This window comes from Achromobacter sp. AONIH1 (genome assembly GCF_002902905.1).
In the GTDB taxonomy this organism is placed as follows: Bacteria; Pseudomonadota; Gammaproteobacteria; order Burkholderiales; family Burkholderiaceae_B; genus Achromobacter.
Genome location: NZ_CP026124.1, coordinates 956707 through 1070935, shown reverse-complemented (window position 1 = coordinate 1070935; position 114229 = coordinate 956707). Strand labels below are relative to the sequence as shown.

103 protein-coding genes and 4 tRNA genes (2 of these 107 running past the window's edge) are annotated in these 114229 nt (G+C 65.6%); 70 read left to right on the top strand and 37 right to left on the bottom strand.

What is annotated here, in order from left to right:
- The 3 genes from gyrB to dnaA form a co-directional block, all read right to left on the bottom strand.
- Positions 1-1653: the 5' portion of a DNA topoisomerase (ATP-hydrolyzing) subunit B gene (gyrB, locus tag C2U31_RS04935; protein WP_103271817.1), read on the bottom strand. Its footprint begins 795 nt before the window's first position; 1653 of the gene's 2448 nt are visible here — the first part of the coding sequence; the start codon lies at positions 1651-1653; the stop codon falls past the left edge of the window.
- A gap of 94 nt (positions 1654-1747) precedes the next feature.
- Entirely contained in the window at positions 1748-2857 is a 1110-nt protein-coding gene (dnaN, locus tag C2U31_RS04930; RefSeq protein ID WP_199770955.1) for a DNA polymerase III subunit beta, read from the bottom strand.
- Positions 2858-2859: 2 nt separating this feature from the next.
- Positions 2860-4308, bottom strand: a complete 1449-nt coding sequence (gene dnaA / locus C2U31_RS04925) for a chromosomal replication initiator protein DnaA (RefSeq protein ID WP_103271815.1) — start codon at positions 4306-4308, stop codon at positions 2860-2862.
- A gap of 360 nt (positions 4309-4668) precedes the next feature.
- On the opposite strand from dnaA, the gene rpmH reads away from it, so the two are divergent.
- The 4 genes from rpmH to yidC all read left to right on the top strand — a co-directional run bounded on the left by rpmH (position 4669) and on the right by yidC (position 7390).
- Positions 4669-4803 carry a 50S ribosomal protein L34 gene (gene rpmH, locus C2U31_RS04920; protein ID WP_006228069.1) on the top strand — a complete coding sequence of 45 codons (135 nt, stop codon included), beginning with the start codon at positions 4669-4671 and terminating at the stop codon, positions 4801-4803.
- Positions 4804-4912: 109 nt separating this feature from the next.
- The gene (locus C2U31_RS04915; RefSeq protein WP_103276256.1) at positions 4913-5284 is read left to right on the top strand and encodes a ribonuclease P protein component; all 372 of its coding nucleotides are present in this window, start codon (positions 4913-4915) and stop codon (positions 5282-5284) included.
- Positions 5285-5358: 74 nt separating this feature from the next.
- Positions 5359-5646 carry a membrane protein insertion efficiency factor YidD gene (gene yidD, locus C2U31_RS04910; RefSeq protein WP_103276255.1) on the top strand — a complete coding sequence of 96 codons (288 nt, stop codon included), beginning with the start codon at positions 5359-5361 and terminating at the stop codon, positions 5644-5646.
- A gap of 49 nt (positions 5647-5695) precedes the next feature.
- Positions 5696-7390, top strand: coding sequence for a membrane protein insertase YidC (gene yidC / locus C2U31_RS04905; RefSeq protein WP_103271814.1), 1695 nt, complete (start codon positions 5696-5698; stop codon positions 7388-7390).
- A 132-nt stretch (positions 7391-7522) separates the two neighbouring features.
- Here the strand turns inward: yidC and C2U31_RS04900 are convergent, their stop codons facing one another.
- Entirely contained in the window at positions 7523-7897 is a 375-nt protein-coding gene (locus tag C2U31_RS04900) for a hypothetical protein (protein WP_103271813.1), read from the bottom strand.
- Between the two features lie 76 nt (positions 7898-7973).
- On the opposite strand from C2U31_RS04900, the gene C2U31_RS04895 reads away from it, so the two are divergent.
- The 4 genes from C2U31_RS04895 to C2U31_RS04880 all read left to right on the top strand — a co-directional run bounded on the left by C2U31_RS04895 (position 7974) and on the right by C2U31_RS04880 (position 11187).
- Positions 7974-8288 (top strand): helix-turn-helix transcriptional regulator, encoded by a 315-nt coding sequence (locus C2U31_RS04895; RefSeq protein WP_103271812.1) that lies wholly within the window; start codon positions 7974-7976, stop codon positions 8286-8288.
- Positions 8285-8656 carry an SRPBCC domain-containing protein gene (locus C2U31_RS04890; protein ID WP_103271811.1) on the top strand — a complete coding sequence of 124 codons (372 nt, stop codon included), beginning with the start codon at positions 8285-8287 and terminating at the stop codon, positions 8654-8656. Before C2U31_RS04895 ends, C2U31_RS04890 begins: the two co-directional genes overlap by 4 nt.
- 78 nt (positions 8657-8734) lie before the next feature.
- Entirely contained in the window at positions 8735-9349 is a 615-nt protein-coding gene (locus C2U31_RS04885) for an ATP-dependent Clp protease proteolytic subunit (RefSeq protein WP_103271810.1), read from the top strand.
- A 68-nt stretch (positions 9350-9417) separates the two neighbouring features.
- Positions 9418-11187 (top strand): hybrid sensor histidine kinase/response regulator, encoded by a 1770-nt coding sequence (locus tag C2U31_RS04880; protein ID WP_103271809.1) that lies wholly within the window; start codon positions 9418-9420, stop codon positions 11185-11187.
- A 66-nt stretch (positions 11188-11253) separates the two neighbouring features.
- Here the strand turns inward: C2U31_RS04880 and katG are convergent, their stop codons facing one another.
- From katG to C2U31_RS04825, 11 genes are all read right to left on the bottom strand, one after another.
- A complete protein-coding gene (gene katG, locus C2U31_RS04875) occupies positions 11254-13452 on the bottom strand; it encodes a catalase/peroxidase HPI (RefSeq protein WP_103271808.1) in 2199 nt (732 codons plus the stop codon).
- A gap of 182 nt (positions 13453-13634) precedes the next feature.
- Positions 13635-14522: an ABC transporter permease gene (locus C2U31_RS04870; protein ID WP_103271807.1), complete on the bottom strand. Its 888-nt coding sequence runs from the start codon at positions 14520-14522 to the stop codon at positions 13635-13637.
- A gap of 103 nt (positions 14523-14625) precedes the next feature.
- Positions 14626-15465: an ABC transporter ATP-binding protein gene (locus C2U31_RS04865; protein ID WP_103271806.1), complete on the bottom strand. Its 840-nt coding sequence runs from the start codon at positions 15463-15465 to the stop codon at positions 14626-14628.
- Between the two features lie 62 nt (positions 15466-15527).
- Complete coding sequence (locus C2U31_RS04860) at positions 15528-16571, bottom strand: ABC transporter substrate-binding protein (protein WP_103271805.1); 1044 nt, start codon at positions 16569-16571, stop codon at positions 15528-15530.
- Positions 16572-16636: 65 nt separating this feature from the next.
- Positions 16637-17554: a TauD/TfdA family dioxygenase gene (locus tag C2U31_RS04855; RefSeq protein WP_103271804.1), complete on the bottom strand. Its 918-nt coding sequence runs from the start codon at positions 17552-17554 to the stop codon at positions 16637-16639.
- A gap of 230 nt (positions 17555-17784) precedes the next feature.
- On the bottom strand, positions 17785-18987 hold the full coding sequence (locus C2U31_RS04850) for a M20 aminoacylase family protein (protein ID WP_103271803.1): 1203 nt from the start codon (positions 18985-18987) through the stop codon (positions 17785-17787).
- 208 nt (positions 18988-19195) lie between these two features.
- Complete coding sequence (locus C2U31_RS04845; RefSeq protein WP_103271802.1) at positions 19196-20230, bottom strand: ABC transporter ATP-binding protein; 1035 nt, start codon at positions 20228-20230, stop codon at positions 19196-19198.
- Positions 20220-21230, bottom strand: coding sequence for an ABC transporter ATP-binding protein (locus C2U31_RS04840; protein WP_103271801.1), 1011 nt, complete (start codon positions 21228-21230; stop codon positions 20220-20222). Before C2U31_RS04840 ends, C2U31_RS04845 begins: the two co-directional genes overlap by 11 nt.
- Positions 21231-21239: 9 nt before the next feature.
- Entirely contained in the window at positions 21240-22157 is a 918-nt protein-coding gene (locus C2U31_RS04835) for an ABC transporter permease (RefSeq protein ID WP_103271800.1), read from the bottom strand.
- Entirely contained in the window at positions 22154-23128 is a 975-nt protein-coding gene (locus C2U31_RS04830; protein ID WP_103271799.1) for an ABC transporter permease, read from the bottom strand. Before C2U31_RS04830 ends, C2U31_RS04835 begins: the two co-directional genes overlap by 4 nt.
- A 22-nt stretch (positions 23129-23150) precedes the next feature.
- The gene (locus C2U31_RS04825; RefSeq protein ID WP_103271798.1) at positions 23151-24737 is read right to left on the bottom strand and encodes an ABC transporter substrate-binding protein; all 1587 of its coding nucleotides are present in this window, start codon (positions 24735-24737) and stop codon (positions 23151-23153) included.
- Positions 24738-24858: 121 nt separating this feature from the next.
- On the opposite strand from C2U31_RS04825, the gene mnmE reads away from it, so the two are divergent.
- The 3 genes from mnmE (at position 24859) to C2U31_RS04810 (ending at position 29268) form a co-directional block, all read left to right on the top strand.
- Entirely contained in the window at positions 24859-26211 is a 1353-nt protein-coding gene (gene mnmE / locus C2U31_RS04820; RefSeq protein ID WP_103271797.1) for a tRNA uridine-5-carboxymethylaminomethyl(34) synthesis GTPase MnmE, read from the top strand.
- Between the two features lie 74 nt (positions 26212-26285).
- A complete protein-coding gene (locus C2U31_RS04815; RefSeq protein ID WP_103271796.1) occupies positions 26286-27962 on the top strand; it encodes an RNA-binding domain-containing protein in 1677 nt (558 codons plus the stop codon).
- Between the two features lie 169 nt (positions 27963-28131).
- Positions 28132-29268 (top strand): NAD(P)/FAD-dependent oxidoreductase, encoded by a 1137-nt coding sequence (locus tag C2U31_RS04810; protein ID WP_158658314.1) that lies wholly within the window; start codon positions 28132-28134, stop codon positions 29266-29268.
- A gap of 51 nt (positions 29269-29319) precedes the next feature.
- Here the strand turns inward: C2U31_RS04810 and C2U31_RS04805 are convergent, their stop codons facing one another.
- Positions 29320-30012, bottom strand: a complete 693-nt coding sequence (locus C2U31_RS04805) for an NBR1-Ig-like domain-containing protein (protein ID WP_103271794.1) — start codon at positions 30010-30012, stop codon at positions 29320-29322.
- A gap of 250 nt (positions 30013-30262) precedes the next feature.
- On the opposite strand from C2U31_RS04805, the gene C2U31_RS04800 reads away from it, so the two are divergent.
- Complete coding sequence (locus tag C2U31_RS04800; RefSeq protein ID WP_103271793.1) at positions 30263-30895, top strand: LysE/ArgO family amino acid transporter; 633 nt, start codon at positions 30263-30265, stop codon at positions 30893-30895.
- 130 nt (positions 30896-31025) lie between these two features.
- On the opposite strand, the gene C2U31_RS04795 is transcribed toward C2U31_RS04800, so the two are convergent.
- From C2U31_RS04795 to C2U31_RS04780, 4 genes are read right to left on the bottom strand one after another with little or no spacing between them, the layout of a single operon-like run.
- Complete coding sequence (locus C2U31_RS04795; RefSeq protein WP_158658313.1) at positions 31026-31718, bottom strand: GntR family transcriptional regulator; 693 nt, start codon at positions 31716-31718, stop codon at positions 31026-31028.
- A gap of 49 nt (positions 31719-31767) precedes the next feature.
- Positions 31768-32307 carry a flavin reductase family protein gene (locus tag C2U31_RS04790; RefSeq protein ID WP_103271791.1) on the bottom strand — a complete coding sequence of 180 codons (540 nt, stop codon included), beginning with the start codon at positions 32305-32307 and terminating at the stop codon, positions 31768-31770.
- An 8-nt stretch (positions 32308-32315) separates the two neighbouring features.
- Positions 32316-33461 (bottom strand): LLM class flavin-dependent oxidoreductase, encoded by a 1146-nt coding sequence (locus C2U31_RS04785; RefSeq protein WP_103271790.1) that lies wholly within the window; start codon positions 33459-33461, stop codon positions 32316-32318.
- A complete protein-coding gene (locus tag C2U31_RS04780; protein ID WP_103271789.1) occupies positions 33458-34162 on the bottom strand; it encodes an ethyl tert-butyl ether degradation protein EthD in 705 nt (234 codons plus the stop codon). Before C2U31_RS04780 ends, C2U31_RS04785 begins: the two co-directional genes overlap by 4 nt.
- Positions 34163-34487: 325 nt before the next feature.
- Here C2U31_RS04780 and C2U31_RS04775 point away from each other — a divergent pair, with 325 nt between their 5' ends.
- The 11 genes from C2U31_RS04775 (at position 34488) to C2U31_RS04725 (ending at position 49172) form a co-directional block, all read left to right on the top strand.
- Positions 34488-35228 carry an HpcH/HpaI aldolase/citrate lyase family protein gene (locus C2U31_RS04775; protein ID WP_158658312.1) on the top strand — a complete coding sequence of 247 codons (741 nt, stop codon included), beginning with the start codon at positions 34488-34490 and terminating at the stop codon, positions 35226-35228.
- A gap of 57 nt (positions 35229-35285) precedes the next feature.
- A complete protein-coding gene (locus C2U31_RS04770; RefSeq protein WP_103271787.1) occupies positions 35286-36590 on the top strand; it encodes an MFS transporter in 1305 nt (434 codons plus the stop codon).
- 27 nt (positions 36591-36617) lie between these two features.
- On the top strand, positions 36618-38045 hold the full coding sequence (locus tag C2U31_RS04765; RefSeq protein WP_103271786.1) for an FAD-binding oxidoreductase: 1428 nt from the start codon (positions 36618-36620) through the stop codon (positions 38043-38045).
- A gap of 10 nt (positions 38046-38055) precedes the next feature.
- Entirely contained in the window at positions 38056-38826 is a 771-nt protein-coding gene (locus tag C2U31_RS04760; protein WP_103271785.1) for a cyclase family protein, read from the top strand.
- Positions 38827-38966: 140 nt separating this feature from the next.
- Entirely contained in the window at positions 38967-40127 is a 1161-nt protein-coding gene (locus tag C2U31_RS04755) for a pyridoxal phosphate-dependent aminotransferase (RefSeq protein ID WP_158658311.1), read from the top strand.
- A 93-nt stretch (positions 40128-40220) separates the two neighbouring features.
- The gene (locus C2U31_RS04750) at positions 40221-41300 is read left to right on the top strand and encodes a porin (RefSeq protein ID WP_103271783.1); all 1080 of its coding nucleotides are present in this window, start codon (positions 40221-40223) and stop codon (positions 41298-41300) included.
- Positions 41301-41334: 34 nt separating this feature from the next.
- Positions 41335-42477, top strand: a complete 1143-nt coding sequence (locus C2U31_RS04745; RefSeq protein ID WP_103271782.1) for an aminotransferase class V-fold PLP-dependent enzyme — start codon at positions 41335-41337, stop codon at positions 42475-42477.
- Between the two features lie 69 nt (positions 42478-42546).
- Positions 42547-43950, top strand: a complete 1404-nt coding sequence (locus tag C2U31_RS04740) for an amino acid permease (protein ID WP_103271781.1) — start codon at positions 42547-42549, stop codon at positions 43948-43950.
- A gap of 367 nt (positions 43951-44317) precedes the next feature.
- The gene (locus C2U31_RS04735; protein WP_103276254.1) at positions 44318-46084 is read left to right on the top strand and encodes a hydantoinase B/oxoprolinase family protein; all 1767 of its coding nucleotides are present in this window, start codon (positions 44318-44320) and stop codon (positions 46082-46084) included.
- A 10-nt stretch (positions 46085-46094) separates the two neighbouring features.
- Entirely contained in the window at positions 46095-48179 is a 2085-nt protein-coding gene (locus C2U31_RS04730) for a hydantoinase/oxoprolinase family protein (protein ID WP_103271780.1), read from the top strand.
- 39 nt (positions 48180-48218) lie between these two features.
- Entirely contained in the window at positions 48219-49172 is a 954-nt protein-coding gene (locus C2U31_RS04725) for a helix-turn-helix domain-containing protein (RefSeq protein WP_233772647.1), read from the top strand.
- Positions 49173-49217: 45 nt separating this feature from the next.
- Here the strand turns inward: C2U31_RS04725 and C2U31_RS04720 are convergent, their stop codons facing one another.
- The 6 genes from C2U31_RS04720 to C2U31_RS04695 all read right to left on the bottom strand — a co-directional run bounded on the left by C2U31_RS04720 (position 49218) and on the right by C2U31_RS04695 (position 55063).
- Entirely contained in the window at positions 49218-50543 is a 1326-nt protein-coding gene (locus tag C2U31_RS04720) for a cytosine permease (RefSeq protein WP_103271778.1), read from the bottom strand.
- 195 nt (positions 50544-50738) lie between these two features.
- The gene (locus C2U31_RS04715; RefSeq protein ID WP_103271777.1) at positions 50739-51728 is read right to left on the bottom strand and encodes a biotin-dependent carboxyltransferase family protein; all 990 of its coding nucleotides are present in this window, start codon (positions 51726-51728) and stop codon (positions 50739-50741) included.
- The gene (locus C2U31_RS04710) at positions 51721-52593 is read right to left on the bottom strand and encodes an allophanate hydrolase subunit 1 (RefSeq protein ID WP_103271776.1); all 873 of its coding nucleotides are present in this window, start codon (positions 52591-52593) and stop codon (positions 51721-51723) included. The genes C2U31_RS04715 and C2U31_RS04710 overlap by 8 nt, the downstream gene beginning before the upstream one ends.
- The gene (locus C2U31_RS04705) at positions 52590-53990 is read right to left on the bottom strand and encodes an acetyl-CoA carboxylase biotin carboxylase subunit (protein ID WP_103271775.1); all 1401 of its coding nucleotides are present in this window, start codon (positions 53988-53990) and stop codon (positions 52590-52592) included. The genes C2U31_RS04710 and C2U31_RS04705 overlap by 4 nt, the downstream gene beginning before the upstream one ends.
- A 7-nt stretch (positions 53991-53997) precedes the next feature.
- Complete coding sequence (locus C2U31_RS04700; RefSeq protein WP_103271774.1) at positions 53998-54240, bottom strand: acetyl-CoA carboxylase; 243 nt, start codon at positions 54238-54240, stop codon at positions 53998-54000.
- 46 nt (positions 54241-54286) lie between these two features.
- Entirely contained in the window at positions 54287-55063 is a 777-nt protein-coding gene (locus C2U31_RS04695) for a 5-oxoprolinase subunit PxpA (RefSeq protein ID WP_103271773.1), read from the bottom strand.
- Positions 55064-55326: 263 nt separating this feature from the next.
- Here C2U31_RS04695 and C2U31_RS04690 point away from each other — a divergent pair, with 263 nt between their 5' ends.
- Positions 55327-56238 (top strand): LysR family transcriptional regulator, encoded by a 912-nt coding sequence (locus C2U31_RS04690; protein WP_103271772.1) that lies wholly within the window; start codon positions 55327-55329, stop codon positions 56236-56238.
- 36 nt (positions 56239-56274) lie between these two features.
- On the opposite strand, the gene C2U31_RS04685 is transcribed toward C2U31_RS04690, so the two are convergent.
- Positions 56275-57657 carry a ClcB-like voltage-gated chloride channel protein gene (locus C2U31_RS04685; RefSeq protein WP_103271771.1) on the bottom strand — a complete coding sequence of 461 codons (1383 nt, stop codon included), beginning with the start codon at positions 57655-57657 and terminating at the stop codon, positions 56275-56277.
- Positions 57658-58148: 491 nt separating this feature from the next.
- On the opposite strand from C2U31_RS04685, the gene C2U31_RS04675 reads away from it, so the two are divergent.
- The 5 genes from C2U31_RS04675 (at position 58149) to C2U31_RS04655 (ending at position 63507) form a co-directional block, all read left to right on the top strand.
- A complete protein-coding gene (locus tag C2U31_RS04675) occupies positions 58149-58829 on the top strand; it encodes a response regulator (RefSeq protein ID WP_103271769.1) in 681 nt (226 codons plus the stop codon).
- The gene (locus C2U31_RS04670; protein ID WP_369869739.1) at positions 58816-60312 is read left to right on the top strand and encodes a sensor histidine kinase; all 1497 of its coding nucleotides are present in this window, start codon (positions 58816-58818) and stop codon (positions 60310-60312) included. The genes C2U31_RS04675 and C2U31_RS04670 overlap by 14 nt, the downstream gene beginning before the upstream one ends.
- A 118-nt stretch (positions 60313-60430) precedes the next feature.
- Positions 60431-61429 carry a tripartite tricarboxylate transporter substrate binding protein gene (locus C2U31_RS04665; protein WP_103271768.1) on the top strand — a complete coding sequence of 333 codons (999 nt, stop codon included), beginning with the start codon at positions 60431-60433 and terminating at the stop codon, positions 61427-61429.
- Positions 61430-61546: 117 nt separating this feature from the next.
- Positions 61547-61984, top strand: coding sequence for a tripartite tricarboxylate transporter TctB family protein (locus C2U31_RS04660; RefSeq protein ID WP_103271767.1), 438 nt, complete (start codon positions 61547-61549; stop codon positions 61982-61984).
- Positions 61981-63507: a tripartite tricarboxylate transporter permease gene (locus tag C2U31_RS04655; protein WP_103271766.1), complete on the top strand. Its 1527-nt coding sequence runs from the start codon at positions 61981-61983 to the stop codon at positions 63505-63507. The genes C2U31_RS04660 and C2U31_RS04655 overlap by 4 nt, the downstream gene beginning before the upstream one ends.
- Before the next feature lie 214 nt (positions 63508-63721).
- On the opposite strand, the gene C2U31_RS04650 is transcribed toward C2U31_RS04655, so the two are convergent.
- Positions 63722-64888: a pyridoxal phosphate-dependent aminotransferase gene (locus C2U31_RS04650; RefSeq protein WP_103271765.1), complete on the bottom strand. Its 1167-nt coding sequence runs from the start codon at positions 64886-64888 to the stop codon at positions 63722-63724.
- A gap of 98 nt (positions 64889-64986) precedes the next feature.
- On the opposite strand from C2U31_RS04650, the gene C2U31_RS04645 reads away from it, so the two are divergent.
- From C2U31_RS04645 to C2U31_RS04610, 8 genes are all read left to right on the top strand, one after another.
- The gene (locus C2U31_RS04645) at positions 64987-66036 is read left to right on the top strand and encodes an AbrB family transcriptional regulator (protein WP_103271764.1); all 1050 of its coding nucleotides are present in this window, start codon (positions 64987-64989) and stop codon (positions 66034-66036) included.
- A 242-nt stretch (positions 66037-66278) separates the two neighbouring features.
- On the top strand, positions 66279-66485 hold the full coding sequence (locus C2U31_RS04640) for a cold-shock protein (RefSeq protein WP_006389561.1): 207 nt from the start codon (positions 66279-66281) through the stop codon (positions 66483-66485).
- Positions 66486-68794: 2309 nt separating this feature from the next.
- On the top strand, positions 68795-70753 hold the full coding sequence (gene mnmG / locus C2U31_RS04635; RefSeq protein WP_103271763.1) for a tRNA uridine-5-carboxymethylaminomethyl(34) synthesis enzyme MnmG: 1959 nt from the start codon (positions 68795-68797) through the stop codon (positions 70751-70753).
- Positions 70750-71433: a 16S rRNA (guanine(527)-N(7))-methyltransferase RsmG gene (gene rsmG, locus C2U31_RS04630; protein ID WP_103271762.1), complete on the top strand. Its 684-nt coding sequence runs from the start codon at positions 70750-70752 to the stop codon at positions 71431-71433. Before mnmG ends, rsmG begins: the two co-directional genes overlap by 4 nt.
- Positions 71430-72227, top strand: coding sequence for a ParA family protein (locus C2U31_RS04625; protein WP_103271761.1), 798 nt, complete (start codon positions 71430-71432; stop codon positions 72225-72227). Before rsmG ends, C2U31_RS04625 begins: the two co-directional genes overlap by 4 nt.
- A gap of 13 nt (positions 72228-72240) precedes the next feature.
- A complete protein-coding gene (locus tag C2U31_RS04620; RefSeq protein ID WP_103271760.1) occupies positions 72241-73068 on the top strand; it encodes a GNAT family N-acetyltransferase in 828 nt (275 codons plus the stop codon).
- 43 nt (positions 73069-73111) lie between these two features.
- Positions 73112-74029, top strand: coding sequence for a ParB/RepB/Spo0J family partition protein (locus tag C2U31_RS04615; RefSeq protein WP_103271759.1), 918 nt, complete (start codon positions 73112-73114; stop codon positions 74027-74029).
- Positions 74022-75023, top strand: coding sequence for an asparaginase (locus tag C2U31_RS04610; RefSeq protein WP_103271758.1), 1002 nt, complete (start codon positions 74022-74024; stop codon positions 75021-75023). The genes C2U31_RS04615 and C2U31_RS04610 overlap by 8 nt, the downstream gene beginning before the upstream one ends.
- A 42-nt stretch (positions 75024-75065) precedes the next feature.
- Here C2U31_RS04610 and C2U31_RS04605 read toward each other — a convergent pair whose 3' ends face one another.
- Positions 75066-75827, bottom strand: coding sequence for a DeoR/GlpR family DNA-binding transcription regulator (locus tag C2U31_RS04605; protein ID WP_103271757.1), 762 nt, complete (start codon positions 75825-75827; stop codon positions 75066-75068).
- Positions 75828-76421: 594 nt separating this feature from the next.
- On the opposite strand from C2U31_RS04605, the gene hisN reads away from it, so the two are divergent.
- The 14 genes from hisN (at position 76422) to rpoC (ending at position 91851) form a co-directional block, all read left to right on the top strand.
- Positions 76422-77225 (top strand): histidinol-phosphatase, encoded by an 804-nt coding sequence (hisN, locus tag C2U31_RS04600; RefSeq protein ID WP_103271756.1) that lies wholly within the window; start codon positions 76422-76424, stop codon positions 77223-77225.
- A gap of 734 nt (positions 77226-77959) precedes the next feature.
- Positions 77960-78046: transfer RNA gene (locus C2U31_RS04595), tRNA-Tyr, on the top strand.
- 159 nt (positions 78047-78205) lie between these two features.
- Positions 78206-78279, top strand: a tRNA-Gly gene (locus C2U31_RS04590).
- Between the two features lie 10 nt (positions 78280-78289).
- Positions 78290-78364 (top strand) — tRNA-Thr (locus C2U31_RS04585).
- A 48-nt stretch (positions 78365-78412) separates the two neighbouring features.
- Positions 78413-79603, top strand: coding sequence for an elongation factor Tu (tuf, locus tag C2U31_RS04580; RefSeq protein ID WP_103271742.1), 1191 nt, complete (start codon positions 78413-78415; stop codon positions 79601-79603).
- 217 nt (positions 79604-79820) lie between these two features.
- Positions 79821-79896: transfer RNA gene (locus C2U31_RS04575), tRNA-Trp, on the top strand.
- 63 nt (positions 79897-79959) lie between these two features.
- Positions 79960-80340, top strand: a complete 381-nt coding sequence (gene secE / locus C2U31_RS04570) for a preprotein translocase subunit SecE (protein WP_103271755.1) — start codon at positions 79960-79962, stop codon at positions 80338-80340.
- Between the two features lie 9 nt (positions 80341-80349).
- Positions 80350-80883 carry a transcription termination/antitermination protein NusG gene (nusG, locus tag C2U31_RS04565; protein WP_006389586.1) on the top strand — a complete coding sequence of 178 codons (534 nt, stop codon included), beginning with the start codon at positions 80350-80352 and terminating at the stop codon, positions 80881-80883.
- Positions 80884-80948: 65 nt separating this feature from the next.
- Positions 80949-81380, top strand: coding sequence for a 50S ribosomal protein L11 (gene rplK / locus C2U31_RS04560; protein ID WP_006389587.1), 432 nt, complete (start codon positions 80949-80951; stop codon positions 81378-81380).
- A 2-nt stretch (positions 81381-81382) separates the two neighbouring features.
- Positions 81383-82078 carry a 50S ribosomal protein L1 gene (gene rplA, locus C2U31_RS04555; RefSeq protein ID WP_103271754.1) on the top strand — a complete coding sequence of 232 codons (696 nt, stop codon included), beginning with the start codon at positions 81383-81385 and terminating at the stop codon, positions 82076-82078.
- Between the two features lie 266 nt (positions 82079-82344).
- Positions 82345-82869: a 50S ribosomal protein L10 gene (gene rplJ, locus C2U31_RS04550; RefSeq protein WP_103271753.1), complete on the top strand. Its 525-nt coding sequence runs from the start codon at positions 82345-82347 to the stop codon at positions 82867-82869.
- A gap of 81 nt (positions 82870-82950) precedes the next feature.
- A complete protein-coding gene (rplL, locus tag C2U31_RS04545; RefSeq protein WP_006389590.1) occupies positions 82951-83331 on the top strand; it encodes a 50S ribosomal protein L7/L12 in 381 nt (126 codons plus the stop codon).
- Between the two features lie 163 nt (positions 83332-83494).
- Positions 83495-87607: a DNA-directed RNA polymerase subunit beta gene (gene rpoB / locus C2U31_RS04540; RefSeq protein ID WP_103271752.1), complete on the top strand. Its 4113-nt coding sequence runs from the start codon at positions 83495-83497 to the stop codon at positions 87605-87607.
- Positions 87607-91851, top strand: a complete 4245-nt coding sequence (rpoC, locus tag C2U31_RS04535) for a DNA-directed RNA polymerase subunit beta' (protein ID WP_103271751.1) — start codon at positions 87607-87609, stop codon at positions 91849-91851. The genes rpoB and rpoC overlap by 1 nt, the downstream gene beginning before the upstream one ends.
- Positions 91852-91989: 138 nt before the next feature.
- Here rpoC and C2U31_RS04530 read toward each other — a convergent pair whose 3' ends face one another.
- Positions 91990-92385: a TssQ family T6SS-associated lipoprotein gene (locus C2U31_RS04530; protein ID WP_103271750.1), complete on the bottom strand. Its 396-nt coding sequence runs from the start codon at positions 92383-92385 to the stop codon at positions 91990-91992.
- A gap of 159 nt (positions 92386-92544) precedes the next feature.
- On the opposite strand from C2U31_RS04530, the gene C2U31_RS04525 reads away from it, so the two are divergent.
- Entirely contained in the window at positions 92545-93843 is a 1299-nt protein-coding gene (locus C2U31_RS04525; RefSeq protein ID WP_103271749.1) for a serine/threonine protein kinase, read from the top strand.
- Between the two features lie 15 nt (positions 93844-93858).
- Here the strand turns inward: C2U31_RS04525 and C2U31_RS04520 are convergent, their stop codons facing one another.
- The 3 genes from C2U31_RS04520 to C2U31_RS04510 are packed head-to-tail and all read right to left on the bottom strand — an operon-like array spanning position 93859 to position 98046.
- Entirely contained in the window at positions 93859-96174 is a 2316-nt protein-coding gene (locus tag C2U31_RS04520) for a CHASE2 domain-containing protein (RefSeq protein ID WP_103271748.1), read from the bottom strand.
- A 13-nt stretch (positions 96175-96187) separates the two neighbouring features.
- The gene (locus C2U31_RS04515; RefSeq protein WP_103271747.1) at positions 96188-97294 is read right to left on the bottom strand and encodes a FecR domain-containing protein; all 1107 of its coding nucleotides are present in this window, start codon (positions 97292-97294) and stop codon (positions 96188-96190) included.
- 38 nt (positions 97295-97332) lie between these two features.
- Positions 97333-98046, bottom strand: a complete 714-nt coding sequence (locus C2U31_RS04510; RefSeq protein WP_103271746.1) for a response regulator transcription factor — start codon at positions 98044-98046, stop codon at positions 97333-97335.
- Positions 98047-98314: 268 nt separating this feature from the next.
- Between C2U31_RS04510 and C2U31_RS04505 the strand changes: the two genes are divergently transcribed.
- The 18 genes from C2U31_RS04505 to C2U31_RS04420 all read left to right on the top strand — a co-directional run bounded on the left by C2U31_RS04505 (position 98315) and on the right by C2U31_RS04420 (position 111210).
- On the top strand, positions 98315-99016 hold the full coding sequence (locus tag C2U31_RS04505) for a response regulator transcription factor (RefSeq protein WP_103271745.1): 702 nt from the start codon (positions 98315-98317) through the stop codon (positions 99014-99016).
- Positions 99017-99683: 667 nt separating this feature from the next.
- Positions 99684-100061: a 30S ribosomal protein S12 gene (gene rpsL, locus C2U31_RS04500; protein ID WP_005017264.1), complete on the top strand. Its 378-nt coding sequence runs from the start codon at positions 99684-99686 to the stop codon at positions 100059-100061.
- Positions 100062-100230: 169 nt separating this feature from the next.
- Positions 100231-100701, top strand: a complete 471-nt coding sequence (gene rpsG, locus C2U31_RS04495; RefSeq protein ID WP_103271744.1) for a 30S ribosomal protein S7 — start codon at positions 100231-100233, stop codon at positions 100699-100701.
- 17 nt (positions 100702-100718) lie between these two features.
- The gene (gene fusA / locus C2U31_RS04490) at positions 100719-102821 is read left to right on the top strand and encodes an elongation factor G (protein ID WP_103271743.1); all 2103 of its coding nucleotides are present in this window, start codon (positions 100719-100721) and stop codon (positions 102819-102821) included.
- A gap of 76 nt (positions 102822-102897) precedes the next feature.
- Entirely contained in the window at positions 102898-104088 is a 1191-nt protein-coding gene (tuf, locus tag C2U31_RS04485) for an elongation factor Tu (protein WP_103271742.1), read from the top strand.
- 70 nt (positions 104089-104158) lie between these two features.
- The gene (gene rpsJ / locus C2U31_RS04480; protein WP_003806903.1) at positions 104159-104470 is read left to right on the top strand and encodes a 30S ribosomal protein S10; all 312 of its coding nucleotides are present in this window, start codon (positions 104159-104161) and stop codon (positions 104468-104470) included.
- Between the two features lie 506 nt (positions 104471-104976).
- Complete coding sequence (gene rplC / locus C2U31_RS04475) at positions 104977-105666, top strand: 50S ribosomal protein L3 (RefSeq protein ID WP_199770953.1); 690 nt, start codon at positions 104977-104979, stop codon at positions 105664-105666.
- A gap of 4 nt (positions 105667-105670) precedes the next feature.
- A complete protein-coding gene (rplD, locus tag C2U31_RS04470; RefSeq protein WP_103271740.1) occupies positions 105671-106291 on the top strand; it encodes a 50S ribosomal protein L4 in 621 nt (206 codons plus the stop codon).
- Complete coding sequence (gene rplW, locus C2U31_RS04465) at positions 106288-106584, top strand: 50S ribosomal protein L23 (protein WP_006216557.1); 297 nt, start codon at positions 106288-106290, stop codon at positions 106582-106584. Before rplD ends, rplW begins: the two co-directional genes overlap by 4 nt.
- Complete coding sequence (gene rplB, locus C2U31_RS04460; protein WP_103271739.1) at positions 106585-107412, top strand: 50S ribosomal protein L2; 828 nt, start codon at positions 106585-106587, stop codon at positions 107410-107412. It abuts the gene before it with no gap.
- Positions 107413-107424: 12 nt separating this feature from the next.
- Positions 107425-107700 (top strand): 30S ribosomal protein S19, encoded by a 276-nt coding sequence (gene rpsS / locus C2U31_RS04455; RefSeq protein WP_006216555.1) that lies wholly within the window; start codon positions 107425-107427, stop codon positions 107698-107700.
- Between the two features lie 3 nt (positions 107701-107703).
- A complete protein-coding gene (gene rplV, locus C2U31_RS04450) occupies positions 107704-108033 on the top strand; it encodes a 50S ribosomal protein L22 (protein WP_006389608.1) in 330 nt (109 codons plus the stop codon).
- Between the two features lie 9 nt (positions 108034-108042).
- Entirely contained in the window at positions 108043-108834 is a 792-nt protein-coding gene (rpsC, locus tag C2U31_RS04445; protein ID WP_103271738.1) for a 30S ribosomal protein S3, read from the top strand.
- A 2-nt stretch (positions 108835-108836) separates the two neighbouring features.
- Complete coding sequence (gene rplP, locus C2U31_RS04440) at positions 108837-109253, top strand: 50S ribosomal protein L16 (RefSeq protein ID WP_006389610.1); 417 nt, start codon at positions 108837-108839, stop codon at positions 109251-109253.
- A gap of 13 nt (positions 109254-109266) precedes the next feature.
- Positions 109267-109458, top strand: coding sequence for a 50S ribosomal protein L29 (rpmC, locus tag C2U31_RS04435; RefSeq protein WP_003806912.1), 192 nt, complete (start codon positions 109267-109269; stop codon positions 109456-109458).
- Between the two features lie 2 nt (positions 109459-109460).
- Positions 109461-109742, top strand: coding sequence for a 30S ribosomal protein S17 (gene rpsQ / locus C2U31_RS04430; RefSeq protein ID WP_006216549.1), 282 nt, complete (start codon positions 109461-109463; stop codon positions 109740-109742).
- Between the two features lie 87 nt (positions 109743-109829).
- A complete protein-coding gene (locus C2U31_RS04425) occupies positions 109830-110531 on the top strand; it encodes a hypothetical protein (protein WP_233772645.1) in 702 nt (233 codons plus the stop codon).
- Between the two features lie 148 nt (positions 110532-110679).
- Positions 110680-111210 (top strand): hypothetical protein, encoded by a 531-nt coding sequence (locus tag C2U31_RS04420; protein WP_158658310.1) that lies wholly within the window; start codon positions 110680-110682, stop codon positions 111208-111210.
- A gap of 107 nt (positions 111211-111317) precedes the next feature.
- Here C2U31_RS04420 and C2U31_RS04415 read toward each other — a convergent pair whose 3' ends face one another.
- The 4 genes in view from C2U31_RS04415 to C2U31_RS04400 are tightly spaced (at most 10 nt apart) and all read right to left on the bottom strand, a layout consistent with a single transcriptional unit that may run on beyond the window.
- Entirely contained in the window at positions 111318-112385 is a 1068-nt protein-coding gene (locus C2U31_RS04415) for a branched-chain amino acid ABC transporter permease (RefSeq protein WP_103271736.1), read from the bottom strand.
- Between the two features lie 10 nt (positions 112386-112395).
- The gene (locus C2U31_RS04410) at positions 112396-113406 is read right to left on the bottom strand and encodes a branched-chain amino acid ABC transporter permease (RefSeq protein WP_103271735.1); all 1011 of its coding nucleotides are present in this window, start codon (positions 113404-113406) and stop codon (positions 112396-112398) included.
- Positions 113403-114209: an ABC transporter ATP-binding protein gene (locus C2U31_RS04405; protein WP_103271734.1), complete on the bottom strand. Its 807-nt coding sequence runs from the start codon at positions 114207-114209 to the stop codon at positions 113403-113405. The genes C2U31_RS04410 and C2U31_RS04405 overlap by 4 nt, the downstream gene beginning before the upstream one ends.
- On the bottom strand, positions 114206-114229 hold the final stretch of the coding sequence (locus C2U31_RS04400) for an ABC transporter ATP-binding protein (RefSeq protein WP_103271733.1). Its footprint extends 747 nt past the window's final position; only the last 24 of its 771 coding nucleotides appear in the window; the start codon falls outside the window, past its right edge — the gene reads right to left on this strand; its stop codon occupies positions 114206-114208. The genes C2U31_RS04405 and C2U31_RS04400 overlap by 4 nt, the downstream gene beginning before the upstream one ends.

Sequence of the window (114229 nt, the reverse complement as noted above, 5' to 3'; positions counted from 1 at the left end):
CTTGACCTTGTACAGCGGCGGCTGGGCGATGTAGACGTAGCCGCGCTGCACCAGCTCGGGCATCTGGCGGTACAGCAGCGTCAGCAGCAGGGTGCGGATGTGCGCGCCGTCGACGTCCGCGTCGGTCATGATGATGAGGCGGTGGTAGCGCAGCTTGTCGACGTTGAAGTCGGGGCCGATGCTGGTGCCCAGCGCGGTGATCAGCGTGGCGATCTGCTCGCTGGCGATCAGGCGGTCGAAGCGCGCCTTCTCGACGTTCAGCACCTTGCCGCGCAGCGGCAGGATGGCCTGGAACTTGCGGTCGCGGCCCTGCTTGGCCGAGCCGCCTGCGGAGTCGCCCTCGACGATGTACAGCTCGCACAGCGCCGGGTCTTTTTCCTGGCAGTCGGCCAGCTTGCCGGGCAGGCCGGCGCCTTCCAGCACGCTCTTGCGGCGCGTCATCTCGCGCGCCTTGCGCGCGGCTTCGCGGGCGCGGGCGGCCTCGACGATCTTGGCGCACAGCGCCTTGGCGTCGTTGGGGTGTTCCAGCAGCCAGGTTTCCAGCGTGCGGGCCACGGCTTCTTCGACGGCCGGGCGCACTTCGCTGGAGACCAGCTTGTCCTTGGTCTGGCTGCTGAACTTGGGTTCGGGCACCTTCACCGACAGCACGCAGGCCAGGCCTTCGCGCATGTCGTCGCCGGACGTCTCGACCTTGGCCTTCTTGGCCAGCTCGTTGTCGGTGATGTACTTGTTGATGATGCGGGTCATGGCCGCGCGCAGGCCGGTCAGGTGCGAGCCGCCGTCGCGCTGCGGGATGTTGTTGGTGAAGCACAGCACGCTTTCGCTGTAGCTGTCGTTCCACTGCATCGCCACTTCCACGCCCACCGTCACGCCGCCGGCCGAGGACTCGGTGGTGACCGAGAACACGTTCGGGTGCAGCACGGTCTTGCTGCGGTTGATGTATTCGACGAAGCCCTTCACGCCGCCGGAGAAGGCGAAGTTCTCTTCCTTGCCCTGGCGCTGGTCGATCAGGCGGATCTTGACGCCGTTGTTCAGGAACGAAAGCTCGCGCAGGCGCTTGGAGAGGATCTCGTAGTGGTACTCGATGTTGTTGAAGATGATCGGGTCGGCCAGGAAGCGCACTTCGGTGCCGCGCTTGTCGGTCGTGCCGGTCACGGCCAGGGGCGCGACGCGCTCGCCCTGGCGGAATTCCATCTGGTGCACTTCGCCGTTGCGGCGGATGGTCAGGCGCAGCCATTCGGACAGCGCGTTGACGCAGGACACGCCCACGCCGTGCAGGCCACCGGAGACCTTGTACGAGTTCTGGTCGAACTTGCCGCCGGCGTGCAGCTCGGTCATGACGATTTCGGCCGCGCTGCGGTGGAATTCGTCGTCCTTGTGGATGTCGGTGGGGATGCCGCGACCGTTGTCCGTCACCGAGATCGAGTTGTCGGTGTGGATCGTGACGACGATGTCGTCGCAATAGCCCGCCAGGGCTTCGTCGATGGCGTTGTCCACGACCTCGAACACCATGTGGTGCAAGCCGGTGCCGTCGGACGTGTCGCCGATGTACATGCCGGGGCGCTTGCGCACGGCCTCCAGCCCTTTGAGCATCTTGATCGAGTCAGCGCCGTAGCCGCTGTTCTCGGGAGTAGTGTTCTGCTGATCTGACATGTCTGTTTCGATAAAGCTTTAAAGAACGGCCTGGCGGCCGGACCGCCGGCGGGCGCGCTGGCCCGCGGGCGGCACAAACCCACGTAATGGCGGATTAGATCCGCATGGGCATGACGACGTACTTGAACTGGTCGTCTTCGGGCAGGGTGATGAGCGCGGACGCGTTGGCGTCGGGCATGACCGACCACTGGATGTTGTCGACCTTGACGTTCGACAGCACGTCGAGCAGGTAGCCGACGTTGAAGCCCACGTCCAGCGGCTCATGGCCGTAGTCGATGTCGATTTCTTCCTGCGCCTCTTCCTGCTCGGCGTTGGAGGACGAGATCTTCATCTGGTTCTGCGCCAGCTGCAAGCGCACGCCCTTGAACTTGTCCGTGGTCAGAATGGCGGCGCGTTGCAGGCTGCCTTGCAGCGCTTCGCGGCCGACCAGGAAATGACGCGAGTAGTTCGTGGGAATCACGCGCGTGAAATCGGGGAACTTGCCTTCGACCAGCTTGGACACCAGCTCGACGTCGCCGAAACGGAAACGGATCTGGCCCGGCGCCACGTCGATGGAGACGGGCTCGTCGGAGTCTTCCAGCAGGCGCTGCATTTCCAGCACGGTCTTGCGCGGCACGATGACTTCGTGGCGTTCCTTGATGCCGTCGGCCTCGGTGGAGCAGTGCGCCAGGCGGTGGCCATCGGTGGCCACGGCGCGCACGCGGCCCGGTTCGAACACCAGCAGCATGCCGTTCAGGTAGTAGCGGATGTCCTGCTGCGCCATGGCGAAGTGCACCATGTTGAACAGGTGGCGCAGCGTGCGCTGCGGCAGCGTCAGCGACACGTCCCACTGCTCGGGCTGGGCCACGGTGGGGAACTCGCTGGCGGCCAGCGTCTGCAGCGCGAAGCGGCTCTTGGCCGACTGCACGGAAAGCTTGTTGCTGGCCAGCGCCAGCTTGACCTCGCCCGTGTCGGGCAGGGCCTTGAGGATGTCCAGCAACTTGCGCGCCGCCACCGTGGTGGACTCGTTGTCCTGGCCCACGCCGAAGTCGGCATGCGTGGTGATCTGCACTTCCAGGTCGGTGGCGATGAAGGCAACCTTGTTGCCTTCCTTGCGCATCAGGATGTTCGCCAGGATGGGCAGGGTATGGCGTCTTTCGACGATGCCCGCCACAGTCGACAGCGGTTTCAGCAATGCATCGCGTGTGGTTTGTACGAGTTGCATGTTCATCCTTTTAGAGTTTGTTCCAACACGTGCAGGGTATGGTTGAGTTCCGCTTGCTTGGCGCGGGCGTCGGATATCTTGCGCACGGCGTGCAGTACCGTGGTGTGGTCGCGGCCACCGAACAGATCACCGATTTCCGGCAGGCTTTTCTGGGTCAGCTCCTTGGCCAGGTACATGGCGACCTGGCGCGGCAAGGCGATATTGGCGGGCCGGCGTTTCGAATACATGTCGGCCACCTTGATCTTGTAGAAGTCCGCCACGGTCTTCTGGATGTTCTCGACCGTGATCTGGCCGTTGGACACCGACAGCAGGTCCTTCAGCGCTTCCTTGCAGACATCCACCGTGAGCACGTCGCGGCCGTGGAAGCGGGCATACGCCAGCACCTTGCGCAGCGCGCCTTCCAGTTCGCGGACGTTGCTGCGCAGATGCTTGGCGATGAAGAACGCCACTTCCTCGGGCATGGGCACGCCCTCGGACTCGGCCTTGCGCAGCAGGATCGCCACCCGCATTTCCAGCTCGGGCGGCTCGATCGCCACCGTCAGGCCGGAATCGAAGCGCGAGATCAGGCGGCTGTCGATGCCCGACAGTTCCTTCGGATACGTGTCGCTGGTGATGATGATCTGCTTGCGCTGCGCCACCATCGCCTCGAAGGCGTAGAAGAACTCTTCCTGCGTGCGGTTCTTGCCGGAGAAGAACTGGATGTCGTCGATCAGCAGCAGGTCCAGCGAATGGTAGTAGCGCTTGAAATCGTCGAACGCCTTGCGCTGGTAGGCCTTGACCACGTCGGACACGTATTGGTCGGCATGCACGTAGCGCACGCGCACCCCGGTGCCGGCCGCGACCATGGCGTTGCCGATGGCGTGGATCAGGTGGGTCTTGCCCAGGCCCACGCCGCCGTACAGGAACAGCGGGTTGTAGGACGTGCCGGGGTTCTCGGCCACCTGCAGCGCGGCGGCGCGGGCCAGTTGGTTGGCCTTGCCGGTCACGAAGTTTTCGAAGGTCAGATCGGTGTTCAGGCGCGAGCGCTCGTACACGATGTTGGCGGCGTCGGCGTTGACAGCGGCGGCCGCGTTGGAAGCGGCGGCGGTCTGCGCAACCATCGCAGGCGGCGGCGCCGCGGCGGGCGGCGGCGCGCCCCCCGTGGGCGCGGCGCCCTGCGTCGCGGCAGGGCGCACCGGAGCCACCGGCATGCGCGGCGTGGCGCCATGGCTGGGCAGCTCGAACTGCACCTGCACCGGCCGCTCGAACCACTCCGCGGCCAACGCTTCGATCTGGTGGGAGAAATTCTTCCGCACCCAATCCAGCTTGAAGCGGTTGGGCGCGGCAACGCGCAGCACCGCCTGCGTTTCGTCGTACGCAAGCGGGACCAGCGGTCGTATCCACGCGCTGATTTGTTGGGGGGGGAGTTCCTGCTCAAGACGACTGACGCAGGTCTGCCAGAATTCTTTCATGTCGCTCTTATTCAAACCTCGATTCTACCTTGCCTGGGCATGGGTTATCCACAGGGCGGGACGGGACTGGCACTTGGCCCGGCCCTTAACTGTTTGACAAGACAGGGAAAACTTGCTGAAATGGTGGGCTTTTCCGAATTCTGTCTGTCAGAAGGTTTCGCAGAAGGCCTCGAACACGAGCCTTGCTGAATATCGCCCGGGGTAAATCCCGGCCCGAAGCCCCGTCTCAAGATCGCGCCCTCGCCGGCATGCTTATCGGCCCGCCGGCCGCGCTTCTTGCAGATACCCGCTTTGTGGATAAGCGATCAGGAACCCTCCGGGCAGGTCCCTTCTGACTTTTGTTCTTTTTGTGGATCGTCCATGAAACGCACCTACCAACCTTCCGTCACCCGTCGCAAGCGCACCCATGGTTTCCGCGTGCGCATGAAGACCCGCGCCGGCCGCGCCATCCTGAGCGCCCGCCGCGCCAAGGGCCGCAAGCGCCTGGCCGTCTAAGTCCGGGTTCCGGTTTTCCGGAAACCCCGGCTTCTTGCCCGGACCGGCCACATTGCAGGAATTCTCGCAATCCCAGCCGGGTCCGACGCAAGCGTCCGACCTGCAGTCCATGCCGCGCGCCACGCTTCCCCCGGAGGCGCGGCTGCATCGCCCCTCCGAGTTCGCCGCCGCGCTGAAAGGCCGGCGTCTGGCCCGAGGGGCGTTCTTCGTTGTGAGCGCCGCTCCCAACGATCTCCCCCCCGGCCAGGAGGCCTGCGCCCGCCTGGGCCTGATCATCGCCAAGCGGTTCGCCGCCCGCGCCTCCACGCGCAACGCCATCAAGCGGGTCATCCGCGAAGCGTTCCGCCACCGGCGCCTGGCGCTGCCGGCCAAAGACTACGTCGTGCGCCTGCAATGCAAGATGCCTCCCGCCACGCTCACCGTGCTTAAACAGACGGTTCGCGCCGAAGTAGACGCTCACTTTGAGCGGATCGCGCGATGAGCGGGGCAGGGCCTGACACCCCAGAATCCGACCCGTCGCCACGTTCGGCGGCCCGCCCCCGGAGCGGCCGTGGCCTGGCGGCGGCGCTGCTCATCGCCCCGATCCGGTTCTATCGCTTTTTTTTGAGCCCCTGGATCGGCCGGCAATGCCGTTTCACCCCCACCTGCTCGGCGTATGCGATCGAAGCGATCGAACGCCATGGCGCCTGGCGCGGCTTCTGGCTGGCGGCCCGGCGCATCGGGCGCTGCCATCCGTGGTCGCCGGGCGGTCTGGACCCGGTTCCGCCTTCCCGACAAGCGCCGGGCAAGGGAACCAAGTGCGGCGAGGGCTGCTCCCACAGCCACCGCAGCAGGCATGATTGACGCTAAACTGGCGGGCTTTGCTGGCCCGTATTCACTTCAGTAGGCACCAATGGATATCCGACGAACCGTCCTCTGGATGATTTTTTCCTTCTCGCTGTTGCTTCTTTGGAACAACTGGCAGATCCATAACGGCAAGCCGTCGCTGTTCGGCGGGCCCGCGCCCGCGGCTGCCACCGCCGACGGCCAGCAACAGGCCGCCGCCGGCAACAACGCCACCCCCTCGGTGCCGAACGCGCCCGCCAATGCCACGCCGTCCGCCTCGACCTCGGCGGTGCCCGGTTCGGCCGCTGCCGCCCCGGCCCGTTCCGAGGAAGTCGTGGTCACCACCGACGTGCTGCGCCTGACCTTCGACACGATGGGCGCCCAGCTGGTGCGCGCCGAGCTGCTGAAGTATCCGGCAACCGGCCAGGCCGACAAGCCTACGGTGCTGCTGGACCGCAGCGCCGGCCTGAACTACGTGGCGCAGACCGGTGTGGTCGGCGCGCCCGACGGCCAGAGCTTCCCCACGCACCAGACCCCGTTCCGCGTGGTCTCGACCGAGCGCCAGCTCAGCGGCGACAGCCTGGTCGTGGCCTTCGAAGGCGAGTCCGGCGGCCTGAAAGTCACCAAGACCTTCACGCTGCACCGTGGCCGCTACGACATCGACGTGCGCCATGACCTGGCCAACGTCGGCGCCGCCGCCGTGAAGCCCTCGCTGTACCTGCAGCTCGAGCGCGACGGCAACGATCCGGCCGACACGTCCAGCTTCTATCACACGTTCACCGGCATCGCGGTCTACTCGGAACAGGACAAGTTCCAGAAGATGACCTTCAGCGATATCGAGAAGAAGAAGGCCAACTACATCAAACAGGCCGACAACGGCTGGATCGCCATCGTCCAGCACTACTTCGCCACCGCCTGGGTGCCGCCGCAAGGCAAGCCGCGCAACAACGAAGTGGTCGAGGTGCAGAAGAACCTGTACGCGGCCCGCAGCATCGAGGCCGTGGGCGAGATCGCCCCGGGCGCCGCGTCGCGCGTCGACTCGCACCTGTGGGTCGGCCCGCAGGACCAGAAGGCCATGGCCGCGCTGGCCCCCGGCCTGGAGCTGGTGGTCGACTACGGCTGGCTGACCATCATCGCCAAGCCGCTGTTCACGCTGATGACCTGGCTGCACTCGCTGCTGGGCAACTGGGGCTGGACCATCGTCGCGCTGACCGTGCTGATCAAGGCGCTGTTCTACCCGCTGGCCTCGGCGAGCTACCGCTCGATGGCCCGCATGAAGCAGGTCGCTCCGCGCCTGCAGGCGCTGAAGGAAAAGTACGGCGACGACAAGCAGAAGCTCAACGCGGCCATGATGGAGATGTACCGCACCGAGAAGATCAACCCGCTGGGCGGCTGCCTGCCGATGGTGGTGCAGATCCCGGTGTTCATCTCGCTGTACTGGGTGCTGCTGGCCAGCGTGGAAATGCGCGGCGCGCCGTGGATCCTGTGGGTGCACGACCTGTCGATCCGCGACCCGTTCTTCATTCTGCCCGCCATCATGATGGCCACCATGTTCCTGCAGATCAAGCTGAACCCCACGCCCCCGGACCCCGTCCAGGCCAAGGTCATGATGATCATGCCGCTGGTGTTCGGCGGGATGATGTTCTTCTTCCCGGCCGGCCTGGTGCTGTACTGGTGCGTGAACAACACGCTGTCGATCCTGCAGCAGTGGTCCATCACCCGGGCCATCCAGCGCAAGACCGAAGCCGCCGCAAGCCGCTGATCGCGGAACACGGCAATGAAAAACCGGCCTCCAGGGGCCGGTTTTTTCTTGGCTGCGTCACCCTGGAACCACCGCTGCCGCCTCGACGCGCGGCGGACTTCGGATGATGCCGCTGGCAATACCGCCAGCCGCCTATGGCGCGTGCGCCAGCACCCACAGCGCGTACTGCCGGACATACGCGCGCCGATGCGCGCAGCCGGCGGCGGCGGCCAGGATGGCCTGGCGGTCCAGGAGCAGGGCCAGGCGCAGCTGATCCTTGAACTGCTCCGAGAAATTGCCCTCGGTCAGGCGCCGGGCGATGCAGGCCACCAGCTGATCGCGGTGGGTCCGTCCCAGCTGGCAGTGCTTGAAGCGGCGCGCCAGCAGCGCCCGGATCCGGCCGTCGGACACCCCGCGCGATTCGGCCAGGAAAAAGCGCACGCACAGGTCCACCACGTCGGGCGCCTGATGGCGCAACAGCTCATCGGCCATGGCCAGCCATTCGTACTTGGAAAGGTACGGATACATGCGCGAAAAAGGGAGGAAGAAGGCAGGGCATGATAGCCCGCTTGCCAATCACATTAGCCAATGCTAATGTGTTGTCATGATCGAAAACGACATCTTCAAGGCCCTGGCCGATCCGACCCGCCGCGCCATCTTCGAGAAGCTGGCGCCCGGCGGCATGAACGCCAGCGCCCTGCGGGTGGGCATGGACATCAGCCAGTCCGCCATGTCCCAGCACCTGGCGGTGCTGCGCAAGGCCGGGCTGGTGCGCGAAGAGCGGCAAGGCCGCTTTGTGAACTACGAAGTCGATCCCGACGGCCTGGCGCTGATCGCCGGCTGGCTGTCGAAGTACCGCGCCTACTGGCCGGCGCGCGTGGACGCCCTGAAGGCCTTGCTCAAGGACATGGATCAATGAACGACACCCCCGCCCAGGACACGCAGGACGAGCAGGCCGACGCGCTGGTGCTCGAATACACGCTGGATGCGCCGCCGTCACAGGTCTGGCGCGCCGTCAGCATCCCCGCGCTGCGCGAGCAGTGGCTACCCGATGCGGTCGTTTCCGACCCCGATCCCGTCTCGGTCACGCACGAGGAAGAAATCCGCTACCGCATGCGCGACGACGCGCCGCCGTTCCTGGAAAGCCTGGTCACCTTCCAGATCGAGCCGGACGGCGAGGGCGGCACGCGCCTCAGGATCATCCATGAGCTGGCCGACGCGCGCCTGGAACGCCGCCAGCGGCCGGCCGCCAACGACGGCACGACCTGGCTGATGATGGCCGCCTAGCGGCCGCCCGAACGGTCTCCGGGCCGGCCGCCGAGCCGCCCCGGCCTCCCTTTCCCAAGCAACACAAGGAGTTCGCTCATGAGCGGAGCGATGCAGCTCGTCCCCATGGTGGTGGAACAGTCCGGCCGCGGAGAACGGTCGTTCGATATCTATTCGCGCCTGCTGCGCGAACGCATCGTGTTCCTGAACGGCGAGGTCAACGACACAGTTTCGGCGCTGGTGTGCGCGCAGCTGCTGTTCCTGGAGGCCGAGCATCCCGGCAAGCCCATCCACCTGTACATCAATTCGCCCGGCGGCGTGATCACCAGCGGCCTGGCCATGTACGACACCATGCAGTTCATCAAGTCGCCCGTGCACACGCTGTGCATGGGCACGGCGCGCTCCATGGGCTCGCTGCTGCTGATGGCCGGCGAGCCGGGCGAACGGGCCGCGCTGCCCAACGCCAGCATGCACGTGCACCAGCCGCTGGGCGGCTTCCAGGGCCAGGCCTCGGACATCATGATCCACGCCGAGGAAATGCAGCGCACCAAGGACCGCGTCATCCGGCTGTACGCCGAGCATTGCGGCCGCAGCTATGAGGACGTCGAGCGCAGCCTGGACCGCGACCGCTACCTGACAGCCGACGAAGCCATCGAGTGGGGCCTGATCGACCGCGTGTACCGCGACCGCGCGAGCGAGGACGCGCGGGGCTGAACAACGCCCCTGGCCGGACGCGGCGAACCAGACGACAATGTCCGCGTTCCCCATCCGCCTCGAACGCGATGCCCGCCGCCCGTCCCGACCCCGTCCGCGACCCCGTTTTCGCCGCCTGCGTGGTGGTCCTGCGCCGCAACCTGCCGTTCACGCTGGCGGGCATGCTGCTGACCATGGCCCTGGTGATCGCGGCATTGCAGGACGTGGTGCCGCATGCGCAGCTGGCCTGGTGGGCGCTCGGCAACCTGGCGCTGTCCGCCTTGCGCTGGCATGCCATGCGCCGCTTCCGGCCGGTCGAGGGCGAGCCCGGCATCAACGACAACCCCCGGGTGCGGCGCTGGCGCCGCATCACGCTGGTCGGGGTGCTGGCCAGCGGCCTGGCCTGGGGCCTGCCGACGGCGTACTGGCTGCAGCACGTGCCGCTGCCGCACCAGATGTTCCTGATCATCGCGCTGCTGACCATGGGCACGGGCGCCATCTATGCGTACTGCATCGATCTGCCGGTCCTCTACAGCTTCCTGCTGCCGTACTTCCTGCCCATGCTGCTGATGCTGACGGCGCTGGATCAAACGCTGCTCACGGTGATGGGCGTCGCCGGCCTGCTGTACCTGGCCGTGTCGCTGACCTTCGCCCATCGCATGCATCGCACGCAGCTCGATTCGCTGAGCCTGCGCTTCGAGAACCTGGACCTGCTGCAGCGGCTGCAGAACGAGAAGATGGCGGCCGAACGCAGCGACCTGGCCAAGTCGCGCTTCCTGGCGGCCGCCAGCCACGACCTGCGCCAGCCCGTGCATGCGCTGAGCCTGTTCGTCGGCGTGCTGAAGGGGCATGCGCTGCCCGCGCAGAGCCGCCAGCTGGTGGACAGCATCTCGCGCGCGGTGCAGGCGCTGGGCGGCCTGTTCGATGGCCTGCTCAACCTCTCGCGGCTGGACGCGGGCGTGGTGCGTCCGCAGGTGCAGCCGGTGGCGATCGCCGACGTGCTCGATCGCCTGCATCACGAGTTCGCGCCGCAGGCGCAGGCAAAATCGCTGCGCCTGCGCTTGCGGCCGCTGGCGGCCACGGTCTCGTCGGACCCGGCGCTGCTGGACCGCATCCTGCGCAACCTGATCCACAACGCCATCCATCACACCGAGCGCGGCGGCGTGCTGGTCGGCTGCCGCCGAGACGGCGACGCGCTGCGCGTGGAGGTCTGGGACAGCGGCCCGGGCATTCCCTTGCACGAACAGGAGCGCGTCTTCTGGGAATTCCATCAGCTGGGCAACCCCGAACGCGACCGCGGCAAGGGCCTGGGCCTGGGGCTGGCGATCGTGCAGCGCACGGCCCGGCTGCTCGGCCACCCGCTGGGCCTGCGCTCCTGGCCGGGCCGCGGCACCGTGTTCAGCCTGACGCTGCCGCTGGCCGATCCCCAGGCGCAGGCCCCGGCCCAGGCGGACGAACCGCAGCCCGCCGCCTTGCCGACGCACGGCCGCGAGCCGCTGGTGCTGGTCATCGAAGACGACGTCCAAAGCCGCCTCGGCCTGCAATTGCTGCTGGAAGGGTGGGGCTACCGCGTGCTGGCGGCCGGCAGCGTCGATGAGCTGCTGTTGCAGACCGCGCAGGACATGGACCGCGTCTCGCTGATCATCAGCGACTACCGCCTGCGCGAGCACCAGACGGGCATCGACGCCATCAAGCGCCTGCACGAGGAATACAACGACGAGGCCATCCCGGCGCTGCTGGTCAGCGGCGACACCGACCCGCAGCGCCTGGCCGAAGTGGCCGAACATGGCTGGCCCATGCAGAACAAACCGGTCGATCCGGACCGGCTGCGCAGCACCATCGCGCGCCTGCTGGCCTGAAGCGCCGGATCCCGGGCGTCGGCCTCGGGATCCGGCCGCCGCCCGGACCGGGTTCCGCTTCCGACCTCAGGCCAGGTCGTAGCGGTCCAGGTTCATCACCTTGACCCAGGCGGCGACGAAGTCGCGCACGAACTTCTGCTGCGCGTCCTCGCTGGCATAGACCTCGGCCAGCGCGCGCAGCTGCGAGTGCGAGCCGAACAGCAGGTCGATGCGGCTGCCCGTCCATTTGGGCTGGCCGGTCTTGCGATCGCGCCCCTCGAAGGCCTCGCGCTCGGGCGACAGCGGCTTCCATTCCGTGCCCATGTCGAGCAGGTTGCGGAAGAAGTCATTGCTCAGCGCGCCCGGCCGGTCGGTGAAAACGCCGTGCCGGTCCTGGCCCACCCGCACCTCCAGCACGCGCAGCCCGCCGATCAGCACGGTCATCTCGGGCGCGGTCAGGGTCAGCAGCTGCGCGCGATCGATCAGCAGCGCCTCGGCCGGCACCGCGAAGCGCGTCTTCAGGTAGTTGCGGAAACCGTCGGCCACCGGCTCCAGCGGCGCGAAGGAATCCACGTCGGTCTGTTCCTGCGTGGCATCCATGCGGCCCGGCGCGAAGGGCACGGTCACGTCGACGCCGGCCTTCTTGGCCGCCTGCTCCACGCCCGCACAGCCCGCCAGCACGATCAGGTCGGCCAGCGAGATCTTCTTGCCGCCGGACTGCGCGCGGTTGAAGTCGGCCTGTATGGCTTCCAGCGCCTTCAACACCTTGGCCAGCTGCGCCGGCTGGTTGACCGCCCAGTCTTTCTGCGGCGCCAGCCGGATGCGCGCGCCATTGGCGCCGCCGCGCTTGTCGGAGCCTCGGAAGGTGGACGCCGACGCCCAGGCGGTGGACACCAGCTCGGACACCGACAGGCCGCTGGCCTGCACCTTCTGCTTGAGCGCCGCCACGTCCTGGTCGTCGACCAGCGGGTGGTTGACCTTGGGGATGGGATCCTGCCAGATCAGTTCCTCGGCCGGCACTTCCGGACCCAGGTAGCGGGCGCGCGGGCCCATATCGCGGTGGGTCAGCTTGAACCAGGCGCGGGCGAAGGCCTCGGCCAGTTCCTCGGGATGGTCCATGAAGCGGCGCGAGATCTTCTCGTATGCCGGATCGAAGCGCAGCGACAGGTCCGTGGTCAGCATGGTCGGCAGCAGCTTCCTGGACGCGTCGAAGGCATGCGGAATCGTAGGCTGGGCGTTCTTGGCCACCCACTGGTGCGCGCCGGCCGGGCTCTTGCTCAGTTCCCATTCATAGCCGAACAGGTTCTGGAAAAAGCCGTTGCCCCATTGCGTCGGCGTGGTGGTCCAGGTGACTTCCAGGCCGCTGGTGATGGCGTCCGCGCCCTTGCCGCTGCCATGGCTGCTCTGCCAGCCCAGGCCCTGCAGCTCCAGCCCCGCGTCTTCGGGATCGGGGCCCACGTTGGAGGCCGGCCCGGCGCCGTGCGTCTTGCCGAAGGTATGGCCGCCGGCGATCAACGCCACGGTTTCCTCGTCATTCATGGCCATGCGCGCGAAGGTCTCGCGGATGTCATGCGCGGCCGCGACCGGATCCGGATTGCCGTCCGGGCCTTCCGGGTTCACGTAGATCAGGCCCATCTGCACCGCGCCCAGCGGGTTTTCCAGATTGCGGCCCGACGGGGTCTTGCCTTCGCCCTTGCCGTAGCGCACGTCGCCGCCCAGCCAGGTTTTCTCATTGCCCCAATAGACGTCCTGATCAGGTTCCCAGCTGTCTTCCCGGCCGCCCGCGAAACCGAAGGTCTTGAAACCCATGGTCTCCAGCGCGACGTTGCCGGTCAGGATGAGCAGGTCGGCCCAGGAAATCTTGCGACCGTACTTTTGCTTGATGGGCCACAGCAAACGACGGGCCTTGTCCAGGCTGACGTTGTCGGGCCAGCTGTTGAGCGGCGCGAAGCGCTGCTGCCCGCGTCCCGCGCCGCCGCGCCCGTCGCCGATGCGGTAGGTGCCGGCGCTGTGCCAGGCCATGCGGATGAAGAGCGGACCATAGTGGCCGAAGTCGGCGGGCCACCAGTCCTGGGAATCGGTCATCAGCTTGGCCAGGTCCTTCTTCACGGCGGCCAGGTCCAGGCTCTTGAAGGCTTGCGCGTAGTTGAAGTCCTTGTCCATCGGATCGGACTTGCTGGAATGCTGGCTCAGCAGGTCCAGCCGCAGCTGGTTGGGCCACCAGTCCCGATTCGTCGTACCGCCGCCGGCGGTATGGTTGAAAGGGCATTTCGCTTCGCTCGACATGGGCGCTCTCCTTCGGTGATGGACGGCCGGGCGGGCCGGTCCGAACGACTATACGCGAGAGCACCATGCAGAAATATTTGATTGCTGCAATACGATCAATAGCTCATATCAATGAATATGTTCAGGATTCTTGATTTCATCAATGAGCCCGCCGGGCCCTGCCGCCCGGCTCCAACAGCACGCTAGCGCTGCATGCCCCAGCGCCTGACCGTCAACCGCTCCAGCGTGTCGAAGCCCAGGCTTTCGACCAGCAGGCCGATGATGACCACGGCCGCGAGCCCGGCGAACACCTTGTCGGTGTACAGCTCGTTGCGATTCTGGAAGATGTACCAGCCCAGCCCGCCCTTGCCGCTGGACGCGCCGAACACCAGTTCGGCGGCGATCAGCGTGCGCCAGGCGAAGGCCCAGCCGATCTTCAGGCCGGCCAGGATGGCCGGCAGCGCGGCCGGCACCAGGATCCACAGCACGTAGCGCAGCCCCGTCAGCCCATAGTTGCGCCCCGCCATGCGCAGCGTCTCGGACACGCCCAGGAAGCCGGCGTAGGTGTTCAGCGCCAGCGCCCACAGCACGGAATGGATCAGCACGAACACCAGGCTGCCTTCGCCCAGGCCGAACCACAGCAGCGCCAGCGGCAGCAGGGCGATGGCGGGCAAGGGGTTGAACATCGAGGTCAGCGTGGACAGCAGGTCGCGGCCCAGGCGCGTGGACACGGCCAGCGTGGTCAGCGCGAAGGCCAGCGCCACGCCCGCCACATAACCCTGCACCAGCACCCGCAGCGACTGCCCGGCGCGCGCCGCCAGCTCGCCGCTGGCCAGGCCGGCCGCGAAGGCCTGCGCGGTCTGCCAGGCGCCCGGCAGCAGCAGGTCGTTGTCGGTCAGGCGCGCGGCCAGCTCCCACAGCAGGGCCAGCAGCGCCAGGATGAACAGCTTGCGCACGCCGGCGCGGGCCCACAGGCGCTCGCGCCAGGACAGCGGCGCCTCGGCGGTCTGCACGGGCAGCGGCGGCAGCGCGTATTCGATATCGGGACGCGCGGCCAGCGTATCGGCGTGGACGGAGGTGATGACGGACATGACGGATCTCGGTGATCGCAAACTGTGGATATCGCGCGCGGCAGGGCCCGCGTATTGAACGAACGCGGCAATCAAGCCGCGCGGCGAATGACTGGTGCCAGCCTCAGGCGGCGACGCGGCGCTCGGCCTCGCCCGCCCGCGCGGACGCCTGGTCGAACAGCAGATCGTGAATGCGCCGCGTGGCCGCCTGGAAGGCCGCCGAGCCCTGGCTGTGCAGGCTGTGCGCCTGCGCGTTCAGCTCGGCGCGCACGCGACCCGGATGCGGCGACAGCAGCAGCACGCGGCTGCCCAGCACCAGCGCCTCTTCGATGGAGTGGGTGACGAACAGCAGCGTGAAGCGCACCTCTTCCCACAGGACCATCAACTCTTCCTGCATGCGCCGCCGCGTCAGCGCGTCCAGCGCGGCGAAGGGCTCGTCCATCAGCAGCACGCGCGGCTGCATGGCCAGCGCGCGCGCGATCGCCACGCGCTGCTTCATGCCGCCGGACAAGGTGTGGGGATAGGCGTCGGCGAAGCCCGCCAGCCCGACCTTGTCCAGGTAATGCATGGCGCGCTCATCGGCCTCGCGCCGGCCCAGCTTGCGCGAGGCGATCAGCGGAAACGCGACGTTCTGCCGCAGCGTCTTCCACGGCGGCAGCTGGTCGAATTCCTGGAACACCACGATGCGGTCCGGGCCCGGGCCTTGCACCGGCCGGTCGTCCAGCGCGATGCGGCCTTCGGTCGGCTTGATGAAGCCGGCCACGGCCTTGAGCAGCGTGGACTTGCCGCAGCCCGACGGGCCCAGCAGGATGAAGCGCTCGGACGCGTGCACGTCAAAGCTCACCTGATGGGTGGCGCGCACGCGCCGTTCCGGCGTCTTGTATTCGAGCGACACCTTATCCACACGCAGCAGCGGACCTTGGTTTTCAGCGTTATCCACAGGGCTGGCGGAATGGATGGACATGTCGGTTCTCCTTGGTTCTACAGCCGCCCACCTCCAGACCTCATCGGGGCCGGGCTTTACCCTTAGCTGCCCTGGGCGGTGACGGCGTCATCGAAGAAATACTCGCGCCAGCTGGCCGGCGCCGTCTTGATCGCGCCCACCTTGTGCATGAACTGCGCCAGCGGGTAGGTGTTCTGCGGCGCCAGCTTGAACTGCACGTCGGGGTTCTTGATGATCTTGATGAGGAAGTCGCGGTCCAGCTTGGCGCCGGTCACGCGCAGGTAGGTGTCGGCGGCTTTCTCCGGATTGGCGGTGGCGAACTCGGCGGCTTCCTGGAGCGCCAGCTGGAAGGCCTTGTAGGTCTTGGGATTGTCCTTGCGGAATTTCTCGGTGGCGAAGAGCACGGTGGACGAGCTGGGGCCGCCCAGCACGTCATACGAATTGAGCACGATGCGCGCCTTGGGATTCTCGGCCAGCTCCTGTTCCTGGAACGGCGGATTGCCGAAGTGGCCGGTGATCTCCGTGCCGCCGGCAATGATGGCGGCGGCGGCGTCCGGATGCGGCAGCGCCACCGAGATCTTGTCCAGCTTGTCGTAGTGCGCGTCGCCCCACAGCTTGGCCGAGGCCAGCTGCAGCACGCGCGACTGCACCGATACGCCGACGGCGGGCAGGGCGATGCGGTCGCGCTCGGTGAAATCGGCGATGCTCTTCACGTTGGGATTGTTGGTCACCAGGTAATAGGGGAAATTACCCAGCGAGGCTACGCCCTTGACGTTCTGCTTGCCGCGCGTGCGGTCCCAGATGGTCAGGAGCGGCCCCACGCCCGCGCCGGCGATGTCCACCGCGCCGGACAACAGCGCGTCGTTCACCGCCGAGCCGCCGGACAGCTTGGCCCATTCCACCGAGATATCCACACCCTCGGCCTTGCCATGCTTTTCGATCAGTTGCTGGTCGCGCGCCACGTTCAGCAGCAGGTAGACGATGCCGTACTGCTCGGCGATGCGGATGCGACCCTCGGCCTGGGCCGGCGAGGGCGAGGCCAGCGCCAGTACGGCGAGGACCAGGGCCAGGCCGGCGCTGGTGAGAACTTGCGCGAATCGGTCTTTTGCGGCGGCGGACAAACGCATGGTGTTCCTTGTGGATAAGTCGTGGTGCTGTGCGGGGCGTGGATTCTGACGATGCGCGGGCGCGCTCAGAACGGCGCGTCGCCCTCGATGGTGGTGCGGTACAGCTTGCGGCGCAGATGGTCGGGCGTGCCGCCGGCCAGATGGATCAGCGAGCGGTTGTCCCAGAACACCAGATCATGCTCGCGCCAGTGATGGCGATAGACATGCTCGGGACGCACGCTGTGCGCGTACAGCTCGGCCAGCAAGGCGTCGCTTTCGTCCTGCGGCAGGCCTTCGATGCGGGTGGTGAAGCCTTCGCTCACGAACAGCGCGCGGCGGCCGTTCTCCGGATGCGTGCGCACCACCGGATGCGAGACTTCCTGCACTTGCGCCACCTGTTGCGCGCTCAGGTCCGGACGCCAGTTGCCTTCCTTTTGCAGTTGACCGTACTTGGCCAGGTAGGAGTGCACGGCGCGGCGGCCTTCAATCGCATTGCGCAGCGCCTCGGGCAGCGTGTCGTAGGCCAGGTGCATGTTGGCGAACAGCGTGTCGCCGCCTTCGGACGGCAGCTCCTGCGCGTGCAGCAGCGAACCCAGGCTGGGCAGCGCCTTGTACGAGATATCCGAATGCCAGTACTTGCCGGCGTCGCCCAGGCCCACCGGCTTGCCGTTCTCGATGATGTTGGAGACGGTCAGGATCTCGGGATGGCCGGGCAGGTGGAACTGATGCAGCACATGAATCATCAGCGGGCCGAAGCGGCGGCTGAAATCGATGTGCTGGCGCGGCGTGATGCGCTGATCGCGGAACACCAGCAGATGATGGTCCAGGTGCGCCTGATGGATGCGGGAAAAATCCTCGCGCGTCAGTTCGCGCGACAGGTCCAGGCCAATGATCTCGGCGCCCAGCGGACCCGGCAGCGGGCGCAGCTCGAAGGCTTGCGGCTGGGCGGCTTGCGGTTCCGCTTGCGCGTCCACATCGCGCAGCAGGGCATTGCTTTGGGGCATCGATCGCTCCTGGGCGTCCGGCGAATCGCCGGACCGGATTGGGGCGGCCCGGCGATGCGCCGGGACCAGGAACAATCGATTATGAAAAGCCGGCCTTGCAACGCAAACGAAGATATTGGCGTTTGAACAAAGCCTGGCGTCATAAGGCGCGGCGTCCGCTATGGGAACGCCGCGCCTTCATGTGGACAACTTATAAGCTAGTGAAAAATCGGCATGAAAGCCGCCACCCGCTACTTTTCCACAGGCAGGTAGGCCTGAACCAGCTTGACCCAGTACGTGGCGCCCACCGGCAGCAGCGCGTCGTTGAAATCGTAGTTCGGGTTGTGCAGCTGGCACGGACCCATGCCGTGATAGCTTTCCATGCGATGGTCGCCATCGCCATTGCCCAGGAACAGATAGGCGCCCGGCACTTTCTCCAGGAAGAACGAGAAGTCCTCGGCGCCCATGAAGGGCGGCATGTCGCGCAGCACGTGCTCGGCGCCGAACGCGTTCTCGGCCACCTGCGCGGCGAAGGCGGTTTCCTGTTCCCAGTTCACCAGCGGCGGATAGGCGCGCACGAAATCCAGCTCGCCGGTGCCGCCATAGACCTGCGGCAGCGTGGTGGCGATGCGGCGCATGTCGGCCTCGATCTTGTCCAGCGTTTCCACCGAGTACGTGCGCACCGTGCCGCGCAGCACGGCCTCGCCCGGGATCACGTTGTAGGCGTCGCCGGCGTGGATCTGCGTGATCGACAGCACCGCCTGTTCCAACGGGTTCTTGCTGCGCGAGATCACGGTCTGCAAGGCATGCACCATGTCGGCCGCGACGATGATCGGATCCACCGAGGCATGCGGCTGTGCCGCGTGGCCGCCCACGCCCTTGATCACGATGTCCCAGCGGTTGCTCGACGCCATCGTCGGGCCGGCGCGAAAGCCGAACTGGTTCACCGGCATGCCCGGCATGTTGTGGATGCCGAACACGGCATCACAGGGAAAGCGGTCGAACAGGCCGTCCTGCATCATGGCGCGCGCGCCGGCGTTGCCGCCTTCCTCGGCCGGCTGGAAGATGAACACCACGGTGCCGTCGAAGTCGCGGTGCGTGGACAGGTACTGCGCCGCGCCCAGCAGCATGGCGGTGTGCCCGTCATGGCCGCAGCCGTGCATGCGGCCGCTGATGGTGGACCGGTGCGCGAAGCGGTTGTGCTCGGGCATGGGCAACGCGTCCATGTCGGCGCGCAGGCCCACGGTCTTCTTGCCGCTGCCGGCGCGCAGGATGCCGACGACGCCGGTTTTCCCCAGGCCCGTGTGGACTTCCAGGCCCCAGCCGCGCAGCTTTTCGGCCACCAGCGTGGACGTGCGCGTTTCCTGGAAGGCGAGTTCGGGATGGGCGTGGATGTCGCGGCGCAGCGCGGTGAGTTCGGGATGCGCGCGTTCGATTTCGGCGATGGTCTTCATGGCGGGATCCAGCGGATTCAGACGGAAAAAAATAGAACAAGGCTGTGGATAAGCCAAGGGCGGAGATCTTTCAGGTGTAGCACGGCACGCCACGGCAAGAGAGCGTGTTTCCGGGAAAACCCCGGGATTTCAGCCACGATCAGCCGGCCTCCAACGCAGGCCGCCGATCAATGACTGCCCATCGACGGCCTTCGTTCATCGCCAGGCATCAACCACTGGCGCTGGCCGGCGCGGCCCCTTCATCGTTCAGATGACAGGCGCTGACATGCCCCGGCGCGATCGCGCGCAGCAAGGGCCTTTCGGTCTTGCAGCGCGGCATGGCCTGCGGACAGCGCGGATGGAAGGCGCAGCCGGTCGGCGGATCCAGCGGCGACGGCAGCTCGCCCTTGATCGGCCGGTAGGCGCGCCGGCCCGGCGTCAGCGTCGGCAGTTCCTTCAGCAGCGCCTGCGTGTACGGATGATTGGCGCGCTGGAAGATCTCGTCGGTGGGCGCCAGCTCGACCACGCGGCCCAGGTACATGATGGCCACGCGGTCCGAGATGTGGCTGACCACGCTGAGGTTGTGGCTGATGAACAGGTACGTCAGGTCCAGCTCGCCGCGCAGCCGCTCGAACAGGTTCAGCACCTGCGCCTGGATCGACACGTCCAGCGCCGCCACCGCCTCGTCGCAGACGATGACGGAGGGCTTGAGCGCCAGCGCGCGCGCGATGCCAATGCGCTGGCGCTGGCCGCCCGAGAACTGGTGCGGATAACGCTGCGCATAGCCTGGGTCCAGCCCGACCTGGCGCATCAGCCCGGCCACGTAATCGGCCTTGTCGCGCGCGGCCACCAGCTTGTGCGCCACCGGCGCCTCGCCGATGATCTCGCGCACCCGCATGCGCGGGTTCAACGAGGCATAGGGATCCTGGAAGATCATCTGCACGCCCAGCTCGTAGGCGCGCCGTTCCGGGCCCGGCAGGCCCTGCACCGGCTTGCCGCGATAGCGCAGCTCGCCCGCGCTGGGCGGCAGGATGCCCGAGACGATGCGGCCCAGCGTGGACTTGCCGCAGCCCGACTCGCCCACGATGCCGATGACCTCGCCCGGCATCACATCCAGGTCCACGCCGGCCACCGCGTGCACGACCTGCGTCTTCAGGCCCGCGCCCAGCAGGTTGGCGATGCGGCCGGCCAGGTCCACCGGCTGCACGAAGCGCAGCTCGACGCCGCGCAGCGACAGGATGGGCGTCGTAGCGTCATGCGTCATCGCGCGCTCCCGCGTGCCAGCAGCGCACCCATTGGCCGGGACGGATTTCCTGCGGCTGGGGCTCGGCCAGACAGGCGTCGCTCGCGCGCGGGCAGCGGCCCCGGAACGCGCAGCCTTGCGGCAGGTTGAGCAGCGAAGGGGTCATGCCCGGTATCGGTTCCAATGGCCGCCCGCGCGATTCCGGCGTGGGAATCGATGCGATCAGGCCGTGCGTGTAAGGGTGCATGGGATGGCTGATGACGGCCTCGGTCGTGCCGGTCTCCACCACGCGGCCCGCGTACATCACAGCCACGCGGTCGGCCAGCCCGGCCACCACGGCCAGATCGTGGGTGATCCAGATCAGCGCCGTGCCGGTGTCCTGGCACAGCTTCTGCACCTCGAACAGGATCTGCCCCTGGATGGTCACGTCCAGCGCCGTGGTGGGCTCGTCGGCGATGATGAGCCGCGGCGAATTCAGCAGCGCGATGGCGATGGCCACGCGCTGGCGCATGCCGCCGGACAGCTGGTGCGGATAGGCGCGCAGCCGTTCCTCGGGCGCGGGTATGCCGACCATGGCCAGCGTTTCCAATGCGCGCTTGCGCGCCTGGTCGCGCGATGCGCCGCCATGCGCCTGCACCGCCTCGATCATCTGCGTGTCCACGCGCAGCACCGGGTTCAGCGTCATCATCGGATCCTGGAAGATCATCGCGATGTCGCGCCCCCGCAGTTGGCGCCAGCGGGCCGGCGCCGCGCCGCGCAGCTCCTCGCCGTTGAAGCGGATGCTGCCGTCGACGATGCGGCCCGGCTCGTCCAGCAGGCCCATCAGCGAGAAGCCGGTGATGCTCTTGCCCGAGCCGGACTCGCCCACCAGGCCCAGTATCTCGCCGGCCGCCAGATGCAGGTCCACGCCGTCCACGGCCCGGACCACGCCGTTGCGCGTGAAGAAATGCGTCTTCAGGCCGCGCACGTCGAGCACGGGTCCGGACGCCGCCGGCGACTTGTCCACAAGGTTTTCCTGCATCGCCTTCCCCTAGTCCGCGTTGCGCGGGTTGAGCACATCGCGCAGGTGGTCGCCCACCAGGTTGATGGCGATGATGGCCAGCGCCAGCGCGATGCCGGGGAAGAAGGAAATCCAGTACTGCCCGGACAGCAGGTACTCGAAGCCGTTGTAGATCAGCATGCCCAGCGAGGGCTCGGACACCGGCACGCCCACGCCCAGGAAGGACAGCGTGGCCTCCAGCGCGATGGCGTGCGCCAGGTCGATGGTGGCGATGACGATCAGGGGCGGCATGCAGTTGGGCAGCACATGGCGGAACAGCACGCGCCCCCAGCCCAGCGACATGCAGCGCGCGGCCTCGACGTATTCCTTGCCGCGCTCGACCAGCGCCGCGCCGCGCGCCGCCCGCGCGAAATACGCCCACTGCACCACGATGAGCGCGATGATCACCTTGTCCACGCCCTTGCCCAGGATCGCCAGCAGCATCAGCGCCACCAGGATGGCCGGGAAGGACAGCTGGATGTCGACGATACGCATCAGCAGCGCGTCGATGCGGCCGCCGAAATAGGCCGCGATCAACCCCACCGTCGCGCCGATGCCGAAGGCGGCCAGCACCGACACGGCCGCCACCAGCAGGCTGGTGCGCATGCCGTACAGGATGGCCGACAAGAGGTCGCGCGCCAGCCCGTCGGTGCCCAGCCAGTAGCGCATGGCGCCGTCGCCGCTTGCGCTGCCGGGCCTGAGCTTGGAATCCATGATGTCCAGCGCGGCCAGGTCATAGGGATTCTGCGGCGCGATCCACGGCGCCAGCAGCGCCGCGCCCACGATCACGACCAGCATCACCAGGCCCAGCAGGGCCAGCTTGCTGGCGCAGAAATCCGACACGAAGCGGCGCCAGGGCGTCTGTTCGGGGCGCGCGGCGGGCGCGCTGGCAATGGCGGGCGTGGTCATCGGCGGCCGTCCTGTCTGACGCGGGGATCCAGCACCGTGTAGATGATGTCCACCACAAGGTTGAGCATGACCAGGAAGAACACAATCAGGAGCAGATACGCCACCACCACCGGACGGTCCAGGTTGATGATGGAATCGATCAGCAGCTTGCCCATGCCCGGCCAGGAAAACACGGTCTCGGTGACCACCGCGAAGGCCATGACCTGGCCGAACTCCAGGCCGGCCACCGTCACCACGGGGATCAGGATGTTCTTGAGCAGGTGCACGCCCAGCACGCGGCGCTCTGACAGGCCCTTGGCGCGCGCGAACTTGATGTAGTCCATGGGCAGGGCCTCGCGCGTGGCGGCGCGCGTCACGCGGATGATCATGGCGCACTTGGCGAAGGCGATGGTGGCCGCGGGCAGCGCCAGGCTGGCCCAGCCGTCCAGCGTCAGCACGCTGAGCTGCAGCGAGCCGATGCTGACGGTCTGCCCGCGCCCGCCGGCCGGCACCCAGCCCAGCATCACGGCGAACACCATGATGAGCATCAGCCCGACCCAGAAGTTCGGCAGCGAGAAGCCCAGCACCGAGCCCGTCATGATGGCGCGCGAGCCGGGCGCGCGCGGCTTCAGGCCCGCCAGGATGCCCAGCGGCACGCCGATCAGCACCGACAGCAGCATGGCCACCGAGGCCAGCTCCACCGTGGCAGGCATGCGCTCCAGGATCAGGCGCATGGCCGGCTCGCCGGTCAGGAAGCTGTTGCCGAAGTCGCCGCGCACCGCCTGACCCATGAAGATCAGGTATTGCCGCCACAATGGCAGGTCCAGGCCCAGCGACGCGCGGATCGCCGCGCGCTGGGCCTCGGTGGCCTCCGGACTGGCCAGCATCGACACCGGATCGCCCACCATGTAGATGCCGGCGAACACCAGCGCCGACATCACCAGCATGACCACGACAGTCTGCAACAGCCTTCTTACGATAGTCGCCAGCACGTGAAACCGCCCGCTATGCGCGTTACTTCTTCAGGGTGGCGAACTGCGCGAGGGTGACCTGGTCGGGCCGGCCCTGGTAGCGGATGTCGCCCTTCATGGCCCACACCGACAGCTCGAAGTGCACCGGCAACATCGCGTAGTCGTCCATGGCGATGTTGCTGGCGCGCGCAAGCAGGTCGGCGCGCTTGGCATCATCCATGGTGGACGAGGCTTCCTTCACCAGCTCATCCATCTTGGGGTTGGAGTAGCGGCTGCGGTTGGTGGTGCCCAGACCCGCTTCCGGATTGCGCGTCACCAACAGCGCGGTCAGCGCATTGGACATCTCGCCGCTGGTCACCGACCAGCCCGCCAGATAGGCCGAGAACGCATAGGAATCGCGGTTCTTGAAGAACACCGGCGGCGCCATCGCGTCCACGCTGGTCTTCACGCCGATGCGCGTCCACATGGACGCGATCGCCTGCGCCACCTTGGAGTCGTTCACGTAGCGGCCCGAGGGCGAGCCCAGCGTGATCGAGAAGCCGTTGGGATAGCCGGCTTCCTTGAGCAGCGCCTTGGCCTTTTCCACATCGGCCTTGGGCGCCTTGGAATGCTCTTTGCTCGACCCGGACATGGGGTAGGGCAGCAGGTTGCCAGCGGGCAGCGCCACGCCGCCCATCACGCGCTCGACCAGCGCGTCGCGATTGATCGCCAGCGACAGCGCCTCGCGCACGCGCTTGTCCTTCATCGGGTTCTTGTCCGTGCCCTGCACGCCGGGCGAGGGCTCGGCATGCTGGTCCAGCGCCACGTACACCACGCGCACCGAGGGGGTTTCCTCGACGTAGAGCTTCTTGTCGCCCTTGAGCTTGGGCAGGTCGTCGGTGGGGGGATCCTCGATCATGTCCACGTCGCCGGCCAGCAGCGCGGCCACGCGCGCGGCGGGATTGCTGATCGGGCGGTAGATCACCTTGTCCCACTCGGGCTTCTTGCCCCAATAGCTGTCATTGCGCGCCAGCACGAACTCGGCGCCGCGCTTCCAGGACACGAACTTGTAGGGGCCGGTGCCCACCAGGCCGTCGCCGCTGTTCAGCTCGGTGGTGGTCTTGCCCTCGGCGGCCGGCCCGGAGGCGGCCTTCTTCGACATGATGGGCAGCTGCGCCAGGTTCACCAGCAGGTTCGGCGCCACGTCCTTGGTGGTGATGCGCAGCGTCATCGGATCGACGGCCTCGGTCTTGGCGACCGAACCCAGGTACAGCGTGAAGGGCGAGGGGCTGTTCGGCACCTTGGGCACGCGGTCATAGGTGAAGACCACGTCCTCGGCGGTGAAGGGAGTACCGTCCGAGAACTTCACGCCGGGACGCAGCTTGAAGGTCCAGACCTTGCCATCCACGGTCCAGGACTCGGCCAGCGCCGGCACCGGCTTCAACTGCGCGTCGGTGGCGACCAGCGTGTCGAAGATGGTCTGGGAGATCTGCGTATTTGGCGTCAGCGCGTGGTATTGCGGATCCATCGAAGACGGCTCGGTCTTGAGCGCGATCACCAGATCGCGCGCCATGGCCGCGCTACAGGCGCCGAACGCCAACACCACCGCGGCACTGCCGCAGGCCAATACACGCGAAAACCGAGATGCCATCGTGATCTCCCAGGATTGTTTCGGGTTTTGAACCTCTAGCCGGGCACATTAACCAGCAACCAAGCGCTCGCGCAACAGTTATATTCCCTTATTGTTATCGCCTCGCACTATTGATTTCGACATGTCAGTCCACGCCCCCATCGCCGCCATCGCCACCGCACCAGGAAGGGGCGGCATCGGCGTCGTGCGCGTTTCCGGTGCGGATCTGTCCGGATTGGTGCGCAAATTGTTCCAGCGCGACCTCACGCCGCGCCACGCGCACTACCTGCCGTTCAAATCGATGGACGGCGAGCTGCTCGACGAAGGCATCGCGCTGTACTTCCGCGCCCCGCATTCCTATACCGGCGAGGACGTGCTAGAGCTGCAGGGCCACGGCGGTCCCGCCGTGCTGCGCCGCGTGCTCGACAGCTGCCTGGCCGCCGGCCGCGACCAGGGCCTGCGCCTGGCCGAGCCCGGCGAGTTCACCCGCCGCGCCTTCCTCAACGACCGCATGGACCTGGCCCAGGCCGAGGCCGTGGCCGACCTGATCGACGCGTCCTCGGTGGCCGCCGCGCGCGGCGCCATGGCCTCGCTGTCGGGCGAATTCTCGGCCCGCGTCAACGACCTGTCCGACCGCATCATCCACCTGCGCATGCTGGTCGAGGCCACACTGGATTTCCCCGAAGAGGAAATCGACTTCCTTGAAAAATACCAGGCCCGCCCGACGTTGGACGCGCTGGCCGCCGACCTCGGCCGCCTGATCGCCCAGGCCCGCCAGGGCGTGATCCTGCGCGAAGGCCTGCACGTGGTGCTGGCCGGCCAGCCCAACGTCGGCAAGTCCAGCCTGCTCAACGCGCTGGCCGGCGACGACATCGCCATCGTCACGCCCATCGCCGGCACCACGCGCGACAAGGTGGTGCAGGAAATCCATATCGACGGCGTGCCGCTGCACATCGTCGACACCGCCGGCCTGCGCGAAACCGAGGACACGGTGGAAAGCATCGGCATCGCCCGCAGCTGGCAGGAAATCGAACGCGCCGACCTCATCCTGCACCTGCAGGACGCCACCCAGCCCGGCGACGAACTCGACGCCCAGATCACCGCCCGCCTGCCGCCGCGCACGCCGATGCTGAAGGTGTTCAACAAGGTGGATCTGTTATCCACAGCTTTTTCCGCCGGGCCGGGCGAGCTGGGCATCTCGGCCAAGCGCGGACTGGGGCTGGACGCGCTGCGCGCGGAGCTGCTGAAGATCGCGGGGTGGAATCCGGGCGCGGAGTCGCCGTGGCTGGCGCGCGAGCGGCATCTGCATGCGTTGCAGGCGGCGGCCGAGCATTTGGCGCTGGCGGGCGAGCATGCGAAGCAGGATGATCGGGTGCTGGATCTGTTCGCCGAGGAATTGCGGCTGGCGCATGACAGCTTGTCGGGGATCACGGGGAAGTTCACCAGCGATGATTTGCTGGGGGAGATTTTTTCCAGTTTTTGTATTGGGAAGTGAAACTGCTGCTGAAGCAGGCGGATCACTGTCGAACGCGCTTGGTCGAAGTGATAGGGACGGGTAGAGGAAAACCAATGACCCAACCAGACTTGGGCCTGCAACTGAACAGCCTGATCGCCACCTGGGAGAACGAGGTGGCGGAGTTCAAGCAAGCAGGTAGCGACTACAGTACCGACGATATCGGCAAGTACTTCTCCGCGCTGGCAAACGAAGCCAACCTGCGCGGAACCGATGGCGGCTGGCTGGTGTTCGGTGTGAACAACAAAAGCCGTCGCGTGGTCGGCACGGACTATCGCCCGCAACCCGAACGCCTCCACTCGTTGAAGATGCAGATTGCGGAAAATGCAGAACCTCGCATCACCTTCCGTGAAATCCATGAACTGCAACACTGCGATGGCCGCGTGCTGATGTTCGAGATTCCTGCTGCGCCGCAGGGCATCCCGATTGCCTGGAAAGGCCACTACTATGCCCGCGCTGGCGAAAGCCTGACGTCACTGGGCTTGGACAAGCTGGATGATATTCGCCACCAGACACTTGCTCAAGATTGGACGGCGCAGGTGGTTCCTGGCGCCACGCTGGATGATCTGGATGAGGCCGCGGTAAGAAAAGCGCGGGAGTCCTTCGCACAGAAGTACGCCAACCGTTTCCAATCTGGTGAGGTGGCGAGTTGGCCACTGGCATCATTCCTTGATCGCGCGCGCGTCACGCAAAGTGGCCAAATCACTCGTGCCGCACTGCTGTTGCTCGGCAAGGCTGAATCGTCCTACCGCCTGTCTCCCTACCCCGCACAACTGACCTGGAAACTGGAAGGCCAGGAACGGGCCTATGAGCACTTCGGGCCGCCTTTTTTGTTGAGCACGACGCAACTCTACCAGCGCATTCGCAACATCCAGCTTCGACTGCTGCCCCAAGATGAACTGTTGCCTATCGAGGTATCCAAGTACGACCAGAAGATCGTATTGGAGGCCCTGCACAACTGCCTTGCACATCAGGACTACACCCGCAATGGTCGCGTGGTGGTGACGGAATTGCCGGACAGACTGGTATTCGAGAATGAAGGCAACTTCTTCGAAGGACAACCCGACGAGTACATCCAGGGTGACAAGACGCCACGCCGATACCGTAATCCGGCGTTGGCCCAGGCAATGGTCGAGCTGAACATGATCGACACCATGGGCTATGGCATCCACTCCATCTATACAGGGCAGGCAAGACGCTACTTTCCATTGCCAGACTACGACCTGAGCGATCCCGGCGCAGTCAGGCTGACGATCTATGGCGGCGTGGTGGACCCGGCTTACAGTCGATTGCTGATCCAGAACACCGATCTGCCGCTGGCGGATGTGCTGGCACTTGATCGTGTGCAGAAGAAGTTGCCTATCCCTGACGAAGCCGCCACGCGCTTGCGGCGCAGCAAGCTGATCGAAGGGCGCAAACCCAACTTCCACGTATCAGCCTCCGTGGCCGAGGCGACGGCGAACAAGGCCGATTACATCCGCACCCGGGCGCAAGACGACGAGTTCTACGTCAAACTGCTGACCGATTATCTGGAGAAGTTTGGTCAGGCGACCCGTGCCGAGATCAACAAACTCCTGATGAACAAGTTAAGCGATGCTCTTGACGACAAGCAGAAGTACAACAAGATCAGTAACCTGCTGACCAGACAGCGCCGCCATGGAGTGATCGTCAACACCGGATCGGACACGGCGCCGTGCTGGCGACTGACAGAGACAAGAGCAAAGAAAAATTAGAGAGCCGCAGAGAGACGTTCTCTCAATGCCATATAAATCAATAGCTTATCTCTCTGCAAAGCACCAGAGTCTAAGTCTTTGCAGAGAGCGCCAAGAAAAGGACACGAAAAATCCGCACCCGATTCAAGCTGTCCCCGATACGCTGGTTGTCCACCGACTTTTCACAAGCATGACCCCCCGCATCGCCATCATCGGCGCCGGCACCGCCGGCCTGGCCTGTGCCATCGCGCTGGCCCGCGAAGGCGCCGAGGTCGACGTCTTCGAACGCCACCCCACGCTGGCCCCCGTGGGGGCCGGCATGCTGATCCAGCCGGGCGGGTTGCTGGCCCTGCGGGAGCTGGGCGCCCTCGATGCCTTCGCCCAAGCCAGCGTGCCCATCCACCGCCTGGAGGGCCGCAGCCATCGTTCCTGGCTGCTGGTCGACATCCCCTATGCGCAAGACCTGCCGGCGCGCGCCGTGACGCGGCCCGCGATGACGCGGGTGTTGCAGCAGCGCGCGGGCGAGCTGGGCGTGCGCCTGCATCTGGACGCGCCGATCGCCGCGCTGGAGCCCTCCCGCGATCGCGTGCTGCTGCGCTGGGGCGAACATGAGCAGGTTTATGAAGGCGCGGTGATCGCCAGCGGCTCGGGCTCCGATCTGGCGCAGCAATGCGGCCTGTCCGCGCCGACCTCGCCCTATGCCTGGGGCGCCCTGAACGGCATGATCAGCGTGGCGGACTGGCAATGGCCGACCATCCTGCATCAGCGCATGCACGGCCCGCGCAAGCTGTTCGGCCTGATGCCGTGCAGCTACACCGGCGCGCAACTGGACATCGCGATGTTCTGGAGCCTGCCCGTCGCCCGCCATGCGCAATGGCAGGCATCGGACCTGGAAGCGTGGAAGGCCGAGCTGGTCCGCTTTTGGCCGCAAAGCCGTCCCGTGGTGGACCAGATCCGCGATCACTCGCAGTTCAGCTTCGCCACCTATCGTCACGCCTGGCCCAAGCGGCTGGCGCAGGGCCGCATCTGCCTGGTGGGCGATGCCGCCCACGCCATGAGCCCGCAGCTGGGCCTGGGATCGACACTGGCCATGGGCGACGCGCTGGCCCTGGCGCGCGGGCTGCGCCGCACGGGTGACATCGAAGCGGGGTTCCTGGCTTACGCGCGGGAACGGCGCAGGCGGGTGCAGGCCTTCCAGCTGCTGTCGCGCGCGCTCACGCCCTGTTTCCAGGCGGACCTGCCGGCATGGTGGCGCGATCTGGCGTTCGGGCTGAGCATGCGGATTCCGGGATTCAAGCGCCTGATGCGCGCCAGCGTCGGCGGCTGAGGCGGGCCGCGCGCGGCGAGCGCCGGGCGCGATGGTCCGCAGACCCGCCGCCTACCTCGCCATCACCGTCACCACCACATGCAGCACGAACTCCGGCCCATAGCAGGGCCGGCCGTCGCCGTGCTCCAGCCGCCAGATCGACGCCACCGTGCAGCTTTCCCTGGGTGCGGCAAAGGACAGCCTCAGCCTGACGGGCTGCCCCGGCAGCGTGTCCGGCACGGCGATCTCGCGTTGCAGACTTGCCAGGTGCACGTCCATGACGGCGTCCCGCAGGCGGCCCGCCGCGTCGCGGCGCGCGAGCACGTATTCGCCGTCCACGCGCGCGAGCCTGCGGCCGCGCCAGGGGCGGCTGCCCAGGTTCTGGATTTCCCAAACCTTCTCGAACACTTCGCCCGGCAGCACCATGCCCTGGTCGGGCATGGTCACGTCGGCGTTGAACACGGCCACGTCGCGCGGATCGTCCAGTCCCCGGGCCCGGTTGGTCGGCGCCAGCGTCGGCGCGCTTTGCGGCGCGCCCGACACGTCCGCGTAATAGCGGAACAGCAGCAGCGGCGACACGTCCAGCGCGCGCGACAGGCGCGCCAGGGTGCGCACGGACGGGTCCTGGGCGCGGCCTTCGGCCAGGGCATACAGGTGCGCGCGCGACAGGCTGGCCTCGCGGGCGATGGCGGTCATGGACTTGCCCAGCTCGCGGCCGCGCCGGGCGAGCAGCATGCGCAGGGTTTCCTGTTGCGTGACGGGCATGGTCGGCGGGTTCCGGGAATTCGATCGTTGCGATTGTTCCATCGCGCGACGCGCGCGTGGCCCGCGCGGCGAGCGCGTCGGCATTGATCGTAAAGCAAAGCAGACAGTCCGTATTCCCCCGTGGACGGGCGGCCGGGGATAGTGGCAAGCCATGCGCGGCGCCGCCGCGTAGCGGGCATTTTTTCGATCCACGGCTTATCCACAGATGACGCTTATCCACAGCGCGTCGCTTATCCACAGGAGTTTGCGCATGGCCCTTGCCGCTCATTTCACCGACGGACTGCTGCTCGGCCTGGGTCTGTTCGTCGCGCCGGGCCCGAAGGACACGCTGGTGCTGCGCCTGGGACTGGCCGGCGGCCCGCTGTGGCGCGCCGTGGCCATCTGCGTCGCCGCCGACGCGATCCAGATCGTGCTGGGCATGGCCGGGCTGGCGGCCGCGTTCTCGCGCCATCCGGCGGCGCTGTCCTTGCTGTTGCTGGCCGGCGGCGCGTATCTGCTGTGGTTCGCCGGCTGCCGCCTGCGCGCGGCCTGCCAGGGGCTGTCGGCGCAGGCCGCGCAGCATGTGGCGGCGGACCAGGGCGAGGCGCTGCGCAGCGTGGCGCGGCTCGGCTTCCTGAATCCCTATTCCTGGCTGGACACGGTCGTGCTGATCGGCCCGCTGGCGCTGGCTCGGCCACTCGCGGGCCAGCCCTGGTTCGCGCTGGGCGCGATGGCGGCATCGCTGGCGTGGTTCGTCGTGCTGGCGCTGGCCAGCGCGCGGCTGGGCGGGGCGTTCCAGCGGGCCTGGACATGGCGGGCGCTGGACCTGGGCGTGACGGTGATCGTCAGCATCCTGGCCGTGGATATCTTCATGGACCTGGCGCGGCGGCACTGGACGGGCTGATCGGCGCGGCAGCGCGTGGACAGGTCCCACCGACGCGCACGATCAACCGTCACAATCCGTTCAACGCCCGCCGGCTCGCGGCGGCCTCATGGTCAGCCTCACGCGCCGGCCTGACGGCGCGCGGACCCGCTCAGTCGTGTCCGCCCAGCAGCGCGAAATACTGCTGCTCCGCGTTGACGATGAACGCCAGCATGGCCGTCTTGATCTTGCGCGGATCGCGTTCCAGGAAACCTTCGAGCAGCGCACGCATGCCGTCGACCACGATCTTCTGCGTGCCCGGGTCGCTCAGCGTGCCCAGCCGCACCTGCTGCGCGTGGTCGGTGAAGCGGCGGATGGTGTCCTGCAGACGCGCGTTCTGCACGGCGCCCAGCCAGACGTCGCGGAACTCCATGTTGGCCTCGATCATCAGGGCCGCGTCGCGCTTGTCGTGGGCCTTGACGGCCTTCTGGAAGGCGCGCTTGAGCGCGGCGTCCTGGCGGTCGTCCAGGATGGCGACGGCGCCCGCGGCCGCGCTGGGCTCGAGCAGGCGGCGCACTTCGAAGATCTCGTGGATGTCGTCGTTGGTCAGCGTGGGCGTGACGAAGCCGCGCGTGGTGCCGATCAGGTAGCCCTCGCTCACCAGCCGCAGCAGGGCCTGACGCACGGGCATGCGGGTACAGTCGAACTCCTCGGCCACTTCGTAGTCCAGCACGCGGTCGTTCGGGCCGATCTCGCCGCGCTGCAGGCGCGAACGGATTTCCGCGTACACCGATTCGCTCAGCGTGGTCTGCTTGAGCGCGGTGCGGCGAGGCAATTTGACAAGCTTGGCACTGTCTTGGGCCATCGTGAACTCCCGGTGGAACATGAATTCAGAATTCAAACGAGCCGGGGAATTATACGGTGGCGTGCAGGCTGCCGAAATTGCCATGGTGATAGACCAGGCTGGGTTGCAGCGCCGCGCCTTCGGCGGGCGTGACGCGCTCGACCGCGCCGATCACGATCAGGTGGCTGGCATGTTCGATCAGCTGGAACACACGACACGAGAATGAGACCAGCGCGTCGTTGAGCACGGGCGTCTGGCCATCGGGCCGCGACCATGCGCCCAGCGCGAAGCGCGCTTCCTGGTCCAGGCCCAGCATGCCGCCGAAGGCGCGCGCCAGCCGCTCATGGCCGGCGCCCAGCACGTTGACGGAAAAGGCCATGCCGGGCGCGATGACGCGGCCCAGCGAAGTATCGCGGTTGACGCAGGCCAGCAGCGCGGCCGGCTCGGCGCTGAGCGAGCAGACGGCGGTCGCCGCCAGGCCGATGGGCGCGCCATCGGCGCCGCTGGCGGCCAGCACGGTGACGGCGCCGGCCAGGTGGCGCATGCCGGCGCGGAACGCCTCGGAGGAAATGCCGGCGGCCGGCGCGCGGGGCAGGGCGGGAGCGCTCATGACGAACCTCACTCGACGCGCAGGCCGGCGTCGCGCAGCAAGGGCAGGACCCGTTCGCAGAAGTAGGGTAGCTCCTGCACGTAGTTGACGAAGGTGAGCGCTGCGCCGCCGAAGCCGGCTTCGTGCATGCGCGCCAGCTCGGCCGCGATTTGCTCGGGCGTGCCGACCAGCGGATAACTGCCGGTGCCGGCGGCGAAGCGCTGCCGGTACTGCTGGTAGGCCTGCGCGTCGTGGCTGTTGGAAAAGCCCTGCTTCTGCTTCATGTGATAGTCCACCGCCGCCGTGTCTTCGTGCACGCGCGAATAGTGCTCGTAATAGTCGCGCGCTTCCCGCTCGGTCTCGCGGCAGACCACGTGCGCGACCGTGTACACGCCCACGTCGCGCCCGGTCTTGAGCGCGCGGGCGCGCACATCGGCGATGTGCTGGCGGCCGCCTTCGATGTCGGTGAAGGTGGTGAAGAGGTAGTCGCAATGCTGCGCGGCGAAGTCGCGGCCCGGCGGGCCGAAGGCGGCGTTCATGGTGACCGGGCGCGGCGATTGCAGCGCGGCCGGCTTGGAGACCGCCTGCTTGAGCTGGTAGTAGCGGCCGTCGAAATCCAGCGGTCCCGTCGCGCTGTAGAGGCGCTCCAGGATCTCGGCCCACTCGCCGGCCTGCACGTAAGGCGTGTCGGTAAGCGTCTGGCCGAACATCGCGAACTCGTCGGGGTTCCAGCCGCAAACGATGTTCAGGCCGGCGCGCCCGTGGCTGATGTGATCGACCGTGGCCAGGGCCTTGGCCGCGTACAGCGGATGCACCAGCGGCACATGCACGGTCATGAACAGCGCGATGCGCTGCGTGACGGCGGCCAGCGCGGCGGCGAAGGTGAAGGTCTCGAACGACCACTCGCGCGCCTGTGTCGTGCCGCCGAAGCCCTTCCAGCGCGCGATGGGCAGAAAGAAGTCCATGCCGCCGCGATCGGCGATGACGGCGGCCTGCTGCACATCATCCCAGCGCGCGGCCCAGCGTTCCGGCACGGTGGTGAAGCTCAGGCCGCCATCGGCGTTGGCCGAGAACACACCCAGCTTGAATGGGTTCGGACCGCGCATGGGGTTGGGCAACAGGGCAGGGCTCGCATGCGCGCGCGAGGCCGGGCCTGGGGTCTGGGTCTGGATCATGGACGCTCCGTAGCGGAAAGAGAGGCGGAGGAAGCATGCATCGGCGCGCTGCGCGTTGTCATCGGGTAGTGGACGTTGCCGCCGTGGAAAATGGGCGAGGCTTCGAAATCGCGGCGCATCTCCATGCGCACGTCAGAGCGCAGGGCCGCGTCCAGCGCGGACGCATCGTCGAACACGACCTTGTTGCGCTGGACTGCATCTTCGCGCGGCCACCGCAGCCCGCCGCGCCAGTCCAGCCGCGTGCAGACCTCCAGTGCGCGCAGTCCCGGCAGGCGCAACATCAGCGGCACGTGCCGATCCAGGTAATGACCCAGCCAGGCATCGTGATCCTGGGCATGCCCGTGATAGGCGACCAGATAGGTGCAGCCGCCCGGCGCCGCGGCATAGCGGCGCGACATCATGGCCTGGTGGCTGATGTCCGCCTGCCCGAGCCAGGGGTCGACACGCGGGTCCAGCCAGCGCGCCAGCGCGCCCCGGGCTGTCGCCGCCGCTTCCAGCGCCAGCAGATTGTCGAAATGCAGTTCCGCCACCAGCGTGGGCGGCGCTTCCGTTTCCAGGCAGGGATCGGACGCGCTGGCCGGCTCGTGCAACAGCGCCTCGCGCAATCCCGGAATGGCCGAAGCGCTCGCGGCCAGCCGGCGCACCAACGCATCACCGGCCAGCCGGCCGGCCCTGCATGTGAGGAACATCACGACGTCCATGCCCGCTCCTTTCTCCGCCTGGCGCGCCGTTCATCGCTTTGCGCGACGACATGCCAAATAAAAGAATTCTGAATTCAATTTATAGAGCTGATGCCGGATTGTCGATCAGCGTATCGGCGCACACCATGCTCGCTATCCCTGAGATCCTGACCCCAAATACGCGTCGAAATGCTCGTTTACCCGAGCTCTTAAGCAAATGGGCCAGGACAGGTTTGACTTTTGCGCCAGCCATTCCTATTCTGAAAAAACATTCTGAATCCTGAATTCAAAACAAATGAACTGCGCCACAACTCGCTTCGAGCCGCGCGGAACAGGAGCGCCTTCCATGCTGTTTCCTTCCCTCAAGCCGATCCTGGCGGGCAACGCCGCCATCGACCTGGTCTGGCTGGCCCTGGGCAGCGCGCCCATGGCGGAGTTCGCCGCCCATGCGCGCCCGGCCGCCATCGTGCTGGACCTGCAGCACGGCCTGTGGGAGCGCGGCACGGTCGAGGCCGCCATCGCCTCGACCGGCCAGCGCGTACCCGTCATCGCCCGCTGCGCCGACAACACCCACGCCGCCATCGCGCAAGCGCTGGACGCCGGCGCGGCCTCGGTGCTGGTGCCGCTGATCGAAACCGTCGACGACGCGCGGCGCGCGCTGGACGCCAGCCGCTACCCACCGCGCGGCAGCCGCTCGGCCGGCGGCGTACGGCCGCTGCTGGGCGGCGTCGCCGCCATGCTGGAAGCCGACACGCAGGTCTCGGTCGGCCTGATGATCGAGACCGTGGCCGGCGTGGAAAACGCGCAGGCCATCGCGGCGCTGCCCGGCATCGACTATCTGTTCATCGGCACTGGCGATCTGTCCCTGTCGCGCGGCTCCTCCGATCCCGACGTGATCGGGCACGATTGCGCGCAGGTCTTGGCCGCCGCCCGCGCGCACGGCCTGCCTTGCGGCATCTACACCGGCAGCGCCGAGGCGGCGCGCCAGGCTCACGGCCAGGGCTACCGGATGGCGGTGGCGGCCAGCGACATCGACTTGCTCAAGCAGGGCCTGCAGTCGGCCCTGGCGGCCGCGGCGCCCGCCTAGCGCATCCCCGGCCGCGCCGCCAATTCCAGACGTCCCACTCCCGTCAGCGAGACGACCATGCGCAACAGCCTTTCCGATGCAGCCGATACGCCCGACGCCGACCGCAAGCTGTTCCGCAAGGCGGCCTGGCGCCTGATGCCCTTCCTGTTCGTGTGCTACCTGTTCGCGCAGGTGGACCGCATGAACATCGCCTTCGCCAAGCTCGACATGCTGGACGACCTGGGCTTCTCGGAAGCCGTCTACGGCCTGGGCGCGGGCGTGTTCTTCATCGGCTACGTGCTGTTCGAAGTGCCCAGCAACATGCTGCTGCGGCGCTACGGCGCGCACCGCTGGCTGGCGCGCATCATGGTTTCCTGGGGATTGGTGTCGGCGGGCATGATGTTCGTGCAGACGCCAATGCAGTTCTACATCATGCGCTTCCTGCTGGGCATGGCCGAGGCGGGGTTCTTTCCCGGCGTCATCTTCTACCTCACTGGCTGGTTCACGCGCGAGCACCGCGGCAGGATGACGGCGGCGTTCATGACCGCCATCGCGGTCGCCGGCGTCGTGGTCGGGCCGGTTTCCGGCGCGGTGCTGCATCATTTCCACGAACTGGGCGGCTATGCCGGCTGGCAATGGCTGTTCCTGATCGAAGGCGTACCCTCGGTGCTGCTGGGCCTGGCCACGCTGTACTGTCTGCCGGTCTCGCCGGAACGGGCCCGCTGGCTGACGCCGCAAGAAGCCGCCAGGTTGAACGCGCTGCTGCAGGCAGAACGCGAAGGGGTCGACGACACGCCGGTGCGCCAGGCACTACGCGGCGCGCGCCTCTGGATCCTGTCGGGCATCTATGCCTGCTACGGCATGTCCTTCTTCGGCTTCGTGTTCTGGCTGCCCACCATCATCAAGTCCTCCGGCGTCGCGGATCCGCTGTCCATCGGTCTGATCTCGGCCATTCCCTGGGGCGTGGCCATTGTCGCGATGTGGGGCGTCGGCGCCTATGTCGACCGCCGCCAGAACACGCGGCCGGTGCTAATGGCGCTGTCCGTGGCCGCGGCGGCGGGCTGGGCTGCCAGCCCCTGGGTGGCCGACAGCGTGAGCGCGTCGATGGCCGTGCTGAGCATCGCGATGTTCGGACTGATGGCCTCGCTGCCCGTGTTCTGGAACCTGCCCACCGCCGCCTACCAGGGCGCTTCCGCCGCGGTCGCCATCGCGGTCATCACGTCCGTCGGCAACGCGCCCGGACTGGTGTCGCCCTACATCGTCGGCTGGATCAAGACGCTGACGTCGCGCCTGGACGTAGCCATGTACATGTTCGCCGCCGCCTCGCTGCTGGCCGTCGCGCTGCTCGCCTGCCTGAGCGAACGGCCCGCCCCCCGACGCTGAATATCACGCACCGCCAGGAGACGCCGCATGCCCGCCCTCGATATCCTGTCCGAACTGCGCCGCGTGCTCGGCGGCGATGCCGTCCTGCCGCGCGCGCAGATCCAGCAACACCGCCATGCCGACTGGAGCGGCCTGCCGGCGCAGGCGCCGCTGGCGCTGCTGCGGCCGCGCGATACCGCGCAGGTATCGGCCGCGCTGGCCATCTGCAACAGACACGGCCAGCCCGTAGTGACGCAGGGCGGGTTGACGGGCCTTGCGGGCGGCGCCTGCACCACGGCCGGCGACATCGCGCTGAGCCTGGCGCGCATGGACGCCATCGAGGAAATCGACCCGCTGTCGGCCACCATGACGGTGCAGGCCGGCGCGCCGCTGGAAACCGTGCAGCAGGCGGCGGCGCGGGCGGGCCTGCTGTTTCCGCTGGACCTGGGCGCGCGCGGCAGTTGCACGCTGGGCGGCAATCTCGCGACCAACGCCGGCGGCAACCGCGTGATCCGCTATGGCATGGCGCGCGACCAGGTATTGGGGTTGGAAGCGGTGCTGGCCGACGGCAGCGTGCTGGATGGCACGCGCAAGATGGTGAAGGACAACACCGGCTACGACCTTCGCCACCTTATGATCGGCAGCGAAGGCACGCTGGGCGTCATCACGCGCGCGGTGCTGCGCCTGCGGCCCAGGCCGCAGGCGGTGGCGACTGCATATTGCGGCCTGTCCGGCTACGACGCCGTGACCCGGCTGCTGGCCGAGGCGCAGCGCCGGCTGCCCGCCGGCGTCTCGGCCTTCGAAGTGATGTGGCCGAGCTACCTGGACTACATGCTGGCGCAGGTGCCGGCGCTGCGCGCGCCGCTGTCCAGCCGGCACGCGTTCTATGTGCTGCTGGAATCCGAAGGCGCCGATAGCGCCGGCCACCAGGCCGCATTCGAGCAGTTCATGGGCGCCATGCTGGACGCCGGCGTAATTGAGAACGCCGCCATCGCGCAGTCCACGTCCGACGCGACGGCATTCTGGCGCGTGCGCGACGCCACCGCCGAATTCCCGATGCTGCTGCCGGACCTGGTCGCGTTCGACGTCAGCTTCGCGATCGCCGACATCGGCCTCGCCGCGCAGCGCTGCGACGCGGCGCTGCGCCAGGCCTGGCCCGCCAGCACCGTGCTGGCCTACGGCCACCTGGGCGACGGCAACCTGCACCTGATCGTGCAGGTGCCAGACGAACAGGGCATCGGCCAGGCCGCGCTGGCCGATGCCGTCGAGGCCATGGTCTACGGCATCGTGCGCGAGCATCGCGGCTCAGTGTCGGCCGAACACGGCATCGGCGCCAAGAAGCGCGGCGTCCTCGGCCATACCCGCAGCCCGGCCGAGTTGGCCGCCATGCGGGCCATCAAGGCCGCGCTGGATCCTCGCGGCATCCTCAACCCCGGCAAGCTGCTGCCCGCGACGCCGCCGCTCGCCCAACACTAGGAGCATCGACATGCTGAAGACCCTGGCGCAAGCCCTGCAAAGCGGTTCCGTGCGCGTGGTGGACCTGAGCCAGACGCTGCACGCGCGCACGCCCATCATCCCGCTGCCGCCGCAATACGGACAGAGCGCGCCGTTCCGCCTGGACGAGATCTCGAACTTCGACGAGCGCGGGCCGGCCTGGTACTGGAACAACATCTCCTGCGGCGAACACACGGGCACGCACTTCGACGCGCCGATCCACTGGATCACCGGCAAGGACTACCCGAACAACACTACCGAAACGATAGACGTGCAGAAGCTGGTGGCGCCGGCCTGCGTCATCGACGTGTCGGCCGAGGCGCGCGACAACCCTGACTACCTGCTCACCATCGAGCGCGTCGAGCAATGGGAAGCCGAGCACGGCCGCATCGCGCCGGGCAGCTGGGTGCTGATGCGCACGGACTGGTCGCAGCGCGACGATCCCGCCGCCTTTCTCAACCTGCGCGACGACGGCGCACACACGCCGGGCGGCCATCCCGATCTGCCGGCCTTCCTGGCGCGCGAGCGCGACGTGGTGGGCTGGGGCACCGAAGGCGTGGGCACCGACGCCGGCCAGGCCCATGCCTTCACGCAGCCCTTTCCCTGCCACTCGGTGATGCACGGCAACAACCGCTACGGGCTGGCCAGCCTGGTGAACCTGGACCAGCTGCCGCCCACGGGCGCGATCCTGATCACGCCCCCCTTGAAGATCCGGCGCGGTTCGGGCAGCCCATGCCGGGTGCTGGCGCTGGTCGAGACATAGCGCGCCGGTTCGGGTTTTTCCCAGGCTCCCGCGCGTCCGAAAACACGCTTGCGAGGTTTGACTTTTGCCCGGGCCAGACCTAATCTTCACGCACAAAATAAAAACTGAATCCAGAATTCATAATCATGGGAGACAAGGCCATGAACCCCACCAGAGCATCGATCCTGACGATGCCCGATTCGCCCATCATCGATGTCTGGCGCCTGGGCCAGGGCCGCGACGACGTCATCGGCCTGTGGGCCGGCGAGAGCGACCTGCCCACGCCCAAGGCCTATAGCGACGCGGCGGCGCAGGCGCTGGCCGCGGGCCATACCTTCTACTCGCAGAACCGCGGCATTCCCGCGCTGCGCGCGGCCATCGCCGGCTACTACGAACGCCTCTGCGGCGTGCGGCTCGATGATGAACGCATCGCCGCCACCTGCGCCGGCATGAACGCCGTGATGCTGGTGGCGCAGGCCATCGTCGAGCCGGGCGACAACGTGGTCTGCGTCACGCCGTCCTGGCCCAATATCCTGCGCGCCATCACCATCACCGGCGGCGAGGCGCGCGAAGTGGCGCTGGACCATGACGACAGCGGCTGGCATCTGGACCTGCAGCGCCTGTTCGACGCCTGCGACGGCCGCACCCGCGCCATCTACTACGCCTCGCCCGGCAACCCCACCGGCTGGATGCTCGAAGACGCGCAGCAGCGCGAGCTGCTGGCCTGGGCGCGCGGGCGCGGCATCGCCATCATCGCCGACGAGGTCTACCAGCGCATCGTCTACGACCGCCCCCACGCGCCGTCCATCCTGGAAATCGCCGCGCCGGACGACCCCGTGTTCGTGGTCAACAGCTTCTCCAAGTCCTGGGCCATGACGGGCTGGCGCATGGGCTGGCTGATCTATCCGCGCGGCATGGTCGACACCTTCGAGAAACTGATCCAGTTCAACACCAGCGGCGGCCAGGCCTTCCTGCAGGCCGGCGGCGTGGTCGCGCTGAACGAGGGCGAAGCCTTCGTGCGTTCCTTCGTCGAGCGCTGCCGCGGCGGCCGCGCCATCGTGCTGGACCGGCTGGCGGCGCTGGATCGCGTGCGCATCGTGCCCAACAAGGCGTCCTTCTACGTGATGTTCGACGTGGACGGCATCGACGACTCGCTGGCGTTCTGCAAGCGCGCCGTGCACGAGGCCGGCGTCGGCCTGGCGCCGGGCATCGCCTTCGGCGCGGCATCCGCGCGCCAGATCCGCCTGTGCTACGCGCGCAGCGACGCCCAGCTCACCGAGGCCATGGACCGCCTCTCCGCTTTCATCCGCCGCGCGCGCTGAACCGCCGCGGACCGGCCGGCCGCCTCATGCCGCGGCCGGCGCATTGCGCCGTCTTCGCTGTTCCACATACCGACAATCAGGAGAAGGTAGACCATGCAACGCAATCTCCGCGCGGCCGCGACGGCCGCGGGCTTGGCTTTGTGCGCCTGTGCGCAGGCCCAGAGCGCCAGCAACGTGACGCTGTACGGGATCATCGACCAAAGCATCCGCTACACCAATCACGTCGATGACGGCGGCGGCTCCAAGCTGCAGCTCGCCAACGGCGCCATCACCAACAGCCGCTTCGGCCTGAAGGGCGATGAAGACCTGGGCGACGGCAGCCGCGCCGTGTTCCGCCTGGAGAACGGCTTCGATCCGCAGACCGGCATGGCCAACCAGAACGGCCGGCTGTTCGGACGCTACGCCTACGTGGGCCTGTCCAACGACCGCTGGGGCACGCTGACGGCGGGCCGCCAGGGCGCCGAGTCCTTCAACTTCTTCGGCGAGTTCGACCCGCTGACCGTGGGCAACTACATGGGCAATTCCTGGCCCTTCCTGATCACGGTCGGACGCCTGGACAACCTGCTGACCTACGCCGGCAAGTTCGGCGGCCTGAACCTGGGCCTGACCTACGGCTTCGGCAAACAGTTCGGCAGCATGCGGCGCGGCAGCTACTGGGGCGCGCGCGCATCCTACGACGCCGGCCCGCTGAGCTTTGGCGGCACCTATCAGGAAATGCGCGACCCCGACGACCGCGCCCAGCGCATGTGGGGCCTGGGCGCGCGCTACGCGCTGGACGCGGCCAGGCTCTTCGTCGGCTACATGGGTGGACGCGACGCCAGCGGCTTCGTCGACAGCCTGCTGAACGCGCCGACGCGCACCGTCGCGCAGGGTTCGCCCGGCGCCAACCCGCGCAAGGACATGACGCTATACACCGGCCTGACCTACCAGGCCACGCCGCGCCTGGCGCTGACCGGCGCCTACTACTACAGCGACGCCAAGAACATCAACGGCTTCGAAGGCAACCGTGGCAAGCGCCACGCCGCCGTGCTGCTGGCCGAGTACAGCCTGTCCAAGCGCACCCAGGTCTACGGCACGGTGGACTTCAACCGGACCAGCGGCGGCGCCAACGCCGAGATGCCGGGCAAGAACAACCAGACCGGCCTGGGCGTCGGCCTGCGCCACATTTTCTGACGGCGCGCCGCGCCCGCGACATCCAAGGATCCCCATGAGCACGACACCCCAGGAACACGACAAGGCCGGCTGGCTGCTGTACCACTCGGTCGGCATGTTCCCCGGCCAGCAGGCCGCCATGCGCGCGGCGCTGGAAGGCTTCACGACCAGCTGGTGCAGGCCTGGCCTGCAACGCTGGGACGACGGCCTGGCGGCGCGCCGCCAGGTGCTGGACCTGTATGCGCGCCTGCTGCGCGCGCCGGCCGACGCGGTCTACGCGGCCGAGAACGTGACCCAGGCCTTCGCGCAGTTCGTCGGCGCGCTGGGTCGCGCACGGCTGGCCGGCAAGCGCGTGCTGATCGCCGCCGACTGCTTCCCCAGCCTGCACTACATGCTGACCGGCCTGGCGCCGCTGCTGGGCTACACGCTGGACACGGTGCCGGTGGACGCGGCCGCCGGCTACGTCACCGACGACGGCTATATCGCGCGCTGGCAGGACGACGTGGCGCTGGCCATCATCACCCTGGTCACCTCGACCGCGTCCAAGCGCGCCGGCCTGCAAAGGCTGGCCGCCCATGGCCGCGCGCAGGGCAGCCTGATCGCGGTGGACATCACCCAGGCCGCCGGCATCGTCGACGTGGACGTCAGCGCCCCCGCCATCGACTTCGCCGCCACCACCACGCTCAAGTGGCTCTGCGGCGCGCCCGGCGCGGGCCTGGCCTACATCAACCCGGCGCTGCTGGACGAGCGCCTGCAGCCGCTGGTGCAGGGCTGGTTCAGCCAGCCCGATCCCTTCAACTGGGACCTGGACAAATACTCGCTGGCCACGCAGGCGCGCCGCTTCGACAACGGCACGCCGTCCTTTCTGCCCTACGTGGCCTCGGCGCCGGGATTGTCTTGGCTGCTGTCGCCGGCCGCGCAGGGCATGCGCGCGCACAACCAGGCGCTGTCGCGCAAGCTGATCGCGCTGGCCGATGCCAAGGGCTATCGGCTGCGCTCGCCGCGCGATGCCAGCGAACGCGGCGGAAGCGTCATGGTCGAGCTGCCCGCGCCTATCGACGCGCAGGCGCTGGAAGCGCGCCTCGCAACCGAGGGCGTGCTGGCCGACACGCGCGGCCAGGTGCTGCGTCTGTCGCCGGGCGTGCTGACGCAGGCCGCCGTGATCGACGAACTGGACCGCCTGCTGCCCGCGGCCTGAACGTCGCGCCCTGAACGCATCCATCGCATCCATCGCACACCGCATATTCACAAACTAGGGGAACGCGGCATGGAATCATCCAACATCACCACGCGCGAGGCCGGCCTGCACAAGGCGCTGACCAAGCGCCAGATCACCATGATCGCCATCGGCGGGGCCATCGGCACCGGGCTCTTCATGGGCAGCGGCATCGCCATCGGCTACGCAGGGCCGGCGGTATTGATCAGCTACGCCATCGCCGCGCTGATCGCGGTCATCATGGTGTTCGGCCTGGCCGAGATGGCGGTGGCGCATCCGTCGGCCGGCTCGTTCGGCACCTACGCCGAGATGTACCTGAACCGCTGGGCCGGCTTCGTGGTGCGCTACACCTACTGGATCATCCAGGTCGTGGCCGTGGGCGGCGAGGCGGTGGCGGTGGGGCTGTACATGACCTACTGGTTCCCCGGCACGCCGGTATGGATGTGGTCGGCGGCGTTCGGGCTGATCCTGATCTACGTGAACTGCAAGTCGGTGGCGAACTTCGGCTCGTTCGAATACTGGTTCGCGCTGATCAAGGTGGCCGCCATCATGGCCTTCATCGTCATCGGGCTGGCGCACGTGTTCGGCATCGGCACTGGCCGGCCACCAGTCGGCATGCACAACCTGACCGGGCTGGAGGGCGGCTTCATGCCTCACGGCTTCAGCGGCGTATGGATGGGCGTGCTGATGGCGATCTTCTCGTTCTACGGCGTGGAGATCGTGGCCGTGACCTCGGGCGAGGCGGAGAACCCCAAGCAGGCCATCCCGCACGCGCTCAAGTCCATGGTGCTGCGGCTGACGCTGTTCTATGTGCTGGCGCTGGGCATCATGGTGGCCTACCTGCCCTGGACCGAGGCCGGCGCGAAGGTGGTGCAGCAAAGCCCCTTCGTGAAGCTGTTCGCGCACGCCGGCATCGCGCAGGCTGCGGGCATCATGAACTTCGTGGTGATCACCGCCGCGCTGTCCAGCATGAACACCAACATCTACCTGTCCTCGCGCATGCTGTTCTCGCTGTCGCGCGGCGGCTATGCGCCGGGCTTCGTCGGCAAGCTCGCCGCCAACGGCACGCCGCTGCGCGCCACACTGATCTCCGGCGCGGGCGTGCTGGCCACCACCAGCGTGTCCTTCTTCAGCCCGCATGCCTATAACTACCTGTTCGGCGTGGCGCTGTTCGGCGGCATCTTCGTCTGGATCATGATCCTGGTCACGCACCTGCGCTTCCGTCGCGCCTGGCGCGGCGCCGCGCTGCCGGTACGCATGCCGCTGTTCCCCATCGCCCAGATCACCGGCATCGCGCTGCTGGTCGGGATCCTGGTCACGATGGGGCTGGACACCGAGTTCTGGAACATCTCGTGGATCATCGGCGTGCCATGGCTGATCGGCGTATCGCTGGCGTATGTGTTCTGGCGCAGGCGGCAGGGACCGGCCGGCGCGCCGGCGGTGGCGCGAGGGTAGGGCGTGACGCTCCCCGGGAGGCGGCGAATCCGTCGCCCCCGGGCCTCGATCCGCGCAGTGCTGGTCTGCCAATAGGGTGGAAAAAGCAGGCTTGCCGTCGCGTTCCATAGGGAAAAACCGCCACTTGCCCACACCCTGTCCACATCCTACCCACACCCTGCCAACAGCTTGCTCACAGACTAGCCAACAGGCTTATCCACAGGCATCCCGCCCGATTTCCCTGCCGCCGCCGGGTTCCGGATCGATCCGTCCCCGTTCCTCCACAGCCTATTTTTCCTGCGCTCCGGTACAAGCCAGCGCCACCCCCCGCTCATTAACGTAGCCCCATGGCCGTCCTCGAAGACGGCGCTCGATCAAGGGGAACATGATGAGCAAGCAAACCGCCGGCGCGCCGGTGGACCCGATCACGCTGGCCGTGGTGCGCGGCGCGCTGGAGACGGCGCAGCGCGAGATGACGCTGACGCTGGAGAAGACCGGCCGCTCCAGCGTCTTCAACCTGGCGCACGATTACAGCAACGCGTTGTTCGACCATCACCCGGAAATGATCCTGCAGGGCCAGGACATCCCGATTCACCTGGGTTCGCTGATCCCGGCCATGAAGGCGGTCGCCGATTTCTTTGGCGACGACCTGCACGAAGGCGACATCATTTATCACAACGACCCGGTCTACCAGGGCAGCCACATCCTGGATTGCTGCATGTACAAGCCGGTGTTCCACGAGGGCGAGCTGGTGTTCTGGGCGGTCTGCAAGGGCCACCTGACCGATATCGGCGGCCCGGTGCCGGCCGGGTACAACCCGGATGCGCGCGACCTGTACGCCGAAGGGCTGCGGATCCCGCCGGTCAAGCTCTGGGACCGCGGCGTGCGGCGCGACGACGTGATCAACCTGCTGCTGTGCAATATGCGGGCGCGGCGCGACCAGGAAGGCGACCTGAACGCGCAGTACGGCGCCTGCCGCGTCGGCGAACGCCACCTGCGCGCGCTGCTGGCCAAGTACGGGCTGGCCACCGTGCAGGCCGCCATCGCCGAGCTGAAGGACATGGCCGACCGGCACATGCGCTCGCTGATCGCGTCGATCCCGGACGGCACGTACCACGGCCGCGCGCGGCTGGAGGACGCCGGCCACGGCCATGGCGACATGACCATCTCGGCGGCGGTGACGGTCAACGGCGACAGCGTGCACATCCGCATCGACAGCCCGCCGCAGGTGCCGTACTTCATCAATTCCTACGCGGGCAATTCGCTGTCGGGCATCTACCTGGGGCTGATGATGTTCGCCCAAGTGCCGCCGCCCTACAACGCCGGGCTGTACCGCTGCGTGACGGTGGACCTGGGCGAGTCGGGCACGCTGTGCAACGCGCGCGAGCCGGCGCCGCACGTGAACTGCACCACCACGCCGATGGAGACGCTGACCGACGCGGTGCGCCAGGCCTTCGAGGCCGCCGCGCCGGAGCGCGTGACGGCGTCCTGGGGCCATGCCAGCGGCGTCAATATCGCCGGCGTGGATCCCAAGACCGGCGAGCAGTACGTGACCATGGTGCTGGCCTCGATCATCTCGGGCGCCGGCGCCACGCGCCAGATGGACGGCTGGCACGCCTGCGGCCCGCTGTGCTGTTTCGGCGCCCTGAGTTCGGGCGACATCGAGCTGCTGGAATACGCCTATCCCATCATCATCCATCGCTATGGCCTGCAGCAGGACAGCGGCGGCGCCGGGCAGCATCGCGGCGGCAGCGGCACCGTGTGGGAAGTGGAGCCGATCGGCCACGAGATGACCGTGGTGGCTTTCGGCGAGGGCCGGCAGATTCCCACCGGAGGCGCGGCGGGCGCCTACAACTCGCTGCCCGAGCGCAAGCTGGGCCGGCTGGAGCACCGTCACGCCGACGGCCAGGTCACCACGCATCGCAAGAACACCATCCTGAAAGTGACGCCGGGCGAACGCGCGCGCAACGTCAATCCGGGAGGGGGCGGCTACGGCGATCCCTATAGCCGCGCGCCGCTGGACGTGGCGCGCGACGTCGGCAACGGCCTGGTCTCGCGCGAGGCCGCGCAGGCCGAGTACGGCGTCGCCATCTGCGCCGACGGCCAGCCCGACCTGACCGCCACCCATGCCCTGCGCACCCGCGATCCCCGTTAAGGAGCCCACCATGCAAGGACAATATCGCCTCGGCGTGGACGCCGGCGGCACCTTCACCGATTTCGTGCTGGCGGGCCGCGACGGCAAGATCCGCCTGTTCAAGAGCGCATCCACGCCGCAGGACGGCACCCGCGCCATCGCCGCCGGCCTGGCGCAGATGGCCGAAGAACTGGGCCGCCCGGTCGAGGACATCGTGCGCGACTGCGATCTGTGCATCAATGGCACCACCGTGGCGCTGAACGCGCTGATCGAGTTGAAGGGCGTCAAGGTCGGTCTCTTGTGCACCGCTGGCCACGAGGACAGCATCGAGATCCGCCTGGGCCACAAGGAAGAGGGCTACCGCTACGACGCCGACTACCCGCCGGCGCCGCAGCTGGTGCCACGCCGGCTGCGCCTACCGGTGCGCGAGCGCGTGCTGGCCGACGGCTCGGTGCGCCAGCCGCTGAACGAGGACGACGTGCGCGCCGCCATCGAGGTCTTCAAGCGCGAGGGCGTGCAGGCGGTGGCGGTGTCCTTCGTCTGGGCGCCAGCCAATCCCGCACATGAACAGCGCGCGCTGCGGATGGTGGCCGAGGCCATGCCCGATGTGTTCGTCTGCGCCGGCCATGAGGTTTATCCACAGGTGCGCGAATACACGCGCACGTCCACCACCATCGTCAACGCCTACCTGAGTCCGGTGATGGCGCGCTACGTGGCGCGCATCGACGACTATTTCCGCGGCCTGGGCGCGCGCGGCGCGGTGCGCTACTTCCAGTCCAACGGCGGGCTGGCGGTGGGCGAGATCATGCGCCGCCGCGCGGTCAACGCCATCAACTCCGGCCCGGCCTCGGCGCCGCAGGCGGGCCTGTACGTGGCCGCGCCCTTCGGCATCGACAACATCATCACCGTGGACATGGGCGGCACCTCGTTCGACATCACCCTGGCGCGCGGCGGCCAGACCAACCTGAACCGCAACATCGATTTCCTGCGCCACCGCATCGGCGTGCCGATGATCCACGTCGAGACGCTGGGCGCGGGCGGCGGCTCGATCGCCCACCTGAACGCCTTCGGCATGCTGGAAGTGGGACCGCGCAGCGCCGGCGCCATGCCCGGGCCGGCCTGCTACGGCCAGGGCGGCGAGGAACCGACCGTCACCGACGCCAACATGGCGCTGGGCTACCTGCGCCCGGACGCGGTGCTGGGCGGCGCCATCCGCCTGGACCGCGAGCGCGCCGTCGCCACCATCCGGCGCGGCGTGGCCGAGCCGCTGGGCCTGAGCCTGGAACGCGCGGCGCACGGCATCGGCACGCTGGTGAACCTGAACATGGCCAACGGCATCCGTCGCATCTCCATCGAGAACGGCTACGATCCGCGCGACTTCGCGCTGGTCTGCGCCGGGGGCGCGGCGGGCATGCACATCACCGCGCTGGCCGAGGAAATCGGCAGCCGCAACGTACTGGTGCCCAAGATCGCCTCCTGCCTGTGCGCCTTTGGCCAGGTGATCTCCGACGTCAAATACCACTTCCTGGCCAGCGCCGTCATGCGCCTGGACGAGCACGCCGATCTGGCGCGGCTGGACCAGCTGTTCAGCGACATGGAAGCGCGCGGCCGCGAGTTGCTGGCGGCCGACGGTTTCGCGCCGGAACGCATCAGCCTGGACCGCAAGGTCGAGATGCGCTATCAGGGCCAGATCCACGAATGCCAGGTGGACGTACCGCCCGGCCCCGTCACCGCCGACACGCTGGGCGCGCTGCTGCGCGCTTTCCACGCGCGCCACGAACAGCTCTACACCTATGCCGAACCGCACAACGTAGTCGAACTGGTGAACCTGGAAGTGATGGCGGCCGGCGCGGTGGACAAGCCCGCCTTGCCTGAGCTGCCAAGCGGCGACGGCGATCCGGCGAGAGCGCTGACGGACATGCGCGACATGCTGTTCGAGGGCGACGGCCCCTGGACCGCCACCCCGGTGTATGACGGCGGCAAGCTGCTGGCCGGCGACGCGATCGCCGGCCCAGCGGTGATCGAGGAGCCCACCACCACCATCGTGGTGCGGCCAGGCTGGCAAGCCCTGCTGCACGGCTCGGGTACGTACTTATTGACCCGCGCGGCCGGCTGATCCAGATTGGCGTCTGTTATGCACGCGGAGGGCAGTCCCGTGGACACCCGCTACGACACCGCCGGCCTGGCCGCTCCCGACCGCTCCCGCCACTGGGAGGCGGCGGTCGGAAACACCTACTTCAGCCTGCAACTGCAATTCCAGGACGCCGCGCGCTTCGAGGGCTCGCTGCGCTCCTGGCGGCTGGGCGCGCTGTCGCTGTCGCGACTGGCCTCGTCGCCGCTGTGCTACCGGCGGCTGAAGACGCATCTGCGCGACTGCAACGACGAGCAATATCTGGTGACGGTGCCGCGCCAAAGCTGCATACGCTTCGCCCAGGCCGGCCGAGAAACGCTGTGCCAGCCCGGCGCGTTCCTGCTGGAACACGGCCACAGTCCCTATGAATTCTCTTATGCGCAGGACAACGCGCTGTGGGTGTTGAAGGTGCCCGGCGCCCTGCTGCGCGGCCGGCTGCGCACGCCCGACCGCTATTGCGCGCTGTCGTTCGACGCCAGCAGCGGCGCGGGCTGGCTGTTCGCGTCCTATGTGGATCTGGTCGGCCAGCAGCTCGGGCAGCAGCTGGATGGCGGCGACGGCCCGGCGCGCGAACTCGCCGCGCAGCAGCTGGTGGACCTGCTGGTCTGTTCGGTGCAGGCCGATGCGCGCGTGCTGTCCTCCAGCGATTCGGCGGTGCGCGCCGCGCACCTGTGCCGCATCGAGGACTACGCGCGCCGCCACCTGGGCGACCGCGACCTGACGCCGGAACGCACCGCGCAGGCCTGCGGCATCTCCACGCGCTACCTGCACGCGCTGTACCGCGACGCGGGCCAGACCTTCGTCCAGTGGCTGCACGAGCAGCGCCTGGACCGCGCCGAGCAGGCGCTGCGCGGCGCGCCCGTATCCGTGGCCAGCGTCGCGCATCAATGGGGCTTTGCCGACCAGTCGCATTTCTCGCGGCTGTTCAAGCGCCGCTATGGACACACGCCGGGGCAAGCGCGCCGCCGCATGGATTGATACGATGCGCGGCCGGTGTGACCGACCACGCTTCGTCGCCCTGATCTAGCCGGCCGCAGCCACCCGGCCCGCCGCGCCGGCGCACAGCCGGTACACCAGCGCCGACACCACGAAGCTCGCCGGCGCGGCCAGCGTGGCCGCGAAGCCCGCCGTGTGCATCAGGGCCAGTCCGCAGATCGCGCCGGCGAACCAACCCGTCAGGCCCGCCCGATTGAACGCCGCGCCGCCGGACGACACGGTCCCGTCATCGCCCGACAGGATGTGCACCAGCGCCACCGCGACCCAGGACACGACGAAGATGCCCTGGTAGGCCAGCGCCTGCAGCAGATACGAGAACACGTCCAGCAGCATCAGCGCGTAGGTCACCGCGCCCACCGCCACGGCCCAGGCGGCCTTGGGCCAGCGCATGCCGGAAAAGCGCGCGAAGAAGGCCTGCATGTTGATGGTGGCCAGGTAGTAGTTGGCGGTATTGATGCGGGTCTGCGTGATCCAGACGAACAGCAGGCCGCCCAATCCCATGAGCTTGAGCAGGGCCAGCACCACCGACACTTCCGACAACGCCGCATCGCTGGGAATCGTGCTGACCAGGTAGATGCCGGCCACGCCGTTGAGCAGGAAGGTCACCAGGTAGAACGGCATGCCGAAATTGAAACGGCTGTGATACGCCTGATCCTCGCGCTTGCCGAAACGCGCATAGTCGAAAGTGAACATCATCAGGATCCACACGCCCATGTAGTACACGAACGCATCCCACCAGCCGCCCTCCACCGGGCCGCCAGCAGGTCCGAAGGACAGCCAGGCGTCGCTGTAGCCGTATTCGCGCGTGGCCATTACCACGGCCAGCAGCAGGCCCAGCAGATAGAAGGGCAGCAGCACGCCGTTGAACTTGTCTAGCCAACGCTGCACGCTGCCGAAGATCAGCAGCACGCTGTAGATCACCACCGCCAGCGCCACCAGCCAGTACGGCACGGCGGGATAAAGGTGGTGCGCCGCCACGGCGATGACGGCGCCTTCGAACACCGCGTAGTAGATGGCGGTGGCGAAGAAGATCAGCGTGGCCAGCGCCGCGCCGGACGTTCCGAACAGCTTGCGCGAGAACAGCGCCACCGACAGGCCGGTGCGGATCGCGTAGCGGCTGATGATGCCGTTGACGATGCCATAGCAGACCACCGACAGCGCCATGCCGATGATGGCGTTGCGCGCGCCGTACTTCAGCGCCAGCGTCGCCCCCACGACGATATAGAACATCGCGCTGCACACGGCCCACCATGCCATGGTGAGCGAGTAGCGCGGCATGCGGTCGGCATCGGCGACGGCATGCAGGGAATTGTCCGTCTCGTCGGACGGTTTGTTGCGGACCAGGTTGGCCATGATCGATCTCCCGGCGGGAATCAGTGCTGCGATGAATGAAGCGACGGATACTGCGTGCCTTGCGGCGTGCTTTGCTGCGGTTCAACTGCAACGGACGCGCCGACGCGCGCAACCCGTGCTGCGGGCTGCGGCGTGGAACGTGAAAGAAAGCGGGGAAAACGCGCCGCTCAGGGCGCGGTCGAGGATGCCGGCGTCTTAACCGCTGAGCGCCTGCCGCAAACGGTCGTAGCGGGCGTGGTGCTCACGCCTGGCGGCCAGCGCCTGCTCCAGCGTCACCTTTTCGAAGCGCGCGCTCTGGTTGGGCTGCATCTGTCCGACCTTGTCCATGTCGGCGCTGATGACCGTGCCGATCATGGCGTAGCCGCCGCCGGACACCGCGTCGCGGTGCAGGATGATGGGCTCCACGCCGGCCGGCACCTGGATCGAGCCGATGGGATAGCAGGCGTCGACGATGTTGGACGGATCCGCGCCCGCGCCGAAGGGCTGTTCGCGCTCGCGAAAACGCAGCGCGCGGCCCTGCTTGTAGCGGTAGCCGATGCGGTCGGCCTCGGACGTGACGGTCCAGGCGTCCTGGTAGAACGTGGCGGCCGATTCCGGTTCCAGCCGATGGTCGTACAGGCCCGGCAATACGCGCAGCGTCTGCGTCTTGGGACAGTGCGCCGCCAGGTCCAGGGGCAATTCGCGCCCGGCCCGCGCGCGCGGCGAGGGTTGGCCGATGGCCAGCTTGTCGCGGGCCTTGAGCCGGCGGCCCTCGTGCCCGCCGATGGCGCCCAGTGTATAGGTCGAACGGCTGCCCAGCACCACCGGCACGTCGATGCCGCCGGCCACGGCCAGGCAGGCGCGCGCGCCCGCCGAGACGAACTCGAACGACAGGCGGCTGCCGGCGGGCACGGCCAGCGCCATGTTGCAGGGCATGGGCTTGCCATCGATCTTCGGCGCCATGGTGGCGCCGGTCACGGCGATCAGCGCGGCGCGATGGAACAGCAATTCCGGGCCCAGCAGCGTGCATTCCAGCACCGCCGCGTCCTCGGCATTGCCCACCAGCAGGTTGGCCGCCGCCAGCGCGTACTGGTCCAGCGCGCCCGACGGCGGAATGCCCAGGTGGTAGTAGCCCTGGCGGCCCTTGTCCTGCACCGAGGTGGCCAGTCCGGGCTTGAGGACTTCGATGTGGGAAGCGTCAGCCATGTAGCGTCTCCAGCAGGCGGGCGTTGCACGATTGCGGCGCCCGCAGGAATTCCGCGAGCGAGAAGGAAACCGGACGGATGCGCAGCGCGAAGCTGCCGTCCTCGACCTGGGCCTCGGCCCGGTCGTATTCCTCGCGATTGATGGGCTTGAACTTGACGATGTCGCCGGGCCGGAAGAACACCATCGAATCCCGCAGATGCGCCAGGCGCTGGCCCGGCTCGAAGATTGGCGCGGGCGTCACGCCGAACATCTGATAACCGCCGGCGCCGCGCACGGAATAAATGCAGCCGAAGCAACCGCCATGTCCCACAGTGTGCCTGGGCGTGTCGGTGCGCGGCCGCAGGTACTTCGGCACCTGCAGCTGACGCTCGCGCTCGACCATCTGGAACATGAAGGGCAGGCCGGCCACGAAACCCACCATGGACACGAACCAGGGCGAGCCGGCATGCGCGTCGATGAAGGCCTGCACCGACGCAAAGCCGTTGATGCGCGCGGCGTATTCCAGATCGGTGGATGCCGGGTCCTGGTGCCGCTCGCGAAAGCGCATCAGCGTCTCGTGCGTCCACGGGTCGTTGTAGTAGACCGGGATTTCGATGATGCGCGTGTCCAGGCTGAGGTTGGCCATGTCGATGCCTTCCTCCAGCTCGCGCAGCAGGGCCAGCAGCGCGTCGGGCGCGATGCGATCGGGGTCGTAGCGCACCTGATAGGACGCGTTGGCCGGGCATATCTCGGTCACGCCGTCGACCGCGCGCTCGCGCAGCGCGCGGGTGATGGCCATGCCCTTGAAGAAGGATTCCAGCGACATGTCCTCGCTGATCTCGGCGAAGATGAATTCGTCGCCGCCATGGGTGTAGCGCACGCTCATCGCTGCTCCTCCCGCTCCGCCCGCATCCAGGCTTCCAGCCAGTTCGTGTGGTAGTCGCCCGCCACCACCTCGGGATCCTGCGCCAGCGCGCGGTGCAGCGCCAGCGTGGAATGCACGCCTTCCAGCTCGACCTCGTCCAGCGCCCGCGCCAGCCGGGCCAACGCCGCGCCACGGTCTTCGTCCCAGACAATGAGCTTGGCCAGCAGCGAATCGTAGTAGGGCGATACCGTGCAGCCCGGATACAGCATGGAATCCACGCGCACGCCCGGCCCGCCCGGCCAGCGCAGCTGATCGACGCGGCCCGGGCTGGGCGCGAAATTGCGCTGCGGGTCTTCCGCGTTCAGCCGGCATTCGATGGCCGCGCCGCGCAGCGAGATATCCTGCTGGCGCCAGCGTAGCGGCTCGCCATCGGCGATGCGCAGCATCTCGCGCACCAGGTCCACGCCAGTCACGGCCTCGGTGATGGGATGCTCGACCTGGATGCGCGTGTTCATCTCGATGAAATAGAAATCCTGCGCGCCACGGCTGTCGTCGTACAGGAACTCCAGCGTGCCGGCGCCGCGATAGCCCACCGAGCGCGCCAGCTGCGCGGCCGATTCGCACAGGCGCTGGCGCGTGGCGGCGTCCAGCGCGGGCGAGGGCGCTTCCTCGAATACCTTCTGGCGACGCCGCTGCAACGAGCATTCGCGTTCATAAAGATGGATGGCGTTCTTGCCGTCGCCCAGCACCTGCACTTCGATGTGCCGCGCGCGCGGCAGGTAGCGTTCCAGGTAGACGCCGCCATAGCCGAACGCCGCCTGCGCCTCGGCCTGGGCCTGCGGCATCTGAGCGCGCAGCTCGGCCTCGTCCTGCACCACGCGGATGCCGCGCCCGCCGCCGCCGGCCGCCGCCTTGATCATCAGGGGATAGCCCATGCCGCCCGCATGCGTCAGCGCTTCATCGAGCGAGGACACCACGCCTGCGCTGCCGGGCACGGTCGGCACGCCGGCCGCCAGGGCGCAGGCGCGCGCGGCGGCCTTGTCGCCCATTTTCCGTATGGTCTCCGCATCCGGGCCGACGAAGATCAGGCCCGCGTCGCTGACGGCCTGCGCGAAGGCGGCGTTCTCCGAAAGAAAGCCGTAGCCGGGATGCACGGCCTGGACGCCGGTTTCGCGCGCGGCCTTCAACACGGCGTCCACGTTCAGGTAGCTGCGCGTGGCGTGGGCCGGGCCGATGTGCACGGCCTCGTCCGCCATGCGCGTGGCCAGCGCGTCGCGGTCCGCGTCGCTATAGACCGCCACGCTGCGCATGCCGAGTTCGCGGGCGGCGCGAATCACGCGCAAAGCGATCTCGCCTCGGTTGGCCACCAGCAGCTTGTGAATGCGGCGCGGGCGGTAGGAAGAGTCAATCACGGACATGGAACGCTCACTCCTTGATGCGCAACAGCGGCTGGCCGATATCCACCGGGTCGCCGTCTTCGGCCAGGAAAGCCTCGACCACGCCGGCGACCGGCGTTTCCACCTGGTTGAACTGCTTCATCACCTCGACGATGCCGATCACGTCGCCCGCCGCGACCGTCGCGCCGGGCTCGACGAACGGCGGCGCGTCGGGGCTGGGCCGGCGATAGAACGTGCCGGGCAAGGGGCTGGGGATTTCCTGTGACGACATGGTTTTCTCCTTGGAATGTTCGTATGGGTTGCAAGCGCGCGCGGGTTCAGGGTCCGGTGATGCTGGGCGGCGCGACATGGATGCCGGCCCCGTCCAGCGCCGCGCGCGTGGCGCGCACCAGCGCCAGCGCGCCCGGCGTATCGCTGTGGATGCACACGGAATCGAAATCGATGGCGATGTCCTGGCCGTCGACGGTGCGGACCTTGCCGTCGACGCAGGCGCGCAGCACCTTGGCGGCGACCTTGTCCGGGTCCAGCGGCTGTGGGCGGCGGGTGAAGACGATGGAGCCGCTGGCGTCGTAGTCGCGATCGGCATAGAACTCGCGCACCACGGGCTGGCTCAGTTCGCGCGCGATGCGGCAGGTCACCGAGTTTTCCATGCAGTACAGGGCCAGCGTCGGCTCCAGTTCACGCAGCGTCTCGACCAGCCGGCGCGACAGCGCCTCGTCGCGCGCGGCCAGCATGTACAGCGCGCCATGCGGTTTCACGTGCTGCAGCCGCAGCCCGTGCAGGCGGGCGAATTCGCGCAACGCCCCCAGCTGATAGACGATGTCGTGGACCAGGGCGTCGGCGCTTTCGCGCAGATCGCGGCGGCCGAAGCCGACCAGGTCGCGAAAACCGGGATGGGCGCCGATGCAGACGCCATGCTCGCGCGCCAGCAGCACGGTGCGGTTCATGATGTTGGGATCGCCGGCATGAAAGCCGGTGGCGATGTTGGCCGAGCTGATCAGCGGCATGATGGCGTCGTCCACGCCGTCTCCGATGGTCCATGGGCCGAATCCTTCGCCCATGTCGGAATTCAGGTCGATGCTCCGCTTGCGCATTGTGGGATGTCTCCGTCTTGTTGCGGGCCGCGTGTGGCGCGGCGCTTGACGTGAACAGTAGCCAAGGCGGACGGGGATAAAAAGTTCTTTTTATTGATCGTTCAGTATCTGAAATTCAGATATTACGCAGTTGCGCCGAAGCGGACAGATTTGAACTTTCACTATAAAAACCAAGGGAAATCCCCAGGTTTTGATTTCTGGTTCCCACCAGGATTAATAGATATTCTGCGTGCTTGATATCGAATATTCAGATAACACCCGCCATGTCGATCACGCTGCGCCAGCTCAAGTACTTCGTCGCCGCGGCCGAACTGGGCCAGATTTCGCAAGCGGCGATCCAGCTGGCGATCTCCCAGTCCGCCGTCACCAGCGCCATCCGCGAGCTGGAGGAAACCGTGGGCGCGGCGCTGTTCGAACGCGGCGCCCACGGCGTGACGCTGACGCACAGCGGCCGCGGCTTTCTCAATCATGCGTACAACATCCTGTCCTCGGTCGACGAGGCGCTGCGCATGCCCAGCGCGGCCGAGGATGTGTCGGGCCGCCTGCTGTTGGCCGCGTCCTATACCGTCATCGGTTATTTTCTGCCGTATCACCTGCAGCGGCTGTCGCAGCAGTATCCGCAGCTGGACATCCAGCTGCACGAGCTGAACCGCAGCGCCATCGAGGAAGGCTTGATCGCCAACCGCTACGACATGGCGGTGCTGCTGACGTCCAATGTGGCCAACCCGGACCTGGCGGTCGAGCATTTCTTCGGTTCGCCCCGGCGGCTATGGCTGCCGGCCCGGCATCCCTTGCTGGAGCGCGATACCGTCACGCTGGAAGACGTGGCGCGCGAGCCTTTCATCATGTTGACGGTGGACGAAGCGGCCTATACAGCACTGCGCTACTGGAACGAAACGCCGTTCAAGCCGGACGTGCGGCTGCGCACCTCGTCGGTCGAGGCCGTGCGCAGCATGGTGGCCAACGGCAGCGGCGTGGCGGTGCTGTCGGACATGGTTTACCGGCCCTGGTCGCTGGAAGGGCGGCGCATCGAGACGATCCAGCTCAAGGATCCGATTCCGCCCATGAACGTGGGACTGGCCTGGCGCAAGGGCGCGGAGATATCGCCGGCGATGCGGGCGGTGCGCGAGTATTTCCGGCATGCCTATACGGCGCAGCGGGTAGGCCAGGCTTGATTATGAGCAATAGCTCATATTTAAAGAGCATGCCACTCAGGAAGATCGCCCACTCACATCCCGGCCCCCGCCGAATCTTGCACGCGCCAACCGGTTGCTCGCCAGCGACTTCGCATACACGGATGCCGGCCGTATCCGCTGCGCCAGGGCATACCCCGTGATGCAGGCCAGCATCAGCGGCAGCATCACCTCATAGCTCAGCGTCATCTCGAAAATCATCAGGATGGACATGAGCGGCGCATAGGTCGTGGCGGCCAGCATCGCCCCCATGCCGACCACGGCATAACTGGCGGGCGTGGACACCGCGCCCGGCGGCAGCAGGGCCTGCAGGCCCATGCCATAAAGCGAACCCAGCGCCGCGCCGACGAACAGGGTAGGCGTGAACACGCCGCCGACCGCGCCCGAACCGGCGCTGGCGGCCGTGGCGATGATCTTCAGCAGCAGGATGGCGGCGACCGCCGACCAGGCCCACTGCGTATGCAGCATGCTGTTGACCACGCTGTAGCCATTGCCCCAGACCTCGGGCTTGTACAGCGACAACGCGCCGACGATCAGGCCGCCCAGCGCCATGCGGGTCCACAACGGCGCGGGCAGGCGGCCAAAGCCGGCGCGCGACAGGTCGAGCAGGCGCAGGAACTGCGGCGCCAGCAAGCCGGCCAACAGGCCCAGTCCCAGATAGCTGGCCACTTCCCAGCCGGACACGAAGTCGAAGGGCGGCATGTGGAATACCGCGTCGTAGTGCAGGATCTGCCGCGTCACGATATTGGCCACGACCGAGGCCACCACCAGCGGCACCAGCGTGGCCGAGGAAATCACGCCATAGACAATCTCGGAAATGAACAGGGCGCCGGCGATGGGCGCGTTGTACGCGGCGGTGATGCCCGCCGTCGCGCCGCATGCCACCAGCAGGCGCAATTGCCGTGGCGGCAGGACCAGAAAGCGGCCGCTCAATGAGGACAGCATCGCGGCCAGCTGCACCATCGGCCCTTCGCGCCCGATGGAAGCGCCGGATCCGATGGAAAGCAGCGAGGACACGCTGCGCGCCAGGGTCTGGCGAAAGCCGATCACCCCGCGCCCGACGGCGATGGCTTCCATGTAATCGGCCGCGCCGCGTCTGGGCAGCCAGCGCGAGGCCAGTTGCAGAACCAGGCCGGCCAACGCGCCACCGGCCGCCGGCAACAGCAGCCGCTGCCAGGACTCCAGGCCGCGCGCCAGATGGACCATGCCATGCGGCGTGTCCTCTCCGCCCAGCACCACCTGTATCCAGGAAAGCAGCTCGCGGAACACCACGGTGGCCAGCGCGCCCAGCAGTCCCATCAAGGCGGCTGTGAACAAGGTGTAGGGCAGGTTTTCGGCCACCAATTGGCCACGCAACGCCCCGGCCCAGCGGAATTTTCCGATTCGAATTTCTTTTGCCATGGCCGGAATTCTACGGCGGCAGCTGCTCACTTTTTGTTCAGCGGACCGTCAACCGAACGCGCGCATGGGGCCTGGAATGCCTGCCCGCGAACGTGCCTCACAGGGCTTTCTGGAGGCTCCCAGGGGGTGAAAAACAGGATGGGCAAAGCGGGTTTTTCAGGGGTAAAAATGGCGATCCGGAGCCTGTCCGGCAAGAATCAGCCTGTGGATAACTACTGGGGCGCGCTGTTGTGCACATGTTGTGGAGGCAAGTTGAACAAGCGGGGGTTTTGGCGGGGTCGCCAAATCTTGTCCAACTTCGACTTTTTTCCCACACAGAGTTCTTGCACAGCCAAAAACCGTCGCAAGGCTATGAAAAAAAACAGGTTTCCAAGGTTAAGGTAGTTATCCACAGGCCTTATTAATCATTAGTCTTTATATAAAGAGAACTACAGGGAAAAGACAAACATGCTCCCTCTCACCTCCCAGCCACGCCCCCCCGGACTTCGTCCATGCGCATCCTTCTGATAGAAGACGAAGCTGAACTTGCCCGCTGGTTGGCACGCAGCCTGGCCCGTCACGCGGGTTTCGTTGTGGAATGGGCAGATGACGGGCTGGTTGCCGAACGGCGTTTGGCAATGGAAGAATTTGACGCGGTCGTGCTCGACCTGGGATTGCCGGGCATGGATGGCCATTCCTTGCTGGCCAGGATGCGCGCGCGCGACGATCGAACGCCGGTGCTGGTCCTCACTGCGCGCGACTCACTCGCCGAAAAAATCGGCACGCTGCATGAAGGCGCCGATGATTTCCTGCCAAAACCCTTTGTTGTGGAAGAGTTGGAAGCGCGTTTGATCGCGCTGATCCGGCGCAGCCGAGGGCGAGAACGTCCGCGGCACATCCTGGGAAACCTGGTTTTCGATACCGCGACACAGAAATTCACGGTCCACGGACAGCCCCTGCAGTTATCCCCACGTGAACACGCGGTGCTGCGCACGCTGATCCAGAAAAGTGGCGAACCAATCAACAAGCAACAGATCCTGGACCGGATCCTGACCGACGATGCGGACATCAACCTGGAAGCGATCGAGGTGCTGGTCCACCGCTTGCGCAAGAAATTAGCGGATACCGATGTGCAGATCGTGACCATGCGCGGCATGGGCTACTGCCTGGAGAACGCTGTTGACAACCCGTAGTACGGAAAAAATCGGCGCGAAAAACAGCCTGCCGGCACAGGGCAGGCGCCCCCGGACGCTGAAAACGCAGTTGCTCTGGTGGCTGATTCCGACGCTGGTCCTGGTGATGATCGCCGCGCTGTGGCTGTCGAACCACCAGCTGCGCAACCAGGTCGACATGGCCTATGATCGCTCACTCGCCGGCGCGCTGCGCGCGATCGACCACAACATATCCACAGCCAGCGGTGGATTAGCCATGGAGCAGCCATACCTGATGCTGGAATTCTTCGAGCTGACGGCCAATGGCAGCGTGTTCTACCGGGTGGCCACCGAGGACGGGCTGGCCGAGATCGGTCATCCGGACCTGCCCATGCCCGACCGGCCGCTGGAATCTGGCGAGCCGCAGTTTTTCTATGCCGACTACCTGGGCACGCCGGTGCGAGTCGCGGCGCTGGCCCGTCCGATGGATCCGCCGCTGTACGCGAATAAAGGGGGACGTATAATCGTGCAGGTCGCGGAAGGCCTGGGCACCCGCCAGGAATTTCTGCACCGGGTGCTGTTGCGCTCGGTGGAACGCGACCTGGCGGTGATCGTCATAAGCGTCCTGGTGGTCATCCTGGGGGTTTTCATGGCCCTGAGGCCCCTGGAACGGCTGCGCCAGGATGTGGAAAAGCGGTCCTCGGACGATTTAAGCCCCGTAGACGCATCGGACATGCCAGGTGAGGTCCTACCCCTGGTCAGCGCCATAAACCTCCACATGGCCCGTTTTGCGGCTCAGGCGAGGGTGCAAAGCCAGTTCCTGGACGACGCCTCGCACCAATTGCGCACGCCTTTGTCGGTTTTGCGGACCCAGACGGCCTATGCCTTGCGCGAAACAGACCCCCAGGAGGTCCGTACAGCCCTTCTGGCGATGCAGGAAGGCTTGGACAGGGCCGTGCGTACCACCAATCAGATGCTGGCCCTGGCGCGCGCTAAAGACGCCTCCCTGGCCGAAGGCGGGTTCGCGCCCGAGCCGGTCGACCTGGTCGACACGGCGGACGCCGTCATCCGCGCCCTGCTGCCGGCGGCCCGTACCCGCCAGCTGGACGTGGGCATGGACACGCCGTCCGGACCGGTCAAGGTGCCGGCGGCCGACTGGCTGCTGCGGGAGGCGGTCAGCAACCTGGTGGACAACGCCATCCGTTACAGCCCGCAGGGCGGGGATCTGACGGTCCGGGTGCAGGTCGGGGACGGGACGGCCTGGCTGGTGGTGGAGGACAGCGGCCCGGGCATGTCGGCCGAGGACATCGCCCGCGCCTGCGTGCGTTTCCGCCGGGGAGCGGCGGGCAGGAACAAGCCGGGCGCCGGCCTGGGCCTGGCCATCGTCGGCACCATCGCCGAGATCCTGGGCGCGAAGCTGGTCCTAGAGAACCGGACGCCGCAGCCCGGCTTGCGCGCGGCGCTGGTGTTTACCCTGGAAAACACCGCGGATGCTGCGCTGCGTCACGAAAATCACAGAATTTGAAAGGTGTTGGAAAGGTTCGATTTTGTACGGTTGCGTCCGCGGGGCCAGCAGAGCCGCGCATGGGACGGCCTGCAAGGCGGGCATGGGACCCAGACCTATAAATTTCGGAGACGCAACAATGCAGACCAGTTTGAAGCTGCGCCTGGCCGCCGCCACGGCGGTGGGCGCCCTGACCCTGTCGCTGGGCACCGCCCAGGCCGCCGCCGAACCCCGCCGTCCGGAGTGCATCGCCCCCGCCCAGCCCGGCGGCGGCTTCGACCTGACCTGCCGCCTGGCCACCGAGGGCCTGAAGCAGAGCGGGGCGCTCAAGACCGCCATGCGCATCGTCTACATGCCGGGCGGCATCGGCGCCGTGGCCTACAACAACATCGTGGCCCAGCATCCGAACGAGCCGGGCACCATCGTGGCTTTCTCCGGCGGTTCGCTGCTGAATCTGGCGCAGGGCAAGTTCGGCAAGTACAACGTCGACAACGTGCGCTGGCTGGCCGGCATCGGCACCGACTACGGCGTGGCCGTGGTGCGCAACGATTCGCCGTACACCGACCTGAAGGGCCTGATGGAGGCCTTCAAGCAGGATCCGACCAAGATCGTGCTGGGCGCCGGCGGCACCGTCGGCAGCCAGGATTGGATGAAGGCCGCGCTGACCGCCAAGGCGGCGGGCGTGGACTTCAAGAAGATGCGCTTCGTGGCCTTCGAAGGCGGCGGCGAGGCCGTGACCGCATTGCGCGGGGGCCATATCCAGGCCTACATGGGCGACGCGGCCGAAGCCTTCACCATGCTCGAGGGCGGCGCTCCCATCCGCGTGCTGGCCGTGTTCAATGACCAGCGCCTGCCGGGCAAGCTGAACACCGTGCCCACCGCGCGCGAGCAGGGCTATGACATCGTCTGGCCCATCATCCGCGGCTTCTACGTGGGGCCGAAGGTGTCCGACAGCGACTATGAGTTCTGGGTCCAGGCGTTCAACAAGGCCACCGGCACGCCGGAATTCGCCAAGCTGCGCGAGCAGCAGGGCCTGTTTCCCTTCAGCAAGACCGGCGCCGAGCTGGACGCCTACGTGAAGCAGCAGGTGAAGCAGTACGGCGAACTGGCCGAGAGTTTCGGCCTGGTCAAGAAGTGATCTAGGCCGCCGGCCTTCATCCCAACCCGAGCGCTGCGTGGCAGCCCGCCCGCGGTTCATTCGCGGGCGGCGGGACGAGGCTACGCCGCGTTCCGGTCATCACGGAAAGACATCACCATGAACGATCGAACCCTGGGCATCGCGGCGCTTGCGCTGGCGGCCTTCATGACCTGGGCGGGATGGGACATCGAGGCGCCGTTCGCCTACGAGCCCGTCGGCCCGCGTGCCTTCCCGCTGCTGCTGGCGCTGATCATCGGCCTGTGCGGCCTGCGGCTGGCCATCAAGGGCGGCAACCCGGTGCAGGCCAACGCGCCCGGCGCCAACGGGCGCATCGCGCTGATGGTGCTGTTCTGCGCGGGCTACGCCTTCCTGTTCCAGTGGCTGGGCTTCATCGTCGCGACCGCGTTGATGACGGTGGCGGTGGGCCGGCTGTTCGGCGGCGGCTGGGGCAAGTGCGCCATCGGGGGCGTGGTCATGAGCGTCTTCTTTTTCGTGTTATTCGACAAGGTGCTGGACGTGGTCCTGCCCGGCGGACTGCTGGAGAACCTGATATGAGCGGCATCCTCGATCATCTTTCCATCGGCTTTGGCGTCGCGTTCTCGCTGACCAACCTGCTGGTCGCGGCCATCGGCTCGTTCTTCGGCACGCTGGTGGGCGTGTTGCCGGGACTGGGCCCGATCAACGGCGTGGCGATGTTGATTCCCATCGCCTTCGCCATGAACCTGCCGCCCGAAACGGCGCTGATCCTGCTGGCGGCCGTATACGTGGGCGCCGAGTACGGCGGGCGCATCACGTCCATCCTGCTGAACGTGCCGGGCGAAGCCAGCGCCATCATGACCACGCTGGACGGCTATCCGCTGGCGCGCCAGGGCCTGGCCAACGTGGCGCTGTCGCTGTCGGCCTGGTCGGCGTTCTTCGGCGCCATCGTGTCGGTGGTGGGCATCATCCTGCTCGCGCCGCTGCTGGCCAAATGGGCGCTGGCCTTCGGTCCGGCTGAATACTTCGTATTGATGATCTTTGCGTTCTGCTGCCTGACCAGCCTGCTGGGCAAGCAGCCCGTCAAGGGCGTGCTGGCGGCGATGATCGGGTTGTCGATTTCGGTGGTCGGCGTGGACGCGAATTCGGGCGTATACCGCTATACCTTCGATCTGGTGCACCTGTCCGACGGCATCGAGTTCGTGGTGGTGGTGATCGCCCTGTTCGCGGTCAGCGAGATGCTGGAAATGCTGGAGAAGGTCATGGCCGGGCACAGCGTCGAGGTCAAGCCCAGCGGCCGCAAGCTGTTCAATCTGAAAGAGCTGGCGTTCACGTGGTGGAGCGTGGTGCGCAGCGCCTTCGTCGGCTTCGGCGTGGGCGTGCTGCCGGGGGCGGGCGCCAGCGTGGCCGCGGCTGTAGCCTATTCGCAGGAAAAGCGCATCATCGAAGGCAAGGATCCGGACGCCAAGTTCGGCAAGGGCGACATGCGCGGCCTGGTCGCGCCCGAGGCGGCGGCCACGGCTTCGGCGGTGGGTTCCTTCGTGCCGATGCTGACGCTGGGCGTGCCGGGCTCGGGCACGACGGCTGTGATGATGGGAGCGCTGACGCTCTACAACATCACGCCGGGGCCTGTGCTGTTCGATTCCAAGCCCGAGCTGGTCTGGGGCCTGATCGCCTCGCTGTTCGTGGCCAACGTGCTGCTGTTCATCATGAACGTGCCGATGGTGCGGCTGTTCTCCAAGGTGCTGTCGGTGCCGGGTTGGCTGATGGTGCCGGGCATTCTCTGCATCAGCTACATCGGCGTGTATGCGATCAACGCGGGCACGTTCGACCTGTTGCTGGTGGCCGGTATCGGCACGCTGGGCTACTTCCTGCGCAAGTTCGGCCTGCCGATGGCGCCGCTGGTGCTGGGCGTGGTGCTGGGCAACATGATGGAACAGAACCTGCGGCGCGCCTTGTCCATCACCGATGGCAATGTGTCGGTGCTGTTTCATAGCCCGGTCGCCATCAGCTTGTGGGTGGCAGCCGGCGCCGTGGTTGTGGTGCCGCAGCTCATGCGCCGCCTGCGCGCGCAGAAGAAGGTTGCCGTCGGGCCGGCATGACCGGACGCCGCAGTGGGCCGCGCACCGGCAGGCGCGGCGCCGCGGGGTGCCTCTGCCGGTTCTTGGACAGGGCGCCTTGCGGCGCCCTTTTTTTATGCGCGAATTCTCGCTGGGTTTGCTTGCGAAACCTTAATAGCGAGTATTTGCTCGTATTGGTGAAAATGAAAAGAGCGCGCCATTTGGCGCGCTCTTTCAGGCTGCTGCAGCGTTTTGACTACACCGAGGCAAGCCGCTCCAGCGCGGCATCCAGCGTCGCGTCCTTCTTGGCGAAGCAGAAGCGCACGATGCGGTGATTGGATTCCGGCGCGTCGGGTTGGCGGTAGAAGGCCGACACGGGAATCACGGTGACGCCGTGGTTCACGGTCAGGTCGCGCGCGAAGTCGGCTTCGGCCTGCTTGGAGATATCGCTGTAGTCGGCCAGCAGGAAGAACGTGCCGGGGCTGGGCAGGGGGCGGAAGCGCGTCTTGGCCAGGCCTTCGGACAGGCGGTCGCGCTTGGCCTGGTAGAAGGCCGGCAGGTCCAGGTAAGGCTTGGGATCGAGCATGAATTCTGCCAGCGCGTACTGCATGGGTGACGGCACGGTGAACACCATGAACTGGTGCACCTTGCGCAGTTCGGCGCTGAGCTGGCGCGGCGCGCAGCAGTAGCCGATCTTCCAGCCGGTGGTGTGATAGGTCTTGCCGAAGGACGAGATGACGAAGGCATGGTCGGCCAGCAGGGGACGGCGCGCGACGCTGGCATGGGGCTTGCCGTCGAACACGATATGTTCGTAGACCTCGTCCGACAGCAGCAGCACGCCGGTGTCGCGCACGATGGCTTCCAGCGCGTCCAGGTCGCCGTCGTCGAGCACGGCGCCGGTGGGGTTGTGCGGGAAGTTCAGCATCAGCAGGCGCGTCTTGGGCGTGATGGCGTCGCGCACGCGCTGCCAGTCGATGCGGTAGTAGGGATCGTCGGCCGTGGGTGCGCGTAGCGGCACGGGCACGGCGGTGCCACCGGCCAGGCGGATCGCGGGCAGGTACGAGTCGTAGCAGGGCTCGATGACGACGACCTCGTCGCCGCTGCCGACGGCGGCCAGCACGGTGGCCATCAGCGCCTCGGTGGCGCCGCTGGTGACGGTGATCTCGGTCTCGGGATCGTAGGCGTGGCTGTACAGCTCGCGCGCCTTGGCGGCGATGGCTTCACGCAGCGGCGCGACGCCGGGCATGTAGGGGTATTGATTGTGGCCGTCGGCCATGGCCTTGGATACCAACGCGCACAGCGCCGGGTCGGGATCGAAATCGGGAAAGCCCTGGCCGAGGTTGATGGCCTTGTGCTCGATGGCCAACCGGCTCATCACGGTGAAGATGGTGGTGCCGACGTCGGGCAGTTTGGATCGGATCATGGTTGACGCAATAGTGGACGCGATAGGGCGATGAGAGTTTCCGTAAGTATCCCACTAACTCATAATCTGGTTTTCCGATGAGCATATGCGTGGACGGGATGAAGGGCGGCAAAGTGGGGTGGCGGGTAGCGGCAGGCCTGGTGCTTGCGTTGGCCGGAGCGCTGGTGGCGGTATGGGCCCACATGCCCTTGCCATGGATGCTGGGCGCGCTGCTGGTCACGGCGGCCACGCGCATCGCGGGCTTGCGCACAGCCTGTCCACGGCCGGCGCGCAATGCCGGGCAGTGGGTCATTGGCACATCGCTGGGCTTGTACTTCACACCGCAGGTCGTCGAGCATATCGGCAACAACGCGGGGCCTATCATCGCGGGCATGTTGTTCGCGCTGGGACTGTCCTTCATTGGTACAGCGATTTTGCGCCGATATACGGACGCGGATTTCAAGACGGCCTGGTTCTCGTCGGCGATCGGCGGCGCCAGCGAAATGGCGAACCTGGCAGAGCGCTACGGCGCGCGCATCGATCGCGTGGCCACGGCGCACAGCGTGCGCGTGCTGCTGGTTGTGGTGACGGTGCCCTTCATCTTTCAGGGGTGGGGCGTGGCGGGGTTGGATCCGACCGTGCCGGGGCCGCGCGTGGTGCATTGGCCCGGGCTGGCGGCGCTGGTGGCGTTGACCTGCATGGGCGGGCTGCTGTTCATGAGGCTGAGGCTACCCAATCCCTGGGTGCTGGGATCGATGTCGGTGGCGATGACGCTGACCCTGTCCGGCATCGAATTGTCGGCGCTGCCCGACTATGTGCCGAAGATCGGGCAGCTGTTCATTGGCTGGTCCCTGGGGGACCGCTATCGTCCGGACTTCTTTCGCGCCGCGCCGCGTTTCATCGCGGCCGTGGCCGTGTTCACGGTGATCGCATTGGCGCTGGCGTTCGGGCTGGGCGCATTGCTGTCGCTATGGTCCGCCGCGCCGGTGCCCACGTTGATACTGGGTACGACGCCGGGCGGAATCGCCGAGATGGCGATCACGGCAAAGGTGCTGCAACTGGGGGTTCCGGTGGTGACGGCGTTCCATGTGACGCGCATGGTGTTCGTGGTGCTGGTGACCGGACCGATGTACAACTTTCTGGCGCGCAGGCAGCGGGATTCCGCATAACGGTATTACCCGAAGACGTCCGACGAGTCTGAAAAATGCGACATTCGGGTAAACAACTATATGACTCGGTAATGTGTGGTGGGTATGCTGGTTCCGCAGTTGATTCAAGCAGCGCGCGATCGCGTTCTGTCGTCGTTTGACGAACGTGAACGCAGCAGCAACGCAGGTATCCCTACCGGTCGTTCAGTTGTCACGGCGTCCTTGATTCATTGCAATCTCGTTAATTACAGGACGCTAGGAAAATGGCTCAGAAGGGCAAAGTCAAGTGGTTCAATGCTGACAAGGGTTACGGCTTCATCACGCCGGACGCTGGCGGCACCGATGTTTTCGCACACTTTTCCGCCATCCAAGGCCGCGGTTACCGTAGCCTGAACGAAGGTCAGGAAGTCGAATTCGAAGTCAAGGATGGTCCGAAAGGACCTCAAGCGGCCGAAATTCGCCCGCTCTAAATCGGGAAATCCCAATTTCCCGTCAGCCAGGTTGAATCCTGGCTACAACGCCCCAAGACCTTGCGGTCTGGGGCGTTGTTTCATTTGGGCCTGCCCTTATCGATGTTGATCTCGCGCGACCAGTATTTTCGGGCTTGCCGAGCATAATGTTAGTGAATACTAACTTAATGTGAGTCCTTTGGATAAGTTTGTGGATAATTTTCCCGGACCGGTCTTGGTTTTGTGGGCAATCTTGGATCAATAGGTATTCGGCGGCGCGGTTTTGCACAATTTTGGGTATTTGTTTGAATCGCGTGTCTGCCGGGTTCATGTTTCTCATGAAGCTTGCCATATCGTCTTCCACGCAGGGGGATACCTGCTTTTTCCCCAGGAAATTCGGGCTCTTACCGATTATTCAGTGCTTCGACGGCGTATTGGCCGCAAGCTGGCCGACGCGCTCTGGCGCTCTGTTGGGGCAGTTTTTGATGGTCTGACAGACGGTTGTTCACAAAGATATCCCCATCTTGGTTATGCACAGAATCCCCCTTGGTTTACGCCAAAGTGGGGTATCCAGTCTGTGGATAGAAATGGGGATATCGGCCAGCGAGCGGCTATTGATTCCGGTTTGCGCGACTGCTTCAGTGCAGCGGAAAGCCAGGATGCCGTAACACCCTGGTAGCGTTGAGCGGGCTTTGGCCGGGACAGACACGCGTGGGTATTGCCGCCAAAAAAATAGATCAAACGCGGCTAGAGATGTTGTCCACAGCGTTTTCCCGTGGATCATCCAAAAGGATGAGGGCGGCCGTATCCGGCTGGGCTATATGAATTGTGCGGCCAGGGATTGAGTGCGCGAGCGGGATGTGGTGGCTGAGTGTCTGACGTGCAATTACAACTTTGTGGAAAAGTCGTGGATCGGCCTGACGAGCGGAAGGTGCGGTTGGACAGCAAATTCATCAGCCAGTTCCTGCTGACGATAGTTGTAGGAGTTGTCCACAAAATTCGGGCGCGTGCAATCTTGCCTGTCGCAGCCATAGACCGCAGCTTATCCACAATGTTCTGCCGCCTTGCTCGTGCTTGGGCAATCGGCGTATCCATTGATTCGAAAGCCTATTTTGTCGTGGCAGGCGAATCAGCAACAGGCAGATTGCCTACCTAGCATGGCTCATGGATTTATGGGCCGAGTGGGCGGCCTGGGTCCTAGGTTCGGGTTGTCCACTTTTTTGCCCACAGGCCTGGCTAATCTGGGATGAGGATTTCATGTGGATAAGGTGAACTCAGATATTCAGCGTTGTTGTTGGTTTGCTCTTGTTCTCACGTGCGTGTTGGAGAAAGGAAGCTGTGTGGTTTCACATGAAAATGGGTACGGCTGGCGCTGATCTTCGGAAATACGCTGGTGCTGTGGATAAGGCATATCACGAGCGGTCGGCCTTTGCCGGTCAGCGATCTGGGTATGAACCAGACTCGGACATTGGTAAGCCCTTATCTGTCGTAGTCGGAATCGGAGTATGGACTGATGGATCGGTCTGCTTAGCGTGATGAAGATGATCGAGAGAATCGATGGTGCGTGGTCGTTGTGTTCAAAGAAGGACCAATTGTTTTGGGGGTAGGGGATGGGTAGGGCTAGAAAATCGTGATTTTCATCAGATGTTTCACGTGAAACGGGAACAAGGATTGCTCGGGGCGATGTGGGTGCAGCATTAAAAGGAACTAGGGATCTTGGTTTCACGTGGAACATCACGAGCCTTGGACAATCTCCAGCGCAGTCCAAGGGCGGTTGTTCCACGTGAAACATGAAGCAAATTCCAGCCCTTGCACCCTACACAGGAAAACGGAGCATTAAATGTTCCACGTGGAACATTGAAATCCGCACCGCCGAACATGAACGTTGCATCATTCGAATGATGTTTCACGTGAAACAACAATGGCAGAGTAGTGCTATCTGGTGCGGTAGGGATGCGCCGGTCCGTATTTAATGTCGATGGCAGATAGGCGTATGTTCCACGTGAAACATTGGAATCTGAGCATGGACATCCCCGTTGTTCAGAGTCAACGCGATAGCGTGCCCATTGCTGACTCTCATGAAGCCCACATCGGTCTGGTGGATACCCATCTACGGATATCAACAAGGCCATCATGTGTTCCACGTGAAACATGAGACTTGGGCAGATGCCGACATATTCAGGCTGGGATGCCTGTATCCCCGTCGCGTTTTCCTCACGTCTTACCGGTGTGACGGCCAATCCAGCCGCAGTAAAGCATGTTTCACGTGAAACATGCCCCCCCTACATCTATAATGAGCACCGAACGCTCTCTTATCTTCTCCCCCCATCATGGATTACCCCCGCGAATTCGATGTCATCGTTGTCGGTGGCGGTCACGCCGGCACCGAGGCGGCGCTGGCGGCTGCGCGCACCGGCGCACAGACGCTGCTGCTGACCCACAACATCGAGACCCTAGGCCAAATGTCTTGCAATCCCTCCATCGGTGGGATCGGCAAGGGACATCTTGTCAAAGAGGTCGATGCGCTGGGTGGCGCCATGGCCTTGGCGACGGACGAGGCTGGCATTCAGTTCCGTATTCTGAACGGCTCCAAGGGGCCGGCGGTGCGGGCGACGCGTGCCCAGGCTGATCGCGTGCTGTACCGCAAGGCGATCCGTGGTCGCCTGGAAAATCAGTCGAATCTCTGGCTATTCCAGCAGGCAGTCGAGGATTTGATGGTGGAGGGCGACCGCGTCGTGGGCGCCGTAACCCAGGTGGGTCTGAAGTTTCGCGCCAAGACGGTAGTTCTGACCGCAGGGACGTTCCTGAACGGACTGATCCACGTGGGCCTGCAGAACTATTCCGGCGGTCGTGCCGGAGATCCACCGGCGATTTCCCTGGGGCAGCGCCTGAAGGAACTGAAGCTTCCGCAAGGCCGCCTCAAGACCGGAACGCCGCCCCGTATCGACGGCCGCACGATTAACTACTCGATCCTGGAAGAGCAGCCGGGCGATCTGGATCCGATTCCCGTGTTCTCGTACATGGGCAATGTGGCCATGCATCCTCGGCAGCTGCCTTGCTGGATCACGCACACCAATGCCCGCACGCACGACATCATTCGCGGCGGGCTGGATCGTTCGCCGATGTACAGCGGCGTGATCGAAGGTGTGGGCCCGCGCTACTGTCCGTCAATCGAAGACAAGATCCACCGCTTCGCCGACAAGGAGTCGCACCAGGTATTCCTGGAGCCGGAAGGGCTGGACACGCATGAGGTGTATCCCAATGGCGTTTCCACCAGCCTGCCGTTCGATGTGCAGCTGGACCTGATCCATTCGTTGCCTGGCCTGGAGAACGCCCATATCCTGCGTCCCGGTTATGCCATCGAATATGACTATTTTGATCCACGTGGATTGAAGAGCACGTTGGAAACCAAGGCGATCGAAGGTCTGTACTTCGCCGGCCAGATCAATGGCACCACGGGTTACGAAGAGGCCGCGGCCCAGGGCTTGCTGGCTGGCGTGAATGCCGCGCTCAAGTCGCTGGACCGCGATCAATGGACGCCGCGCCGCGACGAAGCCTATCTGGGTGTGCTGGTCGACGACCTGGTCACGCGCGGCGTGACCGAGCCCTATCGCATGTTCACCTCGCGCGCCGAGTATCGTCTCAGCCTGCGCGAGGACAATGCTGACCTGCGTCTGACCGAAATCGGTCGCCGCCTCGGTATCGTTGACGATGCGCGCTGGGATGCGTTCAATCGCAAGCGCGATGCGGTTGCCGCCGAAGTCGAGCGCTTGAAATCGTCCTGGGTCAACCCGCGCGTGTTGCCCGCCGAAGTCGCGGAACCGCTGCTGGGGAAGGCGATAGAACGTGAGTACTCACTAGCTGACCTGCTGAAACGGCCGGGCGTTTCCTATGAATCGCTGATGGCCGCCCGCAACCTGGATGGCTCGCTGCTCGCCGGTCCCGGCGTGGTTGCCGACGAGGTGCTGGCCGAGCAGGTCGAGATCCAGGTGAAGTACGCCGGCTACATCGCCCGCCAGCAGGACGAAGTGCAGAAGCAGATTTCGCACGAGCTGCAGCCCATTCCCGCCGACGTCGACTACGACGCCGTGACCAGCCTGTCGTTCGAAGTGCGCCAGAAGCTCAAGACGCACCGGCCCGAAACCATTGGCCAGGCGGCCCGCATTTCCGGCGTGACCCCGGCGGCGATCTCGCTGCTGATGATCCATCTCAAGCGCCTGCACTATGGCACGCGCAAGCTGAGCCGCGATGCCTCGTCCGAGGCGGGCCCCGAGGAGGCCGCGGCATGACGTCACAAGCGCAAGCGGCCGGCGCCGACATGGCCGGCCGCTTGTCCCAGGCATGCGCGCAACTCGGCCTGCCGGTCGACGCGCAAGCTGTGGACAAGCTGCTCGGCTATCTGGCGCAGATGCAGCGCTGGAACCGTACCTACAACCTCACCGCCATCCGCGATCCGCAGCAGATGCTGATCCAGCATCTGTTCGACAGCCTGTCCGTCGTGGCGCCGCTGAGCGCCGCGCTGGGCGAGGCGCCTGCCAGGATCTATGACGTGGGTTCGGGCGGTGGCTTGCCCGGCGTGGTGCTGGCCATCATGCGGCCGCATTGGTCCGTGACCTGCATCGACGCCGTCGAAAAGAAAACCGCATTCGTGCGCCAGATGAGCGGCGCGCTGGCCTTGCCCAATCTGCAGGCCCGCCACGCCCGCATCGAAACGCTGGAGCCGGGCGAGTGCAATATTGTGACGTCGCGCGCCTTCGCATCATTGGATGATTTTGCCGAACTCGCGGGTCGCCATGTGCGCAACGATGGTACCCTCGTTGCGATGAAGGGCAAGGTCCCCGACGATGAAATCCAGGCGTTGCACGCGCGCGGGACATGGCAAGTCGACCACATACAGCCGCTCCACGTGCCGGAGCTGCAAGCAGAACGCTGCCTGATCTGGATGCGCCGCAGTCAAGGAACCCTATGAATAACATTCCCCCCAGCGAAACCGCTCGCGTTTTCTGCATTGCCAACCAGAAGGGCGGTGTGGGCAAGACGACGACCGCCATCAACCTGGCGGCCGGCCTTGCCACGCACAAGCAACGCGTGCTGCTGGTGGACCTGGATCCGCAAGGCAATGCCACGATGGGCAGCGGCATCGACAAGAACTCGCTGGCGTCCAATCTCTATCAAGTGCTGATCGGAGAGGCCACCATCGCGCAGGCGCGCGTGCGCTCCGAGTCGGGCGGCTATGACGTGCTGCCGGCCAACCGCGAGCTGTCGGGCGCGGAAATCGACCTGGTGCAGATGGACGAGCGCGAGCGTCAGCTCAAGGCCGCCATCGATTCCGTCAAGCACGAGTACGACTTCGTGCTGATCGATTGCCCGCCCACGCTGTCGCTGCTCACGCTCAACGGCCTGGCCGCGGCGCACGGCGTCATCATTCCCATGCAGTGCGAGTACTTCGCGCTCGAAGGTCTGTCCGACCTGGTCAACACCATCAAGCGCGTGCACCGGAACATCAACGACGACCTGCGCGTGATCGGTTTGCTGCGCGTGATGTTCGATCCGCGCATGACGCTGCAGCAGCAGGTGTCCGCGCAGCTGGAATCGCACTTCGGCGACAAGGTCTTCAAGACCGTGGTGCCGCGCAACGTGCGCCTGGCCGAAGCGCCCAGCTATGGCATGCCTGGCGTGGTGTACGACCGCGGCTCGCGCGGCGCGCAGGCCTATATCTCGTTCGGCGCCGAAATGATCGAGCGCGTCAAGGAACTCAACTGACGCCGCAGCCACCATGTCCGCAGCAACGCTCTTTTCCCGCCCCACCGCAGCGCCTGCCGCGCGTCCCTCGGACGATGCGCGCGACCGCCTGCGCGTGCGGCTGGAAGAGGCCGCGCTGAACGCCACGGCCGTCTCCGCGCAGCTGCTCCACGACGGCTGGCTGGTGCGTCTTGCGCCGTCAGCGGCCAAGCGGGTGCGCAGCATCAATGTGCTGGGGTTATCCACACGTCCGCTCGATGAGCGGCTGGCGTATTGTTCTTCGTTGTACGCGCGCCGTGGCCTGCCGATGCTGTTCCGCCTGACGTCCATCGGACCGGATTTTTCCCTGGACGACGAACTGGCCGCGCGCGGCTATGCACTGATCGAAGAAACCCGCGTCATGTCCGCGCCATTGGCGCCTCGGCCGCAGGCCGCACCTGCCGGGCTGACGTTCGCAATGGTGGATCCGGTCCGCTTTGCCGATGAAGTTGGACGCATGCGCGGCGCCTTGCCGCAGCATGTCGAGGAACATCGCGCACGCCTGGCGGGGTTGGCTGTGGATATCTCGCCGGTGCTGGCGCATGCCGGCGACGGCCGTTGCGTGGCTGCGGGATTGGCCGTGCGCGATGGCGACTTGCTGGGCCTGTTCGATATCGTTACGCATCCCGATGAACGGCGCAAAGGCCATGCCGGCGCGCTGGTGGAATATTTGTTGGCCGCAGGCGCGGCCGACGGCGCGGCAACCGCCTATTTGCAGGTGGAGCCGGACAATGCCGCCGCACGCGCCTTGTACGCCCGCTACGGTTTCAAAGACTGTTACGCGTATTGGTACCGCCTGCCCGCCGAGCAGGCGGCCGCCTGAGCCCGGCTCGGGATACAAAAACAGAAGGAAAGAGGATTTAACTATGGCCACCAAGAAACCCAAGGGTTTGGGTCGCGGACTGGATGCCCTGCTGGGCGCTGACGCGCCCGCCATCGAGAATATCGGCAAGGCGCAGGCCAAGCCCGAGGGTCCGCCGTCCACCTTGCCCGTCTCCAAGATGCGCGCCGGCAAATACCAGCCGCGCACGCGCATGGACGAGGGCGCCTTGGGCGAACTGGCCGAATCGATCCGCACGCAAGGCATCATGCAACCCATTCTTGTGCGCGAACTGGGCGAAGAACCCGGACAGTACGAAATCATCGCCGGCGAGCGGCGATTCCGCGCGGCACAGCTGGCCGGCCTGAAGGAAGTGCCGGTGCTGGTGCGTGAAGTGGCCGACGAGCACGCCGCCGTCATGGCGCTGATCGAGAACATCCAGCGCGAGGACCTGAACCCGCTTGAAGAAGCGCATGGCGTGCGCCGCCTGCTCGACGAGTTCGGCCTGACGCACGAACAGGCGGCCCAGGCCATCGGCCGTTCGCGCTCGGCGACCAGCAATCTGCTGCGCCTGTTGAACCTGGCCGCGCCGGTGCAGACCATGCTGCTGGCCGGCGATGTGGACATGGGCCATGCGCGCGCGCTGCTGGCCGTGGACGCGGCCACGCAGATCCAGCTGGCTAATCAGATCATCGCCCGCCGCCTGTCGGTGCGCGAGGCCGAGAAGCTGGTCGCCAAGACCGCCAAGGATGCCGAGTCGGCATCGGCGCCGCGCAAAAAGGCCAATGGCGTGTCGCGCGATCTGACGCGCCTGGAGGAAGCCTTGTCCGATCACCTGGGCACGCGCGTCGCGCTCAAGGTCGGCGCCAAGGACAAGGGCCAGATCGTGATCGACTTCCACGGCTGGGAACACCTGAATTCCTTGCTTGAACGCCAGGGCCTGTCCGGAGTGGTCGATGCCTGACGCGCTGCCCGTGGTGGCGGTGCTGGCGACCGGCGGCACCATCGCCGGCGCCCAGGCCGACGCGACCTCGGCCGGCTACAAGGCCGGCTCCTTCTCGGTGGACGATCTGTTGGCCGCCGTGCCGCAGCTGGCGGGCATTGCCCGCATTCGCGCCGAGCAGGTGGCCAACGTCGGCAGCCAGAACATGACGCATGACGTCTGGCGCGCGCTGGCCGCGCGCGTGGATGCCTTGTGCCAGGACGCATCCGTGGCCGGCATCGTCATTACCCACGGCACGGACACGCTGGAAGAGACCGCGTATTTCCTGAGCCTGGTGGTGTGCCACGACAAGCCTGTCGTGCTGGTTGGCGCGATGCGACCGGCCACCGCGCTGGGCGCCGAAGGTCCCGCCAATCTGTACAACGCGGTGGCGCTGGCGCGCCATGCCGAGGCCCGCGGCCGCGGGCCGCTGGTGGTGATGAACGAGGACATCCACTACGCGCGCGAGGTGCAGAAGATCGCCAGCGCCGGCCTGTGCGCGTTCAGCTCGCCCAATCGCGGCCGTGCCGGTGTCATGCACGGCGGTGTGCCGAAGTTCTATTCGCGCAATGCCACCACGCATTCCACGCAAAGCGAGTTTTCACTCGCATTGTTGGAAAAGTCGGGCTGGCCCCGCGTGGGCATCGTGTACGCGCACGCGGACCTGCAGGCCGACGTGATTGATTTCATGGCGTCCGTGTGCCAAGGCATCGTGCTGGCTGGCGTCGGGGATGGCAATGCGACCGACGCGGCCATCGCCGCCCTGACGCGCGCCGCCGCCGCAGGCGTGGCCGTGGCTCGCTCCAGCCGCACCGGCAGCGGCTTGGTCGCGCGCGACGTCGAACTCGATGACGCCGCGCTGGGCTTCATCGCGGCGGCAGACCTGAGCCCGCAGAAGGCACGCATCCTGTTGATGCTGGGCCTGTCCGCCACGCGTGATCCGGCGGCGCTGCAGCATTGCTTCGAACGCTATTGAAGAGCCCGCACGCCATGCGCTCGATCTGAGCGCACGGCGCAGTCAGGCAATCGACACCGCGCCCACCACGGATTCCAGCGCCGCATAGGCGGGTAAGGCTTGCGCCGACGCGTTGGTGACGAGGTGGTCGATGCGGTTCGCGGCGCAGTACGACATGCGGCTGCATACGCCGATCTTGCTGAAGTCGGCCAGCAGTACCCGCTGCCTGGCGTTGTCGGCCATGGCCCGCGCCACGTCGGCTTCGCGCAGGTCGTAGCTGGTGGCGCCGCATTCGGCATCCACACCCACCGGTGACAGCAGCGCCAGGTCCGCGCGATAGCGGTGGATCTCGGCCACGGTGACGCCGCCGGCGGTGGCGCAGACGGGGCCGCCCACCGTTCCGCCCAGCATGAGCACTTCATTGGCGCCGTTGCCCGCGGCGCCGATTTTCCTTGCCACGTCGAAGGAATTGGTGATGATGGTCAGCCCGCTCTGCCTGGCTAGTTCGTCGGCCAGCACGCTGGTGGTGCTGCCGGCATCCAGGAACAGGGTCTGGCCGCTGGCGGTCAGGCTGGCGGCAAGGCGCGCGATGGCGCGCTTGTACTTCACGCGGGTATGCACGCGTTCGGCGATGGGCGGCTCGCTGTGCACCGGCACCGCGCCGCCATGCACACGGCGCAGTTCTCCCAACGCTTCCAGTTCGAGCAGGTCGCGCCTGACGGTTTCCCGGGAGACCCCCAATTCGCCGACGATGCGGTCGGTCGAGACTTGCTGCAATGTAGACAGCAGCGCGCGGATTCGCTGATACCGCTCTTCTTGCCACATAACGGATGCTTCCTATCTATAGCCGGCGCGTTGCACGCCGGACGCCCGGGACGACCGATTCATGCCTAGCCGTCCCGGCGCAGTTGGCATGATACGGCCCGGGCTTGCCACGCAGGTCCCCGGGACGGGGAATTCGTCCGGATACGGAACGGCAAGCGCCCGCCGCGGCAATGGCGGATTCAAGTCGGGAGGCGGGCCAACAAAAGCTGCGCAAGAAATTGCCCACAGACTTGTCCACAGGGTTGTTCGGAAACGGGTCGGATCGCATGGGGTCAGACAGCCCTGATCTTGAAACCGCCGCAGGCGCGAGGCGCGTCGTCGGCGTGGCCCATTCGCGGCATCATGGAGCGATGCCGCGCGCCCGGAATGGCCAAGAATTCGCTTTATCGCGGGCTGCCATCCAGATGTCAGAATCCGGGTTGCATTTATAGGTATATTTGCAAATTTGTGGCAAAACGTCCAGCCGGGATCTGTTTGCCTGCAACGGAACAGGCGCTTTTGCGTCAACGAACAGCAGGCAGGCGTTCGAGCCAGTGCGCGGCGCTTGCCTGACGGGTCCAAGTATCCGGGCCTGCCCTGTTTTGGAGTACAGCTATGCATACCTCGACGCCGCTCGCGGCACAGCAGTTGGCCGCCTACGCCGCATTTGCCCAGACCCTGGCGGACCGGGTTCGGCCCTTGTCGCGGCAGTGGTTCCGGCATCCCTTGTCCATCGACACCAAGGCCGACGAGAGCCCGGTCACCCAGGCCGACCGCGAAGTCGAAGCCGCGTTGCGGGCGGCTATTTCGCAGCAGTATCCCGAGCACGGCATTTTTGGCGAAGAGTATGGCGTGCAGCAGGCCGAGGCGGAATTCGTGTGGTCGCTGGACCCCATCGACGGCACGCGCGCCTTCATTTCCGGCAATCCCCTTTGGGGCACCTTGCTGGCGTTGCTGTACCGGGGCAAGCCGGTGCTGGGCTTGATCGATGTGCCGATGCTGGACGAGCGCTGGATTGGTACGCAGGGGGGCGTGTCGACCCTGAACGGACAGCTTTGTTCGGCCAGCCGCTGTGCAAGCCTGGACCAGGCCATTCTGTATGCGACTTCGCCCGATATCTTCAATACCGCCGAACTGGCCGCATTCGACGCCCTGGCGCGTTCGACGCGCATGCGTCGCTATGGCGGCGATTGCTACAGCTATGGCTTGCTCGCCAGCGGTCATGTCGACCTGGTGGTCGAGGCGGGATTGCAGCCCTATGACTATATGGCTTTGATACCGGTGATCGAAGGCGCGGGCGGCGTCATCACGGATTGGGCCGGCCAGCCGCCAGGCCTGGATTCTGACGGCCGCGTGATTGCCGCCGCGACGCCGCAGCTGCATCAGCAGGCCATGCGCGCGTTGGCGCACCTGGCTTGAAACGAATCAGGAACGGCAGCGATTCGAGCGCCGCGGTCTCGCGTTGAATGCGAGCAATCGCTTCACTTCATGCATTGAGGTTTTACGAGCAAAGCGTCGGATATTTTGCGAGTAAAGATTTGCATATGAAAATTCATGAGCTAAAGCTTGCTTATTCATATAAGCGAGTAAAGGCTCATAAATTTGGGCGGGGCGGAGTATCGTAAGAAGATGACGGGTTTGGCTTGATGCGCTCGGATTGCGAGAATTGCGCCATTTCTTCGGCCGGGGAGCGCATGAGGGTGGGGGGGGTCTGGTGCATTGCCGCGCTTGTGATCGGTCGGCACGCGGGCGGGGGAGGGTGTGACCGTCGTCCGTTGCGCATCTGTTGGTGGATGGGTGAAAGCGGGAAGGCGGTTCTGTCTATCTGCAGCGTCCCTTGTTGGGGCGGGCGCAAGAGGGCAGGGTGCTGAAAGGGTTGTGAGCAGAGGCAGGGCGAAACGCGGCGGTTCGGGTGCGGCTTGTTTGGCCGGGAAGGGGGGCAGCCTGGTCCGGCAGACGAATCAACCCGCCCTCCGTGCCCGCAGTCCCCGGGCCCGGAGGGTGCAACTTTTCCGTGCAGCGTTTCGCAGAAACCTGTAAGCTTCGCCCCCTCTGCGCGGAAACGCGGCGGAGGCAGGACTGGAAATTGGAATTTTTCGATCCCGGCGTTTGACACCGGATTCGAAAGTGTTCATAATCTCAAGTTCTCCGCTGGAGGGGTGCCCGAGTGGTTAAAGGGGGCAGACTGTAAATCTGTTGGCCTTGCGCCTACGTTGGTTCGAATCCAACCTCCTCCACCAGAGACCCTATACCTAAATCCAGGCGCGGCTAGAGCATCAGCGGCCTGGATTTTAAAATGCAAGCCCAGGGAGCTGGGCGGCCTTTGCAACGAAGGCCGTAAGGCTTCAGGGGTCTGGATTTGAAGGTGTTGGGAAGTACGAGAAGGTGAAAGGGTAGCCGCGGGTGTAGCTCAATGGTAGAGCAGAAGCCTTCCAAGCTTACGACGAGGGTTCGATTCCCTTCACCCGCTCCAAGATTTATACGCCCATGTGGCTCAGTGGTAGAGCACTCCCTTGGTAAGGGAGAGGTCACGCGTTCGATCCGCGTCATGGGCACCACAACTTCTTTTCTTCAGTCAGAAGCGCAATCCAGGTCAGGAGTCAGCCATGGCAAAAGGCAAGTTTGAACGTACCAAGCCGCACGTGAACGTGGGTACGATTGGTCACGTTGACCACGGCAAAACGACGTTGACGGCAGCCATCACGACGGTTCTGTCGACCAAGTTCGGCGGCGAAGCCAAGGGCTACGACCAGATCGATGCAGCTCCTGAAGAAAAGGCACGCGGCATCACCATCAACACCGCGCACGTCGAGTACGAAACGGAATCGCGTCACTACGCGCACGTTGACTGCCCGGGCCACGCCGACTACGTCAAGAACATGATCACGGGCGCCGCCCAGATGGACGGCGCGATCCTGGTCGTGTCGGCCGCTGACGGCCCGATGCCGCAGACCCGCGAGCACATCCTGCTGTCGCGCCAGGTCGGCGTGCCGTACATCATCGTCTTCCTGAACAAGGCTGACATGGTCGACGACGCCGAGCTGCTCGAGCTGGTGGAAATGGAAGTTCGTGAACTGCTGTCCAAGTACGACTTCCCGGGCGACGACACCCCGATCGTCAAGGGTTCGGCCAAGCTGGCGCTGGAAGGCGACAAGGGCGAGCTGGGCGAGCAGGCCATCCTGGCCCTGGCCCAAGCCCTGGACACCTACATCCCGACGCCTGAGCGTGCCGTTGACGGCGCGTTCCTGATGCCGGTGGAAGACGTGTTCTCGATCTCGGGTCGCGGCACCGTGGTGACCGGCCGTATCGAACGCGGCATCATCAAGGTCGGCGAGGAAATCGAAATCGTCGGTATCACCCCGACGGTCAAGACGACCTGCACGGGCGTGGAAATGTTCCGCAAGCTGCTGGACCAAGGTCAAGCCGGCGACAACGTGGGCATCCTGCTGCGCGGCACCAAGCGTGAAGACGTCCAGCGCGGCCAGGTTCTGGCCAAGCCGGGCTCGATCACCCCGCACACGGACTTCACGTCCGAGGTGTACATCCTGTCCAAGGAAGAAGGCGGCCGCCACACCCCGTTCTTCAACGGCTATCGTCCCCAGTTCTACTTCCGCACGACGGACGTGACCGGTACGATCGACCTGCCGGCCGACAAGGAAATGGTTCTGCCGGGCGACAACGTGACGATGACCGTCAAGCTGCTGGCCCCCATCGCCATGGAAGAAGGCCTGCGCTTCGCCATCCGTGAAGGCGGTCGTACCGTCGGCGCCGGCGTCGTCGCCAAGATCCTGAAGTAATTCCAGAAAGGGTGGAGAGGCTTTTCAAGCCCCTCTACCCTTTTTGCTGTAAAAGTAGTATGATTTCGGGTTCCGCAAGTCAACTGTGCGAAAGCACAGCAAAACAAGCGGGGTCTGATCAGAAAGTGATCAGTAGTAGTTCAGTCGTAGCGCCAATGTAGTGCCAACAGCGCCACCGCTAGCTGTGCGAAGCAGTGCCGAGCACGAGTAGTGTTTTAGGGGTATAGCTCAATTGGCAGAGCGTCGGTCTCCAAAACCGAAGGTTGTAGGTTCGATTCCTACTGCCCCTGCCACCGCCAGGATAAACCCGCGGGAGATCATCGCGAGTTACGCATTCAGGCGGCTCGCGTCGCAATATGTCTAATACCAGCGTTGAAACTGTTACCAGTACCGCCGACCGGGTCAAGCTCGGGCTGGCGGTTCTTGTCGTTATTGCTGGCATCGTCGGGTTCTCCGTGCTCAGCGCGCAACCCATGCCTGCACGTATCGGCGTGTTCGTCGGCAGCCTCGTGATCGCTTTCGCGATCGCCTGGTTCAGCGAGCCGGGCCGCCGCACCTTGAGCTTCGCCAGCGAGTCCTACAACGAAGTCAAGCGCGTGTCCTGGCCCACCCGCAAGGAAACGACCCAGATGACGGGCATCGTTTTCGCGTTCGTGGCGATCATGGGCATTTTCATGTGGGTGCTCGACAAGGGCATCGAATGGATTCTCTACGGCCTGTTGCTGGGCTGGAAATAAGGACGGCGAATGAGTAAGCGTTGGTATGTCGTCCATGTGTACTCTGGCATGGAAAAGAGTGTGCACAAGGCCCTGAACGAGCGCATCGAGCGCGCGGGCCTGCAGACGTCTTTCGGCCGTATCCTTGTGCCCTCCGAGGAAGTCGTCGAGGTCAAGGGTGGTCAGAAGTCGATCACCGAGCGCCGCATTTTCCCCGGTTATGTCCTGGTTGAAATGGACCTGACCGACGAAACGTGGCACCTGGTCAAGAATACGAACCGCGTCACCGGCTTTTTGGGTGGCTCGGGCAATCGTCCGACCCCGATTTCCGAGAAGGAAGTCGAAAAGATCCTCTCCCAGATGGAAGAGGGCGTCGAGAAACCGCGTCCCAAGATCCTCTTCGAGGTGGGCGAGATGGTTCGGGTCAAGGAAGGTCCGTTTGCGGACTTCAACGGCAACGTCGAAGAAGTCAACTACGAAAAGAGCAAGGTGCGCGTGTCGGTCACCATTTTTGGTCGCGCCACGCCCGTCGAACTCGATTTCAGCCAGGTCGAAAAGACCTGACATCAACCCCCGGGGAGCCTCGGTCCGTCTGGTCCGGGGCGATATAACCCGCAAGGAGCATAAGCATGGCGAAGAAGATCGTCGGCTTTATCAAGCTGCAAGTGCCGGCTGGTAAGGCTAACCCCTCCCCCCCGATTGGCCCGGCCCTGGGTCAGCGTGGCCTGAACATCATGGAATTCTGCAAGGCGTTCAACGCCAAGACCCAAGGCATGGAGCCGGGTCTGCCGATCCCCGTGGTGATCACCGCCTTCGCGGACAAGAGCTTCACCTTCATCATGAAGACCCCGCCTGCGACGGTCCTCATCAAGAAGGCCGCCGGCGTGCAAAAGGGCTCGTCCAAGCCGCATACCGACAAGGTCGGCACGCTGACCCGCGCCCAGGCTGAAGAAATCGCCAAGGCCAAGGGTCCGGACCTGACCGCCGCCGATCTGGATGCCGCCGTCCGCACGATCGCTGGCAGCGCCCGCAGCATGGGCATCACGGTTGAGGGGATCTAATCATGGCAAAACTGTCCAAGCGCGCCGCCGCTATCGCTCAGAAGATCGACCGCAGCAAGCTGTACCCGGTCGCCGAAGCCCTGGCCCTGGTCAAGGAAACCGCTGTCGCCAAGTTCAATGAATCGATTGACGTGGCCGTGCAGCTCGGCATCGACCCGAAGAAGTCGGACCAACTGGTTCGCGGTTCGGTCGTGCTGCCCGCCGGCACCGGCAAGTCGGTCCGCGTCGCCGTGTTCGCCCAAGGCGACAAGGCTGAAGCCGCCAAGGCCGCTGGCGCCGACATCGTCGGTCTGGACGACCTGGCCGACCAGATCAAGGCCGGTCAAATGGACTTCGACGTGGTCATCGCCTCGCCCGACACGATGCGTGTCGTCGGCGCCCTGGGTCAGATCCTGGGCCCGCGCGGCCTGATGCCGAACCCGAAGGTCGGCACCGTGACCCCGGACGTCGCCACCGCCGTCAAGAACGCCAAGGCTGGCCAGGTGCAGTACCGCACCGACAAGGCCGGCATCATCCACGCCACGATCGGCCGCGCGTCGTTCAACGTGGATCAGCTGCAAACCAACCTGGCCGCTCTGGTCGACGCCCTGCAAAAGGCTCGTCCCGCAGCTGCCAAGGGCATTTACCTGCGCAAGCTGGCCGTCTCGTCCACGATGGGCGGCGGTGCGCGCGTGGAAATCGCCTCGCTGTCGGCCTAAGCCGACGGCTGTAACGTACTTTGGGCCGCATCCGGATCCTTCCGGATGCTGCTGTCAAAGACCGCTGGAGCAGGGTGGTGAACCGGATAGTCCGCAAGGGCCCTCCAACCCGCCTCCCCGCTTAATCCCGGAGCTTGCCTAGTCCGGATCCAGCGTAGACGGCGTCCCCAGGAAGATTTCTTTATTCGAAGAACTCGACCAGGCGCCGCATTCGGTTGACGTGCAAGGCATCTGCCCCAAGCGTCTTTTGATGGAGTGTTCAAACCGTGAGTCTCAATCGTCAAGAGAAAGCGGTGGTGATCGAGGAAGTCTCGGCGGAAGTCGCCAAGGCCCAATCGATCGTTATCGCCGAGTACCGTGGTCTGGACGTCGCCTCTGTCACCGTACTGCGCAAAACTGCGCGTGAATCGGGCGTGTATCTGCGTGTTCTGAAGAACTCGCTGGCCCGTCGTGCTGTTGCCGGCACGGCTTTCGAGCCGTTGTCCGAACAACTGACCGGTCCGCTGATCTATGGCATCAGCGCCGACCCGGTTACGGCGGCCAAGGTCCTCGCAGGTTTCGCGAAAAGCAACGACAAGCTGGTCATCAAGGCGGGCGCTCTGCCCAACAACTTGCTGAACCAAGAAGGCGTGAAGGCCCTGGCCACCATGCCCTCGCGCGAAGAGTTGCTGTCGAAGCTGCTGGGCACCATGCAAGCCCCCATCGCGCAATTCGTGCGTACGCTCAACGAAGTTCCGACCAAGTTCGCCCGTGGCCTCGCCGCCGTGCGCGACCAGAAGGCCGCGGCTTAATTGCCCGTCCTTTCCGGAATTCGCTGAACGACCGAGCGACACCCAAACCCTGGCATTACCCAATATCTGGAGTTCTGAAAAATGGCACTTAACAAAGCTGAAATCCTTGACGCCATCGCTGGCATGACCGTGCTCGAACTGTCCGAGCTGATCAAGGAAATGGAAGAGAAGTTCGGCGTGTCGGCTGCTGCCGCCGCTGTGGCCGTGGCCGCCCCGGCCGCTGGTGGCGCCGCCGCCGCTGCTGAAGAGCAGACCGAGTTCACCGTTGTGCTGGCTGAAGCCGGCGCCAACAAGGTGAGCGTCATCAAGGCCGTGCGCGAGCTGACCGGCCTGGGTCTGAAGGAAGCCAAGGACCTGGTCGACGGCGCTCCGAAGCCCGTCAAGGAAGGCGTTGCCAAGGCTGACGCCGAAGCCGCCAAGAAGAAGCTGGAAGAAGCTGGCGCCAAGGTCGAAGTCAAGTAAGACCTTGCGTCATCTGCCCGGGGACAGCGCAGTTCGCAGTCCCCGGGCTTTTGCGTTTCCAGGAAACCCCTACTGGGGGCAGGCCCTTCGCAGTGGGGTTTCCTGGAGTCGTATCACCTGGGGCCGTGGTTGACGGCCCATGCAACCTCGAGTCGGAGTGCTCATGCCTTACTCGTACACCGAAAAAAAGCGCATCCGCAAAAGCTTCGCCAAGCGTGAAGACGTTCAAAACGTTCCTTTCCTGCTGGCGACTCAGCTTCAATCCTACCTAACTTTCCTGCAGGCGGATACCGCCCCGTCCGAACGCGTAGCCGACGGTTTGCAGGCGGCGTTCACGTCGATTTTCCCGATCGTTAGTCACAACGGTATGGCGCGCTTGGAGTTCGTGAGCTATGTGCTCGGCGAACCGGTGTTCGATGTCAAGGAATGTCAGCAACGTGGCCTGACCTATGCGTCGCCCCTGCGCGCGAAGGTGCGCCTGGTGCTGCTCGACCGCGAGGTCAGCAAGCCCACGGTCAAGGAAGTCAAGGAACAGGAAGTCTACATGGGCGAGATTCCGCTCATGACCGGCACCGGTTCCTTCGTCATCAACGGCACCGAGCGCGTCATCGTGTCGCAGCTGCACCGCTCGCCCGGCGTGTTCTTCGAGCACGACCGCGGCAAGACCCACAGCTCCGGCAAGCTCCTGTTCTCGGCCCGCGTGATTCCTTACCGCGGTTCGTGGCTGGACTTTGAATTCGACCCGAAGGACGTGCTGTTCTTCCGCGTCGACCGTCGCCGCAAGATGCCCGTCACGATCCTGTGCAAGGCCATCGGCATGACGCCGGAAACCATCCTGGCCAACTTCTTCGACTTCGATAATTTCGAGCTGAAGAGCGAAGGCGCGATGATGGAATTCGTGCCCGAGCGCTGGAAGGGCGAAATGGCCCGTTTCGACATCTCGGACCGCTCCGGCAAGGTCATCGTCGAAAAGGACAAGCGCATCAACACCAAGCACCTGCGCGATCTGGCTGCCGGCGGCATCCAGCGCATCTCGGTGCCTGAAGAGTTCCTGTACGGCCGCGTGCTGGCCAAGAACATCGTTGACGCGGACACCGGCGAGGTCATCGCCAACGCCAACGACGAGATCACGGAAAGCGTGCTGGCCGCCCTGCGCGCCGCCAACGTGCACGACATCCAGACGCTCTACACGAACGACCTGGACCGCGGTCCCTACATCTCGCAGACCCTGCGCACCGACGAAACCGCCGACCAGATGGCCGCGCGCGTGGCGATCTACCGCATGATGCGCCCCGGCGAGCCGCCCACCGAGGAAGCCGTCGAGGCCCTATTCCAGCGCCTGTTCTACAGCGAAGAGACGTACGACCTGTCGCGCGTCGGCCGCATGAAGGTCAACAGCCGTCTGGGCCGTGGCGAGGACATCACCGGTCCGATGACGCTGACCAACGAAGACATCCTTGAAACCATCAAGGTGCTGGTCGAGCTGCGTAACGGCCGTGGCCAGATCGATGACATCGATCACCTGGGCAACCGCCGCGTGCGCTGCGTGGGCGAACTGGCCGAGAACCAGTTCCGCGCCGGCCTGGTGCGCGTCGAGCGCGCCGTCAAGGAACGTCTGGGCCAGGCCGAGACCGAAAACCTGATGCCGCACGACCTGATCAACTCCAAGCCGATTTCGGCCGCCATCAAGGAGTTCTTCGGTTCGAGCCAGCTGTCGCAGTTCATGGACCAGACCAACCCGCTGTCGGAAATCACGCACAAGCGTCGCGTTTCCGCACTGGGCCCGGGCGGTCTGACCCGCGAGCGCGCCGGCTTCGAAGTCCGCGACGTGCACCCGACCCACTACGGCCGCGTCTGCCCGATCGAAACGCCGGAAGGCCCGAACATCGGCCTGATCAACTCCATGGCGCTGTACGCTCGCCTGAACGAGTACGGCTTCCTGGAAACGCCTTACCGCAAGATCATCGACGGCAAGGTCAGCGACCAGATCGACTACCTGTCGGCCATCGAGGAAAGCCACTACGTCATCGCGCAGGCCAACGCCGCGCTGGACGAAGACGGCCGTTTCGTCGACGACCTGGTGGCCTGCCGCGAAGCGGGCGAAACCATGCTGACCGCGCCGGCCAACGTGCACTACATGGACGTGGCCCCGTCGCAGATCGTGTCGGTCGCGGCCTCGCTGATTCCGTTCCTGGAGCACGACGACGCGAACCGCGCGCTGATGGGCGCCAACATGCAACGTCAGGCCGTGCCTTGCCTGCGTCCGGAAAAGCCGGTCGTGGGTACGGGCATCGAGCGCACCGTGGCCGTTGACTCGGGCACCACCGTGCAGGCGCTGCGTGGCGGTCTGGTCGACCATGTCGACGCCGAACGCGTGGTTATCCGCGTGAACGACGATGAAAACGTGGCCGGCGAAGTCGGCGTGGACATCTACAACCTGATCAAGTACACGCGTTCCAACCAGAACACGAACATCAACCAGCGTCCCATCGTCAAGCGCGGCGATCGCGTCGCCAAGGGTGACGTGCTGGCCGACGGCGCGTCGACGGACCTGGGCGAACTCGCCCTGGGCCAGAACATGCTGATCGCGTTCATGCCCTGGAACGGCTACAACTTCGAAGACTCGATCCTGATCTCGGAAAAGGTCGTGGCCGATGACCGCTACACCTCGGTGCACATCGAGGAACTGACGGTCGTCGCCCGTGACACCAAGCTCGGACCGGAAGAAATCACGCGCGACATCAGCAACCTGGCCGAAACCCAGCTGAACCGCCTGGACGATTCGGGCATCTGCTACATCGGCGCCGAAGTCAGCGCCGACGACGTGCTGGTCGGCAAGGTCACGCCCAAGGGCGAGACCCAGCTGACGCCGGAAGAAAAGCTGCTGCGCGCCATCTTCGGTGAAAAGGCGTCCGACGTTAAGGACACCTCGCTGCGCGTGCCCTCGGGCATGACCGGCACCGTCATCGACGTGCAGGTGTTCACCCGCGAAGGCATCGTGCGCGACAAGCGCGCCCAGTCCATCATCGACGATGAACTGCGCCGCTACCGCCAGGACCTGAACGACCAGCTGCGCATCGTCGAGAACGACCAGTTCGACCGTATCGAGAAGCTGCTGGTCGGCAAGACCGTCAACGGCGGCCCGCGCAAGCTGGCCAAGGGCGCCACGATCACCAAGGCCTACCTGGCTGATCTGGACCGCTGGCAGTGGTTCGACATCCGCCTGGCCGACGAGCCGCACGCCGTCGTGCTGGAGCAGGCCAAGGAATCGCTGGAGCAGAAGCGCCACCAGTTCGACCTGGCTTTCGAAGAAAAGCGCAAGAAGCTGACGCAAGGCGACGAGCTGCCCCCGGGCGTGCTCAAGATGATCAAGGTCTACCTGGCCGTGAAGCGCCGCCTGCAGCCTGGCGACAAGATGGCCGGCCGTCACGGCAACAAGGGCGTGGTCTCGCGCATCACCCCGGTCGAGGACATGCCGCACATGGCTGACGGCACCCCCGCCGACATCGTTCTGAACCCGCTGGGCGTGCCCTCGCGGATGAACGTGGGCCAGGTGCTGGAAGTGCACTTGGGCTGGGCCGCCAAGGGCGTGGGCCATCGCATCGCCGACATGCTGCGCGACGAGCGCACCGCGCAGGTCAAGAACGTCCGCGCCTACCTGGACAAGGTCTACAACACGACCGGTTCGGGCGCGCGCATCGACGAGCTGACCGACGACGAAGTCATGGAAATGGCGCAGAACCTCAAGAACGGCGTGCCGTTCGCGACGCCCGTGTTCGACGGCGCGACCGAAGAGGAAATCACGACGATGCTCGAGCTGGCCTATCCGGACGACGTCGCCAAGCGCATGCAGCTGACCCCGTCGCGCACGCAGGCCTGGCTGTTCGACGGCCGCACCGGCGAGAAATTCGAGCGCCCGGTGACCGTCGGCTACATGCACTACCTGAAGCTGCACCACTTGGTCGACGACAAAATGCACGCGCGTTCCACGGGTCCGTACTCGCTGGTCACGCAGCAGCCTCTGGGCGGCAAGGCGCAGTTCGGCGGCCAGCGTTTCGGGGAAATGGAAGTGTGGGCGCTGGAAGCGTACGGCGCGTCCTACACCCTGCAGGAAATGCTGACGGTGAAGTCCGACGACATCACCGGCCGCACCAAGGTATACGAAAACATCGTCAAGGGCGATCACGTCATCGACGCCGGCATGCCGGAATCGTTCAACGTGCTGGTCAAGGAAATCCGCTCGTTGGCCCTGGACATGGATTTGGAGCGTAACTAATGAAAGCGCTACTCGACCTCTTTAAGCAAGTCTCGCAAGACGAGCAATTCGATGCCATCAAGATCGGCATCGCCTCGCCGGAGAAGATCCGTTCGTGGTCCTACGGCGAAGTCCGCAAGCCCGAGACGATCAACTACCGCACCTTCAAGCCCGAGCGCGACGGTCTGTTCTGCTCGAAGATCTTCGGCCCGATCAAGGACTACGAGTGCTTGTGCGGCAAGTACAAGCGCCTGAAGCACCGCGGCGTGATCTGCGAGAAGTGCGGCGTTGAAGTGACCGTCGCCAAGGTGCGCCGCGAGCGCATGGGCCACATCGAACTGGCCAGCCCGGTCGCGCACATCTGGTTCCTGAAGAGCCTGCCCTCGCGTCTGGGCATGGTGCTCGACATGACCCTGCGCGACATCGAACGCGTGCTGTACTTCGAAGCCTGGTGCGTGATCGAACCCGGCATGACCCCGCTCAAGCGCGGTCAGATCATGTCCGACGACGACTTCCTCGCCAAGACCGAGGAATACGGTGACGACTTCCGCGCGCTGATGGGCGCCGAAGCCGTGCGCGAACTGCTGCGCACCATCGACATCGACCGCGAAGTGGAAACGCTGCGCGGCGAACTGAAGGCCACCAGCTCGGAAGCCAAGATCAAGAAGATCTCCAAGCGCCTGAAGGTGCTGGAAGGCTTCCAGAAGTCCGGCATCAAGGCCGAGTGGATGGTCATGGAAGTGCTGCCCGTGCTGCCGCCGGACCTGCGTCCGCTGGTGCCGCTGGACGGCGGCCGCTTCGCGACCTCCGACCTGAACGACCTGTACCGCCGCGTCATCAACCGCAACAACCGTCTGAAGCGCCTGCTGGAGCTGAAGGCCCCTGAAATCATCCTGCGCAACGAAAAGCGCATGCTGCAGGAAGCCGTCGACTCGTTGCTGGACAACGGCCGCCGTGGCAAGGCCATGACGGGCGCCAACAAGCGCCAGCTCAAGTCCCTGGCCGACATGATCAAGGGCAAGAGCGGTCGTTTCCGTCAGAACCTGCTGGGCAAGCGCGTCGACTACTCGGGCCGTTCGGTCATCGTGGTGGGTCCGCAGCTCAAGCTGCATCAGTGCGGCCTGCCCAAGCTGATGGCCCTGGAACTGTTCAAGCCGTTCATCTTCAATCGCCTGGAGATGATGGGCCTGGCCACGACCATCAAGGCCGCCAAGAAGCTGGTGGAAAGCCAGGAGCCGGTGGTCTGGGACATCCTGGAAGAAGTCATCCGCGAACACCCGGTCATGCTGAACCGTGCGCCCACGCTGCACCGTTTGGGCATCCAGGCGTTCGAACCGGTCCTGATCGAAGGCAAGGCCATCCAGCTGCACCCGCTGGTTTGCGCGGCGTTCAACGCCGACTTCGACGGTGACCAGATGGCCGTGCACGTGCCGCTGTCGCTGGAAGCCCAGCTCGAAGCGCGCACGCTGATGCTGGCCTCGAACAACGTGCTGTTCCCCGCCAACGGCGAACCGTCGATCGTGCCGTCCCAGGACATCGTGCTGGGTCTGTACTACACGACCCGCGAGCGCATCAACGGCAAGGGCGAAGGCATCTTCTTCACCGACGTCGCTGAAGTGCAGCGCGCCTACGACAACGGCGAAGTGGAACTGCAGACGCGCATCACCGTGCGCCTGAAGGAACACGAGCGCGACGAAGCGGGCGAATGGCAGCCGGTGATCCGCCGTCACGAGACGACGGTCGGCCGCGCGCTGCTGTCCGAGATCCTGCCGAAGGGCCTGCCCTTCACGGTGCTGAACAAGGCGCTGAAGAAAAAGGAAATCTCGCGCCTGATCAACCAGTCGTTCCGCCGTTGCGGCCTGCGCGACACGGTGATCTTCGCCGACAAGCTGATGCAGTCGGGCTTCCGCCTGGCCACGCGCGGCGGCATCTCGATCGCCATGGGCGATATGCTGATCCCGTCGGCCAAGGAAAGCATCCTGGCCGAAGCCAGCCGCGAAGTGAAGGAAATCGACAAGCAGTACTCGTCGGGTCTGGTCACGTCCCAGGAACGCTACAACAACGTGGTGGACATCTGGGGCAAGGCCGGCGACAAGGTCGGCAAGGCGATGATGGAACAGCTGGCCACCGAACCCGTGACCAACCGTCACGGCGAGGAAGTGCGCCAGGAATCGTTCAACTCGATCTACATGATGGCCGACTCGGGCGCCCGTGGTTCGGCCGCCCAGATCCGCCAGCTGGCCGGCATGCGCGGCCTGATGGCCAAGCCGGATGGCTCCATTATCGAGACGCCCATCACGGCGAACTTCCGTGAAGGCCTGAACGTGCTGCAGTACTTCATCTCGACCCACGGCGCGCGTAAGGGTCTGGCTGATACGGCACTGAAGACCGCGAACTCGGGCTACCTGACCCGTCGTCTGGTCGACGTGACGCAGGACCTGGTCATCACCGAAGACGATTGCGGCACCTCGCAAGGCTACGCCATGAAGGCGCTGGTCGAAGGCGGTGAAGTGATCGAGCCGCTGCGCGACCGCATCCTGGGTCGCGTTGCCGCCATCGACATCGTCAACCCGGACACGCAGGAAACGGCCATCGAGGCCGGCACCCTGCTGGACGAAGACATGGTCGACACCATCGACCGCCTGGGCGTGGACGAAGTCAAGGTCCGCACGCCGCTGACCTGCGAAACGCGTCACGGCCTGTGCGCGCACTGCTACGGTCGCGACCTCGGCCGCGGCTCGCCGGTCAACCAGGGCGAAGCGGTTGGCGTCATCGCCGCCCAGTCCATCGGTGAACCGGGCACGCAGCTGACGATGCGTACGTTCCACATCGGCGGCGCGGCGTCGCGTTCGGCCCTGGCCAGCGCGGTGGAAACCAAGTCTGCCGGTACCGTCGGCTTTGCCAGCACGATGCGCTACGTCACCAACGCCAAGGGCGAACGCGTGGCGATCTCGCGCTCGGGCGAACTGGCGATCTTCGACGACAACGGTCGTGAGCGCGAACGCCACAAGATCCCGTACGGCGCGACCGTGCTGGTGGGCGATGGCGAAGCCGTCAAGGCTGGCGCCCGCCTGGCGACCTGGGACCCGCTGACCCGTCCGATCGTGTCGGAATACGGCGGCGCGGTGCGCTTCGAGAACATCGAGGAAGGCGTTACCGTCGCCAAGCAGGTGGACGAAGTCACCGGCCTGTCGACGCTGGTCGTCATCACGCCCAAGACGCGCGGCGGCAAGATCGTCATGCGTCCGCAGATCAAGCTGGTCAACGAGAACGGCGACGACGTCAAGATCGCCGGCACCGATCACTCGGTGAACATCTCGTTCCCGGTGGGCGCGCTGATCACCGTGCGCGACACGCAGCAAGTGGCGGTTGGTGAAGTGCTGGCGCGTATTCCGCAGGAATCGCAGAAGACCCGCGACATTACCGGGGGTCTGCCGCGCGTGGCCGAGCTGTTCGAAGCCCGTTCGCCGAAGGACGCCGGCATGCTGGCCGACGTCACCGGCACGGTCTCGTTCGGCAAGGACACCAAGGGCAAGCAGCGCCTGGTCATCACCGACCTGGAAGGCGTCAGCCACGAGTTCCTGATTCCGAAGGAAAAGCAGGTGCTGGTGCACGACGGCCAGGTGGTGAACAAGGGCGAAATGATCGTGGACGGCCCGGCCGATCCCCACGACATCCTGCGCCTGCAGGGCATCGAGAAGCTGGCGACCTACATCGTCGACGAAGTGCAGGACGTTTACCGTCTGCAGGGCGTGAAGATCAACGACAAGCACATCGAAGTGATTGTTCGTCAGATGCTGCGTCGTGTGAACATCGTCGACGCGGGCGATACCGAGTTCATCCCGGGCGAGCAGGTCGAGCGCTCTGAGCTGCTGAACGAGAACGACCGCGTCGAGGCTGAGGGCAAGCGTCCGGCTTCGTACGACAACGTGCTGCTGGGCATCACCAAGGCCTCGCTGTCGACCGACTCGTTCATCTCGGCCGCTTCGTTCCAGGAAACCACCCGGGTCCTGACCGAGGCCGCCATCATGGGCAAGCGCGACGACCTGCGCGGCTTGAAGGAAAACGTCATCGTCGGCCGTCTGATCCCGGCCGGTACCGGTCTGGCGTACCACCATGCCCGCAGGGACAAGGAAGCGCTGGAGGCCGCGGAACGCGAAGCCGCTCGCCAGCTGGCCAACCCGTTCGAGGACGCGCCGGTCACGGTGGGTTCCGATGCGGACGCCCCTGTCGCCGATCTGGGCGCCGAGGACGCCGCCGAATAAGCGGAGCCTTCGGACAACTCCCCGCGCGCAGTCCGGCGCGGGGAGGCCGGAAACAAGAAAGGCCGCCGATGCGAATCGGCGGCCTTTCTGTTTTTCCGCGCGGGCTTTTGCGCGGACGGGATTCGCGGGGCGCGGGCCTTAGCGTCCGGCCTGCTCCCGGGCGCGCTGGAAGGCCGGTCCCCAGGCCGGGTGGCCTGCTTCATTGGGTGCCAGCTCGAACGAGGGGTCCAGGGCCAGGATGCGGGCGAAGCTGTCCACGCACAGCTGGGTGTAGCGCGTGACGCAATAGCTGAAGGCCTGGAGCTTGTAGGCCTCGACGCGCACCGCCCGGGTGGAGCCGGCCAGCTCGTCCGACTTCGCCACCTGGCGCACCACTTCGCCGTAGTGGCCGGCGGCGTACTGGTCGCGTACTTGTTGCAATTGTTCCAGCGCCTGGGGCGTGGCGGGCGTTTCGGGCAGCGCGCGTTGCATGCCGGCGCAACCGGCAAGCATGGTGACGGCGCCGGCCAGCGCGGCGAAGGAGCGGATTTTCATGGGCATGCGCAGAATTGGTGAGGATTGGCGATGGCGCTATCGTGCCACAGCCTGATGCGGTCGGACATTTTCGGCAATGTCCTTGTGTTGCAGATTCGATAATATTCGGGCTAATAACCGTCATTCCCGGGTACGCACGTCCCGAGCACCGCCTTGAACATGTCATCATCCGCCGGCCTGTTGACGCCGCGTGGCCCTTTTTCCGGCGCCGCGCCATTGGCGTTGCGTCCCCTGAGCGCCATCGCCGCGACCGCGGCGGGAGGCGTGCCGGAGGCGCGCATCAAGCGCCTGCTGTCCGATCTGTTGCCGTCGCTGATGTCCTTGCATGCGCAGGGCGAGATCTGTGGCGACATCTCGCTGGACACCGTCGGCATGGACGAGGGTGCCCGCGCCCACCTCTTGCCTGAGCTGGTGGTGGCCCGCTCGCGCCGCAACTCCCTGCCGCCCGCGCCCGGATTCGCGCCGATCGAACTGTATGCCGACACGGCTCAGTGGCCGCGCGGGCCCTGGACCGACGTGTATGGGCTGTGCGCGGTGATGCACTCGCTGGTCACCGGCCTGCGTCCGCCGCCCGCGCCGGAACGGCGCGTCGACGACCCCTACGAACCCTTGGCCCAGCTGGGCCTGTCCAAGTACAGCCAGGAGTTCCTGCGCGTCATCGACGAGGGCCTGTCCATGCAGCCTGCCGAGCGGCCGCAGTCGCTGGCGGATCTGGCGGGCAGGCTGGGCATGGTGGTCTACGCAGATGCCGTGCCCGCGTCCCCGGGCGCGGCCGGCGCCTCGCAGCAGGCCTCGCCGCCGGTTGGCGGCGCGCATCTGCGCCAGCCGGCTGCGAAGCGCGGCAAGCCGGTATGGATCGGCCTGTTGCTGGCGCTGGTCGTCGTGGGTGGCGCCGTTGGCTGGTTCCAGTCCGGCCGCGCGCCCAATGTGCTGATCACCAGCTCCGAGCTGATGCCGCCGAACCCGCCCATGGTCCGACCGGAGGCGCCGGCGCAGCCGTCCGCGCCGCAAGCCGAGCCGCAAGCCGAGCCGCAAGTGGCGCGCGCCGAGCCGCCCGGGCTGCAGCCTGCGCAGCAGACGATGCCCGTGCTCGTCGCGGAGTTCAAGCCGCCGGCCGTCGCGGATGCCGCGCCGCCTTCAACGGAGGCCCTGATCGGCGCGGCCCGTTCCCTGGACAACAGCGCCTTCCAGGCCGAGCCGGCGGTGCCGGCGCAGCCGCAGGAGGAACCCAAGCCCCGGCCCATCGCGACGCCCGTGACGGTGCGGCTGGACATCAGGCCCTGGGGCGAGGTCTGGGTCAACGGCGTCGCGCGTGGCATCAGTCCGCCGGTGAAGGAGCTGCGCCTGATTCCCGGCAAATATCAGGTGGTGCTGCGCAATGCGGATCTGCCGCCATACCGCGGCACGCTGGAAATCAAGGCGGGCAAGCCCGCGGTGATTTCACACGTCTTCGAATAGCGCGGGGGCGCGTGGCTATTGGCCGTCGTGCTCCGGCGCCATCGGCAGCCGCAGGCTGAAGACCGAGCCCCGGCCCGGTTCACTGCTGACCTCCGCGGTGCCGCCGTGGCGTTGCGCCACCGTGCGCACGAAGGCCAGGCCCAGGCCGGCGCCGCCCACGTCCTTGCGCGTATCGGCGGCCACGCGAGAAAACGGTTCGAACAGGCTGTCCAGGTCCTGCGCGGCGATGCCCCGGCCCTGGTCGCGCACGCTGATGCGCCAATAGCCGTCGTCTTCCTCTATGCCGCAATCGATGCGGGTATCGGCCGGGCTGTACTTGATCGCGTTGTCGATCAGGTTGCACAGCGCCCGCATCAGCAGCGTCTGGTCGCCCAGCGCATAGGCCACGGGCAGGTCAGGCTGCGTCGCCAGCGCGATGTTCTTTTTCTGGGCGGCAGCCCAGAACTCGTCCACGCCATCCTGCAGCAGGCTGCCCAGGTCCAGCTCGACCGGACGGATGGCCATCGATTCCGCACGGGTCAGGTGCACGAAATCGTCCACCAGGTTCAGCGTGCGGCGCGCCAGCATGGCGATACGCCGCAGGGTATCGTCCTGGCTGTCGCGCGCGTCCGCTTCGTGATGCATGTCGATCAACGCCAGGATCGAGCTTTGCGGCGCGCGCATGTCGTGCGACACGAAACGCAGCGTTTCCTCGCGCTGGCGCTCGGCCTGGCGGATGCTGGAGATGTCGGTGAGCGTGGCCACCGTGCCGGCAAATTGGCCTTCCGCCGTGTGGATGGGCGCGCACTTGAGGATCAGGTCGCGTCCCGCGCGATCGCGCACTTCCAGGTCGGCGCTCCAGGGCGAGGATTCGCGTTCCTGTCCGCTCAGCGCGTCGGCCAGGCGCTGGCGCGCGTCGTCATCAGAAATCGTGCGTTCGAGCAGATGCGTGGCGGGATGGCCGACGCGCGGCGGGCGCATGCCCAGCCGCTGGAAATACATCACCGCGGCCTGGTTGCGGAATTGCATGCGGCCCTGTTCGTCGAACACCAGGGTTGCGTCCGGCATGCCGTCCAGGCCGTCCGCCAGGAAGCGCCGCAGGTTGCGCACGCGGGCCAGGGCGCGGCTCAGTTCGCCGACGCGATGCTCGAGCGAGGCGCTGTGGCCGAAAGACTGCGCGCGGGCTTCGTTCAGCACCGGCGGGTACTCGCGCTGCAGACGGCGCAGCTCGTAGTCCATGTAGCGCAGCGCGGCCTCCTGGCTGCGCCAGCTCCACATCGGATAGCTGAGCGCGACGCCCAGCAGCGCCGCGCTGGGGGCGAACCACAGATAGGCCTGCGACAGCAGCAGCAGCGATGCCGCCAGCACGGCGGCCAGCAGCGCGAGGCACACCAGCAGGGCGCGCTTGGGCGAAAGCCGCCACAAGGCCAGGCAGGCCAGCAGCGCCGGCAGCGCGGAGAACAGCGCGTTCAACCAGGGCGGCGGCGCCTGGTAGGCGATATCGTCGCGCGCCGCCTGCAGCACATTGGCCACGATTTCAACGCCCGACATGCCGCTCGTGTCATGGGACACCGGCGTCGGATAGGTGTCGCTCAGGCCGGTGGCCCAGGCGCCGACCAGCACATACTTGCCGCGTAGCGCGTCCGCCGGCAGGTCGCCGCGCAGCACGGACAGATAGGACACGGTGCGGGTATGGGCCGGCGGACCGGAATAGGGGATCAGGATGCCGCCGTCCGGTTGCGCGCGCTTGAGCAGGCGGCCGGCGACGTCGGATTCGCCGCCGATGCGCAGCAGCGTCAGGGCCAGATGGCGCCACCAGTCGCCGTCGTAGTGCACGCGCAGCACGCTTTCGCGCACCACGCCGTCGGCGTCGATGCGCGCGTTGATGAAGCCCAGCCCCGCCGCGGCCTGGGCCAGCGCCGGGATGGGCAGGCTCATGCTGCCCGGGTGGTCGAGTCGGTCCAGCACCACGGGCAGCACCGCGCGGCCGTTGCGGCGCAGGCTGTCGGCGAGAATCGCGTCGTCGTTCGGGTTGATCGTGTCGGGTTCCGCGAAGATCACGTCCAGGCCCACCGCCCGCGCACCCTGCAGGCGGTCGAGCAGGGCGGCATGGATGGCGCGGCGCCAGGGCCAGCGGCCCAGTGCGTCGATGGTGGCGTCATCGATCGCGACGATCAGGATGTCTGGCGATGCCGGGCGCGGCGTCATGACGACCGCGCGGTCATACAGGATCTGGTCGACGCGGCCCAGCCCGTTCAGCGCGCCCAGCAGAGCCGCCAGCGCGATCAGCGCCGCCGCCAGCCACAGTCCTGAGCGCGAGCTGCGGTCCTGCGGGTGGGCGGCGTCGGCCATGGCGCGGGGAAACTCAGTAATCAGTCAGCGTCACGAAGCCGCCCGTGCCGGTGGCCACGCCCAGGCCGAACGCGGTGGACAACTGGCTCATGCCTTCGAAGGTGGCGACGGCATCCTGTCCGTGCAGGCCCAGGTCGTCGACCGCGCGCACCGAGACATAGTAGGTGCCCGCGCCGGGGGCGCGAAAACGGATGTCGTTGCTGGCGAAAAGCGCGGAAGACACGGGCTGCGCGCCATCGGCGTCGCGCGATACGCGCACCAGATAGCTCTTGGCGCCGGGCACCGGCTCGAACGCGCTGGTCCATTGACCGCCGGCGCGCGTCGGCGCGGCCAGCTGCGGAGCCGGCAGCAGTTGGCGCAAACCGGCAACCGTGCCGTCTGCGCCGACCGCCGCGCCGAAGCCGCGGGCCACGGCCACGGGCTTGGCCGGCGTGGCGCCGGGGGCGTGCGGCTGCAGGCGCACGCTGCCTTCCAGGACTTCGCTATGCACGCCGCCGCTGCCGCTTTGCACGCGGAAGCGCGTGCCACGCACGCCCGTGACGGCGACCGGCGTGCGGATTTCGAAACGACCCACGCCCTGGCCCTCCGGGGCCACCGAGGACTCCACGCTGCCGCGCTGCACGCGCACCACCGAGTCGGTCAGGCCGGTGCCTTCGAATTGCCGCATGCGAGACAGTTCCACCGAGCCGTCCGCGGGCAGCGTGAGCTTGGAGCCGTCGGCCAGTTCCAGCGTCACGAAGCCATTGGGCGCGGTGACGACGGTGCTGCCTTCGGGCAGGCTGGCGCCCGGCGCAAGCGTCTTGCCGGCGGCGGAGGCCTGGCCGCTGACGTGCACGACGCGCGCTTCTGCAGGCCGGACCGGAATCATGGACAGCGGGATGTGCAATTCCAGGCCGATCGGCAGCTGTTCGGGCGCGACGATCTTGTTCAGCGACTGCAGCGGATTCCAGTTGGCGGAATTGCGCGTGTACGTGTTGGCGATGTTGATCAGCGTATCGCCGGCGCGCACGCGGTAGATGAAGTCCTCTCCCAGCGAACCCGCGGGCTGGCCATGCGCGACGGCACCCAGCAACAGGCTGGAAAACAGGACAAGCGAAGCAAGGGCGCGGTGGCGGCGCATGGCGGGCGATTCTCCGGATGTGGCATGGGCTGGGGCGTTCACGGCGCGGGCTGGCCGTCGTCCTGGGCGCTGGTCAGCTCCAGGCGGTAACCCAGCGCATAGGACGAGGTCAGGCGCACGCCGTGTTCCGGCCGCAGCTGCAGCTTTTGCCGGATGTTGGACAGGTGCGTGTCCAGCGTGCGCGAGGTGGCCGGAATTTCCCTGTTCCACACGCATTCGGCCAGCACGTCGCGCGACATGAGCCGGCCCAGATTGCGAAAGAACAGCAGCGCGAGCTCGAATTCCTTGGGCGCCAGCGTGACGGCCTTGCCGTTCAGCGCGATGGTGCGGGCGGAGGGCTCGACGCGGTAGTTCGCCACGTCGAACGATTCGTCCGCGGGTTCGGCGATCTGGCTGCGGCGCAGCAGGGCGGCCACCCTGGCCAGCAATTCCAGGGGGCGCAATGGCTTGACGATGTAGTCATCTGCGCCGGCGCGCAGCCCTTCGACCAGGTCGTCCTCGCTGGAGCGGTTGGTCAGGAAAATGACCGGGATGCGCGGGCCGATATTGGCGCGCAGCCAGCGCACCACGTCGTCGCCGTCGATATCGGGCAGGTGCCAGTCCAGCAGTACCAGATCGAAGCTCTCGTTGCGCATGGCCGAGAGCAGGTCGCGGCTCTGCTGATAGCTGCTGCATGTATAGCCAGCAGCCGTCAGAACCTGCTGGATACGGCGTGCTTGGTCCAGGTCGTCTTCCAGCGACGCGATTTTCATAGGCGGCGTTGTGTCTCGCGGAGGGGGCTGCGCACGTACGCGTAGCGGCTTCCTGTTGCGGAGTGGGGAAATTTGTGTAAACGAATGATAACTCGGGCGGCGGATCCCTGACGAAGTCATGCCAACAACCGTCAAACTTTGCAAACTTGACGAATCTTGACTGGAGTTGTTGCGCAACAAGCCGCCACACTGTCTCAACTGCGTCGCCCGCCGCCAGGCATGACAAGCCGGCGGCGATGCGGGACTTGGGGTTGGGGTGGGATGGAAAATGAATCAACTGCGCATACTTATGATGTCGCCGGACGAGCAGGCTCGCACTGCTGCCGTTTCGGCGCTGCTGCAGGCTGGCATTTCGGCCCGCGGCTGTTCGACTTCTCTCGAACTGTTCGGCTTGTTGAATAGCGGCGTCCACGACGCCGTCGTACTCGATGTGGATGCCCTGGGCGAAATTGGCTACGCCCTGATCGCCCGGCTGCATGGCTCTTCGGCGCTGGGCATCATCGTGACCGGCAAGGCGCTTTCGCTGGATGACCGCTTGCGTTGCCTGCAAAGCGGCGCCGACGCCTGCCTGCCCGGCGCGCAGGATCCGCGCGAACTGGCCTGCATGCTGCTGGCGCTGGCGCGCCGCCTGCCCGTGGGACAGCCGGCCGCAGGCGCGGACGGCGCCGCCAGCGGGCAGTGGGAACTGCGCGACCAGGGCTGGACGCTGGTCGCGCCGTCGGGCACCGCCATCTCGCTGTCGGCCAACGAACGCCTGATCGTCCGCTCGCTGCTGGAAGTGGCGGGGAGGGCGGTCGGCCGCAATGAATTGGGCGATGAGCTGCGTGTCGAAGGCGGCGGCGCCCGCTCCAGCGGCTCGCGCAGCATCGACGTGATCGTCAGCCGCCTGCGGCGCAAGGCCGAGCTGGCCGGCGTGATGCTGCCCATCCGTACCGTGTACGGCAGCGGCTACCTGTTCGCCGACCAATAGGGTCCTTCGGCAGCGTGCGTCGCACCGAGCCGTGCCGTGCCGTGCCGGCAATGGCCGGACGCCCCTGGGCGCTGCGCGTTCATGCCGTTCCGCCGGATTGCCGGTTAGCCTTGGATTCTCCGCCCTGCGGTCAGGCCGCAGCCGTGCTCCTTGAGCCTGTCACGGGCGCGCTTCTTGCGCGTAATGCGGCCCCATTTCCGATCAGCTACGCCGAATCGGCTGTCTTCTGCCGCCAACACGCCGCTGCGCTGCGCATATAAAGTTCTTTGACAGTGCAGCGCTTTCCAAGTTATGCTAAAGGGCTTACTGCTTTATTTGCGCGCAGAGCCCGTATGGTTTTCGGGCGCGGAAAAAAGGTGGAAAGGACAGGCATGGCTTGCTTCTTGCAGGTCACCGCAGGGTCAGGAGGTGCGTCACGAGCCGTCCCGCCCCGCAGCCAGGTGTGTGTACAGGCATGCGATGCATGCTCATGTGATACATGCCGTGGCCGCCTCGCTTTCCGCAGTTTCCGGTACTGCGCGTTCCATGGTTTGCTGGCAGGCCCGCTCTTTTACGTATCTGACGTTAGAGGCGGTCTTGCGCGAGCCGCCTTCTCCGAGAGCATATCGCTCGAAGAGACGAGTACGTAAGTACTTACCAGTGGTACGTAAAAGGGATTTCAAAGGTCATGCCTACCATCAGCCAACTCGTGCGCAAGCCGCGCGAAGTCAGCATCATCAAGAGCAAGAGCCCCGCGCTCGAAAACTGCCCGCAACGCCGCGGCGTGTGCACCCGCGTGTACACCACCACCCCCAAGAAGCCGAACTCCGCTCTGCGTAAGGTCGCCAAGGTGCGTCTGACCAACGGTTACGAAGTCATTTCGTACATCGGCGGTGAAGGCCACAACCTGCAAGAGCACTCGGTCGTTCTGGTGCGTGGCGGTCGTGTGAAGGACTTGCCCGGTGTGCGTTATCACATCGTGCGCGGTTCCCTCGACCTGCAAGGCGTCAAGGACCGTAAGCAAGCCCGCTCGAAGTACGGCGCCAAGCGTCCGAAGAAGGCTTAATCGCTGTATCGCAGTACCCCGGCCGCGGATGTTCCGCAGACCGGAAAGTGTGCAGCTGCGCCAGTGGAAGCTGGAATAGTGTGCAGCACGTAAGGGGCCGTCACTGTAATGGGCGGCCATGGCCGTGTAATGAAACACGGTTCAACTGAACAGACACAAGGAAGCAACAATGCCCCGTCGTCGCGAAGTACCCAAGCGCGAGATTCTGCCCGATCCCAAGTTCGGCAGCGTCGAGCTCGCCAAGTTCATGAACGTCGTCATGCTGGACGGCAAGAAGGCCGTCGCCGAGCGCATCGTTTACGGTGCCCTCGAGCAAGTCGCCACCAAGACCGGCAAGGAGCCGATCGAGGTGTTCAGCACGGCGATCAACAACATCAAGCCGATCGTCGAAGTGAAGAGCCGCCGCGTTGGCGGTGCCAACTACCAAGTGCCGGTTGAAGTGCGCCCCGTGCGCCGCCTGGCCCTGGCTATGCGTTGGCTCCGTGAAGCCGCCAAGAAGCGTGGCGAGAAGTCGATGGATCTGCGTCTGGCTGGCGAACTGATCGATGCGTCCGAAGGTCGTGGCGCCGCGATGAAGAAGCGCGAAGACACGCACAAGATGGCCGAAGCCAACAAGGCTTTCAGCCATTTCCGCTGGTAATTTAAGGACTACCCACCATGGCCCGCAAAACCCCGATCGAGCGCTATCGCAACATTGGCATCTCTGCGCACATCGATGCAGGGAAAACCACCACGACCGAACGCATCCTGTTCTACACCGGCGTCAATCACAAGATTGGCGAAGTGCATGATGGCGCAGCCACCATGGACTGGATGGAGCAAGAGCAAGAGCGTGGCATCACCATTACGTCGGCTGCTACGACGGCGTTTTGGCGTGGCATGGCCAAGAACTACCCCGAACACCGCATCAACATCATCGACACCCCGGGACACGTGGACTTCACCATCGAGGTGGAACGTTCCATGCGCGTCCTGGACGGTGCCTGCATGGTCTACTGCGCGGTGGGCGGTGTTCAGCCTCAGTCCGAAACCGTGTGGCGCCAAGCCAACAAGTACGGCGTGCCGCGTCTGGCCTTCGTCAACAAGATGGACCGCACCGGCGCCAACTTCTTCAAGGTCTATGACCAGCTGAAGAACCGCCTGCGCGCCAATCCCGTGCCCATCGTGATCCCGATCGGCGCCGAAGACTCGTTCAAGGGCGTCATCGACCTGGTCAAGATGAAGGCCATCATCTGGGACGAAGCCAGCCAAGGCATCAAGTTCGACTACGAAGACATTCCGGCCGAGCTGCAAGGCGCTGCCGAAGAATGGCGCGAGAAGCTGGTCGAGGCCGCCGCCGAGTCGTCCGAGGAACTGATGAACAAGTACCTCGAGACCGGCGCGCTGGACGAAGCCGAGATCAACACGGCCATCCGTCAACGCACCATCGCCGGCGAAATCCAGCCGATGCTGTGCGGCACCGCCTTCAAAAACAAGGGCGTGCAGCGCATGCTCGACGCCGTCATCGACTACCTGCCGTCGCCCGTGGACATCCCCCCGGTCGAAGGCACCGATGACGACGGCAACGAAGTCAAGCGTCAAGCCGACGACGGCGAGAAGTTCTCCGCCCTGGCGTTCAAGCTGATGACCGACCCGTTCGTGGGTCAGCTGACCTTCGTGCGCGTTTACTCGGGCGTTCTGAAGTCGGGCGACACGGTCTACAACCCGATCAAGGGCAAGAAGGAACGTATCGGCCGCATCCTGCAGATGCACGCGAACAACCGCGAGGAAATCAAGGAAGTTCTGGCCGGCGACATCGCCGCCGTGGTGGGCCTGAAGGACGTGACGACCGGCGAAACGCTGTGCGACGTCGACTCGCACGTCACGCTGGAACGCATGGAATTCCCCGAGCCCGTGATCTCGCAGGCCGTGGAACCCAAGTCCAAGGCTGACCAGGAAAAGATGGGCCTGGCGCTGTCGCGCCTGGCGCAGGAAGATCCGTCGTTCCGCGTGCGCAGCGACGAAGAATCCGGCCAGACCATCATTTCGGGCATGGGCGAGCTGCACCTGGAAATCATCGTCGATCGCATGAAGCGCGAATTCGGCGTGGAAGCCAACGTCGGCAAGCCGCAGGTGGCCTACCGCGAAACGATCCGCAAGACCTGCGACGAAGTCGAAGGCAAGTTCGTCAAGCAGTCGGGCGGTCGCGGCCAGTACGGTCACGTGGTCCTGAAGGTCGAACCTCTGCCCCCGGGTGGCGGCTACGAGTTCGTGGACGCCATCAAGGGTGGCGTGGTGCCGCGCGAGTTCATCCCCGCGGTGGACAAGGGCATCCAGGAAACCCTGCCGTCGGGCATCCTGGCCGGTTACCCGGTCGTGGACGTCAAGGTCACGCTGTTCTTCGGCTCGTACCACGACGTGGACTCGAACGAAAACGCGTTCAAGATGGCCGGCTCGATGGGCTTCAAGGAAGGCATGCGCAAGGCCAGCCCCGTGCTGCTCGAGCCCATGATGGCCGTTGAAGTCGAAACGCCTGAAGACTACGCCGGTACCGTGATGGGCGATCTGTCCTCGCGTCGCGGCATGGTTCAGGGCATGGACGACATGGTTGGCGGCGGCAAGGTCATCAAGGCCGAAGTTCCGCTGGCCGAGATGTTCGGTTACGCCACGAACCTGCGTTCGCTGACGCAAGGTCGTGCCACGTACACGATGGAATTCAAGCATTACTCCGAGGCCCCCAAGAACGTCGCTGACGAAGTCATCGCCGCTCGGGCCAAGTAAATAACCCTCGCCGCGTCCGCCCAAAAGGCGGCGCGGCAAATATCGAAATTTCCTTGAAAGTCAAAGGATAGAGATCATGGCAAAAGGCAAGTTTGAACGTACCAAGCCGCACGTGAACGTCGGCACCATCGGCCACGTTGACCACGGCAAGACCACCCTGACCGCGGCCATCACGACGGTTCTGTCGACCAAGTTCGGCGGCGAAGCCAAGGGCTACGACCAGATCGATGCAGCTCCTGAAGAAAAGGCACGCGGCATCACCATCAACACCGCGCACGTCGAGTACGAAACGGAATCGCGTCACTACGCGCACGTTGACTGCCCGGGCCACGCCGACTACGTCAAGAACATGATCACGGGCGCCGCCCAGATGGACGGCGCGATCCTGGTCGTGTCGGCCGCTGACGGCCCGATGCCGCAGACCCGCGAGCACATCCTGCTGTCGCGCCAGGTCGGCGTGCCGTACATCATCGTCTTCCTGAACAAGGCTGACATGGTCGACGACGCCGAGCTGCTCGAGCTGGTGGAAATGGAAGTTCGTGAACTGCTGTCCAAGTACGACTTCCCGGGCGACGACACCCCGATCGTCAAGGGTTCGGCCAAGCTGGCGCTGGAAGGCGACAAGGGCGAGCTGGGCGAGCAGGCCATCCTGGCCCTGGCCCAAGCCCTGGACACCTACATCCCGACGCCTGAGCGTGCCGTTGACGGCGCGTTCCTGATGCCGGTGGAAGACGTGTTCTCGATCTCGGGTCGCGGCACCGTGGTGACCGGCCGTATCGAACGCGGCATCATCAAGGTCGGCGAGGAAATCGAAATCGTCGGTATCACCCCGACGGTCAAGACGACCTGCACGGGCGTGGAAATGTTCCGCAAGCTGCTGGACCAAGGTCAAGCCGGCGACAACGTGGGCATCCTGCTGCGCGGCACCAAGCGTGAAGACGTCCAGCGCGGCCAGGTTCTGGCCAAGCCGGGCTCGATCACCCCGCACACGGACTTCACGTCCGAGGTGTACATCCTGTCCAAGGAAGAAGGCGGCCGCCACACCCCGTTCTTCAACGGCTATCGTCCCCAGTTCTACTTCCGCACGACGGACGTGACCGGTACGATCGACCTGCCGGCCGACAAGGAAATGGTTCTGCCGGGCGACAACGTGACGATGACCGTCAAGCTGCTGGCCCCCATCGCCATGGAAGAAGGCCTGCGCTTCGCCATCCGTGAAGGCGGTCGTACCGTCGGCGCCGGCGTCGTCGCCAAGATCCTGAAGTAATCGGATCGCAAGCAGCACCTACCCAGCGGGGGCGCACCGCGCCCTCGCCACTCGTTCTTTAGGAAACGCCATGAAAAACCAAAAGATCCGCATCCGCTTGAAAGCCTTCGATTACAAGCTGATCGATCAATCGGCCGCCGAAATCGTTGATACCGCCAAGCGCACGGGCGCCGTCGTCCGTGGTCCGGTGCCGCTGCCCACGCGCATCCGTCGCTATGACGTGCTGCGTTCGCCGCACGTCAACAAGACGTCGCGCGACCAGTTCGAAATCCGCACGCACCAGCGCTTGATGGACATCGTTGATCCCACCGACAAGACCGTTGACGCCCTGATGCGTCTGGACCTGCCGGCTGGCGTCGACGTCGAAATCGCGCTGCAGTAAGTAGGCGTGGCAGGTTGGCGACCTTCGCCCGTCGACCTGTGAAAAATGGCCGCAATCCTTCGGGACTGCGGCCATTTTGTTTTGGGCGCCGGTCTGGACGCCGTCGCGGCGGCCGGGAGCAGGGCACGGTTGTTAGCAGGCACTTACTTTGCCGGCAAGGCGCTGGTCAGCAATTGATCAGGATGAAAGGTGGCGATTCCTTGGAGCGCCGCCATGCATGCCCTGCGTCGGTCCGCCCGCTCCGCGTCGCGCGCCAGACACGGAAAACGCGCTAAGTGCTTGTGCTACCTGAAAAAAACATGCTAATATGCGAAGCTTGCCATTTTGTGGCAAGTCTAACTATGGTCTGACGCTTTGCGTTGCAGGTCTTTTGCTGGAATCCGTAAGGAAACCCGCAAGGGAAACGCCCGGAAAGCCCGGATCAGGTTGCACATAGTCGTAGGGCAAAGGCCGTTACCTTTTGCCCGATTAGCCCCGACCAATCGCAGTCGGGAATGGAGAAAACGATGTCGAATTCGACACCCACGCCCGCCGCTCACCGGCTGGGTCTGGTGGGTCGCAAGGTCGGCATGACCCGCATTTTTACCGAGGAAGGTGAATCCATCCCGGTGACCGTGCTGGACGTGTCGAACAACCGTGTGACCCAGGTTAAGTCGCTGGAAACCGACGGCTACGCCGCGATCCAGGTGGCTTATGGCACCCGTCGTGCCTCGCGTGTGGCTCAGCCGCAAACGGGCCACTACGCCAAGGCCGGCACTGAAGCCGGCAGCATCCTGAAAGAGTTCCGCCTCGACCCCGCCCGCGCCGCTGAATTCGCGGCTGGCGCCGTCATCGCCGTGGAATCCGTGTTCGAAGCCGGCCAACAGGTCGACGTGACGGGCACCACCATCGGTAAGGGTTTCGCCGGTACCATCAAGCGCCACAACTTCGGTTCGCAACGCGCGTCGCACGGTAACTCCCGTTCGCACCGCGTGCCGGGCTCGATCGGCCAAGCTCAAGATCCGGGCCGTATTTTCCCGGGTAAGCGCATGGCTGGTCACCTGGGCGACGTCACCCGCACCGTCCAGAACCTGGACGTCGTTCGCGTTGACGCCGAGCGCGGCCTGCTGCTGGTCAAGGGCGCCGTCCCCGGCCACGCTGGCTCCGATATCGTCGTGCGCCCGGCCATCAAGGCCCCGGCCAAGAAGGGAGCGTAAGTAAATGGATCTCAAGCTCCTGAACGAACAAGGTCAGGCTGCCGCTACGTTCAGCGCGCCCGACACGATTTTTGGTCGTGACTTCAACGAAGCGCTGATTCACCAGGTCGTCGTGGCTTTCCAAGCCAACGCCCGTGCCGGTAACCGCGCCCAGAAGGACCGTTCCGAAGTCAAGCACTCCACCAAGAAGCCCTGGCGCCAGAAGGGTACCGGTCGCGCTCGCGCCGGTATGACCTCGTCGCCGCTGTGGCGTGGTGGTGGTCGCATCTTCCCGAACTCGCCTGAAGAAAACTTCAGCCAGAAGGTCAACAAGAAGATGTACCGCGCCGGTATCCGCTCGATCCTGTCGCAGCTGGCCCGCGAAGACCGCATCGCCGTCGTCGAATCGTTCGACCTCGAATCCCCCAAGACCAAGCTGGCTGCCGCCAAGCTGAAGAGCCTGGGCCTGGATTCGGTGCTGATCATCACCGACAACGTCGATGAAAATGTTTACCTCGCCACCCGCAACCTGCCGCACGTTGCCGTGGTCGAGCCCCGTTACGCCGATCCGTTGTCGCTGGTCCACTACAAGAAAGTGCTGATCACCAAGCCGGCCATCGCTCAACTCGAGGAGATGCTGGGATGAACGCTGAACGCTTGATGCAAGTCATTCTGGCTCCGATCGTGACCGAAAAGGCCACGTTCGTCGCTGAGAAGAATCAGCAAGTCGCTTTCCGTGTCGTGGCTGACGCTACCAAGCCGGAAATCAAGGCTGCCGTCGAACTGCTCTTCAAGGTGCAGGTCGAGTCCGTGCAGGTCCTCAACCGTAAGGGCAAAGTCAAGCGCTTTGGCCGTTTCGTCGGCCGCCGTCGCAATGAGCGCAAGGCCTACGTCTCGCTCAAGGACGGCCAGGAAATCGACTTTGCGGAGGTGAAGTAAATGGCCCTCGTAAAAGTTAAGCCGACTTCGGCTGGCCGCCGTGGCATGGTGAAGGTTGTCAGCCCGAACCTGCACAAGGGCGAGCCTTACGCGCCGCTGCTCGAAAAGAAGACACGTGGCTCGGGCCGTAACAACAACGGCCACATCACCGTCCGTCATCGTGGCGGTGGTCACAAGCAACACTACCGTGTCGTCGACTTCCGTCGCGACAAGGATGGCATCCCGGCAAAGGTCGAGCGTCTGGAATATGACCCGAACCGTACGGCGCACATCGCTCTGCTGTGCTACGCCGACGGCGAACGTCGTTACATCATCGCTCCCCGTGGCCTGGAAGTGGGCGCCACGCTGGTCTCGGGCATCGAAGCCCCGATCCGCGCCGGCAACACGCTGCCGATCCGCAACATCCCGGTGGGTACCACCATCCACTGCGTGGAAATGATCCCCGGCAAAGGTGCTCAGATGGTCCGTTCGGCCGGCGCTTCCGCCGTCCTGCTGGCCCGCGAAGGCACGTACGCCCAGGTTCGTCTGCGCTCGGGTGAAGTGCGCCGCGTGCACATCGAGTGCCGCGCCACCATCGGTGAAGTCGGTAACGAAGAACACAGCCTGCGCCAGATCGGCAAGGCCGGTGCAATGCGTTGGCGCGGTGTCCGCCCGACGGTTCGTGGCGTGGCCATGAACCCGGTCGATCACCCGCACGGTGGCGGCGAAGGCCGTACCGGTGAAGCACGCGAGCCGGTCAGCCCGTGGGGCACTCCGGCGAAGGGTTTCAAGACCCGTCGCAACAAGCGGACGAACAATATGATCGTCCAACGGCGCAAGCGCAAGTAAGAGGCGAACACTATGTCACGTTCGATCAAGAAAGGCCCGTTTGTCGACGCTCACCTGATCAAAAAGGTGGACACGGCCGTCGCGGGCAAAGACAAGAAGCCGATCAAGACCTGGTCGCGCCGTTCCACGATCCTGCCCGAGTTCATCGGTCTGACGATCGCTGTGCACAACGGCAAGCAGCATGTTCCCGTTTACATCAACGAGAACATGGTCGGTCACAAGCTGGGCGAGTTCGCGCTGACCCGTACGTTCAAGGGTCACGCCGCGGACAAGAAGGCGAAGAGGTAAGCGATGGAAACTACTGCCATTATCCGTGGGGTTCACATCTCCGCACAAAAGACTCGCCTGGTTGCGGACCTGATCCGCGGCCAGAAGGTCGGCCGTGCGCTGGAAATCCTCACCTTCTCGCCGAAGAAGGCCGCCGCCATCCTGAAGAAGGCTGTCGAGTCCGCCATCGCCAACGCCGAGCACAACGACGGCGCCGATATCGACGAACTGAAGGTCACCACGATTTTCGTGGACAAGGCTCAGTCGATGAAGCGCTTCTCCGCTCGCGCCAAGGGACGCGGCAACCGTATCGAGAAGCAGACCTGCCACATCACGGTCAAGGTCGGAGCTTAAGGAGTCACGATGGGTCAGAAAATTCACCCCACTGGGTTCCGTCTCGCGGTCACCCGTAACTGGTCCTCGCGTTGGTTCGCCGACGACAAGGCCTTCGGCGCCATGCTGGCCGAAGACATTCGCGTCCGCGAGTACCTGAAGAAGAAGCTCAAGAGCGCCTCCGTTGGTCGCGTGATCATCGAGCGTCCCGCCAAGAATGCCCGCATCACCGTCTACTCGGCTCGTCCGGGCGTGGTGATCGGCAAGCGTGGCGAAGACATCGAAAGCCTGAAGGCTGATCTGCAACGCCTGATGGGCGTGCCGGTGCACGTGAACATCGAAGAAATCCGCAAGCCGGAAACCGATGCTCAACTGATCGCCGATTCGATCTCGCAACAGCTCGAAAAGCGCATCATGTTCCGTCGCGCCATGAAGCGTGCGATGCAGAACGCCATGCGTCTGGGTGCCCAGGGCATCAAGATCATGTCGTCGGGCCGTCTGAACGGCATCGAAATCGCTCGCACCGAGTGGTATCGCGAAGGCCGTGTGCCGCTGCACACGCTGAAGGCGAACATCGACTACGGCACCTCCGAAGCCCACACCACCTACGGTGTGATCGGCATCAAGGTCTGGGTCTACAAGGGCGACATGCTGGCCAACGGCGAACTGCCGCCGGAAACCGCCGCCCCGCGTGAAGAAGAACGCCGTCCGCGCCGCGCTCCGCGTGGCGATCGTCCGGAAGGTGCTCGCACCGGTCGTCCGGGTGGTCGTGGCCGTGGTCCCCGCAAGGCGGACGCGGCTCCGGCTCCTGAAGGAGAATAACCATGCTGCAACCCTCTCGCAGAAAGTATCGCAAAGAGCAAAAGGGCCGCAACACCGGTCTGGCGACTCGCGGCACCCACGTGTCGTTCGGCGAATTCGGTCTGAAGGCCACCGGCCGTGGCCGTCTGACCGCCCGCCAGATCGAAGCCGCTCGTCGTGCCATCAACCGTCACATCAAGCGTGGCGGCCGCATCTGGATCCGGATTTTCCCGGACAAGCCGATCTCGCAGAAGCCTGCCGAAGTCCGTATGGGTAACGGTAAGGGCAACCCGGAGTACTGGGTCGCCGAAATTCAGCCCGGCAAGGTGCTCTACGAAATGGAAGGGGTTAGCGAAGAGCTCGCGCGTGAAGCTTTCCGCCTGGCCGCTGCCAAGCTGCCGATTTCGACCACGTTCGTCGCGCGTCATATCGGTGCTTAAGGAGTACTAAGACATGAAAGCCAGCGAACTCCGTTCGAAAGACGCCGCCGAGCTCGGCAAAGAGCTCGAAAGCCTGCTGAAGGCACAATTCGGTCTGCGTATGCAGAAGGCCACGCAGCAGCTTGCCAACACCAGCCAGCTGCGTAACGTGCGCCGCGACATCGCGCGCGTGCGTACCTTGCTGACCGAGAAGGCAGGGAAATAAAGATGAGCGAAACTCAAAACACCCAAGTGGCCAAGCGCCAGCGCACGCTGGTTGGCAAGGTCGTCAGCAACAAGATGGACAAGACTGTCGTCGTGCTCGTTGAGCGCCGCGTCAAGCACCCCATCTTCGGCAAGATCATCATGCGCTCCGCGAAGTACAAGGCGCACGATGAGTCGAACCAGTACAACGAAGGCGATACCGTCGAAATCGCTGAAGGCCGTCCCATCTCGCGCTCGAAGTCGTGGCGTGTGGTGCGTCTGGTTGAAGCCGCGCGTATCATCTAAGTAGCAGTGCATCGGGACGGCATGCCGTTCTGATATAAAACGGCAAGGGATCAAACCCTTGCCGTTTTTTTTCGTCCGGCGCGTCCGTTGCGACGCGCGCAATCAGGCAATGTGGAGCAGGGCAAAGACATGGGCCGCCGTTTTTCAGGCTTCAAGCGGATCACACGCGCGGCGTGCGGCATGAGCGTGTTTGCATGCACGGCAGCCTGGACGATATCCGCGGCGCAGTCGCTGCCCGCAGAGCCCGTGGGCGCGGCGCCCACGCCAGCGATGCCGGTGGCGGAACAGGGGCTGGCCGGACCGGCTGCCAAGGCCGGCGTCGCAAATCCTGGTGCTCAAATTGGCGTGGACAGGTCCGTCGCATCGCCTGGCGATGTGCCGATGCCCATCGACAAGCGGGGCAACAATGCCCTGACGGCCGGCCCCGACCCGCGTGTGCAGTTTCCCGCAGACTCACGTGACCATGCCGCCATTTTTGGCACGCAAGACGAGGACGAGCTGGCGCTCGCCGGACAGGAGCGCGCCGTCGACGAACAACGCATGCGCTTGCAGGCATTGGAACGCTTGTTCAATCAGACGCCGGGTCCGCGCGCAGCGCCGGCAGGCACGATTCCGCTGAGCCGGAGTTCGGCCGATCAGCCGCCGCCTTCCATGCCGAAGCTGGCCCCCGCGCCGGCCGGCTCGCGCCTGGACGGCACGATGGATGCGCGGCGCCAGGTCGATGCCATGCAGCGCAAGGTGGACGGCATGCTGCGCAATGCCAATACCTTGAGCACGCCGTCGCGTTGAGGGGCCGCCTTCGGCGCATACCCCAACTCTGAAACCCAGCGTAGCAACTGTCCGGAACCAGGGTATTCCCGGCCTCGATCCCGCCTGTTACAACTCTCGCGGGCACGCATTCCGCGTGCCCGGACTTCAGTCGGCAGGAGCGTGAAACATGCGTGGATCTGTGGGTAAGTTCGTGGCCGCTTGCGGCGTTGTTCCGATGGTGCTGGTCTTGATGGCGCCGGCAGCGCAGGCTGATCTCAATAGCGTGCAATTGAAGGACGTCACCGTGCAGCGCCCCTTCAGCGAGAGCGTGGTCGTTATCGGTAGCGACGGTCAAGTGCGTGCCGGCATGGAGGTCAGCAAGTTGACCCGCCAGATCAGCGAGCAGGCCGATGCGTTGACGGAATTGCGGCGCAAGAACGAGGAGCTGAGCCGCAAGCTGGAAGAACAGACACAGAAACTGTCGGCGCTGGAGCGCAAGCAGGGCGACGGCGGCCGCAGCAGCGACGGCCAGCGCAACGACCTGGACAAGCTGAGCCGCAATGCGGACAGCCAAAAGAACGAGCTGGAGAAACTGTCGCGCAGCGTGTCGCAGTTGAACAGCAACGCGGATTCCAGCAGCCGCAAGATCGACGATCTGCAACGGCGCGTGGATGACGTAAAGCGCAGCGTGGAGGATGTGCGCAGCCGCGTGAAATAGCGCGCGGCGCGAGGCCGTGGATGGCCAGGCGAAAGCAGGCAGCAGCAGCTTTTGCCTGAGTCCGGGAACCGTGGCCACCGAGGCGCCGGCGCGGCAAGCGCGCCGGCTTATCGCCGTTTCGCCAGTTCCCTGAGCCGTCCCGCGATCCCCGTCGGAAAGTAATACACCGACACCACGAACAGGATGCCCAGCCACAGCAGCCAGCGGTCAGGCTCGAACAGCAGCGCCAGCGGCGCCACGCCCGCCACGGTTTCGTGGATCAGGTGCAGGCCGTCCTGCAGATAGCTTTGCGCGAACACGAACAGGCTCGCGCCGATCACCGCGCCGTACATGGTGCCCATGCCGCCGATCACCAGCATCAGCAGGATGTTCAGCATGATCTCGAACGACAGCGAGGTGTCCGGCCCGTTGTAGCGCAGCCAGAGCGCGTAGAGCGCGCCGGCCAGCGTGGCGAAGGCGGCCGCCAGCAGGTTGGACAGGCTGCGGTACAGCACCGTGCGGTAGCCGATGGCCTCGGCGCGGAACGGATTTTCGCGGATGGCCTGCAGCACGCGGCCGAACGGCGAATTGACGATGCGCAGCAGCAGCAGGAACAGCACGACGGCGACCGCGGCGATCAGGTAGTAGGTGATGATGCGTCCGTCCACCGTCACGCCGAACAGCGGTTCGGACAAGGGACGGAAAGCGGGGCGCAGCATCTGCGGCACCTTGAAGTTCAGCCCGTCCTCGCCGCCCGTCAGATCCGACAGCTGCGATACCAGCGTCTGGAAGGCGGCGGCCACGGCCAGCGTGATCATGGCGTAGAAGATGGCGCGCACGCGCAGGCTTGCCAGCCCGATCAGCAGCGCGAAGGCCAGCGACACCGCCAGGCCGCCGGCGGCGCCGGCCAGCACCGCGGTCCAGCCCGGTTCCAGCCGCACGCTGGCGATGGCCACGCCATAGGCGCCGATGCCGAAGAACATGGTGTGCGCGAAGCTGACGATGCCGGTATAGCCCAGCAGCAGGTCGTAGCTGGCCACCAGCACGATGAACACCAGGATCTTGGCCGCGACCGCGAGCGACTTCGGTCCGGGGAACAGGAACGGCGCGGCAAGCAGCAGCAGCGCCACCGCGATCAGCAGCGCGCCCAGCACCATGCTGCGCGGAGGATCGCCGGAAAGCAGACGTAGGGACATGAGGCGGGTCCTAGCGGTTGGCGACGGGGTAGACGCCTTGCGGGCGCCACAGCAGGATGGCGACCATGAGCGCGATGTTCGAGAAGAGCGCGGCCTTGGGCATCAGAAAGCCCGTGTAGTTGGCCATCAGGCCGACCAGCAGCGCACCGATCAGGCAGCCCACCGTCGATCCCAGCCCGCCGATCATGATGACGATGAAGATCAGCACGTTGACCTGCGCGCCCAGCTGCGGCACCACCGACTGCTGGTACAGCCCCCACAGCGCGCCGCCCAGTCCGGCCAGCATCGAGCCGGCCACGAACACGCCGACGAACAGATGGCGGATGCGGTAGCCCAGGCTTTCGACCATTTCGCGGTCTTCCACGCCGGCGCGGATCAGCAGGCCCAGCTTGGTGCGGTTGAGCAGCCACAGCATGCCGCCCAGCACCGCCAGGCCGCCGACCAGCGCCACGATGCGAAACTTCTCGATGGCGGCATCGCCCAGCAGCACCGCGCCGCGCAGCGCTTCCGGCAGCGGCAGCGAAATGGTCTGCGGGCCCCAGATCATCTTGATCAGCTCTTCGCCGATGATCATGCCGCCCATGGTGATCAGGATCTGCTTCAGGTGCTGGCCATAGACCGGCCGCACGATGACGCGCTCGAAGGCCAGGCCCACGGCGCCGGCCACCAGCATGCCCACGATCATGGCCGGCAGCACGGCGGCCAGGTTCATCCACAGGCTGCCGGACTGGGTCCAGTCGCCCATGGCGCCCAGCACGGTGGCCGCCAGGTAGGCGCCAATGGCGATGAACAGGCCATGGCCGAAGTTCAGCACGTCCATCAAGCCGAACACCAGCGTCATGCCCGAGGCCACGATGAAGATGATCATGCCCATCGCCAGGCCGGCGAAGGTCAGCGTGAGCCAGGTCGAGAAGGAGCCCACCAGCGGCAGGGCGATGGCGGCCAGCGCCAGCACCAGCAACACGGGGCGCAGGTCGGCGCGGACCTGCGGCAGCGGAGCGTCGGCGTCCAGGGTACTCATTGGTGGCTTCCCAGGGAAAGGCCGAGCAGGCGCATCTGCAGCGCCTCGTCCTCGGCCAGCTGCGCCATGCCGCCGGCGTGCACCACGCGGCCGTCGTCCATGACGGCCACGCGGTCGCCGACCTGGCGCGCGAAATTGAAGTTCTGTTCGACCAGCAGGATGGTGGTGGCTGCCTGCTTGAGCTCGATGAAGGCGTCGATCATGTTCTGCACGATGGCCGGCGCCAGGCCCTTGCTGGGTTCGTCGATCAGCAGCAGCCGGCGCGGTTCGATGATGGCGCGCGCGACCGCCAGCATCTGCTTCTGCCCGCCGGAAAGCTTGCCGGCCGGATGCAGCCAGAACTTGCGCAGCGCGGGGAAGAACCCGAAGATCCATTCCAGCCGCGCCGTGTCGAGCTGGCTGGCGTTGGCGGCGCCGCGCGCGGCCAGCAGGATGTTCTCCTTCACCGACAGGTCGGCGAAGATGCCCATGTTCTCGGGCACGTAGGCGACGCCGCGGCGCGCCATGTCGGGCGGTGACACGCGCACGCCGGGTCCGCCGGCGGCCTCGCCGTCGAAGCGCACATTGCCCTGCGAGGCTTTCCACAGGCCCATGATGGTGCGCAGCGTGGTGGTCTTGCCGGCGCCGTTGCGGCCCAGCAGCATGGTCACTTGGCCGGCGGGCACCGTCAGGTCCACGCCGTGCAGGATGTGGTACGCGCCGATGTGCGTGTGCACGTCTTTCAATTCGAGCAGCGGACGGGTCTCGCCCGCCGGCGTATTCGTGCCTGGGGCGGCGCCCGCGCCGCGCGCTATCGCGCTCATGCCGTCTTCTCCGTCGGGGC

Excerpts from the sequence above, each read along its gene's own strand:
- C2U31_RS04900 (WP_103271813.1), bottom strand. The coding sequence starts at position 7,897 with ATGTATCCGTACCTTTCCAAGTACGAATGGCTGGCCATGGCCGATGAG.
- C2U31_RS04810 (WP_158658314.1), top strand. The coding sequence starts at position 28,132 with ATGACCCCCCGCATCGCCATCATCGGCGCCGGCACCGCCGGCCTGGCC.
- C2U31_RS04675 (WP_103271769.1), top strand. The coding sequence starts at position 58,149 with ATGCGCATCCTTCTGATAGAAGACGAAGCTGAACTTGCCCGCTGGTTG.
- katG (WP_103271808.1), bottom strand. The coding sequence starts at position 13,452 with ATGTCGAGCGAAGCGAAATGCCCTTTCAACCATACCGCCGGCGGCGGT.
- C2U31_RS04770 (WP_103271787.1), top strand. The coding sequence starts at position 35,286 with ATGCGCAACAGCCTTTCCGATGCAGCCGATACGCCCGACGCCGACCGC.
- tuf (WP_103271742.1), top strand. The coding sequence starts at position 78,413 with ATGGCAAAAGGCAAGTTTGAACGTACCAAGCCGCACGTGAACGTGGGT.
- C2U31_RS04685 (WP_103271771.1), bottom strand. The coding sequence starts at position 57,657 with ATGGCAAAAGAAATTCGAATCGGAAAATTCCGCTGGGCCGGGGCGTTG.
- C2U31_RS04530 (WP_103271750.1), bottom strand. The coding sequence starts at position 92,385 with ATGAAAATCCGCTCCTTCGCCGCGCTGGCCGGCGCCGTCACCATGCTT.
- C2U31_RS04840 (WP_103271801.1), bottom strand. The coding sequence starts at position 21,230 with ATGCAGGAAAACCTTGTGGACAAGTCGCCGGCGGCGTCCGGACCCGTG.
- rpmC (WP_003806912.1), top strand. The coding sequence starts at position 109,267 with ATGAAAGCCAGCGAACTCCGTTCGAAAGACGCCGCCGAGCTCGGCAAA.
- C2U31_RS04705 (WP_103271775.1), bottom strand. The coding sequence starts at position 53,990 with ATGTCCGTGATTGACTCTTCCTACCGCCCGCGCCGCATTCACAAGCTG.
- C2U31_RS04880 (WP_103271809.1), top strand. The coding sequence starts at position 9,418 with ATGCCCGCCGCCCGTCCCGACCCCGTCCGCGACCCCGTTTTCGCCGCC.
- C2U31_RS04520 (WP_103271748.1), bottom strand. The coding sequence starts at position 96,174 with ATGGCCGACGCCGCCCACCCGCAGGACCGCAGCTCGCGCTCAGGACTG.
- C2U31_RS04785 (WP_103271790.1), bottom strand. The coding sequence starts at position 33,461 with ATGATCCAGACCCAGACCCCAGGCCCGGCCTCGCGCGCGCATGCGAGC.
- C2U31_RS04825 (WP_103271798.1), bottom strand. The coding sequence starts at position 24,737 with ATGGCATCTCGGTTTTCGCGTGTATTGGCCTGCGGCAGTGCCGCGGTG.
- C2U31_RS04740 (WP_103271781.1), top strand. The coding sequence starts at position 42,547 with ATGGAATCATCCAACATCACCACGCGCGAGGCCGGCCTGCACAAGGCG.
- dnaN (WP_199770955.1), bottom strand. The coding sequence starts at position 2,857 with ATGCAACTCGTACAAACCACACGCGATGCATTGCTGAAACCGCTGTCG.
- C2U31_RS04865 (WP_103271806.1), bottom strand. The coding sequence starts at position 15,465 with ATGTCCATCCATTCCGCCAGCCCTGTGGATAACGCTGAAAACCAAGGT.
- C2U31_RS04700 (WP_103271774.1), bottom strand. The coding sequence starts at position 54,240 with ATGTCGTCACAGGAAATCCCCAGCCCCTTGCCCGGCACGTTCTATCGC.
- fusA (WP_103271743.1), top strand. The coding sequence starts at position 100,719 with ATGGCCCGCAAAACCCCGATCGAGCGCTATCGCAACATTGGCATCTCT.
- C2U31_RS04775 (WP_158658312.1), top strand. The coding sequence starts at position 34,488 with ATGCTGTTTCCTTCCCTCAAGCCGATCCTGGCGGGCAACGCCGCCATC.
- yidC (WP_103271814.1), top strand. The coding sequence starts at position 5,696 with ATGGATATCCGACGAACCGTCCTCTGGATGATTTTTTCCTTCTCGCTG.
- rpsC (WP_103271738.1), top strand. The coding sequence starts at position 108,043 with ATGGGTCAGAAAATTCACCCCACTGGGTTCCGTCTCGCGGTCACCCGT.
- C2U31_RS04645 (WP_103271764.1), top strand. The coding sequence starts at position 64,987 with ATGAAGGGCGGCAAAGTGGGGTGGCGGGTAGCGGCAGGCCTGGTGCTT.
- mnmE (WP_103271797.1), top strand. The coding sequence starts at position 24,859 with ATGTCAGTCCACGCCCCCATCGCCGCCATCGCCACCGCACCAGGAAGG.
- C2U31_RS04415 (WP_103271736.1), bottom strand. The coding sequence starts at position 112,385 with ATGTCCCTACGTCTGCTTTCCGGCGATCCTCCGCGCAGCATGGTGCTG.
- rpsL (WP_005017264.1), top strand. The coding sequence starts at position 99,684 with ATGCCTACCATCAGCCAACTCGTGCGCAAGCCGCGCGAAGTCAGCATC.
- C2U31_RS04795 (WP_158658313.1), bottom strand. The coding sequence starts at position 31,718 with ATGGCCCAAGACAGTGCCAAGCTTGTCAAATTGCCTCGCCGCACCGCG.
- C2U31_RS04855 (WP_103271804.1), bottom strand. The coding sequence starts at position 17,554 with ATGCCCCAAAGCAATGCCCTGCTGCGCGATGTGGACGCGCAAGCGGAA.
- C2U31_RS04835 (WP_103271800.1), bottom strand. The coding sequence starts at position 22,157 with ATGACCACGCCCGCCATTGCCAGCGCGCCCGCCGCGCGCCCCGAACAG.
- C2U31_RS04715 (WP_103271777.1), bottom strand. The coding sequence starts at position 51,728 with ATGGCTGACGCTTCCCACATCGAAGTCCTCAAGCCCGGACTGGCCACC.
- C2U31_RS04800 (WP_103271793.1), top strand. The coding sequence starts at position 30,263 with ATGGCCCTTGCCGCTCATTTCACCGACGGACTGCTGCTCGGCCTGGGT.
- nusG (WP_006389586.1), top strand. The coding sequence starts at position 80,350 with ATGAGTAAGCGTTGGTATGTCGTCCATGTGTACTCTGGCATGGAAAAG.
- C2U31_RS04765 (WP_103271786.1), top strand. The coding sequence starts at position 36,618 with ATGCCCGCCCTCGATATCCTGTCCGAACTGCGCCGCGTGCTCGGCGGC.
- C2U31_RS04915 (WP_103276256.1), top strand. The coding sequence starts at position 4,913 with ATGCCGCGCGCCACGCTTCCCCCGGAGGCGCGGCTGCATCGCCCCTCC.
- C2U31_RS04750 (WP_103271783.1), top strand. The coding sequence starts at position 40,221 with ATGCAACGCAATCTCCGCGCGGCCGCGACGGCCGCGGGCTTGGCTTTG.
- C2U31_RS04895 (WP_103271812.1), top strand. The coding sequence starts at position 7,974 with ATGATCGAAAACGACATCTTCAAGGCCCTGGCCGATCCGACCCGCCGC.
- C2U31_RS04665 (WP_103271768.1), top strand. The coding sequence starts at position 60,431 with ATGCAGACCAGTTTGAAGCTGCGCCTGGCCGCCGCCACGGCGGTGGGC.
- C2U31_RS04690 (WP_103271772.1), top strand. The coding sequence starts at position 55,327 with ATGTCGATCACGCTGCGCCAGCTCAAGTACTTCGTCGCCGCGGCCGAA.
- C2U31_RS04760 (WP_103271785.1), top strand. The coding sequence starts at position 38,056 with ATGCTGAAGACCCTGGCGCAAGCCCTGCAAAGCGGTTCCGTGCGCGTG.
- C2U31_RS04730 (WP_103271780.1), top strand. The coding sequence starts at position 46,095 with ATGCAAGGACAATATCGCCTCGGCGTGGACGCCGGCGGCACCTTCACC.
- rplD (WP_103271740.1), top strand. The coding sequence starts at position 105,671 with ATGGATCTCAAGCTCCTGAACGAACAAGGTCAGGCTGCCGCTACGTTC.
- C2U31_RS04745 (WP_103271782.1), top strand. The coding sequence starts at position 41,335 with ATGAGCACGACACCCCAGGAACACGACAAGGCCGGCTGGCTGCTGTAC.
- C2U31_RS04405 (WP_103271734.1), bottom strand. The coding sequence starts at position 114,209 with ATGAGCGCGATAGCGCGCGGCGCGGGCGCCGCCCCAGGCACGAATACG.
- rpoB (WP_103271752.1), top strand. The coding sequence starts at position 83,495 with ATGCCTTACTCGTACACCGAAAAAAAGCGCATCCGCAAAAGCTTCGCC.
- secE (WP_103271755.1), top strand. The coding sequence starts at position 79,960 with ATGTCTAATACCAGCGTTGAAACTGTTACCAGTACCGCCGACCGGGTC.
- rplL (WP_006389590.1), top strand. The coding sequence starts at position 82,951 with ATGGCACTTAACAAAGCTGAAATCCTTGACGCCATCGCTGGCATGACC.
- C2U31_RS04525 (WP_103271749.1), top strand. The coding sequence starts at position 92,545 with ATGTCATCATCCGCCGGCCTGTTGACGCCGCGTGGCCCTTTTTCCGGC.
- rpsQ (WP_006216549.1), top strand. The coding sequence starts at position 109,461 with ATGAGCGAAACTCAAAACACCCAAGTGGCCAAGCGCCAGCGCACGCTG.
- C2U31_RS04790 (WP_103271791.1), bottom strand. The coding sequence starts at position 32,307 with ATGAGCGCTCCCGCCCTGCCCCGCGCGCCGGCCGCCGGCATTTCCTCC.
- C2U31_RS04515 (WP_103271747.1), bottom strand. The coding sequence starts at position 97,294 with ATGCGCCGCCACCGCGCCCTTGCTTCGCTTGTCCTGTTTTCCAGCCTG.
- rpoC (WP_103271751.1), top strand. The coding sequence starts at position 87,607 with ATGAAAGCGCTACTCGACCTCTTTAAGCAAGTCTCGCAAGACGAGCAA.
- C2U31_RS04510 (WP_103271746.1), bottom strand. The coding sequence starts at position 98,046 with ATGAAAATCGCGTCGCTGGAAGACGACCTGGACCAAGCACGCCGTATC.
- mnmG (WP_103271763.1), top strand. The coding sequence starts at position 68,795 with ATGGATTACCCCCGCGAATTCGATGTCATCGTTGTCGGTGGCGGTCAC.
- rplC (WP_199770953.1), top strand. The coding sequence starts at position 104,977 with ATGTCGAATTCGACACCCACGCCCGCCGCTCACCGGCTGGGTCTGGTG.
- rplV (WP_006389608.1), top strand. The coding sequence starts at position 107,704 with ATGGAAACTACTGCCATTATCCGTGGGGTTCACATCTCCGCACAAAAG.
- tuf (WP_103271742.1), top strand. The coding sequence starts at position 102,898 with ATGGCAAAAGGCAAGTTTGAACGTACCAAGCCGCACGTGAACGTCGGC.
- C2U31_RS04845 (WP_103271802.1), bottom strand. The coding sequence starts at position 20,230 with ATGACGCATGACGCTACGACGCCCATCCTGTCGCTGCGCGGCGTCGAG.
- C2U31_RS04655 (WP_103271766.1), top strand. The coding sequence starts at position 61,981 with ATGAGCGGCATCCTCGATCATCTTTCCATCGGCTTTGGCGTCGCGTTC.
- hisN (WP_103271756.1), top strand. The coding sequence starts at position 76,422 with ATGCATACCTCGACGCCGCTCGCGGCACAGCAGTTGGCCGCCTACGCC.
- C2U31_RS04860 (WP_103271805.1), bottom strand. The coding sequence starts at position 16,571 with ATGCGTTTGTCCGCCGCCGCAAAAGACCGATTCGCGCAAGTTCTCACC.
- C2U31_RS04695 (WP_103271773.1), bottom strand. The coding sequence starts at position 55,063 with ATGCGCAAGCGGAGCATCGACCTGAATTCCGACATGGGCGAAGGATTC.
- C2U31_RS04805 (WP_103271794.1), bottom strand. The coding sequence starts at position 30,012 with ATGCCCGTCACGCAACAGGAAACCCTGCGCATGCTGCTCGCCCGGCGC.
- rpsS (WP_006216555.1), top strand. The coding sequence starts at position 107,425 with ATGTCACGTTCGATCAAGAAAGGCCCGTTTGTCGACGCTCACCTGATC.
- C2U31_RS04870 (WP_103271807.1), bottom strand. The coding sequence starts at position 14,522 with ATGTCCGTCATCACCTCCGTCCACGCCGATACGCTGGCCGCGCGTCCC.
- C2U31_RS04410 (WP_103271735.1), bottom strand. The coding sequence starts at position 113,406 with ATGAGTACCCTGGACGCCGACGCTCCGCTGCCGCAGGTCCGCGCCGAC.
- rplA (WP_103271754.1), top strand. The coding sequence starts at position 81,383 with ATGGCAAAACTGTCCAAGCGCGCCGCCGCTATCGCTCAGAAGATCGAC.
- C2U31_RS04850 (WP_103271803.1), bottom strand. The coding sequence starts at position 18,987 with ATGAAGACCATCGCCGAAATCGAACGCGCGCATCCCGAACTCACCGCG.
- C2U31_RS04735 (WP_103276254.1), top strand. The coding sequence starts at position 44,318 with ATGAGCAAGCAAACCGCCGGCGCGCCGGTGGACCCGATCACGCTGGCC.
- rsmG (WP_103271762.1), top strand. The coding sequence starts at position 70,750 with ATGACGTCACAAGCGCAAGCGGCCGGCGCCGACATGGCCGGCCGCTTG.
- C2U31_RS04755 (WP_158658311.1), top strand. The coding sequence starts at position 38,967 with ATGAACCCCACCAGAGCATCGATCCTGACGATGCCCGATTCGCCCATC.
- C2U31_RS04505 (WP_103271745.1), top strand. The coding sequence starts at position 98,315 with ATGAATCAACTGCGCATACTTATGATGTCGCCGGACGAGCAGGCTCGC.
- C2U31_RS04780 (WP_103271789.1), bottom strand. The coding sequence starts at position 34,162 with ATGGACGTCGTGATGTTCCTCACATGCAGGGCCGGCCGGCTGGCCGGT.
- rplK (WP_006389587.1), top strand. The coding sequence starts at position 80,949 with ATGGCGAAGAAGATCGTCGGCTTTATCAAGCTGCAAGTGCCGGCTGGT.
- rplW (WP_006216557.1), top strand. The coding sequence starts at position 106,288 with ATGAACGCTGAACGCTTGATGCAAGTCATTCTGGCTCCGATCGTGACC.
- rpmH (WP_006228069.1), top strand. The coding sequence starts at position 4,669 with ATGAAACGCACCTACCAACCTTCCGTCACCCGTCGCAAGCGCACCCAT.
- C2U31_RS04650 (WP_103271765.1), bottom strand. The coding sequence starts at position 64,888 with ATGATCCGATCCAAACTGCCCGACGTCGGCACCACCATCTTCACCGTG.
- C2U31_RS04815 (WP_103271796.1), top strand. The coding sequence starts at position 26,286 with ATGACCCAACCAGACTTGGGCCTGCAACTGAACAGCCTGATCGCCACC.
- C2U31_RS04640 (WP_006389561.1), top strand. The coding sequence starts at position 66,279 with ATGGCTCAGAAGGGCAAAGTCAAGTGGTTCAATGCTGACAAGGGTTAC.
- C2U31_RS04615 (WP_103271759.1), top strand. The coding sequence starts at position 73,112 with ATGGCCACCAAGAAACCCAAGGGTTTGGGTCGCGGACTGGATGCCCTG.
- C2U31_RS04885 (WP_103271810.1), top strand. The coding sequence starts at position 8,735 with ATGAGCGGAGCGATGCAGCTCGTCCCCATGGTGGTGGAACAGTCCGGC.
- rplB (WP_103271739.1), top strand. The coding sequence starts at position 106,585 with ATGGCCCTCGTAAAAGTTAAGCCGACTTCGGCTGGCCGCCGTGGCATG.
- rpsJ (WP_003806903.1), top strand. The coding sequence starts at position 104,159 with ATGAAAAACCAAAAGATCCGCATCCGCTTGAAAGCCTTCGATTACAAG.
- C2U31_RS04620 (WP_103271760.1), top strand. The coding sequence starts at position 72,241 with ATGTCCGCAGCAACGCTCTTTTCCCGCCCCACCGCAGCGCCTGCCGCG.
- C2U31_RS04890 (WP_103271811.1), top strand. The coding sequence starts at position 8,285 with ATGAACGACACCCCCGCCCAGGACACGCAGGACGAGCAGGCCGACGCG.
- C2U31_RS04610 (WP_103271758.1), top strand. The coding sequence starts at position 74,022 with ATGCCTGACGCGCTGCCCGTGGTGGCGGTGCTGGCGACCGGCGGCACC.
- C2U31_RS04660 (WP_103271767.1), top strand. The coding sequence starts at position 61,547 with ATGAACGATCGAACCCTGGGCATCGCGGCGCTTGCGCTGGCGGCCTTC.
- C2U31_RS04605 (WP_103271757.1), bottom strand. The coding sequence starts at position 75,827 with ATGTGGCAAGAAGAGCGGTATCAGCGAATCCGCGCGCTGCTGTCTACA.
- C2U31_RS04420 (WP_158658310.1), top strand. The coding sequence starts at position 110,680 with ATGCGTGGATCTGTGGGTAAGTTCGTGGCCGCTTGCGGCGTTGTTCCG.
- rpsG (WP_103271744.1), top strand. The coding sequence starts at position 100,231 with ATGCCCCGTCGTCGCGAAGTACCCAAGCGCGAGATTCTGCCCGATCCC.
- C2U31_RS04625 (WP_103271761.1), top strand. The coding sequence starts at position 71,430 with ATGAATAACATTCCCCCCAGCGAAACCGCTCGCGTTTTCTGCATTGCC.
- dnaA (WP_103271815.1), bottom strand. The coding sequence starts at position 4,308 with ATGAAAGAATTCTGGCAGACCTGCGTCAGTCGTCTTGAGCAGGAACTC.
- C2U31_RS04710 (WP_103271776.1), bottom strand. The coding sequence starts at position 52,593 with ATGAGCGTGCGCTACACCCATGGCGGCGACGAATTCATCTTCGCCGAG.
- C2U31_RS04720 (WP_103271778.1), bottom strand. The coding sequence starts at position 50,543 with ATGGCCAACCTGGTCCGCAACAAACCGTCCGACGAGACGGACAATTCC.
- rplP (WP_006389610.1), top strand. The coding sequence starts at position 108,837 with ATGCTGCAACCCTCTCGCAGAAAGTATCGCAAAGAGCAAAAGGGCCGC.